We start from the raw sequence: 115,343 nt of genomic DNA on the forward strand, positions 1-115,343 counted from the left end.
CGATGAGAATAGTATTGTCTTCAATAGCCTGCACCCGTTTCAGGTTGACAATAAACGAGCGGTGAACCCGGACGAATACCGCCGCCGGAAACTTCTCTTCTACCGCTTTCATTGTGCTGTACACAATGAGCTTACTTTGGCCGGTCACAACGTGCACGTAGTCGCCGAGAGCTTCCACGTAGCGCACTTCCTCGAACGTCACCTTTACCAGCTTTGCATCAACTTTTACAAAGGTGAAGTCGACAGACGGCTCCGCAACTGTCAACTCAGCCGAGCTACGGGTTTCAGTAAGCTCAAGGGCACGCTGAGCGGCTTTGAGGAAGCGGGCATAGCTAATGGGTTTCACTAGGTAATCAACTACGTCGTGCTCAAAAGCCTCTACAGCGTATTGCTTACTGCTGGTAATAAGTACAACAAGAGGAGGATTCTGGAGCGTGCGCAGTAGGTCAATACCCGACATGAGAGGCATTTCTACATCCAAAAAGAGCACATCTACTTCCTGCTTCCGTAGCACTTCGGCCGCCGCAACAGCACTCTCGCAGCTGCCAACAGCCGTCAGAAAAGGGGTGCTGGCAATACAGTTTTTCACTACCTGAATAGACAGCGGGTCATCGTCGACGACCAAACAACGGAGAGCAACAGAGTGCGGCATATAATCAAAGGTAAACTATCCCCCAAAATAGCTATAAAACTTGCTGACAACCTTAAGTCGGGCCCGCAGCAGCAATTCGGGCGCGCAACAATGGATATAGCCAGTCGAGTTGCTGATCAATAACCAAGATGTGCTCGGTCAATACTGTCATTTCGACTTCCTGTTTGGCTTGCTGTTCTAGGTTTTCCAGCGCTGTATGCAAGGCATCTACGCCAAAATAGGCAGTTTGGCCTTTCAGCTTATGCGCAGTACTGGCAAGTGTGGGCCTGTCGCCTGTTGATAAGGCAACTCTGAGCTGCTGCTGCAGGGTGGGGGCGTGAGTGAGAAAAATGTTGATTATCTGTTGGATAAAGGCTTCGTTTCCTCCTGCCAGTTCTTCCAGTATGCTCCAGTCGAGAGAAGGTAAAGATTCGGTTGCAGTTGGTGACTGGCTGTATGTGGCGGGGGCTGGCGAATCAGCGGAAACGGTGGCGCGGCCTGTGTACTGGGCTAGGCGCGAGAATAGGAGCGCCGGATCGAAGGGCTTGGCCAGTGTATCGTTCATGCCGGCCTCCAGGGCCAGAATCCGGTCTTCGGGTAAGGCGGAGGCGGTGAGGCCAATGATAGGAAACGTATCGGCAGCAGGAAAAAGAGCCCGCAGTTGGCGGGAAGCCTCGTAGCCGTCCATTTCGGGCATCTGCACGTCCATCAGCACAGCATCAAAATCCCCGGACTCGGCTGCCTGCACGGCGAGTCGGCCGTTGGCGGCTACCGTGACGTGCACATTCCAGGCCTCCAACGTTTTTCGCGCCACCAGTTGGTTCATTTCATTGTCTTCGGCTACCAGCACGCGAAGGGCGGGCTCGAAGCGGCCTACAGCGAGGCTGGCTTCGGCCGGAACAGTAGTGGGGTCAGCGACGGGGTAGCGAATAGCAAACGCAAAGACGGAGCCCACGCCATCCTCGCTTTCTACCCACAGCTGGCCGCCGTGCAGCTCCACCAGATTCCGGGCAATGCTCAGGCCCAGGCCGGTGCCGCCAAACTGCCGGGTGGTGCTGGTGTTGGCCTGCGAGAAATCCTCGAAAATAGCATCGAGCTTGCCAGCCGGGATGCCAATACCCGTATCCTGTACCGCGAAGTGGACTGTGGGCTGGTCTGTATCTGCCCCATCGGGCACCGATACGTGCACCGTTACGCCCCCCGTCGTCGTAAATTTGACTGCATTGCCAATGAGGTTAACGAGCACCTGATTCAACCGTACCGGGTCGCCGAGAACAGCGGCGGGCACTTCCGGCGCAATATTGAGGCGAAGATAAAGGTGCTTGCTTTCGGTGGCGAAACGGAACATACTGGTTACGCGCCGCAACAGCTCCGGCAACCGAAACGCGGTGTGCTCCAGTGTCATTTTGCCTGCCTCGATTTTAGAGGAGTCCAGAATGTCGTTGATGATGATTAGCAGGTTCTGCGACGATGACTGCACGGCCTCCAGATACTCACTTTGCTCGCCATTGAGCGGCGTTTGGCGCAGCAAGTGCGAAAGGCCAATGACGGCATTCATTGGGGTCCGGATTTCGTGGCTCATGTTGGCCAGAAACTGGGCTTTTGCTTTGCGTGAGGCTTCGGCTACGTCGCGCGCTACGGTTAGCTCGGCGTTCATTTCTTCGATGTGCGCCTTCTGCTTGCGCAATTCCTGGGTTCTTTCGCGCACAGTGGTTTCCAACTGCATTTTCTGCTGCCGTAACACGGCCTCGCGCCCCCGCACAACTGCCCAGATGCCTGCCCCGGCCATCAGCACGCTCAGCGTCGCAAACCACCACGTCCGCCAAAAAGGCGTAGCAATGCCAAATGAAACGGCCGCCGGCTGACTCCAGGGACTTTGTTCGTTCCGGCGGGCGTGTACCTCAAACACGTAGTCTCCGGCATCGAGGCGCGGGAATTGCGCTTCAGTTACAGCAGAAGGCTTGCTCCACACGGAGTCATAGCCGCGCAAACGGTACTGGTACTGCACGTTCGCCGGACCAGCCAGCAAGCTCACTGCCCGGAAAGCAAAGCTCATCCGGTGCCGGGTAGCAGGCAACTGGCCTAGTAGCTGCGGGTCATGAGCGTCGCCATTCACTTCGCTGCCCGTAATGGCTGGGGCCGGCACCGCCAGGCTAGGCAGAAGTGCCGGATAATTGGTGCGCACGCATAGCAGGCCCGTACGGGTCTGAATCCAGACGCAGTAGTCGTTCCAAGCCACGGCTGCCATGGGCAGTAGTTCCCGTACTAGTGGGTTGTTGGGCAGAGCAGCTGGCCGGAAACGCCGCCGCGAGCCATCTAAAAAACTTAGTCCGTTGCGGTGTATAGCTAGCACCTGCTCAGCCCGAAAATCGTAGCGGTAGCCGCCGTGGTAGTTGGCGCCCCAGCGCACAGGTAGCAGGGTGTAGCAATAGGGCGAAAGTAGACCTTCGGTCGTGGTGTAGGGGCGGAGTTTGCCTTTCTCGTAGCGGAGTACACCGCTACCTTCCGTGCCTATCCAGACCCGACCTGCATCGTCGGTGAGCAAACTTGACACGTCGATAGCACCGTTCCGGAAGCGAAAATAATGGAACCGCCCCCGCTGCCAGAACGCCAGCCCAGTATCATGAGTGCCCAGCCACACCCGGCCTGCCGAATCGGTGGCCAGGGCGTAGATGGTATTGTGCAGCAGGCCATTGGCGGTGGTGAAGTGTTCGGCAGCTTGCATAGTGTCGGCTGGCAGACGGTATACGCCATCCAGCGCGGTGCCTATCCACAAGTCGCCATTGGGATGCTGAGCCAGAGCCGTAACACTGAGTTGCGGCGGCAGCCGGCGTACGCGCCTCATGGGCTGCTGGCCCGATGGAAGTGGTTTCTGCCATAGGCCGTGTCCCTGAGTGCCTGCCCAGAGCATCTGCGGCGTTGTGGTAGGGTAACGGCCATCGAAAATGGGGTTGGTACGCTCTGAAGGCGTTTGCAGCACTACGCTGGGCGAATAAGGCAGTAGCCTAGGCGGATAGGCAAATAGTGGCGAGGAAAGCCCTGCGGTTGGGTTCAGCGTAAAGTACTCGCCGCTGGCAGAAATACCTGCAGTGCGGCCTCCTTCGAGCAAGGCTAGTGTGGCCGTTTGTGATGAAGCTGGAGTTGGGTAGAAGCTGATGTGGCGGTCAGACCAGCGCCATAGGCCCTGACCGGCCGTACCGATCCAGAGCGTATGTTCCCGGTCAGTGAACTGGCACTGCGGTATAGTGCCGGTGGGCAGCACCTGTTGCAGGGTAGGCAGGCGGCTCGCAAGTCCGAGCGGCAACTCGGCAGTTGTAGTTGTATCAGGAGCTGGAATGCCAGGGGCAGTGCGCAGGGCCTTGGGTCGCGCCGCACCGGCCGCTAGGGCCTGAAAGCGCCGACCAGTCCAGTAGGAAGCGCCGCCTTGGTAGTGTGCTGCCCAAAGTTGGCCAGTGCGTGGCTGTACGTAAAGCTGGGTCACAAAATCCTCAGCCAGCCCGTCTTTAGTGGTGTACGTGATGAACTCCGTGCCATCGTAGCGCACGAGGCCCTCTGCAGTACCAATCCAAAGGTAGCCCTGTCGGTCTTGGGTTAGTGCGTAGATGAAGGGCTGCGGCAAGCCCTCAGCAGCTCCGAAGTGCTTAACAAACTGCTGCGGCTGCCCCGTTTGAGCCGTGCCAGGGCGGCCCGCTAAAAGCAGGGCCAGTAGAACCGTAACACGAAGCAGAAGCAAGAAAACGCGCGGCACAAGGAACAGTCAGGAAGCCAGAGAAACAGAAGCCACAGCAAGATACTGGGCCGGCAGCGGAGTGAACATCGGCCATCGGGGAAACCAGGTTATTTCCCGTTGAATCGGTTGGTCTACCAGTTTATCCTGTCTCTACTGCTGCCTTCAGCTCACATCTAATCAGGCTACTTGCCGATTACCTTGAACTCGGTGCGGCGGTTTTGCTGGCGGCCGGCCTTGGTAGTGTTGGGGGCTACAGGCTGGGTGTCGCCGTAGCCAGCGAAGGTGAGGCGGTCTTTGGCCACACCCTTTGTTACGAGGTAGTCCACTACGGCTTTGGCGCGGCGCTGGCTCAGGTCTTTGTTATAAGCGGCATTGCCCACGTTGTCGGTGTGGCCCGATATTTCCAGGCGTAGGGCAGGCGTCTCGGCCAGCAGCTTCTGCAGGCGTTCCAGCTCGCCGGTACTTTCCTTGCGCAGCGTCGCCTTGTCGAAGTCGAAGAAAATGTTGTTTAGCACCACCTTCACGCCCACATCCAGCTTCTTGAGCTGCACATCCTTCACTACCTCCGAATAGGCGGCGCCAGCTGGCAAATCGAAGTTTTCGGAGTGGAATAAGTAGCCTTCCTGGCGTACCACGATACCATAATTTACGCCCGAAGGCAGGCTTACGAGGTAGCGGCCCGACTGCGCATTGGCCCGGAATGAGGCAATGTTTTCGTTGCGCGAGTTGTCAATAACGTCGATGGTAGCTTCCAACGGCTGCTTACTGGCAGCATCCGTCACGGTGCCTTTCAGGATGGTTACCTGAGCCGTAGCCACGGGCACGGGCGGGGCTAGCAGCGTTTCTTTCACTGGCTGGGCCCGCGAAGCCAGCAACTGGTCTTCCTGGCTGAGCACGGGCGGCTTTTCGGCCCCTAGAAACGTAATCTGGTAGATGTCCTTGGAACCCATTCCATCGTCGCGGAACGAGGAATAGTAGCCGTGGCGGCCCGACGCAGAAATTACAAAAAATACGTCGTCGTCGGGAGTATTGATGGGCCAGCCCAGATTCTCGGGCGCGCTCCATTGCCCGTTCTGGAACGTGGATTTGAAGATGTCATAGCCGCCCATAGAGTTGTGGCCCTCCGATGAAAAGTACATCGTCTTGCCATCGGGGTGCAGAAACACGCCTTCTTCACCATAGGGCGTGTTGATAGCGGGGCCGAGGTTGATGGCCGGTCCGCGGCCCTCTATCTCAATCTTGTAAATGTCGCGCCCGCCAAGCCCACCAGGCTTGTCGCTCACAAAAAGCAAACTGCGCCCATCCGGCGTGTAGGCCGCCGACGACTCGTGCGCCTTGCTATTGATACGACTGCCCAATTGCTTCGGCTTGCTCCATTCGGCGCCCCGCAGGTTGCTTTCGTTCAGGTCGCCGCCATTGTCCTCTACATACACTAGCAGGCGCTGGGCATCGGGCGCGAGGCCGACAGTGGCGTCGTGGCCAGCGGTATTCACGGTTTCGCCGAGGCCGCGGGCCGGGCCCCAGGCACCGTTTTCGCGGTTGCTCTGGTACACATCCTCAAAGAAGCCGCCCGATTCAGGGTCTTTCTCGCCTCCCGTAGAGCCTTGGCGGCGCGAGGTAAACAGAATCACCGATTCATCGGCGGAGATAACGGGACCGTAGTCGGGGTAAGGCGAGTTGACGCCCGGTCCGGCATTGTCCACGAACACCCGTATGGGCTTGGCTTCCAGCTTACGGCCGTTTTCACATTCTTTGATTTTCTTCTGGATGTCCTGCGTGAAGCCGGCCGTGTTTTTGGTGCCGGTAGCCGGCGTGGCCTGCTTGTATTCAGCTATGGCTTCCTGCCACTTGCCGTTCAGATGAAGCCCGCGGCCCAACAAATAGTGAATACGCGGATCGACGCCGGAATTGAGCTGATATGCCTTTTGCAGATAAGCCAATGCCCGCGGCTTGAAGCCTGAGTGCAGGTAACAATCCCCGATTTTGAGGTTCAGCTCCGCGTTTTCGGCGTTAAATTTCTGAGCCTCCAAGTAGTGCGGCAAGGCCTGCTCGTAGCGCGGCGGGTCGGCTTGGTACCACTCATCCCCCAGCTTAATGGACTTCAGCGCCGCCTTTAGCCCGTCTTTATTGGAGCTGAACTGCTCTTTGCTGAACTCTACACTTTGCGCCTGGGCCGCCGAAGAAAGCAGGAGCAGGGCGAGTAAATACTTATACATAGAAGTTGAAATCTGGAAAGCCCACCAGCTGAGCGGCGCCGGAGCAGGGCGCGTGCTGATGTTGGAGGCCGTTATGAATACAAGGCTTACTCGCCGCAGCCGGAGTTGGCGGCGTAGTTGTTGCCGATTTCCAGGCCCAGTTCGGCGGCTTTGCGCCAATCCTGGCAGGCCCCCTCGGCGTTGCGGAGCATTTCGCGGGCGTGGCCCCGGTTGAGGTAGGCCTCAGCGTATTGCGGGTTCAACGCAATAGCCTTGCTGGCGTCGGCATCAGCCTTTTTGTAGTCTTCGAGCTTGAGGTAGGCGGCGGCGCGGTTGTTCCAGGCAAATGCATAAATGCCATCCAGCTCCGTGGCCCGCCCGAAGTCCTCGGCAGCGCCTTTGTAGTCGCCGGACTCGTAGCGGGCGGCCCCACGGTTGGTGTAGGCCGTAGGGTTGTCCTGCTTCTTGCGCAAATACTCAGTGTAGTCGGCCAGCGCGCCTTTCAGGTCGCCGGCGCGGCGCTTGGTGCCAGCGCGGTTCAGCAGGGCCGGTAGCAGCTCGGGTTGCAACGTGAGGGCCTTGGTGTAGTCCTGAATGGCAGCCGGATATTCCTGCAGTTGCCGTTCGGCGCTGGCACGGTCGTGCCAGGCATAGGCGTAGTTGGGGTCGGCTTTGGTGGCTTGGTCGAAATCAGCTTTAGCCGCTTTGTAGTCGCCTTTTTCGAAGCGCAACGCACCACGGTAATACCAGGCCGGAGCATAAGTGGGGCTGGCTTCTACAGCCTTCGAGTAGTCTTGCTCGGCTTCGGTGGGCTGCTGCAGCGCCTCCCGGGCTTGGCCGCGTCCGAAGTACGCTGTACCATCTTTCGGGTCGAGCTTCAGGGCCGCGTCATAGTCCTGCACGGCAGGCTGGTAATCTTTTAGCTCGTAGCGCGTGGTAGCACGATTGTAATAGGCGCGAGCAAAATCGGGCCTTAGTGTCAGGGCCTTATCGAAATCCTGCAGCGCGGCGCGGTAGCTCTTCTGGTTGAACTTGGCCACCCCGCTGTTATAAAGCTTTTCGGCTTGCTGAGCTGGTGGCAGCGTGGAGGCCCGCACCGTATCTACCTGTGCCTGCACAGCTAGGGTCAGCAGGCTAAGCGCGGCAGTAAAGAGTATCGATTTGTGTATCATATCTGGCCGGTTTGCTTCGGCAGGATAAATGTAATTTTAATTAAGCAAATGCCGGAAATTCAAACTGATATTTGTTTGTAGTAGAACTATTGCAAGATGAAGTAGTAGTAGATTTCGCACTTAACTGGGAAGTTGTGTTCGGGTCAGTGCCTCCCACTCAGCTCTACTGCTCCCCACAAACACAGGGCGGCCGGCGCGACGATACCAATAAGCTGCATTGCTGGTGTCACCTTCCTGGCGGTGTAGCAGCGCGTGCAACCAGTCGAAAAGCGGGTCACCTTCGTGTTGCTGGGCAATGTCGTGGGCAGTTTCCCATTCGTCGCGGCCGGCATGCCAGAGGGCGCGTAACAGGGGCGAAAGGCCTTCAGGCGCGGTATGCTGCGTGAGAGACGCAGAGAAATCGGTGTAGGTCATGTGTAGCAGCGTGGTAGCGTGAACAGGAGGTGCGAGGCGGTCTGACGAAAAACGCCTCTGCTTTAAACTTCTCAGCAGGCATTTAGGTTGAATACGCCGACTGCAGGAGGGCCGTACTATTTGCGTATTTTTGCAGCTGCGGCGGCACACTACAGTCCGTCATTTTCACTCTCACGCCTAGCTTTTACCTATGGCTACGTACCCCGAATACATGGTTGCCCCCATTCGCCAGGACCTCGTTGAGGCCGGCTTTGAGCAGCTGATGACCCCCGAAGAAGTGGACGCTGTCCTTAACGAGCAGAAAGGCACCGTGCTGGTAGCCGTCAACTCGGTATGCGGCTGTGCGGCTGCTAAAGCCCGCCCGGCCCTGAAAATGGCCGTGTCCAGCTCCGACAAGAAACCCGCTAAGCTCGTGACGGTATTTGCCGGCATGGAAACCGATGCCGTAGCCAAAGTGCGCGAGCATTTGCTCCCCTATCCGCCCAGCAGCCCCAGCATTGCCCTGTTTAAAGACGGCGAGCTGGTGCACATGATTGAGCGTTACCACATAGAAGGCAACGACCTGATGCGCATCGTGAATAATCTGCAGGGCGCTTTTGAGGAGCACTGCTAATCACGAAGCGGCTATTTTCTGGCCAGCATTCGAACACAAAAAAGGCTTGCCAAACGGCAAGCCTTTTTTGTTCAGTACTAACTGGAAACCTTAGTTGGCTACCTCGCTCAGGAATTTGATACGCATCAAGCGCAGATCCTCTTCGGTGTATTCATCGGAACCGAGCTCCTTCAGTGCTACCGCAATATTATCAGTGCTGGCTGACATGAAGTAGTCATAGATTTCATCCTGACGCTCGTGGTCCAGTACACCATCGATGTAGTAATCGAGGTTGAGCTTGGTGCCGGAGTAGCAGATGTGCTCGATTTCCTCCATCAGTTCCCGCATGTCAATGCCCTTGGAAGAAGCAATTTCCTCCAAGTCCATCTTCTTGTCGATCTGCTGAATGATGTAGATCTTGATTTTGGACTTGTTGACAGCCGATTTCACTACCACGTCGGTAGCCGTTTCGATGTCGTTGTCATCCACGTATTTCTTGATCAGGGCCAGGAACGGCGTACCGAACTTGGTGGCCTTGCCCTGCCCGACGCCGCCCACGTGGGCGAGGTCGTCCATCTTCAGCGGGAAGGTGGTAGCCATTTCCTTGAGCGACGGGTCCTGGAAGAGCACATAAGGCGGCAGGTTTTTCTCCTTGGCCATCTTCTTGCGCAGGTCTTTCAGCATCTGGAACAGGGCTTCGTCGTGGCCGGCGGCCTGTTGCACCTCTTCCTGCTCCTGCTCTTCCTTCACCTCCTCCTCGTAGTCGTGGTCTTTGGTGAGCTTAATAGAATGGGGATTCTCGATGAAGTCCATACCCTTGTCGGTGATTTTTGCAACGCCAAAGTTTTCAATATCCTTCTCCAATAAACCAAAAATCAGGCACTGTCGCAGCAGCGAATGCCAGAATTGTGCGTCATGGTGCTTGCCTTGTCCGTAGATGGGCAGGCCGTTGTGGCCATAGCTCTCCACGTGCGCATTGTTCATACCCATCAATACGGTGCCGATGTGGTCGAGGCCGAACCGCTGCTCGGTTTGTACCACGGCTTTCAGCGCCATAGCCACTTCGTCTTTGGCCTCAAACTTCTCCTTGGGGTGTTTGCAGTTGTCGCAGAAGCCGCAATCCTTCGGGTACGTTTCGCCGAAGTAATGCAGCAGCTGCTTGCGCCGGCACACCGCCGAGTCGGCGTAGTTGGCCATTTCCTGGAGCAGCAGCTTGGAGTTGTCGCGCTCCGTTACAGGCTTGTCTTTGTTGAATTTCTCCAGCTTCACAATGTCGTCGTAGCTGTAGAACATCAGGCAGTCGCCATCCAGCCCGTCGCGGCCACCGCGGCCGGTTTCCTGGTAGTAGCCTTCTATGCTTTTGGGCGTGTCGTAGTGAATGACAAAGCGCACATCAGGCTTGTCGATGCCCATCCCGAAGGCAATGGTGGCTACAATGACGTCGGCGTCCTCATTCAAAAAAGCGTCCTGATTGGCCATACGCACATGCGGGTCGAGGCCGGCGTGGTAGGGTAGGGCCCGCACGTCATTCACCTTCAGCAACTCCGCAATTTCCTCCACCTTCTTGCGGCTCAGGCAATAAATGATGCCGCCCAGACCTTTGCGCTGCTTCACATACTGAATCAGCTGCTTTTTGGTGTTGTGCTTGGGGCGCACCTCATAGTAGAGGTTGGTGCGGTTGAAGCTGGTTTTGAACACTGAGGCATCGTCCATCTGCAGGTTTTTCTGGATATCCAGCTGCACTTTGGGCGTGGCCGTGGCCGTGAGGGCAATGATGGGCACCTGTCCGATGTTGTCGATGATACCCCGAATGCGGCGGTACTCCGGCCGGAAATCGTGGCCCCACTCCGAAATGCAGTGGGCCTCATCAATGGCGACAAACGAAATCGTGGCTTTCTGCAGAAAGTCGATGGTTTCGTCTTTGGTCAGGCTCTCGGGCGCCACATACAGCAGCTTCACCTCGCCGCTAATCACGTCTTTTTTGACCCGGTTGATTTCCGACTTACTCAGTGTCGAGTTCAGAAATTGGGCATTCACGCCAAAGGCGTTGAGCTGGTCGACCTGGTTTTTCATCAGGGCGATGAGCGGAGAAATGACGATGGCTGTGCCTGGTAGCACTAGCGCTGGCAGCTGATAGCAAAGGCTCTTGCCCGCACCGGTAGGCATAATCACGAAGGTATTGTGGCCTTCGATGACGTTCTGGATGATGGCTTCCTGCGTACCGCGGAACTGACCGTACCCAAAAACTTCCTTTAACTTGCCTTTCAAATCAGGTTTTTCACTGACTACGGTGTTCACAGCTGGCATCGACATCCTCACTTACTCGGTTGGGAAATTCAGATAGGTTTTCGGCGTCTGGCGCAGGTTGCCTATCTCAATCTAGGGATTTTTGAAGTATTCGGTAACGTGTAGCGGGCAAAAAGACAAAACCTTGTTTCGTGAACGGCCCTTTCACGCAATACCTAATCAAATTTAGATTGAAACCGCATAACGAACTTCATTCCATTGCAAAAAAAGTGCTTTTGCACGAAGCAGAGGCCATCCGAGGCGTAGCAGAAGTTATTGCGCAGACACCGGATTTTGCACAATGCGTAGAGGCGATTTTGTCTTTGCGGGGTCGGGTAGTAGTCACGGGCATCGGCAAGAGTGCTCACATTGCCGGCAAGATTGTCGCCACATTGAACTCTACGGGCACGCCAGCGCTGTTTATGCACGCTGCCGACGCCATTCATGGCGACCTGGGCATGATACAGCCGGAGGATTTTGTGGTAGCCATCAGCAAGAGCGGCGACACCCCCGAAATAAAAGTGTTGGTGCCTCTGCTCAAGCGCAAAGGCGTACCAATGGCTGCCCTCGTCAGCAACGCCGACTCTTACCTTGCTCATCAGGCCGATTATGTGCTGCACGCGCCTGTAACACGGGAAGCTTGCCCGCACAACTTGGCGCCCACCACCAGCACTACCGCCGCGCTAGCTCTTGGCGATGCGTTGGCTGTGTGCCTGCTAGAAAGCCGCGAGTTCACGCGCCAGGATTTTGCACGCCTGCATCCTGGTGGCACGCTTGGCAAGCAACTCTACTTGAAAGTAGGCGACCTGAGCCGGCAGAACCAGCAGCCCCAGGTACTCGACAGTGCTCCTCTGAAGGATATTATCCTCGAAATCTCCGGTAAGAGGTTGGGCGCAACGGCCGTACTGACCGCGGCCGGCCAGCTGGAAGGCATCATCACGGATGGTGACCTGCGCCGTATGCTCACCAATTTCGCCGGCCGGCTGGAAGATGTGCGCGCCCGCGACATTCTCACGGCCAACCCAGTGAGCGTAGATGTAGATGATTTTGCGGTAGAAGCGTTAGCACGCATGCAGCAGCGCAACATCACCCAGCTGATTGTGACGGAGCAAGGGCGCTTCAGCGGCTTTATCCATCTGCACGATCTGCTCCGCGAAGGACTTGTTTAAAGCGGGCTACTGTTCGTTGTCTTACAAAATCGGATATTTGTGAGCCCATGTGGTAGCTCCTTATCCTCTGAGGCGCAGTGGGTGTTTTCCAGACTTGATTATGAATCAACACACGTACCTAGTGGTTATGGCAGGCGGCATTGGTAGCCGTTTCTGGCCTTTCAGCCGCACCAACCATCCTAAGCAGTTTCATGATGTGCTGGGAGTGGGCCGCTCCATGCTGCAGCTAACCGTTGACCGGTTTGCCGGCATTTGCCCAGCCGAAAACGTCTTTGTGGTCACGAACCGCGACTATCGGGAGTTGGTGCAGCAGCATTTGCCGGAGTTGCCGGCCGACCAGATTCTGGGTGAGCCCATCGGGCGTAATACAGCGCCGTGCATTGCGTACGCCAGCTACCGCATCGCGCAGCGCGACCCGCAGGCTGTGGTAGTGGTAACGCCCGCCGACCATGCTGTGCAGCGCGAAGATGAGTTCCGGCGCGTCATTTCGCTGGCCGTAGATGTGGCCCGCACGCATGAGGTACTCATTACGCTTGGCATCCAGCCTTCGCGCCCCGATACCGGCTACGGCTACATCCAGTTCATGGATGATGAGGCAAGCAGCCTGCCCAATGGCCTGAAAAAGGTGAAGACATTCACGGAAAAGCCGAATACGGAGCTAGCCAACATGTTTTTGGCTAGTGGCGACTTCCTCTGGAATTCAGGCCTATTTGTGTGGCGTGCTGACGTAATTTTGAAGGCGTTCCACAATTACCTGAGCGACATATCAGAAGTATTTGAGGAAGGAAGTGCCCAGCTAGGTACTCCGCAGGAAGAAGAGTTTATCACGGCCGCTTACTCTCGCTGCCGCAACATCAGCATCGACTACGGTGTGATGGAAAAGGCCGACAACGTGTATGTGTTGCCCGCCGATTTCGGCTGGAGCGACTTAGGCACTTGGGACTCGCTGCACCGCATGGGCCGCCGCGACGAAAACGGCAACGTGGTGGACGGCGACGCTATTCTCTACGACACGCAAGAGTGCGTTATCAAGACTCCCTCCGAGCGCCTGGTCGTAGTGCAGGGTCTCGACGGCTACATTGTGGCAGAATATGACAATGTGCTGCTGATCTGCAAGCGTACCGAAGAGCAGCGCGTGAAAGATTTCGTTGCCGACGTGAAAGCTAAGAAAGGCGCGGGCTACAACTAACAGTCAGCATCTACACAGCAAAAAGCCGGGCCTATTCAGGTCCGGCTTTTCTCTTTAGTACAATTCTTAGCAGCTATTCTTTGGCTGAAGTCAGGCGTTGGCGCAGGACTTCAAAAAGCATAATGCCACTGGCCACCGATACGTTGAGTGAACCTATTTGGCCGGTCATTGGGATGCGGAGGCGGTGGTCGGCGAGTTGTAGGTACTCCGGCGAAATACCGTCTTCCTCGCTGCCCATGAGTACCGCTACCGGGCCGGTCATGTCAACCGAAGAGCTTTCTAGGCTGGCGTCGGACTTCTCGGTGCAGGCTACAATCTGCACGCCCGATTCCCGCAGGAAGTTGAGACTGTCGCGCAGGTTGTTTTCGCGGCACACCGGAATCAGGTTCAGCGCTCCGGCTGAGGTTTTCACAGCATCACCGTTGATCTGAGCAGCACCGCGGGCTGGCACCACAATAGCGTGCACGCCCATACACTCGGCGTTGCGGGCAATAGCACCAAAGTTGCGTACGTCCGTTATGCGGTCCAGAATCAGCAGGAAGGGCACTTTGCCTTCTTCGTAAAGCCCGGACAGGATGCTGTCGAGCGGCATGTAGTCAATCGGCGAAACGAAAGCCACAGCGCCTTGGTGGTTCTTGCGCGTCAGGCCGTCCAGCTTTTCGGTCGGCACCATCGACACGGGCGTGCCCCGCTCGCGGGCCAGGTCGTTGATTTCCTGCGTCAGGCTGTTTTTGGTACCGCGCAGCAGGAAGATTTTCTCCAGCGTACGGCCGGCATGCAGCGCCTCCAGAATAGGGCGCAACCCGAATAGCATGTCGATGTTGTGGTCGGCAGCCGGGCGGTGCGAATAGAACGGCTTGTCGCCGCCGGCCGAGCGGCCTGCATTATTGCGCGGTCCATCAAAGCTCCGTCCGCCTCGGTTGTCGTTGCGGGTATCGGGGCGCCCTTCGTCACGGCCTTCCGGACGGCTTTCGGGGCGGCGGTAGCCACCGGGTACGTCGTCGCCGAAGTCGCGGCGCGGGGTGCGGGGTACCGGACGGTTTTCCGAATCAAAAAAAGTGCGGCGCGGCTTTAGCGGCCGGGGGCGGTCATTGCTTTTCTCCATTGCTCCACGGCGGCATACCAAAGACGTTCGTTCTCGGGGCGGCGCACCAGTTCATAGTGTTCAGGCGCAAAGGTACTCGGTTTGGGCCGGAACATATAAGTAGCTGAGCTACCGTTGTCACGAGCATGGTACACCCACCGTTCTTCCTGGGCTGTACGGTACACGGCATCGGGCGCGCCAAGCACCATATAGAGCATGCCCCGGTCCGTCATCCAGCCCGCCTTGTGCGCCGCAAATAATTGATTGGCAGTAGCTGCGCGGCTATAGTACAGCCGAATTGCTTGGCGTGCTAAGGTCTGCTGGCCAGCCGCCGCTTTCAGCCAGAATTCATCAACGGCCCGCTTAGGATTAGGAGCATCATATAGGTTTTTGCGCTCCGTCGAAGTTGTCAGATAGATAAGAGGCTGGATTAATTCGTCGGCGGTAGTAAGGTCTGGGTACTCGGCTCCGGTCACGAGCAACCCCAATAGGCTGGGCTCACCCATCAGTCGTAGGGTGTATAGGCCAGGCTCAGGCAGTGCCAGCGGTACCCCGGCACGGGCAAACAGCGAGTCGCGGACCGCCAGCGTAGCTGGGCCAGCCGCCTGTCTCGACGGGTCGGCGTGCGGCGGAAGAGCGGCCACGAAAGGCGTTGTGTATTGCTTCACGCTGACGGGCTGCTCAGGACCGTAGCGGTCCACATAAAAAGCTTCACCTGCTCGCACGGTTCGCCGGAGAAGCGGTACGCCTAAACTATCAGCAAGAATGTAAGGGCGAGCTAGTCGAGCTGCGGTAAGGGGCAACCAAGCGGCTTCGCCGGATGCCGCAACACTGGCCGGCCCGCAGGCCATGCTCAGGATGGTGCCGCTTTGCAGGCGGGCTATAGGCAGGCAGAACTCCACGCGCGCAGCTGAACCTTCAAGGCGAGTACGGCGCGCCAGATGAGACACGGTATCGGCCCAAACCGGGCGTTTGGCATCATACGCAGGCCATGCAAGCACACGCAGCGGCTGTTTCTGCTGCAGTACGCTGCCATTAGGAAAGCGCAGATAGATGCGCAGACTGTCGCCTTCCCGCCGCGAATCAACCAGGATTTTCTGATCGGAATGATACTGGCCGGCAAAGTCGCGCCGCTGGGCCGATGCAGCTGGTAGCAGGGTCAGCAGAAAGCCGCAAAAAAGAAGTAGTCGGACCGGATGGTTCACTGGTGGCTAAATGAGTGTGACTACTAAAACGAAGAAATGGCTTGTAATGTCAGCAGAAGCCAACAAAAAAGCCGGCCCAAGTGGGCCGGCTTTTTTGGTAGAGCTATGAAACGCTTCTTACTGACGCGGGTAATACTGGTTGAGCAACTCCAGGGCCTTGCCAGCACGGGCTTGGTCGCCTACCTGCTCAGCGGCGCGGTACACGCTCTGCAGGCCCAGCAAATAAGTCTGGCTTTCGATATCGAATAGGGCAGGATTGTGGGTGCGGTAATACGCTAGGGCTACCTGAGCACGGCTGGTCATTTTGTCCATGATATCGTGGGCACGCGCCTGCTCGCCTACCGTCACCAGCGCCGGCACAAACTGTGGCGAGTAGTAGTCATAAGGAATAGTGGCGTCAGGCATCGTTTCGAAAGCCTTGTCCAGTATTTCTTTGGCCTTGGCATTGTCGCCGTCGGCGAGGTAAGCGTTGGCGAGGCGGGCAAACTTGTCGCGGTAGTTAGCCGGGAAGCGCAGGTGGTTTTCGTCATAGAAAATGCCCGGCTTGTTGAGGTTGCGGAAGGCGAATTTCTTCATCATGTTCTCGTACATGATGTTCTTTTCGACGTAGCCTTCATCGGAGGAACGGGGCTCGTAGTTCGGGTCCTTCAGGGGAAGTACGCGGTAGGCCATGCCCTCCAGCTGGAAGTATGGCTGCAGGTTCATGAAGTCGGAGCCGGCTACGGTGCTGGAGAAGTAGATAGGGCGCTGCCAGTTGTTGGTAGCCAGCATGTCCAGTATCACCAGATTCTTCTTCTCGATGGCGCCTTTGCCCATGTCCCATTCCATGCGCGACACCAGTTGCTTGCTGCGGTCAGCTGGCACGAGGCCCTGCTTCTTCACGGCGGCCGTGTCTACGTTCAGGTAGAACTTGCGGGTCGGATACGACATCATCATCGGCGAGCCTTCGCCATACGACACCTGCAGCAGCTCGCTGTTGTCTTTCACCAGCTGAATAAACTCATTCAGGTTTACTTCTTTCACCGAAGGATTCTCGGCGTAAGGCAGCATATCATTGGTACCCTGCTTGTACCGGTCGTTGGGCATGGAGATGGGCAGCGGCTGCGACAGATAGGCCTTACGCTTCATCTGCTGGATATACCAGTCGGTGTTCAGGTAGCTAAGTACGGCTACGCGCACGTCGGTCCGCACACCTTCTACCTCCTGGGCATACCAGAGCGGGAAGGTGTCGTTGTCGCCGTTGGTGAACAGGATGGCGTTGGGCTGCAGCGAATTCAGCAGATTCTTAGCCGAATCCACGGAGTTGTAGCGGTCCGACCGGTCGTGATCATCCCAGCCTTGCGCTACCAGGATTAAGGGAGCCAGCAGGCCCAGCACAGTAGCAGCTACGGCGCGGGGCGTATCAGCTTTCAACACGGAACGGAGCAATTCTGCCAGGCCCAGCACACTCAGCCCAATCCAGATGGCGAAGGCATACGTGGCGCCCGTGAACGTGTAGTCCCGCTCACGCGGCTCGATGGGTGGCTGGTTGAGGTATACCACAATGGCCAAGCCCGTAAACACGAACAGCAGGCCCACAATAAAGGCATTGCGCGAATCGCGGCGGGCGTGGAAGAACAAGCCAATCAGGCCCAGAATCAGCGGAATGGCGAAGAAGTTGTTGCGGGCGGGGCTGTCGGCCATGCGTTCCGGCACACCGCTCTTGCCAGCATCCCAAGGCCACAGGCCCCCGGATTGCTGAATGTCGCTCTGGCGGCCGACGTAGTTCCAGAGGAAGTAGCGCCAGAACTGATGGCCCATCTGGTAACGGAATAGGAACGACAGGTTCTGGCCCATGGTCGGCTTCACACCTTCCCGGATATCCACCCACTTCTGATAGTTGTAGATGTGCTCGGGCTGCGGGCTGTAGATGCGCGGCAGCAGCATCTTGTCGGCATCGTCATAAATGAGCGTCTGGCGCTTTTCGGCTACCACGTACCGGTCGCCTTCGCGCACGTAGCGTGGTGCGCCGTCCTCGTAGCGGACGGGGCGGGCGTTGAACTGCGGGCCGTACAGCAGCGGACGGTCGCCGTATTGCTCGCGCTTCAGGTAGCTCACGAAGCTCAGGACGTCCTCGGGGTTGTTCTCGTTGATAGTAGGGTGGTAGCTGCTCCGAATCGGGATGATGAGGTAGCTGGAGTAGCCAATCAGGATGAACACGAGGCTCAGCATAGCCGTGTTCACGAGGCGGTTGCGCTTCTGGAACGAGTAGCGGAAGCCCAGCCACAGCAGACCCACGAACAGCACTAGGAAAATGATGATGCCCGAGTTGAATGGCAGGTGCACGTTGTTGACGAAGAATACTTCGAATCCGCCCGCCAGCGAAGGCAGGCCTGGGATGATGCCCACCAGAATCAGGCCTACAATCACAAGGCTTACAACCAGCGTGATGATGCCGCCCAAAGTAGTCGGGTTCTGGGTACGGCGGTAGTAGTAGATGAAGGCCAGAGCCGGCACCGCCAGCAGGTTCAGCAAGTGGACCCCAATGCTCAGGCCGATAACGTAGGCAATCAGGATTAGCCATTTGTCGGAATCGGCCTCGTGGGCGCGGTTTTCCCATTTCAACATAATCCAGACTACGGCCGCCGTAAACAGCGACGACATAGCGTACACCTCACCCTCCACAGCGTTGAACCAGAACGAATCGGAAAAAGCAAACGACAAAGCACCCACCACACCGGCGCCCAAGATGAGCAGTGTCTGGCCCGAAGTAGGCTCCGGCGTGCCCGGTACCGTGTGGCCGGCTACCTGACGATGCAACACCAGCTTCTTGGCCAGCATTGTGATGGTCCAAAACAGAAACAGCACCGTGAACGAGCTGCTCAGCGCCGACAGCGCATTCACCAGCACCGCCACTTTCGTTACGTCTCCGAATGAGAATAGGGAGAAGATGCGGCCCAGTAGCAAGAAGGTAGGCGCACCCGGTGGGTGCGGCACCAGTAGCTTATACGAACAGGCAATAAACTCGCCGCAGTCCCAGAACGAGGCTGTGGGTTCGAGCGTGAGTAGATAGGTAAGGGTGGCAATGGCGAAAACCAGCCAGCCCACTAAGTCATTCAGGCTTTTGTATGAACGCATGCGTGCTTGGGGTAGGGACGGGGAGAGCCCCGCCCGTCGTTAGGGCCCGACGGGGTTTAAATGATGCAGAAATCCGTGATGGACCAAAAGTAGAGAATAAATCCGGCCGCACCGCACCCCATTCAACGCCCAAAACAGGGGTTGGCGTGTGCAACACATAAAAAAAGCGGCCGGGAGTACCGGCCGCTTTTTCAGAAAATATGTATCTCGAATGCGTTAGTTCTGCAGAACCAGCCGCTTTGTTGCCACTACTTTATCGTTGACCAGCAAACTGTAGATGTACATGCCAGTCGGCAGGTCGGAGAGATTAATAGGCACACCAGCCGCGGCTGTTTCAGGACGTAGCGTGACAGTGCGCACTTCCCGGCCAATAATATTGCTCAGCCGCAGCTTGTACTCCGAGCCGACTTTCTGGCTCACAGTTACGGTTACCAAGCCCTTGCTGGGGTTGGGGTAAACGCTCATCCCAATGCTGGCCGCTTTGGCATCCAGCGTAGCTTGCGGGGCATTGCTTACGGTAATAGTGCCCGTCTGGCCTATCCACTGGTTGCCAGCAAACGACGAGTGCGCTGTGCAGTGGTAGTTGAAAGTGCCGGCCGTGTTAAAAACGATGGAGTTGGTAGTGGAGGCAGGGCTGATAGTGAATGTAGCCCAGGATGCGTTGTCTGAAGCAGTAGGGTGGGTGCCGAAACCTACGTTTACCCAGCGTATCTCATCACCAGGACGAATGGTTACAGCTGCCGGACGATAGAAGTTGTCACCGACTTCCACCGTAATGGTGGCCGCCAAAGCAGAGAGTTGTGCCAGCAAAAGAGCCAGTACTCCAAAAAGACGCGTAGAAATTTTCATGACATTCAGTACGGGTTGTAGAGTACGGGCCCAGCGGCAGGTACTCTAAATATATTGATTTTTTAATGATGTTACATCTCGCTGCCAAAGGGGCAGAACAGATAGCACGCATGCCAGTAGACAAGCACCGTGCCTAAGTGTAAGCACATGCCTGGGATACAGATGACTCCGGAAGTGAAAAGGTTGCGCAACTAGCCATTCCAGTTCATATAGAGCAACTCGGATACTCCTGTCAAAAGGTTGCCTGGCTTTTATAGCCCGACTCAAAAAAATGCGTGCTTTTTCTGCATCTACTAGTAAGCGCCTTACTGGAGCACGTAGCGGATTTCTTTCAGATCAAAGTGGCGCAACTGGCCTTCTATCGCAACAGCCAAACGGCCCAGTTCATCGACTCCCATAATTTCGCCGGTGAGGCGGCGACCCTCTATTTCATAAGGATGGGCCTCTTGGTACCGGTAAAGCGCGTGCAGATAGTCGTAGCGGATGGCGGACAGACGACCGGCGCGCAGCTGCAGATAGCGGCGCTCCAAGCACTCGAGCAAGCGAGTGACCAAGGCTGGCAGGGCGTAGGCCCGGCCCGTTATCCAAGCAAGCGAAGTGGCAGTATGCGCGCCGAATGCTCGCTGGTTTACATTAATCCCAATCCCGACTACACTCTGCTGAATCATTGTGCCGCTAAGCGTGTTTTCGATAAGGATACCGCCTAGCTTTCGGTCGCCATAGAAAATGTCGTTGGGCCATTTCACGCGCAATGCTGCGTCAGGTCCGAGCAAAGAGGTTGCCCAATCGTGCACGGCCAGCGCAACAGCTTGGCTGAGCAGAAATTGATCCTGAGCTGGCAGGAACGTAGGGCGCCATATCACCGAAAACGTCAGGTTTTCGCCCGGATTGGTTTCCCAACGGTTACCCCGTTGGCCCCGGCCAGCGGTCTGTTTGTCGGTAATTACCACGCAGCCGTCGGTGGCGCGGTTTTCGCCAATAAGGTTTTGTGCTTCGGCGTTTGTTGAGGCACATTCGGGCAACCAAACCACTTGGCGGCCCGTGAAGAGAGTTTGCGGGAATAGAGCCTCCACTTGATTTTCGTACTTTGTGATGTTCAAACCTAACAATACCCCATGAAAAGTACCCTGGTTCGACAGGATTCGGACAAGTTGGCAGATGTAGTAGTACGCGGCATGCAGGAAAAGAAAGCTGTCGATATCGTGGTACTAAACCTCAAAGACCTCAAAAATGCTGTAGCAGACTATTTTATTATCTGCTCGGCCTCTTCAGATACGCAGATTGATGCTATTGCCCGTTCGGTAGAAGAGGAAGTAGAAAAGCTGACCGGCCAGAACCCCTGGCAGACGGAAGGCCGCACCAACCGCGAGTGGGTGCTACTCGACTACGTGGACGTAGTAGTGCATGTTTTCCTGCGCGACCGGCGCCAGTTCTACGCTCTGGAAGAGCTGTGGGGCGATGCAGTAATCCGGTACGTGGAAGAGGAAACTGTACCGACACGATAAAGTAAAACCGGGGCAGCTGCGTCTGCCTCCGGGAACAAACGTACGGGCGGCGTGTTCCGCCTTTGTTTTTTGCTTTAGCTAATTTCTATTCATGCCTGATAACACGCCCAAAAAGAAGAAGCCCATGCTGCCTTCACCCACCCCTAAACCGGGGATGCAGCTCTGGCTACTGGCCGGGTTGGTTTTGTTTCTGTGCGCTTGGTTGTTCTTCAACCAAAGCGGCAGCACTGTCGAAATCAACCAGCAGAAATTTGAGCAGATGTACGCGGCCGGCGACGTGCGCGACGTAAAACTGCTCACCGACCGAAACCTGGTGGAGGTTTCGCTCAAAAACGAAGCGGTGAAGTCAGGCCGCTACAACCAGCTTCTGAGCCGCCGTGGGCCCCTCACGTTTGACACTAGCCCACAGTTTGGGTTTCGGGTGGTAGACGGCAAGACCTTTAAGGAGGATTTTGAGAAGCTGCAAGCCAATATTCCGCTCGACAAGCGTATTGGTATCACCTTCGACACGCGTACCGGCTACGGCGACGTTATCACGACGTGGGGCTTTACCATTCTGCTCTTCGTTGGTTTCTGGTTCCTGATGCGCCGCATGAGTGGTGCAGGCGGAACTGGTGGCCAGATTTTCAATATCGGTAAGAGCCGCGCGGCCCTATTTGAGGGTGGCGACAAGGTGAAAATCACATTTAAGGATGTAGCCGGTCTGGAAGAAGCTAAAGAAGAGGTGCAGGAAATTGTGGAGTTCCTCAAGAATCCCTCGAAATTTACTGTTCTCGGCGGTAAAATTCCGAAAGGAGCACTGCTGGTAGGCCCTCCTGGTACGGGTAAAACCCTGCTGGCAAAAGCTGTGGCGGGTGAAGCCGATGTGCCGTTCTTCTCGTTGTCGGGCTCCGACTTCGTAGAAATGTTCGTGGGGGTAGGAGCAGCCCGGGTGCGGGACCTGTTTAAGCAGGCCAAAGCCAAAGCACCCTGCATCATCTTCATTGACGAAATTGATGCCATTGGCCGTAGCCGTAGCCGCGGTAACGTCCCTGGTGGCAACGACGAGCGGGAAAACACGCTCAACTCGCTGCTGGTAGAAATGGACGGTTTCGGTACCGATTCCGGGGTAATCATCCTGGCTGCTACCAACCGCCCTGACACGCTAGACTCGGCGTTGCTACGTCCCGGTCGTTTCGACCGTCAGATCAGCATCGACAAGCCGGATATCAATGGCCGCACTGAGATTTTCCAGGTGCACTTGAAGCCGATTACGCTTGGCCCGGATGTGGAGGCCCGTAAGCTGGCCGCCATGACCCCTGGTTTCGCTGGTGCTGAAATTGCCAACGTCTGCAACGAAGCCGCTCTGATTGCCGCCCGCCGCGATAAGAAGATGGTAACTATGCAGGACTTCACTGATGCAGTTGACCGTGTGATTGGGGGCTTAGAGAAGAAGAACAAAATCATCAGTCCCGACGAGAAGCGCATTGTAGCCTACCACGAAGCTGGCCACGCCATTGCAGGCTGGTTCCTGGAACATGCCGACCCGTTGGTGAAGGTGAGCATCGTGCCCCGTGGGGTAGCGGCGCTGGGCTACGCGCAGTATCTGCCGCGTGAGCAGTTCCTGTACAATACCGAGCAGCTCACCGACGAAATGTGCATGACCCTAGGTGGCCGTGCAGCCGAAGAGTTGGTGTTCGGTAAGATTTCGACGGGTGCTTTGAGTGACTTGGAGCGCATTACCAAGATGGCCTACTCCATCGTGACGATGTACGGCATGAACGCCAAGCTCGGCAATATCTCTTACTACGACTCGAAAGGGCAGAACGAGTACGGTTTCTCGAAGCCGTATTCCGAAGCTACGTCGCAGATGATTGATGAGGAAGTGCGCAACATTATCGAAAACGCCTACATCCGGACCAAGGAACTGCTGACCGAGCGCCGCCACGAGTTGGAGGTAATTGCTAAGGAGTTGCTGGAAAAGGAAGTGCTGCTGCAGGATGACCTGGAGCGCCTCGTAGGCAAGCGTCCTCATGGCGTGCAAACCAACTACCAAGCTCATATGGCCGGCACCGACCGTTCAGAAACTCTGAGCGAACGGAAGCAGGAGCATCCGTTGCAGAACGACCTGCCCCCGCTGAACCTGCCTGGCGTGGACGACAACACACAATCAGGTGCTACTTCGGAGCCCAGCGGCTCGGCTGTGACGCCGGTATAAACAGCCCGATTCAGAAGAAGGCCAGTCCGGAAAGGGCTGGCCTTTTTTTGTGGAGGACCGGCCCATTTATGCTAGTTTTAAGCCTAGCTGCTTTCCGAGTACCTTTGCGCCATGCCCGAATCGTCCCGCGACATTATCCTGCGCCGTATCCGCGAATCGTTGCGGGAGCCCACGCCGCCTAAGGCTGCGCCTGACTTCGCGGCACCCTTGCACCCCGCCCCCACCGGCGACCTGGCCATTGCTTTTGCCGAAAGCTTCGTGCGTGTGGGTGGGCAGCTGTATTTCTGCGAGTCGGAAGAGCATTTCTACGACCAGCTATTTATCTATAAAAAGGAGAAGGAACTGGAGCGGCTGTTTGTCTGGGAACCGGAATTGAAAAAACTCCTGCATGGCGGCGGCATCGTATTTCAGCCCGATGAAACCGATTTTCTGGAGCACGCTGATGCAGGCCTGACGACCTGCGAGGCTTTGGTGGCCCGCACAGGCAGTGTGTTGGTAAGCGCGGCCAGCAGCAGCGGCCGGCGCCTGAGCATCTACCCCGACCAGCACCTCGTGTTTGCCCGCACTTCGCAGGTGGTAGCCGACATCGGCGACGCATTGCGCCGCACCCAAGCGAAATATGGCGCAGATCATCTGCCGTCCATGATTTCGCTGACTACTGGGCCGAGCCGCACGGCTGATATTGAAAAGACTCTTGTGCTCGGAGCCCACGGCCCACGCAGCATTGCCCTGTTTTTGTTGGATGACGAAGCCGACCCCGCCACCCCGCCTGCCTGATCTGGCGCTGCCTGCCGGCCGCCGCGTATACTTCGCCTCCGATTTTCACCTCGGTGCCCCCGATGCCGCCCGCTCGCTGGAGCGGGAGCGGCGCATTGTGCGCTGGCTTGATGAAGCTGCCCAGGACGCTGCTGCTATCTACCTGCTCGGCGACATTTTCGACTTCTGGTTTGAGTATAAGCATGCCATTCCGCGTGGCTTTATCCGGCTGCAGGGCAAGCTGGCCGAACTGACGGATGCTGGTATTCCCATCATTTTTTTCACCGGCAACCACGACATGTGGATGTTTGACTACTTCACGAAGGAGCTGGGCATTCCGATTCTGCGCCATCCGGTGAGCCAGCTGATTGGAGGGCGTGAGTTTCATATCGGGCACGGCGACGGGCTGGGACCGAAGGACTACACCTACAAGATGCTGAAGCGGGTATTTGCCTCGCCAGTGTCGCAGTGGCTGTTTGCGCGGCTGCATCCTAATCTGGGTATTGGCATTGCCAACCGCTGGAGCCGTCATAGCCGAATTCAGAATGCCGACGCCGACGCCAAATACTTTGGTGAGGACGAGTGGCTGCTGGTGTACTGCCGGGAGCTGGAGCGGCGTTTCCACCACGACTATTACGTATTTGGTCACCGCCACCTGCCCCTCGACGTATCGGTAGCTGCCGACAGCCGCTATGTGAACCTCGGCGAGTGGGTCAATTATTGCTCTTATGGCGTGTATGATGGCAACGACCTCGCCTTGCGGCATTTCGAGCAGCACCAAGGCTAGAATGATGTTCAGGGCCTTAAGTTCAGCCTATAGGCCACAAGCAATGCGTTTGGGGCTTCTGCTACTGGCACTGAGCTTTCAAATCTTTCCGGCGGCTGTTGCTCAGACTACAGTTCCTACACCCGCATCAGTAGTGCCGCCTGGCAAGCCGGCTCCGGCCGCGGCGTCGCCTGCAGTAGCCAAAGCCAATGAACCAACGACCCCGGCCGGAACCTGGCAACTGGTGCGCACTATTGCGTTGCCGCAGCCGGGCGTGGCTTCCCTGGACCGCCGTGGCACGTTGTACGTGGCCGATGTCCGCGACAATATCCATCAATATGGCCCCGATGGACAGGCGTTAAATACTTTTTCGCCGCCACAGCCGGGCCATGTAGCGCAACTGGAGGCCTGGAACACCACCAAGATTCTGGTGTTCTACGACGACCGTCAACAGCTACTGTTGCTTGACCGATTTGCCGCTCCGCTGGGTCAGTTCAACTTGCTCGACTTGCTCGATGGTACGGCCCGCACCGCTACGCTGGCGCCTGATGACCGGCTCTGGCTGCTGAACGAATCGGACCTGACGCTGCGCCAGTTTGATGCCAACGCCAAAACCTTTACCCATTCCACACCGCTCGATTTGCTGATTGGCCGTTCCCGTCCGGACTTTCGGTTTCTGCGCGAGTACCAGAACAACCTCTATCTGGTAGACCGGGTGAATGGGGTATACGTGTTTGATAACTTGGGGAATTACCGCAAGAAGCTGCCCTTTGCTGGCCTAAGCACCATTGGCTTCCGCGGCGACGAGCTGTACTTTCTGGCTGACGGAGCAATTCAGTTTTTCCACCTTTACACGCTGGCCCAGCGCACGGTAGCATTGCCACCCGGTGTAGCCGCTGACGTGCGGCAGGTGCTGGTAGGAGAAGGGTACGCCTATGTGTTTACGGCGGCTGGTATACAGGTGTATAAGCTATAAAACCGGTAGGCGCGTGCGGTTGGAGAAGGCAGGCTATAGCACTGCCGAGTGTAAGTAGTGCCTATACTGGAATAAAGCTATAGCTGATTTGACATCACCTCGTGCTCTTCTCCAACACCAGACCCAACTTTTGTTGGCAGCACTGATACAGGAAAAGAAGTGTAATGCTATTGTTTATATGGCTGGCAAAGTGGCTCCTGTTTATATTCAAAAAATGCCGGAATGTGTCAACCCTTTTTATATCTGATAATTCTGCTATCTAATGCAAGTCATTGGCAGAAAGGATACGCTGACTAAAAGCGGGCAAACTGCCAGTAAAACCAACGCAAGCACTCAATACACCATAATCTTTTGGCTCATACTAGCAGGGTTCAATAAGTGCTGATATGGGTTTTTGCCTAAATTTGAGAAGGTGCCAGTTTCGCAAAGCCGCGGATAAGGGCCTCTTCTGATTATCCTGTTTTCTATGACGTATCGTGCTGCTTGTATCTGGGTAGGAAATGTCTTGGTGGGGTTGTTGACTTTGCCCGCGCTGGCTCAGCAACGGCCGCAGGTACCCACCAGCAAGCTGGCCCCCATACTGCAGCAGGCTTCGGCCCGAATGGCACCTACTACCCGCCAGACCGTGCGGGTTCAGACACGCAATGCGGCAGCATTTAGGCAATGGGCGCGACAGGAATTGCCAGGTGCTGTACTACGGGCCGAAGCAGGCCAGCCGCAAATATTCCTGCTATCCGGAGTAAGCCAGGCCCAGCTACAGGTACTAGGGGCCTCGCCGCTCATTACGTTCGTTGATGCCGCTGACCGCCGGGCCTATGATGAGCGGCAGCTAAACCAGGCCGACCTAAACGTGAATAGCGTGACACCGCTGCACCGCCGCTACCCTGCGCTAGCCGGGCAGGGGCTCACAGTTTCGGTAAAAGAAAACCCGTTAGATGTCACGGACATCGACTTCAAGGGCCGGCTGGTAAACGTTGATCCGGCGGCTGTTGTGGTTTCGTCGCACGCTACTACCATGGCTACGCTTATTGCTGGCGGTGGCAACTCCGCCCCGGCCGGCCGGGGCGTGGCATGGCAGGCTCGTATTACTTCCTCCGACTATGTGCGCCTGCTACCGGATGATGGAGTGCAGCTGCAGCAGCGCAGTGTGAGTGTGCAAAACCACTCCTACGGCACTGGAATCGAGAATTACTATGGTCTGGAATCCCAGACGTATGATGCACAGGCGCAGCAGTACCCAACGCTGGTACACGTATTTTCATCCGGCAATTCTGGTACACAAACCAGCCCTACTGGTCCCTACCAAGGGTTGGCTGGCGTAGCGAACCTGACCGGGCAGTTCAAAATGTCGAAAAACACGCTGAGCGTAGGGGCGACCAATGCGTTGGGGCAGGTAGCTGCCATGAGTTCCCGAGGGCCGGCCTATGACGGCCGGATTAAGCCGGAGCTAGTGGCTTTTGGGGATGAAGGTTCATCGGATGCAGCGGCTCTGGTTTCGGGCATGAGCCTACTGGTGCAGCAAGCTTACCGCGACCAGAATGGCGGAGTCCTGCCACCGTCCGCGCTGGTAAAAGCGGCTTTGATTAATAGCGCCGACGATACGGGCCGTCCGGAAGTGGATTTTGTGGCGGGTTTCGGGCAGGCCAATGCGCTGGGTGCCGTGCGTACCATGTTGGACCGCCGCTACTTTCAGGGCAGCGTAGGGCAGGGGCAGACGACGCAGTTTACGCTGGTGGTGCCCCCCGGCACGCAACACTTGAAGCTCACACTTGCGTGGACTGACCCCGCCGCTGCTGCCAATGCTTCCAGCGCCTTACTGAATGACCTAGATGTATTGCTGACAAACAATGGCACCAGCTGGCGCCCTTGGACTCTGAGCACCTACCCGCACCCAGACTCACTGGCCCTACCTGCCCGCCGCCGCCCCGACCACCTCAACAACGTAGAACAGATTACCCTAGCGGCGCCCGCGCCCGGAACCTACCAGATAACAGTGCGCGGCTACACGGTAGCAACTGGTCCGCAGGCGTTCAGTGTGGCATATGAACTGAACAGCGGGTTTGAGTGGCTAACACCCAATAAACTGCGCAACGTGCGACCAGGCGAAGCCACGCAGCTGCGGTGGCAATGGGCGGGCCCTGCTGCTACCGGACAGTTGGAGTACCGGCCAGTTGGCAGTAGTGTGTGGCGCCGCATCAATCCCGCCGTAGACTTGGCCGCCCACACATATACCTGGACCGCCCCTGACACAACTGCACTGGCACAAGTGCGCATGGTTTCAGCTAGTGGCACAATCGTGTCCGATACGTTCGCGCTGGCCCGCCCGCTCCCGCTGAACATTGGGTATTCCTGCCCCGATGAAGCGCTGCTGTACTGGCCGCATGTGCTGGGCGCAGCACAGTACCAACTGTACCGGCTGGGTGCTACCCATATGGAACCAGTAGCGCTTATTTCAGATACCACATACGTGCTAACTGGCGCCGCTCTGGCAGTGCCGCAGTATGCGGTAGCGCCTGTACTTCGTGGGCAGGTGGCTGAACGGGGTTCTTCCATCAACCGCAACACGGCCGGTTTCGACTGTTACATTCGCTCCTTCATCGGCCGGCAGCCCGTTGCCGATACGGTGCAGCTGCTGGTAGAGCTAGGTAGCACGTTCCGGCTTCAGTCTCTTAAGCTGCAGCGGCTCGAGCAAGGTGAGTTCCGCACGATACTCACCCAAAGCCCGGTTACGCAGCTTCGCTTCACACTGACTGATGCCAGCGCCCAGTCTGGTCTCAACCAATATCGGCTGGAGCTGCAGGACAGCGGTGGTCGGATTTTCCATAGCCAACTGGAAACTGTGTATCAGGTGAGCCAGCCCGAGGTCCTAGTTTTTCCGGTGCCGGCAACTGCGGGGACCCCACTCAACATCATTGGCCCCCCCAATACGGAGTTGCACCTGCGCCTCTTCGATACTCTGGGACGTTTGCTGCACGAAAGCACGACAATCGGTACCATCAACCAACTGCCCACGAACGGCATGAAGCCGGGCACCTATCTGCTTCGTATTGGGGCGGGGGCCGGGCCGGAAATCACGCGGCGTATTCTGGTATTGTAGCTGTAGCAAGAGATTATGAAGCTGCTTTCCGAGTAGGCTACTCGGTCGTTTCAACTCACACAGATGTTCTGCGCCTTGGCGGCTCTCTTCTAGTTTCCAGTAAACAGCAACACCACACCAAACAGCTGAGAAGCGTTGCCGGCACGCAGCCAGCTGCGGGAGGGGCAGCAACACTTGGTATTCAGGAGTTACTACACCAAAACAAAACCCCTGGCCCAATAGGACCAGGGGTTTTGTTTTGGTGTAGTAGCAGTTCCTAGCTTTTTATAGCCGGATTGCTCGACCGGTTAGTACACGTAGTTGAGCGCCGTACGGTCGTTGGTATTGAACGGACGGTTTGCGCCGCTGCCAATGCAAGCCAGCATCCACGAGCTTGGGTCTGGACCCGACGGCGTACCGGGAATGAGGATGGCACCTACTGTGCTGGCACCTTCGTTTACGGCCGAGCCACCGCAGCTATACTGCCGGCTCATGTAGTCGGTGTGGCGGAAGCCGATGCAGTGACCCACTTCGTGCGCCAGTACAGTTGCCAGATACGTGCTGGCATTAGCCGTACCCAATGCCGTAGAGTTTACCAGCACTTGGCTATACGGATTGCCACCGGAAGGGAAGCCAGCCGAAGCCAGATAGCCAGCTCCCGAAGGAGACTTGGTCAGGGTGATATTGGCCGAAGAAGTAGAAGCTACACGGGTGAACGTGATGCGCAGGTTCTGAGCATTGTAGCGACGCACCAGCTCATCGGTGGCAGTCACGTAGGCAGAAGGCAGCGTAGACGAAACCCGGATGGTGATGTTGCGTGGCAGACCAGTTACCAGGTTGGTAGTACGGTACTGCTCATCCTCGCCCACCCGCATCATCGAGTAGTCAGGAGTGCTGTTGAGCATTTCGTTGGTCAGCACGATGTCGCCTTCCACGAGGACGCCACCGTCTACTTTCTGGGCGTCTTTGGCGCTGAAACCAAGGGCGCTGATCTGGCCGATGGTTTCTTCGGAAATTTCATTTTTTGTAACAACTTCCTGCTTCTTTTCGCAGGAGAATAGAGACATGGCAGCGCCGACCAGCAGCGCCAATGGCGTGAATAAACGGTTTACTTTCATGGATGATGGTTGGTTGGTTTGGTTGTGGAAAGGAACAATTACGTCGAAAAACTAGTCATTTGTTGATGATATTTCAAAACTATTGGCAATTGGTTGTCATAATTATATACATCTTGGCTTTTTGTTATTTGGAATATTCTTCGTCTGAAAAACAGGAAATAAGCCAATGGTGAAGGATTAATGAAGTTTTGGCTGGCATTATTAAAGTGAAATTTTTAGCCAACATATTTGCTCTGATTTTCAAGTCGTGCAGCTACAGTTCAGCTAGTCCCCAGCTCTGCTGCGCACTGGCCTAATGAGCCCTGTACCCTCCCGCCTCCGAATTCTGTATCTTTGTATGAAACCGACTTTCAGCGGCACTTAGGTGCTGCTTCACGATATAGAGACTTTAGTAGTGGCCTGTACTTCCTGCTCCTCCGGCGGCGGCTGCTCTACCACAACTGCCACGGGCTGCGGCTCGAAAGGCAGCTGTAGCAGCGGCTGTACGCGACTTAATGTATTCGACTGGCTCCAGGATCTGGACACACCCAGTGACTTCAAAGGATTTGACCTTGTTGAAATCCGCTTCAAAGGCGGCCGAAAGGATTTTTACCGCAATGCCAGCCACCTTCCGCTCATCACCGGCGACGCCGTGGTGATTGAGGCTGGTGGCAATGGCTGGCATCTGGGCCACGTTTCGCTGAAAGGCGAACTGGTGCGGCTGCAGATGAAGAAGAAGAAAGTACCTACCGACTCCAAAGACATCCGCAATATTCTGCGAGTGGCTACCGAGCAGGACGTAGAGCGCTGGAACGCTGTTCGTGACCTCGAAACGGGCACCATGTTCCGGGCCCGCACCGTGGTAGACGAACTGCGCCTGAAAATGAAGCTCTCCGATGTAGAGTATCAGGCGGACCGCACCCGCGCTACATTCTTCTACTCCGCCGAAGACAGGGTAGACTTCCGGGATTTGATTAAGCGCCTCGCCGACGAGTTTCGGGTGCGCGTAGAAATGCGCCAGATTTCGTTGCGCCACGAAGCCGGCCGCCTGGGCGGTATTGGGGTGTGCGGGCGCGAGCTATGCTGCTCTACTTGGCTCACCGACTTCAAGAGTGTAAGCACCACGGCGGCGCGCTACCAGAATCTGAGCCTCAACCCCGCCAAGCTTTCCGGCCAGTGTGGGCGCCTCAAGTGCTGCCTCAACTACGAGCTGGATACATACCTCGATGCCCTAAAAGACATTCCGCAGGTACAGCGCCCTCTCGTAACCGAGAAGGGGGAATACGTACTTCAGAAAACCGATATTTTCCGCCGGAAGATGTGGTTTGCCATTCGTGGCGACAACAACTGGGTGGTGCTGCCCACTGAGCGGGTGCGCGAAGTACAGGAAATGAACCGGCGGGGCGAGAAAGTGGATACGCTGCTGGTGGCCGTGAGAGAAGAGGAGAAAGCGCCTGATGTAACAGCCATTGTGGAAGGCTCATTGGAGCGCCTCGATGACAAGATAAAAGCCGGCAAGCGTGCCAAGCGGCCTAAAAAGAGAACAAAGGGAGATGCTGCCACCGACGAGCAGCCCAGCGCACCGCGTGGTGGTACCTCGGGCCGCACCGCTACTCCGCGGGCCGCTGCCCCGGCCGCAGCCGAAGGTGAAGCATCCGATAAGCCAGTGTCGGAAGGCACTGGTGCTGGCGAAGAAGCACGCCGACCTAGAGGGGCCGCTGCCCGTCCGCTTAACCGCCGCAACAACCGAAACCGCTCTGCCAACGCCTCAGAAGGTGGACCCCGCCCGGAAGGAGGCCGTGGTGAAGGCCGCTCAGCAGAGGGCCGCCGCAACGGCCCCGAAGGGGGAACGGAGCCACGCTCCGGCCGCGCCGGCAATGAGCGGCGTGGTGCCCGCGGAGGTTCCGGAGAAGCGGGCAACCGCCCGGCTCCGCCGGAGGGTGGTACCCCCAATCCGGCCCGTGAGGGTGGCCGTAGCCGCCGCGGTGGGCGCCGTCCTGAAGGAGGCGCTACTGGCGGTCCATCTGCTGCTCCGTCTGCTTCCTAACGCTGCCTGACTCGTTTATGCGCAAACTGTTTCGTCTGTTGCCGCTGCTGCTTGCAGCGACTATGCTCACTGCCTGCGACCAGAACCAGGTATATGAAAAGAACGTCGATTTTGAAGGCTATACGTGGTCAGTACGGCAAAAGCCGGCCTTTACCTTCGACATTGCGGATACCACGCAGCGCTATGATGTATACTTCAATGTGCGCAACGCTTCCGCGTATGGTTACTACAATCTGTACCTGAAGCACACACTTACGGACCCGGCCGGCAAACCCGTTTCACAGTTGCTGCACCAGATGCTGCTCATGGATCCGCAAACTGGCGAACCGCGCGGCAGCGGTACCGGCGACATCTACGACCACCAATTTCTGGCGCTGCCTAATCAGAAATTTCACCAGACAGGGGCCTACAAAATTGTGCTGGAGCAATACATGCGACAGAACCAGCTGCCAGGACTTATGGCGGTAGGAGTACGCGTAGTTCAGGCGCGCCCGGCTCAGGCTAAGTAATACAGCTGAATTCTACTCATAGAAAAGCCCCGTCAGCTTGGTTGCTGACGGGGCTTTTCTATGAGTAGAATTCAGCTGATAAGAAAGAGGAGCACAGCTGAAGGAAAAAGCTACGGTACGGCCGAAGCGTTAGGCGAGGCTGGGTAACTGTGACTTACAGAGCGGCAATGCGCTCAACGTTCACGGCGTTCAGCCCCTTCTTGCCCTCAATTACCTCAAACGAAACCCGGTCATTTTCGCGGATTTCGTGAATCAAACCGGTCTGGTGTACAAAAATATCCTGGTTGTTTTCGTCCTGGATGATAAAACCGAAGCCCTTCGATTCGTTGAAGAACTTTACTTTGCCCGTTTTCATAGGAGAACTGGTGTTGTAGTGGAAATGTAGAAAGACGCTGGTAAATCTAAGGGGCTATTTTGAATAATCGACGTACCTGACTTGGAAAGTAGCGGCATAGTAGGCTGAAGGAAGGAAAGGCTGAGATTCTGGTAATCAAGTAAGTAAGCTAGTGCGCTGAGCCAAGGGATACAGGTAGAATACAAGCGGCCAAAAGAACAATGCAGGAAAACCATGCGTATAGTTTGGCTCCTGATGAGTTCTTTTTCTCACCCTAACCTTCTAATTCCCATGGCAAACGAAGAAAAAAACCAACAGAATGCGGCCGGTCTGCAAAATGGCGGCAACACTTCCAATCCGATGAACTCGGGGCAGAATCAGCTGTCATCAATGGCCAGCACTAGTGGAACCCAAGGCGCAGCGTCCAGAAAAAATCAGCCTGCCACTCCCGGCTCTGCTGATGGCGCTACCGGCTCTGCGTCCTCCAGCACGTCATTGGCCGCTTCGGAAACAAGTGCCGGGCAAGGCGGCATCAGTGCGAAAACGCCAGCCGGCTCCTCTAAAACTCCGACCAGCAAATCTTCTTCTTCTCGGAGCAGCACTACCGCTTCGGCCGGCACGAAAACAGGCGCCAAAAAAAGCGCCTCAGCATCCGGCAAACAGGCTGGCAACAGCAATTCTGTAGTGGGCAGCAAAGGCTCCAACTACGATACTAGCAGCACCCAAGCCAGCTACCAGGATTCTGACCGCCGCGAAAACCAGAGCAGCGGTGCCAGCCGTGGTGAGTTCGGTAGCCATGGCCCAGGCAACACCCAAGGTGGCTACGGCAATCAGTATCGGGAAACCAACGACTATAACCGTAGCGGCTACTACAACGACGACCGAGGCTACGGCGGCCATACTGGCCCCAACCAGAATTCTTACCGCGAATATGATGGCCGCGGCAGCTACAACCAGGGTGGCCAGTATAATCAAGGCGGAGGATACGGTGCACAGAACTATGGCCGCCAGCAGGACGACTACGGCCAGCAAGAGGATTGGCAGGGCGGATACGGCCAGCGCAACCAAGGTGGCTATTCCGGGCAAGGCAGCTATGAGCAGCGCGGCTCTTTTGGCCCGCAGGAACGCGGCGGCCGATACCAAGACGACTACCGGCAACCCCGCAACGAGAACTGGGGCAGCAACGACCGTGGCAGCAGCGGCGGATATGGCCAGAACCGCTACCAGGCCCAGAACGATGAGTACGGCCAACGGAATCAGGGGCGCTCTGATCGTTCGCCCAACGACAACGGCTCAGGCTACGGCCGCGGCCAGGGCTACAGCAACGACTATGGCAACTCGTCGGGGGGCAGCAACTACGGCAACAGCTACCGAGACCGGAGCAACTATGGTGTGCCGGGCCGCAATCAGAATGAAGATTCTCGCTCTTCGCGGGGTGGCTACGATGACCAAGGCCATTCCGACCAAAGCAACTACCGGGGCCAGCGTGACTCCTACGGCTCCCAGGAGCGCGGCTATGGCCGAAACGAAGGTGGCCGCTACAATGATAACCGCATGACGGGCCAGCAGGGCGTCCGTGACCAAAGTGGCTGGAATGCCTCCGGTTCACAAGATAACCGCAACGTCTACACCGGCGGCAGCTATGGCGGCAATTCCAGCCAGGGCTATGGTTCGCGTGGTGGTTCCTACAATGATGAATACGACTCTTCGGACCGCAACAGCCGGGGCGGCTCGCCTTCCCGCGGCGACTATGACCGCCACGACCAGAGCCGTAATTATGGTCAGGACCGCCGCAGCCAGTACCGCAACGAAGACGATACCGATTATGGCTCCGCACCACGCCGCAACCGTGGCCGCGACGATGAGTAAGCATTAGGGATAGTGTAGCACAAAACAAAGGCCTCCATCAGATGGAGGCCTTTGTTTTGGCGCTTGGTCAAAGTCGTTAACGGGCTTTCTTTTTGGCGAGGTAAATGCGGCCCTTTTCGTTGCTAACCACAAAGTCAGTATTGTTGATAAACGCCAAGGCCTCAGCTTGGCCGGTAGTAGCGAGTGGCAGGCAGCTCTTGGGGCTATCGAAGAGCCGATGGCCGGGCTGGCGCTCCAGCAAATACACATGGCCATAGCCCAGCAACGCCACAGTACGGCCATCAGGGCTGATGTCGGCGGCTGTAATCCAGGTGTTAATGCGGATACTGTCGAGGAGTGTGGCAACATGGTAGCCGGGCCGGGCCGGCAGGGCGTACATTTTCACGTAGTGGCCTTTGCCGCGGTTCTTCGTGAACAGATACAGACTGTCCTGCCGGTAGAAAAACGCTTCGCAGTCGAAGTTGCGTGCTGCTTTCCGTGGAGGAAACCGCCGCTGGTCGGAGTAGCGAAAACGGATGGTATCCACTTGGCGCATACTGGGGCCGCTGAGGCGGTAGATGCACAGGTTGCGGCGCTTGTTCTGGTTGTTGCCGAAGTCGCCGATATATAGGCGTCCCTCGTCGTCGCGCGCCAAGTCTTCCCAGTCAATGTTGACGAGTGGCGCCAGATTCATTGTCTGTAGCACGTCGCCCTGATGTGTGATCTTATATAGCAGGGCCGTACTGCCGCCATCTCCGTGCGTCCACAAGTCGCCTTGCGCATCGGCTAGCGCAAAACCGGAGCTTTCCACGACTACGTTCTTTGCTATCTTTCCCGTCTGCGTTATGGTATACTGCTCGGTTATGCGCGAAAAATCACCCCGTCCGTCGCTGTGGCCACAACCACAAATCACAGATTGAAGAAAAACGAGAACCGGGAATAGCTTGTCACGCAGCAAAAACAGCATAGAGAGGCGGGTTGATTCCTCGTATAACGCCTCATCGCCCGGATAGTTAGTCCGGAAGCATGTCTTGCAAAGCAGAGGGGGCAACGATTCACCTCATACTAGTGCGCAGGCTGCGTGGCTAGTGTCCGTCTGGTTTCCTTCACGTGCTTGGCTACTGTTTATCGGAGCAGCAAATAGGGCAGCAGCTTTTCGTACGTCGCATCATCCAGAATACGGATCTGGCGCAGGTCGGTGGGTTGGCGGAAAGGGCCGTGCTGTTGACGATAGGACACCAGCACGCGGGCCAGCCGCTTGCCCACGTACGGATGCGTCTGCAACTCCTCAAAAGATGCATTGTTGACATCAACACCGGCCGGCGCATAACCGGCGCGCACGAAAGTGTACTTGCGCAGGCTGTCCACTAGGTCCGGGGCGTCGCGGAGGCTGTACAGCTCGGCCAGCTGCCCGGGGCTGCGGAAACCGCCCAGCCGCTGCCGGTACTCTACCACCCGCGCCGACAATCCACGCCCGATACCTCGGATCTGCATCAGTTGGGTGGTATCGGCTGTATTCAGGTCGAAGGGCTGCAGGTTGCGCGGCTTGCGCTGGTATTGTGAAGCAGGGCTGGCTCTATCGAAGGTCTTAGCGGGAAAGCGGCTGGTACTACCGTCAGCAGCACGGCCCGCATACGTGCGTGGCTCCCGAGCCGGTAATTGTTCGGGGAGCTGGATGTAGGGCGCCAGCCGCGCATACGTGGTATCCGATAGGCCGTAGGCTTTGCGCAACTGCTCTTTGGCCCGGAAGCCGCCCACCGCATCTCGGTACTTCACCAGCCGTTCGCTTAGCCATGCTGGCAGCCCACGTGCCTGCCAATCTGTTGCCGAAAACAGGTTAGGATCGAAGGGGGCCAGCGGTACCTGCGCAATGGTGGCGCGGGCCGCATAGCTGCGTTTGGGGTAGCGGCTGTTGCGGCCATAGACCGGGCGTGGCTGGCGTTGGGCCGCCAGCTCGGTGGCCCACGCATCAAGCTGTTGCCGGTCGGGGGCAGGGTTGTACGCGAGCAAATGCGGACGCAGCAATTGGGGCGCGAAAAGCAGCAGCACCAACAGCGCCAGCAGCACAACGAAACCGGAAGTCTCGCGGCGCGAAAAACCAAAAAACCGTCGTCGGGCTGTGCGGAATGACGCCCAGGGGCCGGCCGGCTTGGCAGTAGCCTTGGCAGGTCGGGTAGGAATTGACATAGTCTGTAGCTAAGCTAATTACAGCAGATAACACAGGTAGCGGAGGCAGTATAGCAGAAATACTTGATAAGCAAAAGGCGACCTTCAGGCAGAATGCCCCGGCAGACTATTTCCTGATTTTTACATCCACATTGTAGCGGTAGCGGGGCGGCCCGCCCAAGGGTACGGCAAAAAACGGCAGCGCTACGTCGTACTGGTCCGTGACGTAGAAAACCAGGTCGTTGCCTTCTTTTGTGAGAGAAGTGAGGCGCATATCCAGGGAAAGGCCATGCTCTTTCTCACTGATAGGATGGACGCTTTTAGCCCACACATTGTCCTGGCTGACTGTGGCTGGGTGGCCATTTTTCGCCACACTGAAAATCTTGATACTCACGTCGCCATCAAGGTCGAAGTTGCTTTGCGTAATGCTCACGACTCGGTTGTTGACGAAAGGATAGAGGTGCGTGATGGCACGAGGCGTGGGTACCAGCTGGAAGGCATACTCGTAAGTGAAGGCATTGCCGCCTTCCACCGCCACATTCTGGCTGGGGCTGGTGCTCAAAAAATAGCGGTAGAGGTTGCCGTCGTCGCCAGCTTTTCCTTGCACGATTACCTTGAATACATAGCCATCAAAGTCTGGCACATACTCGCCTTCCAGGGGGTTCAGCGGCCCGAAGGTGTACCACTTGTTATCATACTTCGGGTCGGCCCCAAACGTGACTTGCTTGAGCAGAGTGCCAGAGCGAAAGTTGCCTCCCGGCTGTGGGTTGCGGGCATCGGGGGCAGAGTGCGTGCCCGGGCCACCATAGAGGCTGAAGTCGGTGGTTGTGTTCCAGCCGAAGCGCTTCTCGTCCAGCTGGCCGCCGCAGTCGGGGTCGAAAACACGGATGTACACCGGCTGCCGGTTTTGCTTCGGAATCAGAAAAAAGAAGGTCTGCGTGAAATCGTCGTCACCCCAGCTTTTATCGGCCTGGGCCCCAAACGTGACGAGCGACGCAATATTTTCGCCGGGATTGGGCACGGCCTGGGCAACAGCCGAAAATGCGGCAAGAACGAAGTAGAGGGCTGAAAACGTGAATCGGAGCATACGGCCAAGGTACCGCAAATCAGCATGAATCTTCTAGGCCGTTGCCCCCGTAATTGTCGAAGCCGCCAGTGGCCCGTATCATTACGCGCCGTTCCGCACTTATCCTCCCGTCTATCGTTGCCATGAGTCAGCCAGTTACCAGCACAACCGAGTTTTTTGATGGCCTGACCGCCGAGCTGGTCGCCCTGCGTGACGTGACGCAGCAACGCTTTAAAGCTCTCACCGACGACCAACTGAACCGCCGCCCTTCACCCGATAAATGGAGTGTAGGACAGTGCCTGGAGCACCTCAATATTGTGGGCGGCCTTTACCTGCCCACCATCACGCGCAAGCTGAAACAAGCTCAGGAGCGCGGCAGCAAGCCGGCCAGCACTGTGAAGCACGGCTACATTGGCCGCAAAATGACGGAAGCTCTGCGCGTGCCGCCTACCCAGAAGGCCATAAAAACGCCCCAGCAGTTTGCGCCCAGCGGTTCGCGGCTGCCACGCACGGTAGTAGAAGTGTTCAGCCGGCAACTCGACGAGCTACTCAACCTGCTGGAGCAAGCGCGACAGGTAAATGCCAATGCCGTACGGATTCCCAACCCGATTATTCCGCTGCTCTGGCCTCGCCTCACCGATGTTGCCGAAATGATGGTGGTGCACATCAAGCGCCACGTTGCGCAGGCCGAACGGGTGCTCGATAGCCGGGCGGCGACATCCTGAGCCAGACAGTATAGCAGCAAAAAAAGGCCTGACTTCCGCTAGGGAGTCAGGCCTTTTGGCTGATTAGGAGTAAGCGGAAGCTTACTTAGCGCTGAAGAAGTACGTCAAAGAGAAGTGAGCCGTGCGGTCTTTTAGGCTGCTGTCGTCGTTGTAGTCATTGTCCGGGAGCATGTTGGTCAGGCCCAGCGAATAGCCTGCCTGTACCTGAAACGGACCCGCTTTGTAGCCGAGGCCACCATTCAGGCCCGCGTTGAGGGTCCGGAAGTAGATTTTATCGTCGTCGTCGCCTTCTTCGTTGGCAAACTGTACCGTCGACGTTCCGTCGTCGGAGAAGCTCTGGCCACCGCCGGAAACGGAGGTCTCAGATTTTACTTTTCCACCCAGCCCGATGCCAACGTAAGGACCAGCAAAAATCTGGAATCCGTTGTCGCCGCCGGTCGTGTACACGAAGTTCAGCGGAATGTCGAGGTAGTTAAGCGCCGCGTCTGCCTTAGACGTTGCCGTGTAGGTAACGCCATTGAACGTTTCAGTTTCAGTTTCGTCGATTTTGAAGCCCTTCTGAGAGAAAAGCAGCGACGGTTGAAACGCTACGTTTCCGAACTGCGCATTAAGTGTTACACCAACCTGCGCGCCGATTTTCATTTTCGTGTCGAAATCGTCGCCGTCCTCAACGTCAGTTTGCACATTGGCCAGGTTCAGGCCCACGCGCGGGCCAATGGTTACTTGAGCCTGAGCAGTGCCGGCAGCGGCTACCAGCAGGGTGGAGGCCAGCAGGCCTTTCAATAGGGGTGATTTCATGAGTGTGGAAATGGGGGGAATGAAGAAAAGGGTACTAGTTGTTGAGAGAGAAGAAATAGCTCAGGGAAAGATGAAAAGCCCGGTTCTGAGCTTTTTCGCCGGTGTCGTTGCCATCGGCATCATTCGGAACAAGGTTGGAAAGGCCCAGGCCGTAGCCTAGCTGCGCCTGCACCGGCCCCGTTTTGTAGCCAATACCGGCATTCAGGCCTACATCAAAGCGGCGGACATACAGATTGTCGTCATCCTCGTCGTCGCTGGCTTTGTCGGCGTATTTCACGCCACTGCTGTTGGAGTCGCTGTACTCGAGGCCGTCGCCCTCGATTCGTGCTTTCACGTTGTAAGAACCGCCCAGACCCATGCCCACATACGGGCCGGCAAACACCTGGAAGCCGCCTTCTGCGCCGCCGGTGCTATACACCAAATTGATAGGCAGTTCCAGATAGCCCAGGCGGGCCTTGGCTGTAGTCTTCAGGCTGTAAGCTTCGTCGTCGCCATCCCCATCAAAGTCGAAGTCGACGTTGCGGGAATCATCGAGTTGGAAGCCTTTTCGGCTGTAAAGTAGCGAAGGCTGCACCGACAGATTGCCGAACTGGGCATTGAGCGTAAGGCCTACCTGCGGCCCGAACAGTGACTTCGTATCGGGCGCATCGGCCTGGTCGGTTTCCAGCTTCACCGTCGCCAAGTTGCCACCCAGGCGCGGCCCAACTGTTATCTGCGCCTGCACGGCGCCTGCCAGCAGCACAGCCGCCAGCGTAAGGAATAGAGGTTTTTGCACGGAGAAACGGGAAAAAGAGAACGAAGGCGCGCTACAGCAGTACCGGAGGCTGCCAGCACGCGAAAAGGAAGTCAAGAAAAAGCGGAGAAGAGCCACCGGATCAGCGGGCAGAACTGCAGGTATATCCCTGCAAATAGATAGTAAACATAGATTGGTGGCCGGAGCCATGCGCTACAAAGCGCGCTGGTGGTAGATAAGTGCTTAACGTCTGATACCTAGATAGTATAGCCAGTAGAGGGTGCTATTTCTTGGGCAAAGCTAAGAGGAAGATTTCAAACTTGAGCAGTAGTATTAAAGAAATACGATAAGGTTTTTTTGAGCGGAAACCGGCAGGTGCGTGTGGAATCTGCGCGGGGAGTGCATCTGAATTTTACCAACTTGCCCTCTGCATTCGTTCTGAGCCCATGCGCCCTTTCCTGTTTAGCTTACTCGCCCTGCTGATGTTGTTCACCGCTGGTTCTTCGCAGCCCACTCCGCCCGGCAACGGTGGCAGCAAAGCCAATGCGGCCACCTGGAAGAAAATCGACCAGTTGCTGGACAAAGACCAAACTACTTCCGCCGCAAAGCTGCTGGAGCCTTTGTACCGGCAGGCCCGCCAGCGCCAGGATACGCCCGAATACTTGCGCGCCTTACTCTATAAGCTGCAGCTGCTAGAGGCCAGAGAGGAAGAATCCGATGTGCAGGGCATTGCGCTGGTAGAAGCCGACCTCAAAACCGCCCAGTTTCCCGCCAAACCCATCCTGCACAGCCTGCTGGCCCAGCTCTACGCCAACTACTACCAGCAGCACCGCTACCAGCTGTACGACCGTACCACCCAGGCCGCACCCGACCCCGCCGACGCCAGCCAAGCCGATATCCGCACTTGGGATGCTGCCCGCCTTGGTAGCGCTGTGGTTAGCCATTACCGCGCCTCGCTACAAGAAGAGCCCAAGCGCCAGCAGCAGTTGAAGCTGGCAGCTCTGGGCTACGCCATAACCGGCGGCTATTCAGAAGGGCGCGCCCTGCACCCTACTCTGTATGACCTGCTGGCCCACCGCGCCATCGATGGGCTCGGCAACGATGAGTACTACGTTACGAAACCTGCTGAGCAGTTTGAGCTAGAAGACGCAGCTCTGTTTGGACCGGCCACCGACTTTGCCCGCTTGGCGCTGCAAGCTCCCGCTGCCGACTCGCTCAATGGCCAGTTTCATGCGCTGCAAGTGTTGCAGCAGCTCACCCAGGTTCGCCTCGCTGATGCTGGTAACCCGGCCGCGCTAGCCGATGTGGACCTAGCGCGTCTGCGCTTTGTGCAGCAACATGCGGAGTTGCCGAACAAGGACGAACTGTACCGCGCCGCGCTGGCTCGTGAGGCTGAAACGTACAAGGCGCTGCCATTTTCTTCTCAGTTTCTGTATGAGCAGGCGGCCAGTATGCAGGAATCCAATGCCGTAAAAGCCCGCGAGTTGGCGCTAGAAGCCGAAAAATGGTTCCCAAAGTCGCGCGGGGCAATGCAGGCCCGCGCGCTGCGGCAAAGTATTGAGCAAGTCGAAGTCAGCTTCACTACGGAAGAAGTAGTGCTGCCCAGCCAGCCGTGGCTGCTGAAGCTGCAGGCCCGCAATGTGGCGCGGCTCTATGCCAAAGCCTACCGCGTGACGACGGCCCAACTCACGCGCGGCCTGCAACGGGAGAACAGCAACAACCCATTCCAGAAGACCTACGCCCGCGCCCTGGCCGCCAAACCAGCTGCTGCCTGGGTGCTGGACGTGCCCATTCCTTCTGACTACAAGTCCCATAGTGTGCAGCACGCTGGTCCGGCGCTGCCGCTGGGCCACTACGTCATCGTGCTAAGCACAGCCGAGGAAAATCCAACTAAAGAGCGCGCCGGCGTGACTACCGCGTATGGGCAACTGGGAGTGAGTGAGCTAAGCCAGGTGCGCCGGAGCAGTGTATTGCAGAATATGCCGGAAATGCTGGTTCTGCATCGGCAAAGCGGCCAACCGGTGGCTAACGCTGCTGCGTTGCCCTTCTTTCACTACTACAACCAGAAAAGCCGCGAGTACAAGTCGCAGCGTGGCACTGCTGCAACTACCGACTCCGAAGGCCGGGTACAGGTGCCACTACTTTCTGGCCCCGATGTCAGTGACAATACGCAGCTACAGGCGGTGCTGCTGACGCTGGGCCGCGACTCGCTGCTGGTAACGCAAGGCGGCTACTACTACCCGCGCCGCAACCGTACCCCTGAAACTGAGCAGCCCCAGCGCCGCACGTTCCTCTATACCGACCGCGCCATCTACCGCCCCGGCCAGACGCTCTACTTTAAAGGCATCCTGACCGAAACCCGCGCCGAAAAGTCGCAGCTCTTGACAAAGCAAGACGTATCAGTACGTCTGGTGGATGTGAACGGCCAGACGGTGCAAACGCTGCCTTTCACCACGTCCGAATTCGGTAGTTTCCACGGCTCCATTGTGCTGCCCACGGGTCTGCTCAATGGCGAAATGAGCCTCCAATCTGACCACGGCAGCATTAGCTTTGCGGTGGAGGACTACAAGCGGCCTACGTTCCAGGTAGTGTTTGAGCCGGTGACGGGCACGCCCGTGTTGGGCCAGGAAGTGACGGTACGCGGCAAAGCCACAGCCTATGCCGGCCAGGCTATTGATGGGGCCACGGTGCAGTACCGCGTGGTGCGCCGCACGTTCTGGCCGATGTTTGGACGCGGCTATGGCAGCTATCTGCCCGGTCCGCGTGGAGGCCAACCCGAAATGGAAATCCTCAACGGCACCGCTAAGACCGATTCGGCTGGCGGCTTCGTCGTGAAATTCGTGGCGAAAGGGGAGGGAGCGAGCCAAGCCAAGCGCGGCCCCTGGAACCCCGGCTACGTGTTCGAAGTAACGGCCGACGTAACCGATGCGGCCGGCGAAACCCGCACCGACCAGCAGTCTGTCAGCCTCGGCACCAACGTCCTGACCCTGCGCCTCAACGTGCCGGAACTACTAAACCGCGAGAAACTGCCTGCGCTGCAGCTGCTCAGCACCAACGCCACCGGCGAGGCACTGCCCGCCCAAGGGCAGCTGCGCCTTTACCGCCTCACGCCCCCGGCCCGCGCCCTGCGCCCGCGCGCCTGGGAGCGGCCGGAGATGGATGGCCTGCGCCGCGAGGAATTCAAGCGCCAATTCCCACTCGACCCCTACGCCCGCGAAGACAACGACAGTACCTGGGCCCGCACGCTGGTAGTGACTCAGGATTTCAACACCGAAAAAAGCCCGCTGCTACCCGAGCTAGCCAAGACGCTAAGCAGCCAGCAGCCCGGCCGCTACGTGCTGGAAGCCACCGCCACCGCGCCGGCCGCCACGCCGTCTGTCAAAACAGAGCAGGTGTTCACACTGTATTCGGCCACGGCTGCCACGCTGCCCGTGCCCACTCCCGACTGGTTTGTGAGCCTGCAGGACAGTGTAGTGCCGGGCCAGGTAGCACGCTTTCTGGTAGGTAGCTCCGAAGCCGGGGCGCGCCTGCTGCTGGAAGTAGAAGCCAAAGGCGAAACCCTGCGCCACGAGTGGCTCACACTGGCCGCTGGCGAACAGCGCGTGATAGAAATTCCGGCCCCAGCTTCGCTGGACGGTGCGCAGCTGTTCGCTCACTTCACGCAAGTGCGCGACAACCGCCTTTACCTCCACAGCGCCACCGTACAGGTGGCCACGCCGCCCGCGCCGCTCGTGCTCAGCATTGCCACGTTCCGCGACAAGCTGCAGCCCGGCCAGAAGGAAACCTGGCGCGTCACGATTCACAACACCGACGGCCAACCCGCCAACGCCGAGCTACTGGCCTCGCTCTATGATAAGTCGCTGGACACGTTCCGGCCGCATTCCTTCATGGAGTTGGAGTTTTCGAAGCCATACTACCAGCCCGTGTTGGCCTGGAGTGGAATGTTTGGGACAGGGAATTCACGTGAGTTATTTAATAGTAATGCTGGCGGAGAACAAGTATCCGAGTTGGTGTATCCTCACTTGAATATGTGGGGATATATGGGCGAGGATGAAATTCCGGATCAGAATGAGCTACAGGATAAAAAGAGCAAGTTGACTACTATCAAGTTTACTGCTCCAATTATCAAACGAGACGAAGAAATAGTAGGGAACGGAACTCCTGGAGCGGCTCCTCAACGTGCTACGATGCGTTCTGAAGCCAGAATGCTTTCGAAGGAAGAAATGAGCGCCGGTTACGTTGAAAATGCGTCCGATGCGGCTGCACCTGCTCCCGCGCCGCTATCTGGCCCGGCCAACCTAGCTGGTGTGCAGGCCCGCAAAGACTTCCGCGAAACAGCCTTCTGGCTGCCCGAGCTACGCACCAACGCCAAAGGCGAAACCGTGCTGGAATTTCAGATGCCCGAAGCCGTAACGCGCTGGCAGTTGCTGGCCCTGGCCCACGACCAGCAGCTGCATTCCGGCCTGCTCCGCCGCGAGCTGGTGACGCAAAAGCAGCTGCAGGTGACGCCTAATGCCTCGCGCTTCTTCCGCGAAGGCGACCAGCTCACGTTCAGCGCCAAGCTCAGCAACCTCACTGATGCGCCCCTGAACGGCAGCGCCCAGCTGTTTCTGCTCGATGCTCGCACTCAGCAGCCGCTGGAAAGCAAGCTGCTCACCAGCGCCGCCCAACTTAAATTTGACCTGAAAGCCAACCAAAGCAGCGCCGTCAGCTGGAGCCTACAGATTCCGGAAACCGCCGAAGGCCAAGTGCCGCTCGAAGCCATAACCTACCGTGTGGTGGCTTCGGGGCAGGTAGCAGGAAAAGACAAGAAGGAGCAGCGCAAACAGCGCCGCCAAAATAAATCAACCTCCAACGACCAGCAACTAACAACCGTCTCCGACGGCGAAGAAAACACGCTGCCTGTACTGCCCAACCGCTTGCTCATCACGGAGAGCCTGCCGCTGCCCATTGTGGGGCCGGCCACGCGTGAGTTCGAGCTAACCAAGCTGACCAGCACTACCTCCCCGACGCGCCGCAACTACTCGCTCACGCTGGAAATGACCCAGAACCCGGCCTGGTACGCTGTGCAGGCGCTGCCCTACCTGATGGAGTACCCGTACGAGTGCTCCGAGCAGATATTCAGCCGGCTCTACGCCAACCTGCTGGCCGCTAAAATCCTGCAGAGCAATCCGCAGTTGCGCACTACACTGGCTGAGTGGAAACGCGCCGCCGAGGCCGGCGACAAAGCCACCCTCACCAGCAAGCTGGAACAGAACCAGGAGCTGAAAAACCTGCTACTCCAGCAAACGCCCTGGGTGCGCGACGCCCAGAGCGAAACCGCACGGATGCGCCGCCTGACCGAGCTGTTTGATGAGCCGCGTCTCAGAGCCGAGACCACCCGTGCCCTGGCCAAACTGAGCCAGATGCAGCAGCCTAACGGGGCCTTCCCGTGGTTCGAACGCATGCCCGACGACCGGTATATCACCCAGCTTATCGTGGCTGGCTTCGGCAAGTTGCAGAAGCTGGACGCCTTTGACGCAATGGAAAACGACGAGGCGCGCCGGATCCTGCAGAAGGCCCTAACGTATCTGGATACCGAGCTGCAGCGCGACTACACGAAGTTGCGCAAACAGCCCAAAGTAGACCTGAAGCAGCAGCACGTGTCGGACATTCAGGTGCAGGCGTTGTACGCCCGCAGCTTCTGGCCCGAACTGGCCGTGCCGAAAGCAGCGCAGCCCGCCCAGACCTACTATCAGCAGCAAGCCGCCACTTACTGGAAAGCCCAGACCCGCTACCTCCAGGCCCAAATGGCCCTGGCCCTGCATCGGCAGAAAGCGCAGCCGGCTGCGGTAAAGAATATCCTGACGGCCTTGTCAGAAAACGCGCTGCACTCACCCGAAATGGGCATGTACTGGAAGGAAGTGCGCGGCGGCTACTACTGGCGGGAAGCTCCCACCGAAACGCAGGCCACGCTCATCGAGGCCTTCGACGAAGTGCTTAGCGACCAGAAAGCAGTGGATGAGATGAAGCTGTGGCTGCTCAAGCAGAAGCAGACGCAGAACTGGGAAAGCACCCGCGCCACTGCCGATGCTTGCTATGCTCTGCTGCTGCGTAGCTCTAACTGGCTCCAGCCGACACAGCCCATCCGGGTGACGGTAGGAGGGAAGCCCGTAACGCCTGCTGCCCAGCAGGCCGGCACCGGCTACTTCAAAACCACTTGGCCCGCCGCCGACATTCAGCCTGCCCAAGGCAAAGTCACGGTGCAGAAAACCGATGCCGGCGTGGCCTGGGGTGCTTTGTACTGGCAGTATTTTGAGCAGCTGGATAAAATTACGCCGGCCGCTACCGGCCTGCAGCTGGAGCGCCAGCTCTACCGCGAAGTGCGGACTGCTGGTGGCCCTACGCTGGAGCGTCTCACGGCTGCCACCCCGCTCCGCGTCGGCGACGTGCTGGTGGTGCGCCTCGTACTGCGCTCCGACCGGGACCTGGAGTACGTGCACCTCAAAGACCAGCGTGCCGCCGGTCTGGAACTCATTGGCCAGACGTCCGGCTACCGCTACCAGAGCGGCCTAGGCTACTACGAAAGTCCCCGCGACGCCGCCACCAACTTTTTCATCAGCTACTTCCCCAAAGGCACGCACACGTTCGAGTACCGCCTACGAGCCGCTCAGGTCGGCAATTTCTCGGGTGGCCTGTCGCAGCTGCAGTGCCTCTACGCCCCCGAATTCACGACTCATTCGGCCGGTACGCGAGTACAGATTGCGGAGCAGCGCTAAGCCCCCGACGTGAAAACTATATAGAATCCAGATGCTGCTTTTTTGCCGACCAAATACTGCTCTGAGGTGACAGAAAGGGCTTTACGGCAAGCTCGATTGATTTTGGCGTTGAGTTTGCCGCCTGAGCATAGTAGCTTTGTGGTTCCTTTCAGCCCAAATGAAGTGATGAAGCGAATCATAATCATGTTTACCGGCCTGCTCCTGAGCAGTGCCTCCGTACTGGCCCAAGGCGACAAAACCACGACTTCTGTTACCCCTACCACCTTACCTGGCGAAGAGAAGCTTTCGGCGCAGGAGCGCGCTGAGCGGGACTTTTTGATGCCCGCGCGCCGCAAGCAGGCCGCTATTTTAAAGGCTGCCGCCCGCGAAGAAGCCGCTACCCAGACAGAAACCGACGTTTCCGCTTACCACGCTGAAGCTGCCCCGGAGCCCAAGGTTCTGGAAGCCGCCAAATCCAGTGCCGCAACGGCTGCACCCCGGCACGTGGCCTCGCACAGCCGCCGACGTTCTACTGCCAGCAAAAAGAAAGTAGTACACAAGTCGTCGGCTACTGGTAAGCGCAAAACAGCCACCAAAAGCAGTTCGCGTCGGCGCTAAACTGGCCGAACAGAAGCCCAACAAAAAAGGCATGACACCACTCTTGGTTGTCATGCCTTTTTTGTTGGGCCGTTATGATTACGATTAAAATATCTAGTAAAAAGAGCTCAAGTGGCGCATTCCTGCATAAGGGTAGATACGAGCGGTAGGCTTGCTCTAATACCAAGAGCCTATAGGGTATAACTGAAGTTTGGGTCTGGGGTGAAGCTGACATGCACAGGCACATGGCCGCATTTGGGGTGGGTGCTCAAATATGCTGGGATTCTCTGCCAGAGCAACAGCAACCGGCTTGCTGCCACCAGCGCAGAAAATCCAGGTCGGTGGGGCGTCCCGCCAGGTTTTTTTGCTGCAGAATGGCACCGGGTAATAGCAATGGCAGCCCATGGTGCCACCGGCACTCGGCCCAGAATTCCGGCCAGCTCAGAAAGTCATTCTCGTAGTCGCAGTCCAGGATGGCATCGGCCTGCCGGGCCCGCAGGTAGTATTTGCCTGCCAGGTCGGCGAAGTGGAGCGGCAGCACAACGGGCTCTTGCCAGAGCGTCACGTGCCAGCCGGCAGCTTGCAGTAGCCTAACCAGAATGTTCAGACTGTCCAAGGCGGGCGGCAGCAGCAGGTCGCAGTCGGCCACTAGGCGGCGCGGCAGGTCCGGGCAGTGCTGGCGCAGTGCGAAGGTGCCCAGAACGCCAAACGGTATACCGGCCGCCACCAGCTGATGCAGGGTGCGCAGGTAAAGCCGTTCGTGGGCGGCCGTCATGGCTGGGCTGGGGCCGGAAAGGCTATGCGGCTCAGCACCCGGCTGTCGGGGTCCCAGTCGCCGGAGAGGGTTCCGTCGGAGTGCAGAATCAGCTTTTGCAGCACGCCGGTAGCATTGGCCGCTTGCAGGGCCGGGTAGCTGGACGTTTCGAAAATGACGTCGACACCCTGCCAGCGGTAATGCTCATTGTAGTAATAGTAGCCAAGTGTGCTGCCCGTGTACTGCCAGCCAAGGCGCGGCGCCTCTAGGGTGGGCACTACGGCTGCCAGCAGTGGCTCGATGGGCACCCGCTGCTGCTCAATCCACTCGGTAAAAACGTTGGGCAGGTAGCTGCCTTCCAAGCGGCTCAACTCCCGAAAGACCACCTGCCCGACACCCAGCCCGGCGGCCCAAGTCAGGTAGCGCTCCACGTCGGGCAGGGTAGCAATTCCCGCCTGGGTAAGGATGCAGGAGTTCTTAATGGCCAAGTGCTGGTGCAGCCAGCGCACGGTGGTGGCGTACACGCCATTGTGGCGCATGGGCTGGTTGCGGTTGAAGCGCATGATCTGCTGATTCACGGCCTCATCGTCGTGGCAGCGCGAGAGTTCGAGCCGGGTGAGGCCAAAGTCCTGCAGGGCCAAGGCCAGGTCGGGGCTGTGCACAAAGCCGCTGCCGTTGGTATAAAGCACTTTCTCGTCGAATACCACGCCCTGGTGTTCCAACTGCGTCAGGCAGGACAGCAGCTCGCGCAGCCATTGGGGCTCGGCCGTCGCCTCAAGTCCCGACAGGCTCAGGCCCAGCGGCCAAGCCCGGAACGGGTGCAGCACCTCCCGTAACCGAGCGAAGTAGGCGGGATAATCGTCGATTAGGCGTTTCGCCGTCAGTTGGTGGCCGTCGTAGCGTTGCAGCTCTTCGGAGCAAAACGCGCAGTGGGCCGTGCAGCGCACCGCGTTGGCGAAAGGAGTAAAGGTCAGGCCTGGTCGCAGCTGCCATTCGCGCCCAAAGGCTGGCACCGTCACGGGCGGGGCCGGCTGGTAGAGCTGCCACGCCTGCTGCCGGGAGTGCGCCAACTCGGCGGACGTGGCCGCTACTCGAAACTGATTCCGCTCAGAAGATGCCATCAAAGGTGCAAAGGTACCGTGCCTAAAGACGCTCAAAGTACGGGGTTTATTTGGCGACCTGCGGTCCAGCTACTACTGCTGTTTGCCCTTCACAGACCACCAGCATTACAGCGGGCCACACTCAGAGGCAGGAAAGAAATAGACCGGGGTCTACAACTGGCGCAGGATGGTTTGGTCCGTAATCTTATCGTCGTCCATTAGCAGCAAGGCCTTGCTCAGGATGATGGAAAGCACGGCGTCGCCCTCGAAAGGCAGGAATACATCAGCTGCGCCCATTGTTTTAGCCGAGCGCTCCGGTACAATGCACAAATACTGGTCGTTGGGCTCCATCAGAATGTTGCCGGAGCCCAGGTGAATCTTGTAGGTGTGGCGGTGGCCTTTTACTACCAAGAAGTTGCCTTTGATTTCGCTTGCCTTGCCAATTTTGAGACGGGGCACCAGCCGTTCCAGGGCCATCTTACGGGTTTTGGCCACTTCGCTCAGGTCGCCAAAGCTGTAGCTTTCCCAGTAATTGCGGAACTGGGCCAAGCCGCCGTTGTCGCGCCACTGCGGGTCGTTGCCCACACTGGCCACGCCCACGAACAGGTCTACGTCGCGCATCACTTCGGAGAAAACCAGCGGCGGTATCTGGGGAAGCGGCACGGGCGCATCGGCGCGGGTGAAGCGCACCTGATCGGTGCTCACGTAGTTGTAGATGCCGGTGTCGTTCCACTCGCCGTCGGCATACACCTCGCTTACCCAAAACTCGGCGGTGAGGTCGTGGGTAGGAAGAGGCAGGCTGGCCGTTTCCGAGTCGTAGCCTTTGTCGTAGGCCCCGAGTAGGCGGTAGCGCCAGCCCCGCAGCTTGGCCAGGCTATTGAACTGGTGCTGCTTGAGAATGTGCGCCGCCATGCGGTTGCTGTAGGTGCTGGTGCGCTCCTCGGGCGGAGTTAGCAGGTACACTTCCCGGAATGCCTGCTTCAGTGGCTGGCGGATTTGCTTTTCCTCCAGCAGCCTGCGCCAAGACAGCACTTCGGCGGCGGGCACCAGCACAGGATGCCAGAGCTGCAACTGGGTATCAGTAGTGGGAGCCGAAACAGGCTGGCCCTGGGCATCCTGCCAGCTGCCGCCGAGGTACAGCGCATCCTGAAAAGTGCCCCCGGGGTGGTGCAGCCGCCAGATAAGCGGACGAGCCAGTAAACTTAGCAACCCGTGCCGGAAATAATACTGCTCAAACCACGGCCAGGGAATGCGGCGCTCTTCCACAAAGCTGCGGTCGAGCCGGTCACGCTGGGCGGTGTAGGTTTGCTGGGCCTGAGTCTGGGCGGCTTTAAGCTCCTTGAGTTCGTCGGGGTGGGTGGTTTTGAGGGCCGAAGGCGCGCTTTTTAGGGGCTTGTCAGCTTTTTGCCACTGCACCTCAGCCTTGCCATCAGCCAGGGTAAGGGTAGCCGTATAGTCGCCGTACTCTTCCACCAGCCGGCCGTTTTCGAGCCCGAAATCCGGGGCAGCCATATCCTCAATTTCGGCCGGACTCACGCCTAGCTTCTGGGACTCCTGGGCAATGTAGCGGGCTATGGTTTCCTGGGTATTGGTCTGGCGGATTTTGCTCCGTACCCGCGCCAGAGCTGCCACGCCGGGCAGGCCGTTTTGCGACAGGGCCAGCAAGCAAGCATTGCCCAGGCCAGCAGCCAGCGGCCCTTTGCCCGGAATCTTCCGGAAGCACTTAGCAGCTAGGGCAGTCAGCAGTTCCAGCAGCGCTGGGTCAGCCAACGGTTGTAGAGTCCAGATCAGGCCTTTAGCTACGGTGGCATTGGACTCGGTTATGAAGTCCCAAGTAGAATAAGTATAGTTAGTACCGTTGCCGTAGTCGTGCACGTGCTGGCGCTCCGTGACGGGTGTGTCGGCCAGCACTTGCAGCCAGGCGCGGCCCTGTTGGCGCACGGCGTCTGCGCCGATGGCGGCAGTGGCGGCATCCAGCTCTTTGCGCAGCTTAGCTGTGGGGTGGGCGGCTGTGGCTTTCGGCCAGCGCTGCAGCAGCCCCAGCCAAGCAGCAGTGCGCGGGTCGGCGCGGTCGAGGCTGGCCACAAATTGGCTGAGTGCTTGTCCCAGCGGGTCGGCGTCGGAAAATACCACGATGGGTAGCGCGTCACTGCCGGCCACCTGGCCTAGTATTTCCTGGGTTTTCAGGTGAATTTTGAGCAGGTCACCGGTTTGTCCAGCACTCCGGTCGCGCAGCTGCCGCAGAAAATCCAGCATGGGCTCACCCAGCGGTTTGCGCTTGGCCAGCTTGGCTACCTGCGTGAGCGTCAGTAGCAAAGGGAAAGGATAGATGTGCAACGACACTTCTTTCGACTTGGCGAAATCCAGTCCGTAGCTGGCAAACAGGCGAAGATAATCGGCTTCCTGCAGCGTAAGCGTGGTGCGTAGGAGCGCCGTCAGCACTTCGGCCAAGCCCCAGCGGATGCGGTAATCATCTTCCCGGCGGACGCGGTTGATAGCCGCTGCCAGGGCCAGCACCAGCCGGCTTTGGTAGGCTGAATCCTGCGCGCGTATCGCCTGGTAGGCTGGTAGCTCGTTGAGTTTGGTGCCGTAGGACTTGCCTAGCAGCTGCGGTAGCAACTCGGTTAGCGCGGGTTTCATTTCCACGGCCTCCGGGCTGGCGTCCTCTAATAAGGCAAGGTCAAAGGGTTCTTTCTTGGTGGCAGGCATAGCGGCGGGGCGGGTGAAAAGGTCACGCAGTCGGTTGAGCAGTCCCATGCCTCAGCCGCCTACCAGCGGGGTGAGCTTCACGAAGCTGGCTGTGGCTCCCTCGCCCAGCCATACCTGCTCGTCTAGACTTTCAGCCTGCCGGTCATTGACGAGCACGAAAAAGCGGTTTTGCTGAAACGCTTCGAGGGCACGGTATACCTGCTGCTCGGCGTCGATATGGTGGCCGGGCCGCAGACGGTAGCCATTCAGCACCCGCTCCGACTCGGTAGGCTGCACCAGCCCCTGAAATGAGCCACTCTGGCGCTCATTATAGGCGGCTACCTCGTCGTGCACGCGCCGGGTAATCAGCTCACCTACCGTGAGAGTTTCTTGGTTGATTTCCAGTTCCAGCCGGTGCAGAACGCTGCCGCTGGCAGTTTCGTCAAGAATGGTGAGCAAGGACATACGCTAGGAATGAAGAATATGGACGGGCTTTTTACAACGGAAACATAGGCATTTGCTGCTTTGCGGGCGCAGTACTTTCTAGGAGCTATGCAAGGAATCCGGATTTGCTAGACTGAGCTAGCAGCGGGCCGAAGCGGCATAGTAGACTGCTAACTGCCTTTTACTTAGCCATCTTTTCGCTGCTCGTAAGACGCACATAATTTGCTTTTTTCTACTTACCGAAGGAAAATAGTGCCAGGCGGGTATTTGCTTGTGTCTGGTTTGGGTGGAGGTACCAACCAAATATCTACCCGGGTTTGTGGCGCGTCTGCGGTGGGCTGCACGAGGTGGATTTGTCCGATGGCTGCGGGCGCAATCCGCAGAGCAGCTACCGCCTGCGGGTCGAGGGGCTGCCCGTTGAGCGCAAACGTGAGTGGGCCCTTCAACCCGAGCTGCCGCCCAAGTTGAGGGAACGACTGACTACGCACACGCTTATCAGCCGTAATGTCAATCAGGCCACCACGTATGTTTTTTAAGTGGGGTGCAATGTCTTGGCTACTCTGCGTGTCGGGCCCTTTGTACACCGTCATGCTCTTGATTTCCGACGTTTCCTTCGGCGTAAATTCTGCCAGTACGCCGTTAATAATGATGGTGGAATTAAGTACGACTATTGGGTCGCCAATCGGGCCTTGCGGCCGGCTATAGGTGGTGGTTTCCTGCGCGTAACCGACGAGGGAAAGGCTGCACAGGCCCAGTAGCAGAAAGAGGAAACGATGGCAGGAACGAGTCATAACAGACGCTGAAATAAAAATGGGAAGCCGAAGAAAATGACACCAAAATCGGTGAGCAGTGGAGACAAGCAAACAGGTCAGTCAGCGGCTCAGCGAGGCAGCTAGAAGCTGCAGCACGGGACGCATACGTAGCAGATGCTTCCGCCTTCGATATTGCACACGGCTATGCGGCGAATAATGAAAAAATGGGGCGCTTGGGCTACTCAGCACTGACACTGCTATTGACTGTGGACTCTTGCGCAGGCATCCGTATCAGAAACGTGCTGCCCTGCCCCACACAACTCTCGACGTGCAGGCTGCCGGCGTGGCCCTGGGTAACTATATCGTAGCTCAGCGAGAGGCCCAGGCCCGTGCCTTCGCCCGGGGGCTTGGTGGTAAAGAAGGGCTGAAAGATTTTCTGCTGCACTTCAGCCGGAATACCAGTGCCGTTGTCTGTGACCTGTATTTCGACCTGTGGTCCTACTTGTTTCGTGGCTACGCTGATGGTGGGCTGGTATCCGGCTTCGCCGGTAAGTTGGCGCTGGCGTACGGCGTAGAAGGCATTGCCAAAGAGGTTGAGCAGTACTCGGCCCAAGTCGCCGGGCACGGCTGGCACTAGCTGTAAGCCGGGCGCCAGGTCGGTTTTCAATTCGGCATTAAAGGTTTTATCGGTGGCGCGCAGGCTCTGGTAGGCTAAGCGCAGGTACTCGTCGCAGAGCGAGTTGACGTCCGTCGGTACCCGTTCGCCGGTGCTCTGGCGCGAGTGCTCAAGCATGCCTTTGATGATGCCGGAGGCCCGCTGACCGTGCTCAGTAATTCTGGTTAGGTTCTCCCGCACAACAGCCGTTAGGGCCGTCACTTCTTCCGCGTCGCCGGAGGCTTGCGCTTCTTCTAGCTCGTTGAGTAGCTCAGTACTTACTTCGGCGAAATTGTTGACGAAGTTGAGCGGGTTCTGAATTTCGTGGGCCACGCCGGCCGTCAGTTCACCCAGGCTGGCCATTTTCTCTTTCTGGATGAGCTGGGTTTGGGTAACGCGCAGCTCGGTCAAGGAGGTATCGAGCCGGTCGCGCTGGGCCTGCAGGTCCTGCTTCTGATCGGTTACCAGCTGCTTGAGGCGCTCAGTCCGGCGGAGGGTAAAATAGAGGCCCGCGGCCAGCAGCAGCAGCCCGCCCGCGCCCAACGACGTAGCCGTACGCAGCTGGCGTTGCCGCCGGACTTCAGCTGCCGCTACAGCTTGGCGGCGTTCTTGGGTGGCCTTGAGGCGCGCCTCCTTGTCCGCAAACTCGTAGCCCAGACGCTGTCGATACGCGGCCTTTTGGTTTTGCTCGTTCTGAGCGCTGTCGCGCAGGCCAATATAGCGGCGGTAATGGCTAAGGGCGTCCTGGGGCCGAGCTAGCTGCTCATGGAGACGGCTCTGGACCAACTCGGCATCGCGCTGAGTTGTAAGAGAGCCAGGGCCTGCCATGGCTATGGCTTGGCGGGCATAGCGCAAGGCCAACGGCAGGTGGCTAGCTGCTTCCTCGGTAAGGGCCAAATATAGGTCGGCCTGAGCTACAAAGTATGCAATCTGGATGCTCCCGGCGAGCCGTCTGGCCTCCAGCAGCAGGGTGCGAGCCTCTTCCAGGCGGTGCTGGCGCAGCCGGATGCGCCCGCGTAGCAGCAGCGCGCTGCTTAGCCGCGCGCCCGCGTCTGGGGTCTGCAAGGCCAGCTGCTGGGCGCGGTGAGCAAAGTTTTCCGCCCGGATGGTGTCGTTGAATTCAGTGAGGTACACATACGATAGGTTAGTCATTGCATCAAGCAAAGCCAGTGGTTCGCCATCTTGCTCGAGCAGAGCCAGGGCACGCAGGTTGTAGTGTAGCTCCGCCGTTCGGTCTCCCAGCAAGCCGTATACGCTCCCTAGTCCGCTCAGGCATCTGGTTACCACCGAGCGCGCTGCTGGCACCCGCTCGCCTGCTCGCACCCCTTTTTGGTAGTAACGCAGCGCCCCCGCGTAGTCGTGCTTGGTTGAGAGTAAAGTGCTGGCAAGGTTTGCAAGGGATTCTACCTGCCCCCGCACATCACCGGCTTGCTGGCGTAAGCGAGCGGCGCGCAAGAACATGGCTTCGGCATGGGCTTCTTCCCCGCCATCGGAGTAACCTACGCCCAGGTTGTTTACGGCCCCACCCAGCAGGCGCAGTAGGCGGCGGCGCTCAGCACCCCGGGCCATGGGCAGAGTCTGTTCCAGTAGGTGCATGGCCCGCTGAGCGAAATAGCGGATACTATCACTGCTTTCCACCATCTCACTGGCCAACCAGTAGTAGCGTGCCCGGGCCGTATCGGTGCGGGCCTGGGCCAGGCCGCGGCGCACCGGCCTAAGCGAGTCGGCCTGAGCCACGAAGGGAGCCAGCAGCACAAACAGCAGCACAAACGGCAGGCGCTTCATGGCTGGTGGAAAGGCAGAGCGGCGGGGGTGCCGTCTTAGTAAACATACTGCCTGTCAGCGTGAAACCCAAAAGTCTTATATCTGCGAAATATTACCTATTCGCCGGCTTCCCCGGGAAGATGAGGACCAGCGTCGTGCTGAGCGGAAGCGTGCAAGGTGCTAATGGAAAGGCAAATGCTACTCGCTGCACTAATAACGCGCGGAGGAACGCTGGCTAGTGCAGAAATGAATCGGAATGTTAAGGCTTCTGATATGATCCAAGGATTGGACTTGCCCGCGGTAACCATGGCGGCGTTGCTTCTCTCACGTAGATAACCACTAGCAAAACCCAAAAGGCCCGTTACCATGTGGTAACGGGCCTTTTGGGTTTTGCTAGTGGTTAGCGTTGCACCACAATCTGCTGGTGAATTACCTGGCCATCCAGTACCAGACGGAGGGTATATACTCCATTAGGGAGATACGCTACCGACAGATTGATATCCGGACTAGTAGCCAGCGGGGGATTGAGCTCCTGCACAGTTCGGCCTTGGGTATCAAATAGCCATCCCTGCGCCTTGCCAGTGTATGGCCGGCTGAGACGAACGGTCAGCTGGTCGGCCGCCGGGTTCGGGAACACCACTGCCGTAAGCGACGACGCTTCGTTGGGCACCAGCACCGTTTGCACAGAGGAAAGGGTGCTGGTGCCGTCCTGATCTACTTGGCGCAGGCGGTAAAACACCACCGAACGGGCGTAGCGGGCCAAATTGACATCGATAAGCTGATACGCATGGGGCTGGCTGCTGGTGCCGTGGCCCGCCACGCGGCCAATGGCCCGGAACGTGCGCCCATCCACGCTGCTCTCCACCTCGAAGTAGTCGTTGTTGAGTTCCTGAGCGGTAGCCCACTGCAGCAGTGCGTCGTTGTTGCGGCGCTCTGCCGTGAAGCGTATCAGCTCTACTGGCAGCGGTGAGCTGCCATAAGTGGCGATAAAGTTCTGGCCGAACGAGGTAACTGGGAACGTAACCGTACTGGCCGTGGTGTTGGCGGCCGTAGCTGAAATAGGCGATTCAAAGGTTCCGTCGCTGTTGCTGTCCCGTTTGTAGACCTTCAGGTTAGAAGGAGCCGCGGCATCACCCGCACTAATCAGGCCTGGGTCGAGGGTGTAAGTAACAGTAGCCGCGAAGTTACTGGTACTGTACTTATCGACAATCCAGTAGGCCCGGGCGTGTCTGCTGCGAATGGCAGGGTCAATTACTTGTGTACCCAGGGGCGAGCCTTCTAGGCGCGTTACGACTACCTCATACGGCGCACCGGATACCGAGGTGAAGTTGATGGCAGCGTTGGTACCCGTGAAATTGTAGTTGCCCATGGCCGTTACAGAACGTAAGAAGCTGGTGCCGTAGCCCACCGGGGCGGTGCTGGTCACGCGGGTGGCGCCCGTCAGCGTACCCACTGCGCCGCTGATGCCATCGGTGGTAGTAGTGCCGCTGTCGTTGAACTGCAGGTACGACACCAGGCCTGTTTCCAGCCCATCAAGCGTGAGGTGGCGTAGCAGGCGGACTTCCGTCTGGCTTAGCGCCCGGCTCCACTGGCTGACCTCGTCGATGTCGCCGGGGAAGTTGCTGCTGCCCGAGGCGGCCACGTTGCCCACGAAGTTGACGCGGGTACTGGCCGGCGTGCCGCTGGCGGAAGCGTTGATAACCAGTTCCCCGTTGAGGTACACTAGCAGCACGCTACCGTTGTAGGTCGCCACCACGTGGTGCCACGCGTTGGCCGGGATGTTGTTGGGGCTGGTTTGCTGATTTACCGTGGCGCTGCCCGTACCGAAGCCCGCGCCGATACGACCGTTGCCGCTCACGTAGATGTAAGGTGCGGCCGAGTTGCCGGTGCCGTTGCCCAGCACGTAGTAGTTGGTGCTACTCGTGCCGATGGCCGGCTTGATCCATACTGCCTGCGTGTACGAGCCGTTCAGTAGCGGCGCCTGCGTGGGGCTGGCGCTGAAGTCAACATAACCAGCGGTGGCGTTGCCGGTGAAGCGCAGCGCGGTGCCAGCCACCCGGCTGGTATTTACGATCTGGCGGTTGCCGGCTGGGTCCGTCACGCTGGGCGTGCGGGCCGTGCCGCCAACGGTCAGGCTCGTCATCGTGGCATCGAGCAGGTTGCCACTGGTGGCGTTGGCATCCACGTCGTACACCAGGAAAAAGTAGTTCGTGCCGGTGGACAGCTGCTGATTGCCCGTGATGGTGAAAGGGCCGCTGGGGCTGTTCAAGGTGCTGCCAAACTGGGTGGTGGCGGCGAAGGTGCCGCTCGTACCGGTGTAGTACACCCGGGCCGCGTCGATGTCCACACTTGGGGCGCTGCTGCCGGGGGTGTCGAATGAGAACGAGGTGGCACTCAACGGGGCGTCGGGGCCGCCGTCGATAACTATTGCCACACGCAGAATCTCCTGATTGGTACTGCCTGCCGGCACGCGGCTGATGTTAGGCTGATCGGCTGTGCCGCTGGTGTAGGTGGCCGGAACCTGCACTGTGAAGGTGTTGGTGGGGCTGGGGGCACTCACCTGCTGGCCGGGGAGCTGGGCCGTGGCGTACACCGTGTGCGTACCTCTGGTCAGGGGCGTGCCGGAGAAGGTCCGGATCCAGGTGCCGCCCGAGTTGGGGGTGATGTCAGTGCCAACCTGGACTCCGTCTATGTACACTCGTACCGTACTGCCGACCACTGCTGAGCCAACGGACGTAGGATTGCTGTTGGTCGTGGCGCCGTTGGAGGGGATGGTAACGACCGGAGCCGGCGTCACGGGCTGGTTGTACTGTACGCTAACCGAGTTGCTGGCCAGGTTGCCGGTATTGTTGGCGTCGTTGGCCACACCAGCGGCCAGGCTTACCGTCACGGTCCCGTTGCCGGTGGGCGTCACGGTGAAGGTGTAGGGGCCACTGCCGCTGCCGCTGAAGCTGCTCGTAGTCACCGAGCCGTTGCTGACCGTCACGTCAGTATCAGTGAAGCTGGTGCCCACGCTCTGCGAGAAACTCACCGAGAAAGGAATCGGCGACGTACTGGTGGGGCTGGCCGAAGTGGTGCTGACGATAGCCGTCAGGGGCGGGGCCGTAACGCTGAACGCGGCCGAAGTGAAGTACTGGTATGTGCTGTAGGAGGTCGGCTGAATGGTGCCGATGAACACGTTGTTGGCCCCGTCGTTGAGGAATACGTTCAGCACTTGGTCACTCGGGCCGTTGTTGCTGCGCTGCCGGGTCCCGAAGGTCACTTGGTAGCTGCCCGTGGGCACGGCTAGGTTTTGCGCCACGCTGCTGTTGGGCCCCCCGTTTTGCAGGAAGGCCACTGCAGTGCCGTCAGCAGCTGTTGAGCTGAAGTTGGTGGTGCCGTTGCGCGATACGCCGGTCTGCGTACCAAGCGTCCAGGCACTAGCCACTGCGGAGGGTGCGTACAGGAAGCTGCCCGCCGCCGCCAGAACGTTGTTGCTCTCAAAGCTGCCGTTCTGCAGGCCGTTGGCTACGGTCGTGTTGGTGCCGTTCTGTACCACTTGCAGCAGGTCCACGAAGGCCGTCACGTCAGTATAGTTGCCGCTGGCTGAGCCGGCTCCCCGCACAGTGAGTAGCGGCGCGACCGGGAAGCTCTTGACGATGCTGTATGTCTCGCCGCTGGTATAGGGCACGTTAGTCACCGTAGGTGAAATACCGGTGCTGTTCTGCACGTTCAGGCGTAGCGTACCTTCGCCGGTACCGGTGCCCAGCACTACGGTGTAGGTTGTGCCTGCGCCCGAAACGCCAATGACGGACAAACCGCTCAGGGTGCCGGTCGGCGTCACGGTAAGATTTGCCGCTGAAAATCCCGTCACGCTGGCCGAGAAGACCACCTGATACTGGACGGAGGCTGTTGCTGTGGGCGAGGGGGTCAGGCGCGTCACCGAGGTGACCGTGGCGTTGGGCAGGTTGTAGGTGATGCTGAACGACGAGGGGGCAGCGGTATTGGCGTTGCCAGCCGCGTCCTGGGCTACTGCAGCCGGTACGGTTACCGTGCTGGCCGTGCCGGGCGTGTTTGGCGTCACCGTGAAAGTGTAGGTGGTGCCGGGGCTGACGCCATTGACGACACCGCCGGTAATCGAGCCGTTGGTCACCGTTATGTCGCCAGCCACAAAGCCCGTCACGTTTTCGGAGAAGGTTACTGTGAACGGAATCGGTGAGGTCGTGGTCGTGCTGCCGGTAGCGCCGGCCGACGAGCTGATAGCCACCGTCGGAACTGTCTGGTCGATGGTGTAGACCGGGCCCGTGACGCCGGCCGGGACATTTCCGGCGTTGTCGGCCACACCCGAGCCGGAGCCTTTCAGGTTAAGGCCTAATGTGCCGTTGCCGCTCACAGTGTTCACCGTCACGTCATAGACGGTGCTGCCGGTCACGACCGTGGCACTGGCAATGGTGCCCGTGGTTCCTGTGGTGTTCAGCACGAAGCTGCTAGCACTTACCCCAAATACACTTTCATTAAACGTTACACGGAAGACGAGCGAGGTGGCGTTGGTGGTCGTCGCCGATGGAGTCTGACGCACTATCGTGGCTGTCGGCACCGTCGTATCGATGGTGAACGTGTTGGTATTGCTGTTGGCGCTGACCGCCGAGGTACCAATGGTAGCCGTGGCGTACACCGCCGTCGAACCATCTGGTAGGGCCGTGGGCTGGGTTAGGGTCCAGCTGCCAGAGGCGCTGGTCGTGGTGGTGCCAATGCTGGCAAAGCTGCCGCCGCTCGGCCGCACATACACAGTTACTGTGCTGTTGGCTGTGGCTGTGCCCAAGTAGGTAGGCGTATTGGCATTGGTGGTCGAGCCGTTGGGAGGGCTTACCACCACCGGCGCGTTGGGCGTGGTAGTAAAGGGTTGCACCGTTCCGTAGCCAGTGCCGGCGGTATTAATGGCGTAGGCCCGCACGTAGTAGGTGGTGCCGGGCGTCAGGCCCGTCAGGGCTTGTGAGAAAGTACCCGTACCCGAGCCAATCTGTACTTTGGTGTTGCTGGTAGTGGGCGTGGTGTTAGTGGTGCTATACACCACGCCACGCTCCGACACCGTTGCGCCGCCGTCGGCCGTCACATTGCCGCCAAGCAAGGCGCTAGTGCCCGTGATGGTAGTAGCCGCGGCCGTCGCCACGGTGGGCGCTACCACCAGTGTGCCCGTCAGCTGCAGCAGGTCGAAGGCTATTTGCTCGTCGGCGACGTTGGAATAGGTTTCTATTTTGAAATCGAGCTTGGTCCCGTTTACCGAGGCTGGCAAGCCAAAGGGAAAAGAAGCCAGGGAGGGCGTCAGCGAAGGGCCGGTGGGCGTGGCCCCGATGCTGGCCACGTTCAGGTCCTGCTTCATGTCGGCGTCGGCCGACGAGCTGCCGCGGAACTGCCCGAGCAGCACCCATGCGCCTTCGTTGCTGCGATAGTAAATCTTAATGTAATCGGACACGTCGAACGCGCCGGCGCGGGCGCCCAGCCGCAAGTTGAAGCTCAGGTTAGCATAGCCGGCCGTGTTGATGGGCTGCGTCTGGAAGGAGCCGATGTAGAAAGGCTGCCGGAAGCTGTTATTGCCCGTCACGTTGGAGTACCAGTACCACGAGTTGCTGATGTTGCCGAACGTGGTTTGCTGTGCTGCCGGGGTGTTTTGCGTGTTCGGGTTCGTGCTGGTCCGTGTAAATGCCGCGCTGGTGCCGCTCTGGGTTTGGGTGAAGTAGGTGGAGGTGTAGCGGTTGCCTTCCCCGTCGGTGGTCAGGTCTTCCAGGTACGGCATCCCAACTAGAGCCAGCGTGGGCACTACGTTAATGGTGCGTTCTACGCCCGTGCTAGTCGCTCCGGCCGGATCGGTTACTGTGAAACGGACTTTCCGGGCTAGTCCCAGCGGATCCAGAACATCGATATTCTGGTACCGCACGGAGCGCAGGGCGGCTTCGTAGTTTGCTTTTGAAGAGGAGCCCGAAAGGCTCAGTACTCCTGTGCCAGTGTTGTACAAGCCCGCAATACCGTTCTGGTTGGTGAATAGAAGCCGGTCTTCCGAGGTATCAAAGTTCTGGCTTATGCTCACCTGGGCACTGATTAGGTTGGCATCGTTGCCGTCGCTTACCGTCAGGGTAGGGGCTACAACAGTAGCTGGGTCGCCCTCCGTGTATGTCAACGCCGTTGGGTCGATGGTTAATGACGGAGTCAAGTTGTTGCTTAGTACCCCCATTACCCGAATGTTGTCGAAGGCAAACTCCTCGGAGGCGCCTTGTGTCGCTACCACAACCCGCGTTTGCATCGTCGAGCCGGTACCGTTGACGCTAAACGTAAAGTCGACCATCGGATTGGCCGTCACCACCTGCGAGCCCAATGCTACGTCGTCCGCCGATTGGTTGTTGAAGTTGCTGTCTATCCGCCAGTTACCTGCGCCTGCGCTAGCTGAGTTGTCGCCCATCAGCTGGCCTACCGTTTCCCAGGCACCAGCACCGTTGTAGCGCACCTGCACGCGTAGCGTATCGTCCTGTTCCATCCGGTCATAGGCTCGGGTAGAACGGCCCAGCATAATGGCGAGCTTCACTTGCAGGGAGGCATAGCCCGCAATGTTTACTGGCTTCAGGGTTACTTTTCCGCCGTTCCGAACGGCCGTGCTAGGCGTGCCACCGGTTCCTTTCACTGCCTCGCCTGCCCAGTAGAAAGAGCCATCCAGCGCACCACCACTGGGCAGCACGACCGGCGCACTCGAACTGCCACTGAACCCTGGGGCATCTGTTGCAATAGTAGCATTGGAGGTGCGTCGGTAGTACGAGTCGTTGTTACCACTGGTAGCAGTAGTTAGCTGGAGCGTGTTAGCCACATCTACTTGCGAGCTGGCATCGGTAATGAGTACCTCAAACGACTCCTTCTGGAGCTCGACGTATGTCTGTGCTTGGCCTCGCCAAGCCGATAACAGCAGCGGCAGCAGCAATAAATAGCGTAAGAGTGTTTTCATGAGCTATGCAGATAAGGAAGTGAGATGCGCACAAAATGGCCGCGAATGACCAAGAGAAATCTGGCAAAAATGGTCGTTTATAATCAGATTGTCAGCTATATATAAAGATGACAATGCGTGAGATTCAAATCAGGATGGTGCTTGCCGAAAGGGGAGAGTGGGCGGATTAGGCTAGCGGCCCAGTGAGCAGCGTACCCAATGTTTCGCCGGGCTGTAGGCCCATGCCGGCCAGCTGCCCGCCCGTGAAGTAGCCTTCTTCCAGGCAAATCATGTCGAGTTGCAGCACTTGGCCCGCGCCGCAGGCTACCAGCAGCGCCTGCCCTGGTGCCGCCAGTACCACGGTGCCGGGCGGGGCCGCCACGGTTTCGGGCCGCACGGTGGCGGCCAACACCCGTAGCTCCTGCCCGCGCAGGGTGGCCAGAGCGCCACGGTTCCAGGGGTTGGCGGCCCGCACCAGCCGGCCAATGCTGTCGGCAGGCTCCTGCCAGTCGATGCAGAGGTCGGACAGGGCTGGGCGCGGCCAGTAACGGGCGGCGGCTTCGTCTTGCGGCTGTTCGGGCAGTGGCGTTTCGCCGCGCAGCCCGGCCAGCAGCTGCCGTGCCGCCCACACGCCGGTCAGGGCCAGTTGGGCGCGGTGCAGGCCGTGCGTATCGTGCGGCCCAATAGGTACGGGCACGGCTACCAGCACCGGCCCGGTGTCGAAGTCGGCCGCCATACGGTGAGCCGTGACGGCGCCGGCCGCCTCGCCCCGGCGTAGCTGCCAGAACGTGGGCTCCGGCCCTCGGTAGCCGGGCAGCGCTGCGAAGTGAAAGTTGATAAAGCCCTGTGGCGGAACGCCGAGTACCGCCGCCGGAATGCGCCATGGAAACGTGAGTACCAGCACTACTGTGGGCTGCAGCGCGGTCAGCCACTCAATTAGCTGCAACTCCAGGTCCGGGCGCGTCAGCTGCTGCGGAGCTAGGCCAGCTTGCGCCAAGTGCTGTCCGAGCCGCTCCGACTCGGCTGTACCCGTGGCGGGCACAGCCACGCCCGCTACAACACCCTGCGCCAACAGGTCATGGAGCAGGGGCCAGCCCAGCAGGCTGCTGATAATAACGGCAATGCGCATATGAAAGCAACGAAATGACGCGCCACTATCGGCGCGAAAGCAAAGAGCCGTCAGCCACGGACTGCCCAAGTAGGCTGCCGCAACTGACGGTCAATAGCTGGCCACACTCAAGAGCGCGACGGGAAGATGCCTTGCAAGGCAATAACGAAGTGGGTAGCCAAGTAAGGCTGGCGGTTGTCGTGGGGCTGATTGGCACCTTGCGCGTCAGTTTGGCCCTTTACGGCGTTAGCCGTGCCCAGCGTGGCGTTTTTAGGGCCAGCGGAATAGTGGTTGCTGGCGTCGCCGCCGGGGAAGTTGCCTATCGGCCCGTTTTCGTCGGCCGAAGCCCCGGCCTGCATCGTGCCCGTGATAGTGTGCCCGTGCGCCGGCATCTGGTCGGGAGTGAGGCTTACAGTTTCATTGCCGGCTTGCTGGCCCAGCACGTAGTTCTGCAGGCCTGGGCCCTGGCCAGCTCCCACCGCCACCCGTGACTGCAGATTAGGCAGGCCAAAAGTGGTGCTGCCGTTGCCGCCGTAGGTAGTGCCCAGCAAGGAGAATAGGGCTTGATACTGATTTACGGGGAGCAACTGGCCGTTGCAGAACGCCCAGTTTTTGGGCGCGTAGCCGAAAGCAATAGAGCGAATTTCGCCGATGTATGGTTCGTCCATGAGAAGGATTCGAAGTGAAAGTGAAGAAGACGCCCTGGGTTATTGCTGCGGCGGATACTGGCCTTCGTAGCAGATAATGGTGGTTAGCGCCAAAACAGGCTGAATATTGGCGTGCGGCTGGCTGCCCCCGGCGGGCTGCGCCATACCGGATATGATGCCGGGTGCCAGCGTATCCGCTTCCAAAGCAGAAGTGGAGTACAGAGCGGTGTCGGCATCAGCCGGGTAATTTCCGGCGGGGCTATTGACGGCCGGGCCGCCTCCGCTGGCATTCAATGACGCCGTAAAGACGTGGTTGTGCGCAGGCATCTGCTGGGTCGTCAGAGTTACGGCTTCGGTGCCGGCCCTTTGCCCGGGCATGTAGGACGAAAGGCCGGGGCCGTTGCCAGCAGCTACGTTTACGCGGCTGCGCATATCCGGCAGCGCGAAAGTCGACTGCCCGTCGCCGCCGTACGTGGTGCCAATCAGGCTGTACAGGGCTTCGTAATCAGAAATATTGAGCACTTGCCCCTGGCATTGCAGCCAGCCAACGGGCGCGAACGGGAAGCCTACGGTGCGAATTTCGCCGAGATAAGGAGATGACATAAGGGAAGGGGTAAAGGCGACAGTTAAGGACGCTGGGGGAATACCCCTTGCAGGGCAATGCAATAGTTGAGCACCAGGAAAGGCATCCGGTTTTCGTGCGCTTTGCCGTTGCCGGCTGGTCCAGCTGTGCCGCTGAGCAAGTCAGCGGCCATGTTCACACCCCCGTCAAGGGCATATTGTGCTGGCTGGCCAGCCGGAGGCGTCGCGTAATATGCGTTGCTTACCTTCTGCTGATCAGCCGTACCGTTGTTAACCGGCATGGTGCTGGGCGCCAGGGTATGAACGTGCATCGGCAGCTGGGGCAGCAGCAGCGTTTCTGTTTCGGTGCCTAGCACGGCACCCTGCGGATACGGCGAAAGGCCTTCACCCTGTCCAACACCAGCATAGGTGCGGCCGCGTAAATCAGGTAGGCCGAAGGTGTTCTGGCCGTTGCCGCCGTACGTAGTGCCCAGCAAGGAGAACAGAGCCGTATTCTGCTGAATAGGTAGAATCTGACCTTGGCAAAGTGCCCAACCGACGGGCGCAAAGTTGAGAGCCATCAGGCGAATCTCGCCGACAAAAGGATCCATAGGCTGAAAAGAGAAAATTGGGGATGTAGAAAAGCCCTCGTGGGCAGGAATAATATTCTGGTGTATAAGCCTGAATTACAAGATGCTACTGTGTTTGGTGTTCCGAAGTAAAACGCACTGTTGCGGTTGCGAAACACCAGCAGCTATTGGCAGTATCAGACTGTACTTTGATGAAACAAAAGGGTATAACCAGCCGAGCCGTAGCAAATTGCTATGGCAACTAGAGGCAGATATCAATAGGTGAGGATATACCAAGCCCAGTTAGAGGGGGCTGGCGTAAGGGATAGGGGAACGGTGCCGAAATTTATTAATTTGTTCCGTATATTCTTATATTTTCTTGTAAACTTAATGTAAGTAAATCGTGCTGTCTTGCCTTTTAGCGAGATTCAAGCCTGGAATTGGCTGTTCTGTTCGCCCTTGGCCGCATCCTTGTCAGATGAGTTACTGCGTCCTTTTAGCCGAGTGAGGCTACGTGAGATGATGCGCAACCGTGGGAGGCAATTAGCCCAGCTAGTAAGCTAATGCTGCCTCCAGCGCTAGGTCGCGGTTTTGGCGAAAGGCCGCAAAAGTGGGCGGTACGTACACCTGTGGAGCCAGCCATGTGCGGTGGTCGTCGGGCCAGGCAGTTTGCCAATAAAGGTCAGATACGTTGGCCGATAAGCCCGAATATGGGAGCGTAAAAGGCTTTTCCTCGCCCACAAAGTTGGGAGCGGAGCCTGTGGGCTCGCCAATGAACGTAGCCTTAGTGTGGCGCTCCAGCATGGTAGCCGTGTTTTGCGCGGCCGAGAAAGTGCGGCGCCCAATCAGTACAAACAGCTTACCGGCCTGATTGAGGCGCGCGTTGGCCTGCAAGCCTGCCACCAGAGCCGGTACCAAGTAGGTGTTGCCGCCGTTGTTCCAGCGCAGGTCCACTACCAGCTTTTCCAACTGTGGGTCGGCGGCGGCTTGCAGCAGCCGTTCCGTGAAGCGGGCGAAAGGCTCTGTCTCGTTGTTGCGCACGCTATTGAATTGGAAGTACAGCACCTTGCCACCTGGTAGGGTCTCAAACCAATACTTTTCGCCCATTCGTTTCAGGTAAGCAGGCAGCGGCGTCGTTAGCGTCTGCGGCAGATTTACCCAGGTTGATGGGTTGGGCAGCGTATTCCAGATGTTGGGCTGACTGGCATCGGCTGGTAGCACCACCTGCCGCGTGCGGCCTCGTAAATCTTTCAGGGTAAGCGTGGTGCGGTCGGTGGTTGGCTGCAGGCCCAGGGCATGTAGCACTGCTGGCTGGCGCATTTCGTAAGGTGCCACCTGCTTGGGCCAGTACGCATTGTCGCGAGAAAGAATGGGTAGTAGTGCTTCTGTCACCTGTGGTACAGTTTTGTCGCCGAAGCGGAGCACCTGGGCCCCCAGCAACTCCCGGTATTTGGGGTCCGCTGAAATGATGAATAGCCCTTCTTCGAAGTGATAAAACTGCACGGGCAGGGCCTGGCATAAAGCCGTAAGCCGCTCCCCGCCCGGAAAAATGTTGCTGTGCCCATCGCCTAACAGCGCCGTGAGTTTGCGCAACTCAAGGTAGAGCTGCATATCGGTCAGGCGGGGTACAGCGGCGGCTACTGCCTGCACGGCCGCATCGAGTTGGTCGGGCGTAATAGCGCGGGGCACGGCAAATCCGCGGCGGCGGGCTTCTCGCGCGAAGATGTCTAAGTCAGTGCGCCAGCCTTCGTCGCGGCTCATCTGGCTCACATCAACCAGTGACACCAGCCGGCGGTAGCGCGCGTTTTGGCGAAGTGGCCGCCACACCGAATCCGTTTGCGCATCCGTGAGGTAGCCAAAGCGCAGATTGAGCGACTTTTCTAGCCAGTCTAGGGCCTTGTCAGGCTCGTGTAGCTGCATGTAGAGCGTCGCGGCGCTATAGGCCGCCTCTTCCGGCTCCGGGCCGCCCAGCGCCACCACTTGCTCATAGGCCTGAATGGCCTCGCGGCGTTGTCCGGCCCGCTGCTGCGCCTGCCCCAACTGTTGCCAGAAGCGGGGCTGAACGGGGTTGGCGGCCACTACCTGCTGCCAAAGCGTAGCGGCCGTTGCCCAAGCTTTAGCCTCCGATTGTGCCTCTGCCTGCCGCAGTAACTGAGGAAAACTGGCGGCGCTTTGCTGTGCATAAGCGGGATGTGCGAGTAGCATTGCAGACAGACACCATCTCCAGAGGCGGCGGCAACCAGAGTTCTGAGCAGTAGGAGGCGTTTCCATGGTTGCTAAAGTAGACAAACAAGAATATTCTATTAATAGAATATTAGGTGATTTTGAAACTCCTGCGGTTGGGTTGGTTGCACAGCGCCAACTGGTAGGCACAATATCCCGGCTGATAAGTATCAGGTGTACAGCCGTATTTCGTCATATGCCGGGCTGCAACGGGTCTGGTAGCTTTGAACATTAAATGAGGTACTCTCCTCTTTCCCGCTCCATGAATCAGGATCTTCAATTCAGCCTAGCCGATAACGCTAAGCAATGGCTGGCACTGTCTCAGTCAATATCCACGTCAGAGAAAGCAACGTTTGATGCCCTACACAATGGGTTTTTCGCTGCTTACGGGCCTAATTTTATGGCTCATGTCTACCGGGCATCCATCGAACAGGTCCTGCAGAATATGCCTACCGTTGAGCGGGATAAGCTGCTGGTTGCGTTCCGACGGGCTATGGACACCGCTATTGATGCCCACGCCTACATACTGCCCACCATAGCCGATTGCGCGGCCTGCCACGCCCGCAAGTTCTGAGTAGCTTTTAATTCGTCGGGCAGTGATTCTAATAGTAGCTGTGCTGGGGACTTCCCCCATCCTGCCTGAAAATGCGGCAATCAGCTGGCGGAGCTACGGAGATGCTCCGACTAGCAACACGTTTGCCAAATCCTCTTACTTGCCGGCTGGACCAAATCAGACCTCCTCATTTTCTCTCTTCCCCAGCATTATGCACATTTCTCCCTGGCCTTCTGGCGTGGCCCTTGCACTGCTGCTCACGGCCTGCGACGCTAAGAACCCCAATGGCATGCCTAACGAAGTAACTGCTCAGGGGCCAGCAAAGGTTGTAACGGCTAGTCCTGCGAAGCCCGACTCTGCCGCTATTCGCACCGAAAACCCGGTTATGCCCGCTGACACTTCGGTAGCCGGAGCTTGGCGGCTAGTGGAAGGGGCCCTCCGCAGCCACGACGCAGAAGTGCTGAATCAGTTGATGGATCCGGAATTTGGTCTTTGGATTCTGGAGCAGCCCGGCGCCCTGCCTCTGGTAACGCGGGTAGCCGATGTCGAGACTTTTCGTCGCGCCTATCAGGGCCTGCCGCTGTTTTCGCTGGATTCGCAACTGATGGCCTGCGCTGAACTGTTGGTGTTGAAGCAACTGCCAGAAGCTGACTGCGCCCGGCAAACCAAGCAGAACGCGGGCTTTGCTCGGCAAGGCTGCTTTACGGGGCCAGCCACCGCTTTTCGAGCCCTAGATTTTTGGGCGAGTGCCACGGTGAAAGGCGGCACAGCCTCCCAAGGCAAAGCCGCGCAGGGGCGTACTGTGCATACGGTGCTACAAACCCGAACAGGCTTCCGGTTTCACTTCGCCAAGTCGGCGGGGGCTGGTGGGCGCTGGCGGCTTATTTTCATCGACCTGCGTACTCCCTGCTCGGCATAAGAATTTCACCGCTTACACCGCCCCATCAGGTTGAATACCAGCCGGAAGAAGCGTCATGAGAGGATAGGACGGACAGTAGAGAGGCACATAACCCGGAAGTACGCGCCTCTCTTCTGTCCACATCGGCCAAGAACTGCGCCCACTCTCACCGACCAGCCGCTAGGTCTGGGTATTGGATGCCGTGTCGCTTACGCCGTGTGCCGAGCAAAGTCCCGTTGGATTTGGCTGCCATACCAGACGGAATACGCGCCTTTCCGCTCGCCATCATTTTTAGTTATACTCAGCCAGCGCACTTATTTTCTACAATGTAGTAGCAGTTGGTCGGCGCAGCCAGAACACGACCAGCAGTAGCACTAGCAGCACAATAGCCGGTACACCGCCGGCCAACCCACCCGGAATTTTGGTAGCGTGCATCACCACGGCACCCAGCATAATAACAGCCAGCCCCAGCGCTGCCGGCCGCACGAAGCGTGGTATCAGTAGCCCGATGCCGCCCAGTAGCTCGCCGCCGGCCACCACGTAGGCCAGTGCACCCGGTAGCCCCAAGTTGCCGAACATAGCTACTGTCGCAGGCAAATCCATAAGTTTTCGGCCACCGGATGCAATAAAGGCAAGGCCCAGTAAGACCTGCAGAATCCAGGCAATGATGTTGCGAGTAGAAGCTGTCATGCGAAAAGCGGAATGGAAGAGGTGGAGGAAGAACAGCGCGAAGCGTTGTACAATATGGCGGATTCAAAGAATATTTCATATGGCCTCTTCGGTGGCATTGGGCTAGCCATTTCGCGCTGGTATGCTGCTTTTTTACTCAGTGCTCGGTATAGTGCGCAGTGCAGTTTCGCTAGGGCCGGGCAACAAAAAACCGCAGCCTAACAGGCTGCGGTGTACAAAATCAGAAGAAGGGGTAGAAAGAGCCTATCATACCCCAGGCCATAACTTGTGGCGCCAGCCTACGTGTTCTGGGGCATCAGGCGCAGTACCAGGCCATCGAGGCGTTCGGTTAGACGAATCTGGCAGGAAAGGCGGCTTCCCTGGCTCATTACCGGCAGGCTCTCCAGCATTGCCAGTTCATCGTCGGAAGGTTCGTCGAGAGCGGGGCCAGCCAGTACCTCGATGTGGCAAGTGCCACACAGCGCCATACCACCGCATGTTGCCTGAATATCGTATTCGTTGGCTTTTAGCAGTTCCATCAGGGTCAGACCCATATCGGTGGGTCCCACAATTTCTCGCCGCTGGCCTAGAGTCTCCTCCACGTATACGCGTACGTCTTCGGTCATTAGTTGAATGATTAGGTGAATAGGGGATAAAGTGATTAGGCAACAGGATGTAGATTCCTCTTCACCTAGCTACTTCATCACCTACTCACTGGCTATAGAGTCGGTACGCCGTTTACGGTGGTGTACTTCAGCACGTATTTCTTATCGGGGTTGATGTATTTGAAGGCACCCTGGCACATGAGCGCCGCTTCGTGGAAGCCGCACAGAATCAGCTTTAGCTTGCCCGGATACGTATTAATGTCGCCGATGGCAAAGATTCCGGGCTCCGAGGTAGAGTAGTCCAGTGTGTTCACCTTCACGGCGTTGTCTTCCAGTTCCAAGCCCCAATCCTCAATCGGACCGAGCTTGGGCGTGAGGCCGAACAACGGAATAAACGAGTCGACGGGCAGTTGCGCAGCCGTGCCGTCGTTGGCAGTGATGGTTACAGCGTTGAGCTGTCCGTTGCCGTGCACATGGGTCACGTTGCTGCTGAGTACAAGATTTACCTTGCCGGCATCGTGTAGCTTCTTCACTTTCTCAGCCGAGTCGGCAGCGCCGCGGAACGTGGTGCCACGGTGTACAAGGGTCACCTCCTTAGCCACATCGGCCAAGAAAATGGTCCAGTCGAGAGCCGAGTCGCCGCCGCCGGCAATAACGAGGCGCTGGTCGCGGAAGGTTTCTGGGTCGCGCACCATATAGTACACGCCCTTGCCGCTCTCAAAGTTCTCTAGCTGCTCAATGGCTGGCTTACGAGGCTCAAAAGAACCCAGACCACCTGCAATGGCAATCGTCTTGCACAGAATTTCAGTGCCATCAGAAGTAAACAGCTGAAATGAGCCGTCCTCTAACTTGGTAAACCGCTCTACCCGCTCACCCAAGGTAAATGTGGGATGGAAAGGCTCAATCTGGCGCATAAGATTGCGCACCAAGTCGCCGGCCAGAATATCAGGAAAGCCTGGAATATCGTAGATAGGCTTCTTAGGGTAGATTTCCGAGAGCTGACCGCCCACCTGAGGCAGTGCATCTACCACGTGGCAGCGGAGTTTCAGCAGTCCGGCTTCAAATACGGCAAACAGCCCCACCGGGCCGGCCCCGATGATGCAGATATCGGTGGAAATGGAATTCATCAGTGAAGGGTGAGTACAAACAAACGGTGGCCTGAGCCCTGAACATAACAGCCAACCAACCTAAAACGTTGGCGGGTGTTTGTGTTGCCGCTGCAAAGATAGGCACACCGCTTCAACCCGGCACGTTTTGTCACCAGTCTACTGTTCGCACGCAATACCCATGCGGAAATGTTCCAGAAATGCTTCAGCTTCTTCCAACTCTGTGAACTGCTGCGTAGGCAGTGCCACTTTCCGGCGGAGCATCTGAGTAAGCCGGCGCATAGATGGTTGCTGCGAGTGAACCTCCACTATCATGCCCACTTCTGCTGCCTGTAGCATCTCGCGCGACGCCTGAAACAAAGGCAGTACTTTCAGATTGGGGCCCAGGGTACGGCGCAGGTCGCAAAGCAACGTAAACCCAGGCTTCACCAGCTTTAATGCCCGCTCAATATCCGGCAAGTAGTGTGGAAGGTCGGGAGCTAGGGTCAGTTCCTCCATCCGTTCGTACATCAGATGGTTGCGCTCCTCATCCAAATAAATGCGGTACTCAGGACGGTAGGCAACAAGGGGCATAAAAAGGGCAATAGGTGGCTGGTGTATTGGGGGCGCAACCCTGCAAACAGCCGAAAACAGAAAAAGGTCCTTACAAGTGCTGAGCTTTCTAAAAAATAACACCAGCGAGTGTGGCGAGACACGGCAGGCAAAAATAGGGGTAATGGTTTAATAAATAGCAACTATGTGTCTTTTACATAGCATGTTACATAGTGGTTTCATAGAGCAAAAGTACTTCTAGGTTACAGTTCTGCAGCGCACGACACTTGGGAATGCTGATAAAAAAAAAGGCCCTTAGCAAGTAGCTAAGGGCCTTTTCGTGGTCGTGTAAGGAGTCGAACCTTAAACCTTCTGATTCGTAGTCAGATGCTCTATCCAATTGAGCTACACAACCGTTGTTCTACCATTTCGCGGAGCGTTTTCCGCTTTTGGTTCTGCAAAGATAGCAGCTAAAAAATTGGCCGTGCAAGCATCCTCTAGCTTTTTCCGGCTAAAATTTCTGCGAAAGCCTGCAAGGTGCTGAATTTCAGGCGAAATTTTTACGCTTTGGGAATGCCTTTGCTCAACGCGCGCTGCATAGCCCGACTGAATAGGTAATACAGCCCGAAAAACGACACTATCACCAGCACTATCACCAGTATTTTGCCTACGGTGCCGGTGCCAGGGTCGCGCAGAAGCAGAACAATGTCCTGCGCTTTGGTACCCAGCCAGTAGAAAAAAAGGCTGCGTGGTAGCATACCCACCACTGAGGCCAGCAGAAAGTGCCGCCGATTTACTTCCATTACGGCCAGGATAAAGGTCATAAGGGCGAAGGGCGTGACCGGCGAAATGCGCAGTAGGAACACCAACTGCCAGCTGTCGGCTTTCATTTCGCGCATCACGGCATCTGCCTTTGGGAAGTGCCGCAGGAAAGTCAGCATTTTGCCATGGTCGAGACTGGAGGCAATCTGGTAGCCAATGAGGGCTGCCAGCGTGTAAGCTACCAGCATCCCCGGAAAGCCTGGCCAGCCGAAGTAGAAGCCGGTGATAAGTACCGCCAGAGTGGTGTGCATCAGCGAAAAGGCCATGGCCAGCCCAATCACCAGAAAATAGAGTACGCCCTGCAGCAATGTCGGGTCCTGAAGCAGATCCTGGTTGTTATAAAGAAGGAATCCGAGGGAAGAACTGCCCACAAAAGGCAGGCCCGCCAGCAGAATCATGGAAAGCAGCGTAGAGGCATTTTTGTGAAATAGCTCCCGGAGAAAGGTCATAAGCGGTGGCAAAACAAATGGGCCGACGTAAAGGCGCCGGCCCGTTTGTTAGAACGTAAGAATGGGGCGGAAGGCTGCATATAGCACTTGTTCCCAAGGCTCGTTTACTCGTTGTTGGCAGAGCCACCGCCAAAAAAGCGCCGGATTGTAGCCCACCCGCCAGCCACTACGGCTATAATTACCTTCCAGAACTTCGCTATCAGAGCAAAGGCGCCCACTTTGGCCAGCACCTTGCCCGCTACCAGTCCCCCGATGCCGTAAGCAGCTACTTCATCAATCTTAGGATCGAAATCGGCATACTGCTGGCCCTTGGCGAATTCTACGCTTTTGATAACTGAAGGAATGGTACTGCGGATTTCGGGCAGTTGTGGCATGCCGCCAATTGCATTCAGGTTCAACACGCCCTTGCGCCCCAATAGCCGCACATTGTAGTTGAGGGTATTGGCCTCAGTACCACCAAAACGCAATTCTTTCGCCCAGTGGAGCACATTTAGCTTGGCGTCGTAGAAGGGCTTGGCAGCCCAGCCCACCAGCAGAATCCGTTCGTAGCCGGCTGCTTCGCGGTCCGGGTTTCCGGCCTCCGTGTCGTCCTGCATTTCCTTGAGCAGGTCATCGTAGTCGATTTCCGCCGCGTCATCATCTTTTACGTAGCCGGACGGGTCGTACTCGATGGCGAAGGCCCAATGATTGTCATCGAGCGGGCCTCGGTCGGCCGGAAATAGCATGCCCAGCGACTCACCATTCGGGTTGCCCCAGAGTTTGGTCAGCACATAGTCGCTTTGCTTGGCATCGAGGTAGCGGAAGCCGGCCGGAACAGTAATCGAGCCAAGGCCATCCGGGAAGGTGATGTGGCCGGTTTGGTAGTGCAGCGTGGCCTGCACTGAGTCGATGTACGCCTGCTCACTGGTGGCGCGGCCAACAGAATCGGAGGGAGCAGGGGTGGCGTAAGAGGAGAGCTGCACGCATAGAGCGGCTACCAGAAGTAGAAGTTTCTTCAAGCTGAATAAACTAAAAAGGTGAATAGAATTTTGCCGACAAGATACGCAGATAATCAGGCGGTAGCATTCAAGGAGTAGTTTTTTCGAGCGTTTTTCCTCCTGATATGAGGTAGCTACTTTCCTGGGCACTCGTGGCCCTTGCGGCCGAAGCTCCCGGCACATACTTACCTTTGCTGGCTCCCGATTAGAGCACTCAACTTCCAAGTCCCACACGATGAAATTCGGAACCAAGGCCATTCATGCCGGCGTGCACCCGGACCCTACCACTGGGGCCATTATGACGCCCATCTACCAGACCTCGACCTATGTGCAACGCTCGCCCGGCGACCACAAAGGCTTTGAGTATTCGCGCACGCACAATCCTACCCGTTCACAGCTGCAAGATGCGCTGGCAGCCCTCGACGGCGGCAAACACGGCCTCGCCTTTGCCAGTGGCATGGCCGCCATCGACTGCATCGTGAAACTGTTGCAGCCCGGCGACGAGGTCATCAGCACCAACGACCTCTACGGCGGCTCCTACCGCCTGTTCACGAAGGTGTATGCCACCTACGGCATCAAATTCCACTTTGTGCCGATGCACGACATGGCCGCCGTGGAAGCGGCCGTAACGGAGCGCACCAAGCTGATTTGGGTGGAAACACCGACTAACCCGCTGCTCAACGTCATTGATATTGCAGCGGCCTCAGCCGTAGCAAAGAAGGCGGGTGCGCTGCTGGTCGTGGATAATACCTTCGCTACGCCTTACCTGCAGACGCCGCTGGAACTGGGAGCTGATATGGTAATGTACTCACTGACCAAGTACATGGGCGGCCACTCCGATACGGTAATGGGCGCTGTCATCGTGAATGATGAGGACCTGCACCAGAAGCTCAGCTTCTACCAGAACGCCTGCGGCGGCACTCCCGGCCCTCAGGACTGCTTTCTGGTGCTGCGCGGCCTCAAAACGCTGCACGTACGGATGCAACGCCACTGCGAAAATGGCCGCGCCATTGCCGAATACCTTAAGGCGCACCCCAAGGTGGAGAAAGTGTACTGGCCCGGCTTCCCGGACCATCCCAACCACGCTGTGGCAGCAAAGCAGATGCGCGACTTCGGCAGCATGATTTCCTTCGTGCTCAAAGGCGACCGGAAAGAAGACGCCATTGCCGTGCTGGAGAAGTTTCAGCTGTTTTCGCTGGCCGAAAGCCTAGGCGGCGTTGAGAGTCTCTCGGGCCACCCCGCCACTATGACGCACGCCAGCATTCCGGCCGAGGAGCGCCGCAAAGCCGGCCTCTCCGACTCGCTGATTCGTCTGAGCGTAGGCATTGAGGATGCAGACGACCTGATTGAGGACCTGAAGCAGGCTATCGGCTAAGCTGACAGTAGCTCCGTCTTGGCACAAAAAGCGGCCCCGGTTATCTTGATCAAGATAGCCGGGGCCGCTTTTTGTGCCAAGACGGAGCTAACGGGGACAGCAGCAAACCAGGGAGCAACTCTATTTGCTGGCAGGGGAGCTGGACGCATTTCCATATGATAACTATATCACATCATTATGTACCACCGTGTATCCTATGACGCATTATTGTTATATTTATTACTTGAATAATTATTGTAAATTCCTTCGCTTCTTACGTGGGGACTTGGCGAGCCACATTCAGGAGAGGTAAAATATAAGGCCGGCTATTGCTGCCGTACTGCTGCTACGCGTGTTCCTTGGCAGGAACATCTACCGTTGTACTAAGCCGGGCCCATCTTCTGGGCCGAAGAACACCTGCTCTACAGTACTGGGCAGGCGTCAGAAGTGCCTTAAGCGCCTTCCCGCAGCCCCACCACTCTACTACGACATTCTGTTCTGCGGAGCGTTCTATCGGCTCCGGCACTACTGTTTCTCCGAAGCAGTAGCCCCTTCCTTTCTGCATCGTGCTGTTTGCCCCTGCCAACGGTGGGGGCAGGTAGCCTACACCCTTTTTCATTGTTCTGCCAAATGAAAAATCTTTGCTCTTTTCTACTGCTTTTTTTGCTTGCCTGTGTACAATCCAGCGTGGCCTGCGCACAGGCTCCACCCAGTGGGTTTACTTCTACGGTAGTTTCCAGTCAATGGAATGAGGCTGTTGGGTTGACGTTTAATGCCTCTGGCACACACATGTTTGTGTGGGAGCGAGGTGGCAAGGTCTGGGTGGTGTACAATGGACAACGCACGCTGCTGCTGGATATCAGTGAAGAAGTAGGTGCCTGGAACGACCATGGGCTGCTGGGCTTTGCACTACACCCACAGTTTGAAACCAACGGGTATATCTACCTTTTTTATCTGGTTGACCGGCACTATCTTCTGAATTTCGGTACGGCGGCCTATAGCCCTACTGCCAACGATTATTTCAGCGCAAGCATCAGCCGCCTCACCCGCTACACGGCCACCCGCGCAGGAAACCAGTACAGCGTAAGTGCCGCGAGCCGGAAGATTCTGCTGGGCGCCACTAAATCGACGGGGGTGATATGCCTGGAGCGTAGCCACAGCGCGGGCAGTCTGGTTTTCGGGTCCGATGGGACGCTGCTGGCCTCGGTCGGCGACGGCGCCCACGGCTCCGACAACGACTACGGAAGCAACCCCAACACCTACTACGCCCAAGCTCTGGCAGATGGGATGATGACCAGCAAAGACAACGTCGGGGCCTTCCGGGCCCAGGCAGTAGACTGCCTGAACGGTAAGATTCTGCGCCTCGATCCGGAAACCGGGGCCGGTGTGCCCAGCAACCCGTTCTATGTGGCTTCCAATCCGCAGGCAGCGCGGTCTAAGGTGTGGGCTTTGGGTTTCCGGAACCCATTTCGGATGACGCGAAAACCCGGTACCGGTAGCACCAATCCTGCTGATGGCAACCCGGGAACCCTGTACGTTGGCAATGTGGGCTATTTCACGTGGGAAGAAGTGGAAGTAGTGAGCCGGGCCGGGCAAAATATGGGCTGGCCACTGTATGAAGGGCTGGAGGCCAATACCACGTACCAGGGGCCTAGCCAGTATAACTTCTACGCGCCCAATCCGCAGTTTGGCATCAACGGCTGTACCCAGGAATATTTTTATTTCAAGAATCTGATAAATCAGGCTACGCCCAGCGGCACCGCCACCTTCCCCAATCCCTGCGCTTCCGGCCAAACCATTCCGGCGTCGATACCCACGTTCGTGCATACGCGCCCGCTCATCGACTGGCACCATGGTACTGGTCCTTCCCGAACCGGAATCTTCACGGGCAATACCGCAGGCACTATCAATATCGGAGCGGCTGGTTCCCCGGTTTCGGGGCCGCAGTTTGGGGGGAGTGCCAGCGTGGGCGGTGTGTTCTACCCGTACAACGACTTCCCGGCCGGCTATCAGAATACCTATTTCTTTGGTGACTACTCTGGGGGCTGGATCCGCAACATGACCGTAAGCAGCGCCAATACGCCGTCTGCCGTGCGGGACTTTATTACGGATGGAGCAGTTGCAGTGAGCTTGGCGGTGCATCCTACCCAGCCTGGGCTGTACTACATCAATTTTCCTTCTGAAATTGTGCATGTCACCTACACCACGGTCAACCAAGTGCCGGTAGCAACAGCCAGTTCCAACAAGCAGTTTGGCCCCAGTCCATTGGCCGTGCAGTTTACGGGCAGCACCTCCACTGACCCTGAAGGCCAGCCCCTGACCTACTTGTGGGACTTTGGGGACGGAGCCAGCAGCACGTCTGCCAATCCGGCGCACACGTTCACCACGTCCACCACGGCCCCTGCCGCCTATACAGTTCGGCTCACCGTAACGGATCCGCAGGGTGCTTCCGGCCAGACCACTCTGCTGATTTCGGCTAATAACACGCCTCCTCAGGTCACGATTACCAGTCCAGCACCCAATACCCTGTATTCGATAGCCACGCAAACCACGTTCGTGCTACGTGCCACGGTAACTGATCAGCAGCACGGTCCGGGGCAGTTGAGCTACCAGTGGCAGTGCTTCTTGCATCACGCCGACCACCAGCACCCCGAGCCCATCCAGACCACCACCGAGGGCAGCCTGACGACTACACCCGTGGGCTGCGGCGCCGAAACCTACTACTACCGCGTGGTGCTGACCGTAACGGACGCGGCCGGACTGGCTACCACCCAAGAAATGCGCCTGAACCCCGACTGCAGCACGGCGCCAAGCCTCACGTTTTACCGCGCTATCAACGTGGGCGGAGCGGCTTTAAGCTTGGATGGCAATGCCTGGGAGGCGGGCACTGCGGCCAACTTCACTGCCAATGGCTACATCTTCTCCGACAATACCGTGCCCTTGGTGCCGGCCACTGATGCGCCGCGCGCGGGCATGATTCGCAGCTCGGCCTACAACCCAAGCGGCCTGACAGCGACAATGAGCGGCATACCAGCGGGCCAGTACCGGGTGTGGGCCTACGTCTGGGAAGATAATAATGCCGAAACCTACTCGCTGGCTCTGAACGGGCAAACGGTGCAGACCAATTTTAATAGCGGTACGGCCGGCACCTGGAGCCTGCTCGGACCCTATGATGTAACGGTGGCCAGCGGCACGCTGGCCCTCACCAGCACCGGCGGCACAATGAATTTGTCGGGGCTGGAACTATGGCGCATAGGCGGCACCGCGCCCACCAACCAGGTGCCGGTGGCCAATGCCGGGCCGGATGTGACACTAACGCTACCCGTAAGCAGCACGCCGCTGCTGGGAGCGGGCACTGATGTCGATGGTACCATCAGCAGTTACGCCTGGAGCCAGGTGAGTGGCCCGAATACGGCAACGTTTTCTTCCCTGACGGCAGCCCAGCCCACGGTGAGTGGCTTGGTGGCCGGTAGCTATGTGTTCAGCCTCATAGTCAAGGATAACGCCAGCGCCAGTAGTGCCGCCGACCAAGTAACAGTGCTGGTTAACTCAGCTACGGGCGGTGGTACCTATGTTTTCTACCGGGCCATTGATGTAGGCGGAGCTGCCTTAAGTCTGGACGGTAATGCCTGGGAGGCAGGCACGGCAACTGGCTTTACTACCAATGGCCTGACGTTTTCGACCACGGCCGTGCCGTTGGTGCCCGCTACCGATGCCCCGCGCACCAGCATGATTCGTAGCTCCGCCTGGAAAGTGACGGGCTTAAGTGCGACGTTGAGCGGTGTGCCGGCAGGGAAGTACCGGATATGGCTGTATGTATGGGAAGACAACTATCCGGAAGTTTTCTCATTGGCCCTGAATGGGCAAACGGTGCAGAGCAACTACAACAGCGGCACGGCTGGCAAATGGTCTAAACTGGGCCCCTACGATGTGACGCTGACCACCGCTGGGCCGCTTGCTTTAACCAGCACGGGCGGCACTATCAACCTCTCCGGCTTCGAGGTCTGGCGTCTGAATGGCACTGCGCCCACCAACCAAGTGCCGGTAGCCAATGCCGGGCCGGACGTAGCGCTGACGCTGCCCGTAAGCAGCACGCCGCTGCAGGGAGCGGGCACTGATGCCGATGGCACCATCAGCAGCTACGACTGGAGTCAGGTAAGTGGCCCGAATACGGCGCTCTTCTCTTCCACGAGCGTGGCGCAGCCCACGGTGAGTGGCCTGGTGGCCGGCAGCTACGTGTTCAGCCTTAGTGTGCAAGATAACACCGGAGCCAGCAGCGCCGCTGACCAGGTAACAGTGGTGGTCAACCCGGCCACCGGCACGCCCGTCTATACATTCTACCGGGCTATCAACGTGGGAGGGACAGCCTTGAACTTGGACGGTAATGCCTGGGAGGCCGGCACGGCAACTGGCTTTTCTACTAACGGCCTGACGTTTTCGACCACGGCCGTGCCGCTGGTGCCCGCTACCGATGCCCCGCGCACCAGCATGATTCGTAGCTCCGCTTACAGCCTGAGCAGCCTGACGGCCACGCTCAGTGCCGTGCCGGCGGGCCAGTACCGGGTGTGGGTGTATGTCTGGGAGGACAATTATCCGCAAATCGTGTCGCTGGCCCTGAACGGGCAAACGGTACAGAGCAACTACAACACCGGGTCGGCGGGGGTGTGGGCCAAGCTGGGCCCCTACGACGTGACGCTGACTACGACCGGTACGCTGCAACTGGTTGGCAGCGGCGGCAACCTGAATCTGTCGGGAATAGAAGTGTGGCGTCGGACCACGACGGCTGCCCGCACGACGGCCTCTTCTTCTTCTGCCACTCTCACCCTGCCCTTGCCCAGTGCGGTATATCCAAATCCGTCTCCCGCCGGGCGCTATACGCTGGAACTGCCCACCGAAATGGGGGCTACAGTTCAGTATGTGCTGCTCTCACCGGTAGGCCGCGAGATGATGCGAGGCGAAACCCGAATGGCACCGGGCAGCCGGCAGATGGAGCTGGACTTTTCCTCGCTGATTTTTGAGCCGGGCATGTACTATCTGCGCCTCACAACTGGTGCCGGGCGTCCGCTGCAGTACACGTTGCTTCGTTAGCGGCTGGCCTTGCTGGTAAAGGTCTGGCGTATGCTGGCGGTATAGGAGCATTCTTACGCATCTGGTAGGAAGAGTAAAGTAAAAACGGTGCGCAGTCGTCTATACACTCCGTAACACGGCATGTCCATTTCAATGAAAACTCCTTCCCGCTTCAACGGCAAAAAATACCTGAACACCATCCCGACCAGCATGGGCTTCAACTATGGGCTGTTGCTGCGCCGGTGGCTGACTGGCGAAGAGGAACGTGAGCCTCGCCGCCCACTGGGCCCTTTCCGCGCCGATGCGGCTGCGCTGGCTGAGGTAGTGCCCCCAGATGCGCTGCGCGTTACGTGGTTCGGTCATTCCAGCACCCTCATTGAAATAGACGGCAAACGGTTCCTGACCGACCCGGTGTGGCGGCTGCGGGCCTCACCAGTGGCGCTGGGCCCCAAACGCTTCTTCGCGCCGCCGCTGCCGCTGGCTGAACTGCCGAAGCTCGATGGCGTCATTCTCTCCCACGACCATTACGACCACCTAGATAAGGATGCCATCCAGGCACTAGGGCGGACGGGAGTGCCATTTTTCTGCCCGTTGGGTGTAGGCGGACACCTGCGCCGCTGGGGTGTGCCCGCCAGCCAGATAACAGAGCTGGATTGGTGGCAGGAAGTACGGGTAGGAGAGACGCATACCCTGGCAGCCACACCTGCCCGCCACTTCACCGGCCGCCGCCTCACCCGCGACAATACGCTCTGGGCTTCCTGGTGCATTCTGGGGCCTCAGCACCGCGCTTTCTTCGGCGGCGACTCCGGTCCGTTTGAGTCCGGCTTCCGCGAAATAGGCGAAGCCTACGGGCCTTTCGATCTGGTGATGCTGGAAATAGGCGCTTCGGATGAGCAGTGGGCCGACATCCACATGGGCCCCGACCATGCGCTGGCGGCACACCGTGCCTTATGCGGCGGCGCACTACTGCCGTTGCATTGGGCTACCTTCAATCTGGCTTTTCATAGCTGGCACCAGCCCGCCGACCGCCTGGTAGAGGCTGCCGGAACAGACGTGACACTATTGCTGCCCGCTCCCGGCCAGCGGATAGAAGTCAGTGCCGGCCCGTTGGCAGATTTCTGGTGGCACCCCTATCTAAGCACTCCAGCCCTGGTTCAGCCAGCCTAATATCCCAAAACCGGTAGAGCAGAGCAACGGTAGCTGTTTGCTGCGCCTTACCCCAACCAAAAAGCCGGCCTCACGCGGAGCCGGCTTTTTGGTTGAATACATACGAGTAAGTACAAAATAGCCTACTTGCCGGTAGCGGCTGAGTTCGAATCCAGAATCTTGAACAGCTCGTTGAGCTTGGGCGTCAGGATGATTTCGGTGCGGCGGTTCAGGGCCTTGTTGGCCGGCGAGTCGTTCTGGGCCACGGGCACATACTGCGAGCGTCCCGACGCTGTAACTCGGTCTGGCTGCACGCCACCCGTAGTGAGCAAACGCGCAATTTCAGTGGCACGCAGCACGCTCAGGTCCCAGTTGTCCTGCATGGCTGCGGTAGGGCGGCTGAAAGCTACATTATCGGTGTGGCCTTCTACCACCACATTCACGTCGGGCTGCGTTTTGAGCACCGTAGCCAGCTGCTTGAGGGCCTCCTGGCCTTTAGGGTCTACTTTGGTAGAACCCGTCTTGAACAGCAGCTGCTCCGAAAGGGAGACGTACACTTTGCCATCTTTCATTTTCACCTGCAAATCGGTGCCCTGGAAGCCGCGCAGGGCGTTAGCCACGCTGGCTCGGAGGTCGTTTACGGCTTTGTCTTTTTCAGCCAGCGCCTTTTCCAGCTCCGCAAGGCGTGCTTCGCGGGTTTTCAGGTCGGCGTTCAGCTTGTCGATATCGGCGCGGCTCTTGCGCAGGCCGGCATCCAGCTGGCCCAGCTCGGCTTCGCGGCGGGCCAGGTCCTGTGCTACTTTGTTGTAGTCCGATGACTTGTTAGCCAGCTCCCGGTCCGAGTTCTTGAGCAGCTTATCATAGGAGTCGGTGAGCTGGGTGTAGAGCTGGCGGGTGCGGCGCAGAGCGTTGCCGGTCTGGGTCGAGTCGTCGGTGAGACGGCGGTTCTGCAGGCGCATTTCGGTCAGCTCGTCGGTCGTTTTCCGCAGCTCCGCTACGGCTGTGCGCTGCTGGCGCTCGGCTTCCGCCTTGCCCTGCTCCGTAGAGGCCTGACGGGCTTTCAAGTCGTCGTACTTTTTGGAGGCCACGCAGCCGGGCAGCACCAGTGCCGCTGCCATAGCCAGCGTAAGTAAGTTGGAAGCAGGTTTTTTCACGAAGCAGAGGTTGAAAGAAGAAGAACGGGCTACCGGGCCAACTGCCCGTCATATCCCGCGGCAAGGTACTCAGCAGCCGGCCCATGTTGCAATGCCAGCCCAGAAAGCAACCGAAATTCAGCCTATATTTGGCCCGCCAATTCCGCTGGCTTCGTATTGCTCACGCCCACTAGTCACGTTCCCAATGGCCTCCATCACTGCCTCCCTCAGCGCCGAAACTGAAGCGCTGCTCCAGCACGAATGCAAAACCATTAGCAAGGATCTGATTCACCGGCCCGGCCCCGATTTTCTGGACCGCTGCTTTGTGCCTTCCAGCCGCACGCCGCAGGTAATCCGGAGCTTGGGCCAGCTCTACAACCACGGCCGCCTAGCCGGCACCGGCTACATGAGCATCCTGCCCGTCGATCAGGGCATCGAGCACACCGCTGGCGCCTCGTTCGGCCCCAACCCGATGTACTTTGACCCCGAAAACATCATCAAGCTGGCTGTGGAAGGCGGCTGCAACGCCGTAGCCACTACGTTCGGCACCTTCGGGACGGTGGCCCGCAAATACGCCCACAAGATTCCGTTTCTGGTCAAAATCAATCATAACGAGCTGCTAACCTACCCCAATAAGTTCGACCAAATTCTGTTCGGATCGGTGGAAGAGGCTTGGAACCTGGGCGCAACGGCCGTAGGCGCCACCATCTATTTCGGCTCCGAAGAATCAAACCGCCAGATTGTGGAAGTGGCGCACGCCTTTGAGCGCGCCCACGAACTGGGCATGGCCACGGTGCTGTGGTGCTACGCCCGCAACAACGCCTTCAAAACCGCCGACAAAGACTACCATGTGGCAGCCGACATAACGGGCCAAGCCAATCATCTTGGCGTCACGATTCAAGCGGATATCATCAAACAAAAGCTGCCCGAAAACAACGGTGGCTTCAGCACAATCAACTTCGGCAAGACGCATAAGGCCATGTACGAAACCCTGTCGTCGGATAACCCCATCGACCTGACTCGTTACCAGGTAGCCAACTGCTACATGGGGCGCATTGGTCTGATCAACTCCGGCGGCGAAAGCAAAGGCGCCACCGACCGGGACGAAGCCATCCGGACGGCCATCATCAACAAGCGTGCTGGCGGACAAGGCCTAATTTCGGGCCGCAAAGCCTTTCAGCGCCCCTTTGCCGAAGGGGTAGAACTGCTCAATGCCATTCAGGACGTATACCTGGACGACGCTATTACGTTGGCGTAATTTCAACAAGGGAGGAAGAATGAGGAGCAGAGCATTTGTTGCAGCTCCTTGTTCGCTGCCGGCGCTTCATGCTGGCTATTACTTCCCTGTTCTTCCTTCTCAATTCCTAATACAGTAAGAATGTCTTGGTTTAAGCGCGTAGAAAAAGGCATCGTCACGCCGACAGAGCAGAAGAAAGAGACGCCCGATGGGCTCTGGTATAAGTGTCCCGAGTGCAAAACCGTGGCTACCATGGCGGAGCATAAGCGCCTGCTCTTTACCTGCGGCAACTGCAACCACCACGACCGGATTGACGCAGCCGACTACTTCGAAATCCTGTTCGATGGGGGCAAATTCACGGAGCTGGACACCAACATGCACTCCGGCGACCCGCTGCACTTTGTGGATACCAAAGCGTATCCGCAGCGCCTCATTGCCACTGAGAAAAACACCGGCCTGCGCGATGCTGTGCGCACCGCCCACGGCCTCTCCAACGGCCAGGGCCTGGTAGTAGCCGCCATGGACTTCCGCTTTATCGGGGGCTCCATGGGCTCAGTGGTAGGCGAGAAGATTGCCCGCGCCATTGATTTTGCCCGTCAGCAGCGCCTGCCTTTCCTCATGATTTCGCGCTCCGGCGGCGCCCGCATGATGGAAGCTGGCTTCTCGCTGATGCAGATGGCCAAAACGTCGGCGAAGCTGGCCCTGCTTTCGGAGGCTGGTATTCCGTATGTTTCCCTGCTCACCGACCCGACGACGGGTGGCGTTACGGCTTCCTTCGCCATGCTCGGCGACTTTAATATTGCCGAGCCGGGCGCGCTCATCGGCTTTGCCGGGCCCCGCGTTATCAAGGAAACCATCGGCAAAGACTTGCCCAAAGGCTTCCAGAGCGCCGAATTTGTTTTGGAGCACGGCTTCCTCGATTTCATCGTGGACCGCAAGCAACTCAAGCAGCAGCTCAGTGACTTACTGGGCATGCTGCAGCCAACGGACGTTGCGGCTAGCACGCCGACCGCTAAAATTGCCCAGCGCGCTCTGTAGTTCGGCACACTTGTTGAAAATGCGTACTGCATGCAGGTTTGCTGCATGTTGTCGCTGGTCGAGTAAATGGCTGCTCCGCTTTGAATTTCAGACCGGTATAGTATAAAAACTATATTTGGCGAACATTTCAAGTCGAATAGTAGTAAAGCACGACCAGCATCCCGCAAAATCTCTCACTCCCAAAACTCAATTCGATGAAAACTCCAAAGTCTCTTCTTTCCCTGTTTATGGCGCTGACGCTGCTGCTCGGCTCGTGCGCCACGTCGCGTAACCCCAACATTCCGGACGCACCAACCGGCAACGGTACTGGCCCGCGTAAAACCGGCATGAGCAGCACCGCCAAGGGTGGCCTGATTGGTGCCGGTGGTGGCGCAGTAGTAGGTGGTGTACTGGGCCGCGTGATTGGCGGTAAGAACGGCACGGCTGCCGGCGCTATTATTGGTGCTGCAGTAGGTGGTACGGGTGGTGCCCTCATCGGCCGCAAGATGGACAAGCAGGCCGAAGAGCTGCAGCGTGACATGCAGAACGCCAAAGTGGAGCGTGTAGGCGAAGGCATCAAAATTACCTTCGACTCGGGCATCCTGTTCGATACCAACAAGAGCGACCTGCGTGCTGCTTCGATGACCGAAATCCAGAAGATGGCGGAAGTACTGAAGAAGTACCCCGACACGAACGTACTGGTAGAAGGCCACACTGATGCCAGTGGCTCGGATGCTATCAACAACCCCCTCTCGGAGCGTCGGGCCCAGGCTGTAGCCAACTACACTGTAAGCCAGGGCGTAGATGCTTCCCGCATCACGACCAATGGGTACGGCTCGTCGCAGCCGATTGCTGACAACACCACGGAAGCTGGCAAGCAGGCTAACCGCCGCGTAGAAATTGCCATCTATGCCAACGAAAAAATGAAGAAAGCTGCCGAAGCCGGCAAGTTGTAATCTTCGCTGCACCAAAAAAAAGACCGCACGAGTAGTGCGGTCTTTTTTTTGTAGGTTGATACAAAGCTACACAGTCCAGCATCACGCAAAAAAAAAGTTTTTCCAGCAGCATCCTTACAGGTAAAACTCAGTTCGTCAGTTCTTTTTGCAGCGCTGGCACGGGCATGAAATCTTCTTTTCAGGGCCGTAAACGCTCTTTTCAACAATTTTCAGCAGCTTGTATCGTTTTTGGCAAGGTGGTTGCAAATTGCCCTACTATAGAATGGGTATTGTCTTTTCTGGAAGTTAAACCAGCCGGCATAGCGCTACCTACCACTTGTTCTTTTTCACCAACTCCGAAACTCCTCAACCTTTTTCACACATGAAAAACCTACGTTCCCTTTTCGCATTGATGATGGCTGTGCTGCTGTTTGGCACCAGCACGTTGCAGGCCCAAGATGCTGGCACGACGACCACCAAGAAGCCTTGGAGCAAAACCGCTAAAGGCGCCGTAATCGGTGGTTTGGGTGGTGCCGCTGGTGGTGCAGTATTGGGCCGCGTAATCGGCGGTAAGTCAGGCACGGCAAAAGGTGCCATCATTGGGGCTGCCGTGGGTGGTGCCGGTGGTGCCCTCATTGGCCGCCGCATGGACAAGCAGGCTGCTGAGCTGAAGAAAGAAATGGCTGGCGCCAAAGTGGAGCGTGTGGGCGAAGGCATCAAAATCACCTTCGACTCAGGCTTGCTGTTTGCCAAGAACTCGGCTGCTCTGACCTCTGCGGCACAAGCTAATATCCAGGATCTGGCGAAGACGCTCGTGAAGTACGGTGACACCAACGTTATTGTAGAAGGCCACACTGACACTAGCGGCTCGGATGCCATCAACGACCCACTTTCGCAGCGCCGGGCCCAGGCTGTAGCTAACTACGCGCAGCAGCAAGGTGTAGACGCCTCGCGTTTCACGGTGACGGGCTACGGCTCACGCCAGCCAATTGCTGACAACTCGACTGAAGCTGGCCGCGTGGCTAACCGCCGTGTAGAAGTTGCCATTTTCGCCAACGAGAAACTGAAGAAGGCTGCCGAGAAAGGCACTATCTAACCTACTTGCTGCCTAGGCAGCTACCTACTGCAAAACGGCGGTGCCTTTCGGTGCCGCCGTTTTTGCGTTTTGTTACAAGCGCAGCATGCCAAGTATTAGGCTTCAAATCGGCTTGAGCGTAACCTCGGGTTGAAACGGGCGGTACAAGCACACATGGCTACACCTGCTACCTATACCTCTCCCCCAGCCGAAAAAACCTGGCAGGACCATTTGCTGCTGAATGCGTTTTACCCACCTCTGTCGCAGGATACGGTGCGCCGCTCACCCATGCGGGAGTTGATTTCTACGGTTCTCTCGCACCGTACCACGCACGCCGACGAGGAACTGGCCTACGACCGGATGCTGGAAGCTTTCGGTGACTGGGCCGGGGTAATGGAAGCCCCCACGGCCGAACTGGCACATGCCATCCGGACCACGCGCTGGCCCGACACCCAGGCGCCGCGTATTCAGGAGATTCTGCGCCGCATTTGGGCCGAACGGGGCGAGTTTACGCTAGATTTTCTGGAAGACTGGACTACCGAGCGTGGCATGCAGTGGCTGAACGATATGCCGGGAATTGGGCTGAAAACGGCTTCGTTGGTACTACTATTCAACTTTCGCAAGCCAGTGCTGCCCATTGATACGCACGTGCACCGCATTGCGCAGCGCGTGGGCATGATCGGGCCAAAAGCCTCCGCCGATAAAGCCCATCAGGTGCTGCTGGAGCAGCTGCCCAAAGACTCGTTGGTCCTGCTCAACTTTCACAAGCACAACTACTGGCACGGGCAGCGCGTGTGCCTTTATGCAAAGCCCGACTGCCCCAAGTGCCCGCTGAAGGTCTTCTGCAACTACTATTTGGAGTACTATGGCCCCGCTACTCCCGAAGCCATAGCTGCTACCCCTGCCAAGTGGGATACGGTTTGGGGGGCATTGCCGCACTGATGAGTTGCTAGGGTAGGCGCTGGATGCGTACCCGCAGTGTGTCTACCAGCGGATGCAGAGCGTCCGGGATATTATTTTTCTGCGTGTCAATCAGCCAGAAACGGCGGGTGCCGTTGTCGAAAAGGGACACATAGTAGCCACCACCATCGGCCGCATCAGGGGTGCCAATGGTGCCATCAGGTTGCTGGAGCAACTGTGCCGGAATGAGCTGTGGCAAGTCGCGCACCTGGGCGTAGTAGCTGGCTGCCAGCGGAATATACTGGCCGGTATATGCCTGTGCTAAATGGGGGTATCGGTCGGCCGTATCCTCTTCCAGAGTGCCTGCATCGGTATTCAGCCGATAGATTTCAATGCACCGCTCACCGGCGCAGAATCCGTAGAACTGCCCGAATACCAGTTCGCTGGTTTCGTGAGAAGCACTATCCGCATCTTTCTTGCAGGATGTCGCGAGTGAAATGGTCAGCAGACCAGCCAACAAAAGCAAAAGAGAGGGACGCATAGGATTGCAATGGCGTAAGGGTGTCAAGTAGAAGAGTGACCTGAAATGGCAGAGGTTGCAAGCATTTTCAGGGTTTTGCGGTTGTAGCACCTGCGGCTTGTATCCGCACTGTACCTTTACTCTCACTATGCGCCTTGTTCGTCATCCGGTTCTGTGCAATTACTACGTCACCTACCGGTGCAATGCGCGCTGCTCGTTCTGCGACATCTGGGAGAAACCCTCGCCTTATATTCAGCTGGAAGATGTGGAGCGCAACCTGCGCGACCTGAAGCGGCTGGGGGTATCGGTGGTAGACTTTACGGGCGGTGAGCCGCTGCTGCACCGTCAGATTCACGAGTTTGTGGGTTTGGCGCACAGCATGGGCTTCATCACGACGCTCACCACCAACTGCCTGCTCTACCCCAAATACGCTGAAAAACTGCGTGGCAAGGTGGATATGCTGCATTTTTCGCTGGACGCGTCCGAAAAGGAGGTCCATGATAAAGGCCGCGGGGTGGCGTGCTACGATTTTGTGCTGGAAAGCATCCGAGTGGCAAGAGAAATAGGTGAGCGGCCGGATATCCTATTCACCGTATTTCGCGAGAATCTGAAGGATCTGGAAGCCGTGTACCACGACATCACGCAGCCGAACGGACTGGTGCTGATTCTGAATCCGGCGTTTGAGTACAACACGGTGGAAACTGGCGAGCAGCTGACAGCCGAAGAACTAGATTACCTATCGGCTTTCGGCAAGCGCAAAGGCGTGTATCTCAACGAAGCCTTTATTCAGTTGCGGCGCGACGGCGGCAACCACGTAGCCGCACCGGTGTGCCGGGCAGCTAGCACCACGCTGGTTATTTCGCCCAGCAACGAGCTGGTGCTGCCCTGCTACCATCTTGGAGAGCGGAAGTTTCCTATCGAAGGCAATCTGTACGATCTGTATAACTCCGGGCCAGTGCAGCAGCTGGCTGCTCTGGAAGGGCGCCTGCCACAGTGCGAAGGCTGCACCATCAATTGCTATATGCAGCCCAGCTTCGCCGTCGAAACCAGCAAGTATTTCTGGCAAGCACTGCCCAGCACCCTCAAATACAACTGGGACAAAGGCACCTGGAAACGAATGCTCGTACGATAAGGTGATGGGGTTGGGGCGGTGCTTGCGCTGCAGCCTCATCCAATACGTTAATTCATCAGTTTACCGTTTTTGCTATGCCCGCTCTCATTCTGCCTGTTCAGGGCAAACACCCCCAACTCGGTCCTGACTGCTACGTGGCCGACAATGCTACCATCATAGGTGACGTGACGCTGGGTGCACAGTGTACCGTGTGGTTTAATGCCGTAATCCGTGGCGACGTGAACAGCATCCGCATCGGTGCTAAAACCAACGTTCAGGACGGAGCCGTGCTGCACTGCACCTATCAGAAGGCGGCTACTACTATTGGAGCAGGCGTTAGCATCGGGCACAAGGCTATTGTACACGGCTGCACCGTGGAGGACAACGTGCTGATAGGAATGGGCGCTATTGTGATGGACCACGCCGTGGTAGGAGAGGGTTGCATTGTGGCGGCCGGAGCAGTAGTGCTGGAAAACACGCAGTGTGAGCCGGGCTACCTTTATGCCGGCATACCGGCTCGCAAAGTCAAGCTCGTGACGGAAGAGCAGCGCCAGAATATGCTGCGCACAGCCGACAACTACGTGCTATATGCCAGTTGGCTAAAATAGGAGTGGAGTAGCCAGCAGCAGTAACGACAGCGGCCCCACCTGTGAAGGCGGGGCCGCTGTCGTTACTGCTGCTTGAATCAGATATTCTGCATGCCTTCATCTTCCAACTCTTCCTGCTCCATCTCCCGCGTAACGTTGAGCTGCACCAACTCTACGGTCCGGCGGGAGCGTTTCAGCACCCGGAACTCATAGTTGTCGAGTACGGCTACGTCGCCTACTTCCGGAATATTGCCGTAAATCACGTTCAGCAGGCCGCCCACCGTTTCGTAGTCTTCGCCTTCGGGCAGCGGAAACGGCAGGTACTCGTTGGCGTCGGAAATAGAGGTAGAAGTATTGACGCGAAACTCGTTAGAGGAAATCTTCTCCACCACGGGCACTTCGTTGTCATACTCGTCCTGGATTTCACCTACTAGCTCCTCGATAATGTCCTCGATGGTAACGATACCCGAGACACCACCAAATTCGTCGCTGACGATGGCCATGTGCATGTGCTTGCGCTGAAACTGGCGCAGCAGCCGGTTAATCTTCTTGGTTTCCGGTACGAAATAGGCCGGGCGCATGATTTTGGCCAGTTCGATGGGCTCGTTCCGACGAATGATCTGTAGCAGATCCTTCACGTAGAGCACACCCACAATATTGTCAATATTGCCTTCGAATACCGGAATACGTGAGTACCCTTCATTATACACCATTTCCAGAATGCCATCCTGGGGGGTGTTCACATCAATGGCCGCCAGCTTGGTGCGCGGTACCATAATCTGCTTCACCATCCGGTCGTTGAACTCGAACACGTTTTCAAGCAACTCGTGCTCCGACTCCTGTATTTCGCCGCTCTGCTTGCTTTGGTCCAGCAGCAGGCGCAGCTCTTCGGAAGTATGAACCTCGGAGCCGTGCGTGGCACTGCCACCGAACAGGCCAGCAACCATGTTCGACAGCCGGTCGAGGACCCAGATGAGCGGAAAGGTGAGGAAAGCAAAGGCCCGCAGCGGAATGGCAATGGCCATGGAAGTAGTTTCCGGCTTCTGAATGGCTAGTACCTTGGGCGCCTGCTCACCTAGCACAATGTGCATAATGGTGATGAGCGTGAAGGAAGTAGCAATGGCAATCTGGTGAACTGCGGTAGGCGTGAGCGTCAGGCCCAGTTGGTCGATGATAGCCAGTACGACGGCCGCCACTACACTTTCGCCTACCCAACCCAAGGCCAGGGAGGCTACTGTAATACCCAGTTGGGTGGCCGAGAGGTAATAATTGAGGTCGTGCAGCATGCTCTGCACTAGCTTGGCCAGCCGGTTGCCGCTCTGGGCCTTGATGTCGATTTGAGACGGGCGGACTTTAACGAAGGCAAATTCTGCCGCTACGAAAAATCCGTTCAGCAACACAAGCAGAACGGTAAGGAGTATATTTAAGATCATAGGTTCGGCAACTCGGGCTCACGCGGCCCAGATGCCTTGGTATTGCAAAAGTACGTGATTCTGCGCAAGCGGTTCCGGCGGAGTTTCTGGCTGTGCCATCGGTGAAGAAACCAGTCCACTAAAAAACCGGTAAACTCGCTCCGCTGTTAGCGTTTCTCCCGACCTTTGCCGGGCTTGCAATTGTAGTTGTTTTCTTTCCGCTGATGTTTGTCCGCAAAACCATAGTGCTGTCCTTGCTGCTCGTGTTGCTCACGGCGCTCGGGGCCGTTGCCCAGATTCTCACTCCCACCAAGCTCAGCGTAGCGCTAAGCCGGCCCGCCGCCAAGGTAGGTGAAGAGGTAGACCTTATTGTAAATGCGCGTATTGATGATAAGTGGCACCTCTACGCCACCGACTTCGACCCCGACCTGGGGCCGGTGCCTTTTACTTTCACGTTTGCTAAGAATCCAGCCTACGAGTTGGTCGGCAAGCCCAAATCGGTGGGCTCGCAGAAGCACTTCGATGAAGTATTTAAAGGTGACGTCACGTATTTCGAGAAAACCGGCCAGATAAAGCAGCGGGTACGGGTATTGCAGCCCGGCCCACTTACCATCAAGGCCGAAGTAGAGTACCAGACCTGCACTGATGTGGACGGCCGATGCATTCCCGGTGAGGAAAGCCTGAGCTTCGGACCTATTCAGGTAAGCGGTACTGCTGCCCCGGCGGCTACGCCTGCTACCGGCAAGCCTACCAAGCCAGAGGCACCTGATGGAGCTTCTATTGCGCCTGTAGTACCTGGCGTAGCAGCTGTTTCTGCAGCAGACAGTCCGGCTACTGCCGCCGTAGTTTCCCCCTCCGCCCCTCCAGATTCGGTGGTCCCTGCTGCCGGTATGGCCACGGTGCCAGCTGAGAAGGCAGCTGCCGCCGCACCCGACAATGGCACGGTAGATCCTGCGAAAGAAGGGCTCTGGGGGTTTGCTTTCGGAGCTTTTTTGTTTGGACTGGGTGCTCTGATTACTCCTTGCGTATTCCCATTGATTCCGATGACCGTTTCGTTTTTTACGAGTGGTTCCGACAGCCGGCAGCGTGGTATCCTGAAAGCTGTGGTCTATGGTCTGTCTATCATCTTCATCTATGTGGTGGTTGGCCTGCTGGTAACCGTGCTACTCGGCGCCGACGGGCTCAACCTCATCAGCACGCACTGGCTGCCCAACCTGATTTTCTTTGCCGTATTCGTTGTATTTGGCCTGTCGTTTCTGGGGCTGTTTGAGATTACGCTGCCTCACGGCATGGTAAACAAGATTGACGCCCAGGCCGACAAAGGCGGCTGGGGCGGGGTATTTTTCATGGCCCTCACGCTGGTGGTAGTATCGTTTTCGTGCACTGGCCCCATTGTGGCCACCATCCTGACCATGGCCGCGCAAGGGCAGCGTCTCACCCCGGTTATTGGCATGCTGGGTTTCTCGCTGGCGTTTGCCCTGCCCTTCACGCTGTTTGCCATCTTCCCAGCGTGGCTGAAAAGCCTGCCGCGCTCCGGTGGCTGGCTGAATACGGTGAAAGTGGTACTGGGCTTTGTGGAGTTGATGCTGGCGCTCAAATTCCTGAGCATGGCCGACCTCGCGTACCACTGGAACCTGCTGCCGCGCGACATTTATCTGGTTCTGTGGATTGCATTGTCGGGCCTGTTGGGTCTGTATCTGCTGGGCCGCTTCAAACTTTCCCACGACTCCGATTTGCCGCACTTGAGTGTGGGCCGCCTGCTGATGGCCGTACTAGCCTTCAGCTTTATGACGTATTTGGTTCCGGGCCTGTTTGGTGCTCCGCTGCCGCTGCTGGCTGGCTATCTGCCTCCCCAGAGCCGCAACGACTTCTCACTGGCCGAAGGCTCTATGCTGCCTACAGCGGGAGCGGCCTCGTTGCCCAATGCTCAATGCGAGCCTCCACGCTACGGCGAGTTTCTGGAATTGCCACACGGCCTGCAGGGCTACTTCGACCTGGAGCAGGCTCAGCGTTGCGCCCGAGCTCAGCGCAAACCCATCTTTGTCGATTTCACTGGCCACGCCTGCGTGAATTGCCGTAAGATGGAAGCCACCGTGTGGAAGGATCCGCAGGTACTGAAGCGTCTGCGCGAGGACTTTGTGGTGGTGGCCTTGTATGTGGATGATAAGGCTGAGCTGCCGAAAAATGAGTGGTACACCTCGGCATATGACAACAAGCTGAAAACCACGCTGGGTAAGAAAAACGCTGACCTGCAACTCTCCGGCTTCAACGTGAATGCCCAGCCATATTACGTACTCCTGGACCCCAATGCTCCAGCGGATGTGCAACACACGCTTACTACCCCAATTGCGTACGAACCCAATGTGGAGGGTTTTGTGAAGTTTCTGGATAGTGGCTTGGCCCGCTTTAAGGAGCAGAATGCTGCTACTAAGTAGCCCCCGACATAGCAGCTTGTGGCACCTATCAATAAAGCCCGCTCCCAGTTATTGCTGGGAGCGGGCTTTGCTTTTTTAGTAGAATAAGTCCCGGGGAGTGTAGTATCAACGCATCCTTTACGAAGGAATTCGCAAAGGATACGTTCCGTCTCAGAGAAAGAGAACCGGCGCAAATAGCGTAGCCAAGCTGAACAGGCGGGGCCGAGGGACGCAAAACCGGGCATTTGCGGAATTTATCTTAAATCCACGGTTTGTTTGAAATATAGGTAGGCTGCACGGGCTTATTTTCCGTTCTTTGCAGCCACAGGAAGCGAAAATCAGCCTTTCTGGAGCAAGTACGAATGACAGCAGGCTTGAGCCCTATGGACAAAAAAAAGGCGGCACCCACCCAGATGCCGCCTCTTGAAAAGGAACGCACCCACCCAGATACGTCCCGGTTTTTCCCTCCTCACATAATCCACCCAGTAAGCTGTAGAAGAAGGATTCGAACCTCCACGGTGTGGTTAGCCGGCCGCCGGACCAGTTTTTCCCGAATCACCACCCCCGAGAGAGGAGGGTATGTCTGCCAGTTTCATCACTCTACACTGTTGGTCCACGCCGCTTGCGTTGGATTATGACAAATGTAGTCCTTTGGCTGGAATTGTAAAATTTTAGCAGTGATGCGGCTGAAAATTTACAATGTTTTTAATAAACACACCTTTTGATTTAAATATATATAGTCAAAACACTTCAAAATGGCCAAGAATTACGAACTTGACGACACCGACCGCAAAATCTTGGACCTCCTGATCCAAGACGCCAAGACGCCTTACACTGAAATTGCCCGGAAGGTGCATGTCTCCGGTGGCACGGTACACGTCCGGATGGCACGTCTCGAAGAACTAGGAATCGTGAAAGGTGCCACGCTGAAAATCGATTACCAGAAGCTGGGTTTTGGAGTAAATGCCTTTTTAGGCATCTATCTGCTCAAGAGTTCTGTGTATGCCAGTGTAGCGGAGCAGTTGCGCGCTATTCCTGAGGTGGTTAGCATTCATTTCACTACCGGCGCCTACGGAATTTTTGCGCGCCTCGTATGCCGTGATACGCAACACCTGCGCGACGTGCTACACGACCAGATGCAGCCGATAGAAGGTATTGAGCGCACAGAAACGCTTATTGTACTGGAAGAAACTCTCAACCGGCCTATCCAGCTGCTGTAATCCTGCCTATATCAACGCAAAAGGCCGTTTCCTTCCCTGGGAAACGGCCTCTTGCATATGTGGCGCTTGGCTGAACTACTGCTTCACAGTGGTTTTGGTCGTCTGAACCGATTTGTTTGCCTTATAGCGCATATCGGCGGTGCCGTCCTTTTTTACAGGGCCGGTTACACGGCTTGTCGTTGTTTTGTTCTCTTTGTAGCGTCGGTCCGGCGAACCGTCGGTTTTGGTTTTGATAGCAGTGCGCGTAGTAGTGCCGGCCGTTTTGGTAGTAGAGGTGCTACTGGTCATGGCTGGGTTAGCCACTGTTTTGGTCCGCGTTGAGGAAACCGACGCTTTGCTCGGTGTCTGTTTTGCGGTGGTGGTAGAAGTGGTTTGGGCCAGTGCGGCTGGGGCTAGCAGAGTCAGCAGGAGCAGGTAAGAAAAGAAGCGGTACATAGGGCAGAAAAGTAAGGTGAAAGATGGTCGATGGCGGGCTTTCGAGCCAGCTATAGGAATGTAGCTGGATTTTTCTGAACAATTCGTGAAGAGCTTGGGAGACAGGCAAGTGGGCTGTATATTTCCTGAGCTTACCCACATTATGCCTAGCTCATGAAAGCCTGCTACGTCGTGTTTTTAGGAATGTTACTAGCGCTTCCGCTGGCTGGTGCGGCCCAAAGCATGCCGGCCGTCTACCTCAACAGTAGAGACGAAGCTACCGTACCGGACAGTGCCACGCATTACCGGGTTATCGACCATAAAAACGAGCTGCTTGGAACCTACGCAATGCGTGAATACTCTCTGAATGGAACGTTGCTGCTACGCGGTACGCTGGCCTCCATTGAGCCGGTCGTGCGGACCGGTGTCCTAACCTGGTACCATCCCAACGGACCCAAGGCAGCTCAGGTCCATTATCGCAACGACGAAGCCGATGGGATGTATGTGGCCTGGTACGAAGATGGCCGCGTGAGCCAGCGCGGCGAATACGCCGACGGACAACGGGTGGGAACTTGGATCAGCGTGCACCGCAACGGCCAAAAACGCTCGAAAGGCAGCTATGTAGGTGGTAAGCCAGTGGGTGAGTGGCGCTATTTCTACGATAATGGCCAGCTAAGCGCTATTGAACTCCCTAGCCGGGAGAAGGGGCCAGCTCTGGCATTCTTCAACGAAGACGGCTCCCCGTATGTGAGCAAGCTGCACAAGCGGGAACTGCCGCTGTTTCCGGGCGGCGAGGCTGCCATGCTCAATTATATTGCGCACAACACGGCGTACCCGCGCAATACGCGCCGCAAGGGTATCACCGGCAAGGTGTATGTAAACTATACCGTGGACGAAAAAGGCGAGGTAGGGCAGGTGCGGGTAGTGCAGGGCCTGTCGCCTGAAGCCGACCTGGAGGCTCGGCGGGTGGTAGCTAGCTTGCCTGCATTTCAGCCGGGCCGCGAATACAACGTGCCTACCGCCATGACCTTTACCGTGCCCATCCATTTCTCGCCTAGCTTCTCGCTGTTCAATGGTGTGCGGCCGCCGCAAGTGCCTCCCACGGAAGCTCGCGCCGCCTGCCCCGACGAAATGTATTAGCCTAAGGCTACTCTACCCCTAACGCACTACGCCCCGCCTCTCCCAAGAGAAACGGGGCGTAGTGCGTTATACAGCCTGGGAACAGAGCCCAGTGCTGTATAGAGAGGGATTAGGCAGTTACCTGCGCGTCTAGCTTTTGGGCCAATACGTGCTTCGGCACAGCGCCAACCTGCTTGTCAACTACTTGGCCGTTTTTGAACACGAGCAGCGTAGGAATGCTGCGGATGCCGAATTTGGCCGAGGTCTGCGGGTTGGAGTCTACGTCGACTTTGCCGATAACAGCTTTGCCTTCATATTCGCCGGCCAGCTCCTCAACTACCGGACCCACCATGCGGCACGGGCCGCACCATTCGGCCCAGAAATCCACGAGCACGGGTTTGTCGGAGTTGATGATCTGGTCGAAGTTAGCATCGGTAATTTCGATGGCTTTATGTCCCATGACGGAAGGGGGTTTGTGACGGTGAAAAATGCTTCTTACGAATCTTGGGGCTGCAAGGTAGCAGATTGCGATTCAACAAGACACACGCCAGAAAGTTCACGTCACTTGCTAGCCGGATTGTTTGCTCCGCTCGGCATTCTGCTGGCAATACGCGGCCCGTTACTATCAGTAGGCCAGCATATCGTTTAAAGGCTATTTTTCGGGCTTGTCCAGCACAAAATTCAGGTCGCGGTTGTAATCCTGGGCTCGGTTGCGGAGCTTATAAAAGACGTACAAATTGAAGAAGTGCATGCCGCCCAGAATCAGAATGATGGTGCCGATTTTAATGCTGAGCGTTTCTACACTTTGCTGATAGCTGCCAATAGCATCGGTGCTGCGTAGCGTGAGGGTCGCATAGCCGATATTGATAAGATAAAAACCTGTAATCAGAAGCTTGTTCACGGAATCGGCCAGTGCCTCATTGCCGTGGAAGATGTCGACCAGGAAAGTGCGGCCGTTGGTGAAGAGTGTGCGCGCTACCCATACTGTAAGCAGCACCGTGACGGGCAGATATACTCCGTAAACCAGCAGATAGTAGTTCATGACATTGGGGTTTGGAAGGTGAAAAAAGTAGGTGATGAAGTAAGCAAGTGAATGGTGACAAGTGGTAGGCTACCGCTGTCAGGATAGCCGAGGTAACAGGTCGGTGAGGGCAGCTTCACAGGAGGGGAACTGAAACCGGAAGCCCGCTTCTAGCAGCCGCTGGGGCACCACCTTGCGGCTTTTCAGAATCAGCTCGGTTTCGGTACGCAGCAGGAAGGCCCCAATTTCGAGCAGCCAGCGTGGCTGCGGCAGGTGCCAACGTGGGCGGTAGTGCGCGTCCAGCAACTGCATTAGCGCGGCATTAGGCAGAGGCGTGGGCGCACACAGGTTGAACACGCCTTTCAGCTGCGGCCGCGCTACTAGAAACTCCACGGCCCGGCAGAAATCCTGGATGTGCAGCCAACTCACCCACTGGCAGCCGTTGCCCTGCTGGGTGCTCAGACCCAGCCGCGCCAGGCGGGCCATGACGGGCAGTGCGCCTCCATCGGCACCCAGCACAATGGCTGTGCGGAGCGCCACACGCCGGGTATGGGGCACGTAGGCCAGATTAAACTCAGCTTCCCACTGCTGGGCCACCATTTCGGAGAACGTACGGCCGAGTTGGCCTGTAGCTTCCGTATTGGCGGGCTGCTCATCTTCGGTATGTTGATAGATAGTGGCCGTGGAGGAGTTCAGCCACACAGCCGGCGGGTTGCGGCAGGCAGCTACGGCTTCGGCCAGCACGCGGGTGCTTTCAGTACGGCTGCGGATGATGGCGTATTTGTTGGTGGCGTTGTAGCGGCAGTCGACGGTGCGGCCGGCCAGGTTTATCAGCACCGCGGCACCTTCCAGTTCAGCGGCCCAAGGACCCAACGTGCGGCCGTTCCAGTGCACCGTTCCTGGTTTGGCCGACCGGCCTAAGGTTACTACCTCGTAGCCTAAGTGGGTGAAGTGCCGCGCCAAGTGCTGGCCCAGAAATCCATTACCACCCGCCAGAATTAGTTTGAGCCGTTCCATGTTGCAAAGCAGCTTTGAGCTTTTTGAAGATTATTAATTTCAAACTTTCAATAAAATATGAAAGATTGAAGTAAAAAAATAAGCGCTAGAATCAGCCCGGCCGCATGAGTTTCATGAAGGTGCTCAGGAACCAGTTTTCATCGGCTTTGATAAGCGTAGATGCAGCCCGGTTGGCGAAGTCAGCAAAATTCTGGACGCTGCCAATCATCTGCGTGAAAGCTGCCGTCTCCTCGGGCGTAGAAGTAGATGAAGGCTCTACATGGCTGATTTCACTCAGCACGCGCAGAATAGGCTCCAGTTCGCGCTTACGGCGCTCTTTCAGGATGAGCGTAGCCGTTTTGTGGATGTCCTTCTCAGCCGAGAAAAACTCGCGCCGTTCGCCGGGCCGCAGTTCCTTGCGCACGATACCCCAGTCCATGAGGGCGCGTACGTTGAGGTTCACGTTGCCCCGCGAAATCTGCAACTGCTCCATGATGTCCTCGGTGCTGAGCGCGCCCGGCGACACCAGCAACAGCGCGTGCACCTGCGCCATTGTGCGGCTTACGCCCCAGGCCGAGCCCAGCGTGCCCCAGCCTTCAATGAACTTGCTCTTGGCTTCGTCGAGTTGCATGGCTCAAATGTAGTGGAGTATTTCAAACTTTCAATAAAAATTGAAAGTTTATTTTTGCTGCCTTACCCTCGCTTATTGTTAAGCCGGATTCTGGTGCGAAAATCCTCTATTGCATCGTGCCAACAGTCGACGAAAGTGGCAGAGTCTACACGCGTAAACCTGCGTCCGTGCAACAATAGCGTGTCTTGTGCCGGGTCAGATGACATACGTATAGCAATGGGAGAGATGAAACCCGTGCAACCTTGTTGGAAGGTGATGGAGTCGGCTTTTTTATTAAGGGTGGCGCTTTGTTGGCTGTAGTAGTTGGCCATGTTGAGAGACCGGCCACGTTTATAAATGATCATGTCATCGGGCGGCATATCTCCATCAACTCGCTCAAGGCAACGCCAAGCGCCTCTCAGTCGGGCTTCTGTAAGTCCCTGCTTTTCTTGGCAACCATTCAGAAATAGCATTGTTAAGACCGAAAGTAGTAGGCGGCGCATAGTTTGGTCGATATGATAGAAGCTGGCTGTAACTGATAACGCAGGTGCCGCTACTTAGAGCCACACCTGCGTTAAAACTACATATATGCTCGTTTCTCTCTAAATCAGCTGGCAGGCGTCGATTTCCATTTCGCGCATTTTGCGGATGAACTCCTTGGGCTCGATGCGGTAGCGGCGGGAGTAGGTGTCCACGGCCAGGTGCTCGTGGGGCTCGGCGAACTTGATTTCCAGCTTTTTGGAGCCTGAGCAGCCTTCCACGGCTTCCATAAAACGGTCCATGAAGGGCTCCGTGATGGTGCGCAGATCCAGCTGCACGCGCACGCCGTTGGCGAGCTTCTCGGCCACGTTGAACAGAGGCTCCATGGTCATGATCTTGAACTCGAACTGGTCGGAGTCGCGGAAGCGCTGAGCATACTTGCCGCGGATGAACATGGGTGGCACTTGCTCCTTGTCGTAGTTGCGGGGGTTGATAATGCTGGAAAACTTAGTGTAGTCGTCGCGGAACAAGGCTAGGTTAAGCGACGAGTCGTAGTCTTCCACGTTGAATGACACAAAGGGCTGCCCGGTCTTGGTAGTCTTAAACAGCACGTTGGAAATCAGGCCGGCTACCGTTACGTCGCGGTTTTTGTAATTCTCTATCTTATCGAGCCCGCAGGTGCAGTAGGAGTCGATTTCGAGCTTGAAGTCGTCGAGCGGGTGACCGGAGAGGTAGAAGCCCACAATTTCCTTTTCCCGGCGCAGCTTCTCGGTCGGGCTCCAGGGCTCCAGGTCGTGAATCTTGGGCATCGGAATGGCCATTTCGCCGCCGCCGCCGCCAAACAGGCTCTGCTGAGCCGATTCCTTGGCAGCCTGGTGCTGCTGGCCCACCTTCATGGCCTTTTCAATGAGGTTCTGGTCACCACCTGGTGCTTCCAGAAACTGGCGGCGGTGGTAACGCTCAAACGAATCGAAGGCGCCGGCCTGGGCCATGCTCTCGAAGGTTTTCTTGTTTACGGCCCGCAGGTTCACGCGCCGGGCAAAGTCGAAGATGTCGCCGTAGGGGCCGTTTTTGTCGCGCTCCTGCACGATTTCCTCCACGGCTGCCTCGCCCGAGCCCTTCATAGCGGCCATGCCGAAGCGGATCTGGCCCTGGGCGTTTACGTTGAACTTCAGGATGGATTCGTTCACGTCGGGGCCCAACACAGCCACGCCCTGCTTGCGGGCTTCCTCAATGAAGAAGGTTACCTTCTTGATGTCGCCCATGTTGTTGGTGAGCACGGCGGCCATGTACTCGGCGGGGTAGTGGGCCTTGAGGTAGCCGGTCTGGTAGGCTACCACCGAGTAGGCCGCGGAGTGGGAGCGGTTGAAGCCGTAGGCCGCAAACTTCTCCATCACATCGAACACCTCGTTGGCCTTTTTGGCCTTGATGCCGTGCAGCTTCTCAGCGCCCGCGCAGAACTTCTCCCGCTCCAGGGCCATCTTCTTCATGTCCTTTTTGCCCATGGCCCGGCGCAGCAAATCGGCGCCGCCGAGCGAGTAGCCGGCCAGGATCTGGGCCGTTTGCATGATCTGCTCCTGGTACACCATGATACCCTGCGAGTAGTTCAGAATGGGCTCCAACAGCTCGTGGGGGTAGTCCACCGTCTCGCGGCCGTGCTTGCGGTTGATGAAGTTTGGAATGAACTGCATCGGGCCTGGGCGGTACAGGGCGTTCATGGCAATCAGGTCCTCGATGTTGGTCGGTTTGAGGTCCTTGAGGTACATGCGCATACCCTCGCTCTCGAACTGGAACGTGCCGATGGTGTCGCCGCGCTGGTAGAGTTCGTAGGTTTTCTGGTCGTCAATCGGAATTTCGTCGATGTCGATTTTGACTCCGTGGTTTTTCTCAATCAGGTTGATGGCATCGACGATGATGGTCAGGGTTTTGAGGCCCAGAAAGTCCATTTTGAGCATGCCAGCACTCTCAATCACCTTGCCATCGAACTGCGTGATGAGCAGGTCCGAATCCTTGGAAGTGGAAACGGGGATGTACTTGGTGATGTCGTCGGGGGCAATGATGACGCCGGCGGCGTGGATGCCGGTGTTGCGCACTGAGCCTTCTAACTTCTCGGCCAGGCGCAGAATCTGCCCGCGCAGGTTGTCGGGCGCGTCATCGCGCCGGATCATGTCCAACTCCTGGTTTTCGGCAAAGGCCTTGGCCAGGGTCGTGCCCACCTGCTCCGGTACCATCTTCACCAAGTCGTTGGCCACTGGCAGCGGCAGCTCCATAGCCCGCGAAACGTCCTTAATCGACGATTTGGCGGCCATCGTACCGAAGGTGATAATCTGGGCTACCTGGGTTTTGCCGTACTTATCTACCACATAATCAATGACTCGCTGGCGGTTCACGTCGTCGAAGTCAATGTCGATATCGGGCATCGACACCCGCTCCGGGTTCAGGAAACGCTCGAACAGCAGCGAGTACTTAATCGGGTCAATGTTGGTGATGCCGATGCAGTAGGCCACCGCCGAGCCCGCCGCCGAGCCCCGGCCCGGCCCGATGGCCACGCCATTGTTGCGGCCGTGGTTAATGAAATCCTGCGTGATGAGGAAGTAGCCCGCAAAGCCCATCGTCTCAATCACGCGCAGTTCGTAGTCCAGGCGCTCCTCAATTTCGGGGGTGCGCTCAGAGTAGCGGGCTTTCGGCCCTTCAAACGCTCCTTTGAAGGTGAGGTGGCGCAGGAAAGCATCAGCCGTAGGGTGCTCCGGGGGCAGGGGGAAATTGGGTAGCAGAATATCACGCTGCAGGACTGGCGGCGTAATTTTGTCCACGATTTCGTTCGTGTTGTCCACGCTTTCCGGCACGTCGGCGAACAGCGCGTTCATCTCCGCCTGGTTTTTGAAGTAGAATTGGTCGTTGGCGAAACCGAAGCGGGCCCGGGGCTTGGGGCTTTGGGCCTCCTCGTCGATGCGCTGCAGCTGGCGGCGGATGGTGGCATCCTGGCCGGAAAGGTGGCGCAGGTTGTCGAGGTGGTCGTAGTGAACCTTGTTGTCCTGGGAAATCAGGCGGAAATACTGGGTCTGGAAGTCGCCGACCGGGATGCTGTGCTCCTCGCCAGTATTCACGCAGAGCAGAATATCGTGGGGCGCGAAGTCAGTCTGCTCCACGTAGTGCGAGTCGTTGGTGCAGATGACCTTGACGTTGTACTTGCGGGCCAGGTTCAGCAGCACCTGGTTTACATCTTCCTGGCTTTTGCCGGTGCCGTCGAAGTTCATCAGCCCGTGCCGCTGAATTTCGATGTAGTAGTCGTCCTCGAACACGTCGAGCCACCACTTGAGCAGCTCCTCGGCCTTGGCCTCACTCTGGAACAGGATGGCCTGCGGAATTTCTGCGCCAATGCAGCAGGAGGTGGCAATCAGGCCCTTGTGGTACTTGAGCAGCAGTTCCTTGTCGATGCGCGGGAACTTGCTGTACACGCCCTCGATAAAGCTCATCGAGCAGAGCTTGCTCAGGTTGTGGTAGCCGGCCTGGTCCTTGGCCAGCAGCAGCTGATGGTAGCGCTTGTCCCGCTCGCCCTTTTCGCGGCTGAAGGCCTTTTTGTGGCGGTCCTCCACCATGTAGAACTCGCAGCCCACAATCGGCTTCACGTTGTACTTGTTGGCCTCGGCCACAAAGTTGAACGCCCCGAACATGTTGCCGTGGTCGGTGAGGGCTACGGCCGGCATCCCATCGGCCTGAGCCTTCTTCATCAGGGCCGAAATGCTGGCCTGACCATCAAGCAGAGAATATTGGGTGTGCGAGTGGAGGTGCGAGAAAACGGGCATGGGCAAGCAACTCCGGCCGTTAGGGCGCGAAGCGTACAGTAAAGTTACCCACGAATCAGCGGCTAGGAAAGGTTGCGCGGCAACGGATTTTGGCGTATCAACAAGAGCATCTGATAGCCGCTTCTCGTATTCATCAATGACAGAATGCAGCGCGCCTAGTTAGGCGTACCGCAGCAGAGAACTGCACTAAATATAACTCAGGTGTCGTTGCCGAAGAGCTAGAAGGGACGTATACCTCGAAAGGCATGTGTGACAAACCGTCTATCTTGCCAGGGTCTTTGCAATCAATTTGAGACACTAGGAGTTAAGAGGACAGCTGGTGATATGGCCAGCGCCTGAATGAGTGGCTGGTGATTAGCACCGCCCGGAAGTTAGCGGCCTGCTATAGACCGGTCGAAAATTATATAGTTACTTCTCTATTTAGATTGTCTGTCTTCTGTGGCCGGTTCCGCCGGCTGGTATCACGCATGAAATATTTGGTAGCCCTCACTGATCCGGTCTACGACCAGACCGTTGCCACAACCCGAGTAGGTCAGTACCTGCTCCGGTTTATCCAGGACAAGCGCGACCTGCCGTTTGTGTACCTAATTCTGGAAATTTCGCTCACGCTGCTGCCGCTAATAGGGCTGCTGTTTGTGCCAGGACTGCACAACGGACTGTGGTGGGCGGTATTTGGGGTGTATATATTCCTGACTACATTTTACTTCAAAGGGCCGTTTGGGCTGATGCTGCACTGCACCAGCCACCGCATTCTGTTCAAGAAGAAGTATGGATACCTCAACCACTACATTCCGTGGGTAATCGGGCCGTTTTTTGGGCAGACGCCGGAGACGTACTTCACCCACCATATGGGCATGCACCACCCCGAAAACAACCTGCCCGACGACGAAAGCTCCACTATGTACTACCAGCGCGACTCGGTGGTCAGCTTCGGACACTACCTCGCCGATTTTTTTCTGCTGGGCATTCCGAAGCTCGTAGCCTACCTGGGGCGCACCCGCAAGAACACGTTTCGCTTCCGGCTGCTGCGTGGTGAGACGGCCTATCTGGTGGTTTGTATTGGGCTGGCTTTCGTGAACCTGCCGGCGGTGCTAGGGGTGCTGGTGCTGCCGGTGCTCGTAACGCGGGCCGTGATGATGCTTGGCAACTGGAGCCAGCACGCTTTCATTGATGCCGCCGACCCGGCCAATTGCTACACCAACAGCGTGACATGTATCAACACCAAATACAACCACAAGTGCTGGAACGACGGCTACCACATCAGCCACCACCTGAAACCTGCCATGCACTGGACCGAGCACCCGCTGCATTTCCAGAAAAACCTGGCACAGTATGCGGAGCAGGGTTCCGTCGTGTTCGAGGGCATCCACTTTCTGCACATTTTCGCGTTTCTGATGATGCGCCGCTACGACCTGCTGGCCCGTCACTTCGTGAACCTGGACAACCGCCACGCCACCGAAACGGAAGTTGTGGCCTTTCTCAAGTCGCGCACTAGGCGTATTGCGCGGTTGCCGGAACCGGTGTTGGTGGCTGCCTGAATTCAGGCCTAAATTCACAGAAAAACAAAAAGGCCGCCCGAATGGCGGCCTTTTTTAATTGATGCAGAGAAGTGCCAGCAGCTAGTTGGTTTGCTGAATAGTAAGCACTTCCCCAATGCGCACACTGTTGTCGGGCTTGCTGTTCCAGGCCTGAATGTCGGCCGGTTTCACCTTGTAGTGGCGGGCAATACCGAAGAGCGTTTCGCCCTTCACTACCGTATGCTGCCGCTTGATGCTCGAAGCCGACTCAGTGGGTTTGGCTGGCAGCAGCGTGGCAATCGGAGTAGCTGATGCAGCTACTGGTTTGGCGGCCGGGGCAGTAGCGGCTACCGCAATGCCCGGTTTGGTGGTGCCCACGAAACCAGATTTCTGCAGCCGTTCGGCGGCGGCCTTGAGGGCAGGGTTTTTGGCGGTGCGGGCGTTGAAGCTACGGTACTGCGGGCTGCGCATCAGGGTTTGTAGCTCTACCTGCCAGGGTTGCTGGCGCAGGCGCTGGGCCAGTTGCTGCTGCTGCTCCCGGGGTAGGCTGGCCGTGTAATGGCTCAGGCGCTGGTTGTAGGCGGGCATCTCCTGCAGGGCCGTTTCGATGAGCTGCGTGGCGCGCGTATCATCAGGCTCATTATAGATGGCGCGCAACTGCCGCACACTGGTCTGTACCAGCCCCGACATTACCCGCACCGAATCTTCTGACAGAGCCGGCCCACTGCCCACCGGCGCCTGCTGCGCCCGACCAACCAAAGAAAGTGGCAGCAACAGGCTGCCCAGCGACAAAACGCGAAAGAAAAAGCGCATTAGAAACGTGTGTCTATAACCTTGAATCGAGGAGGAGAAAGGAGAAAGGCGCGAACTACTTGGCAGGTTGCACCAGCAGCACTTCGCCGGGCTTCACATTGAAATCCGGCTTGTTGTTCCACTCCATAATCTGCTTGATAGTGACGCCGTACTTGCGCGAAATGGCATACATCGACTCGCCAGCCGCTACCGTGTGGCGCACGGTCGGCACGGCGGCTGGGCTGGCCGCAGCAGTTGTAGGATTGGCGGGAGTAGCTTGTTTAGCGGCCGGCTGCGCGGCAGGAACAGCTACCGTTTTAGGCTGATACACGCCCGTCCGGGTTGTGGCGGGCGCTACCGTGGCCGCCGGAACGGGTGTTGCGGTGTCGTCAGCTGTTACGCGCAGCACTTGGCCCAGCCGTAGCGAGGGGTTCTGGGGCAGGTTATTCCAGGTTATGAGGTCGGCGGGACGCAGGCCATAGCGGCGGGCCACAGAGTAGAGCGTTTCTTTGGCTTGCACTGTGTGCAAGCCATTAGCCGGAATAGCTTCCACGGTGCCAGAACTGGCCACTGGGGTGGGGGGCAGCGGCTTCGGTACGCTGACGGCTACTCCCGCACCAGTTGCCGCCGCAGGCGTAGGCTTGGAAACTGGGGCCGGCTTGGCGGTAGGGGCAGCAGGCTTGCTGATCGGCCGCGGCAGGGGAGTGTCCTCAGTAGGCTCGTTGGCCGTACCCGCCGCTGGCTCGTCGCCGATAGGGGTGGAGGCGGGCAGCGCTTTGCGAGCCGGCAACGGCGCAGGTTGGGTTGCTACAGTTTCGCGGGGTGCGGGTGTAGGAGCTGCCACGGGCGCTGAAACCGGCGCAGGAGCCAGGTCGTTGAGGTTTTCGGTTGTCGCATCGGTGGCACTGTCAGGCTGCGTGACTACACCAGTGGGAGCCGGCTCGTCGGGCGTCTCTACAGCATCTTCCAAAACGCGCACGGCGCTGGCAGTTTTGCCCATGTAGGGCTCCGTCTCATCAATGCGACGCTTTTTTGGAGCAAGCTTGGTTACAGGCTCAGGAGTTGGCGCAGGAGCCGCCGTAGGGGCGGGTGCAGCCGCTACCGGCTTACTGCTCGGCCGCTCGAAAGCAGCCAAGGCGGCCTCATTTTTGCTGTCGGCATACTCAATAGCAACTTCTTTAGGGCGAGTGTGCTTCAGCCACAGAATGCGGCCGGGACGCAGTTCCTCGTTGCGAGGCATGCGGTTTTTGCTCCAGATGGCCTTCGCCCGGATACCGTACTTCTGCGATACAGTAGCCACACTTTCGCCGGCCTGCGCTACGTGGTATTCCACTTCGCTCTTGTCCCGCTTCTTCTGCACGAAGTAGGGCTGGCCCACCACAATGTTATCGAAGGCGAACAGGTCATTGAACTGCATAAACTTGCGCACCTTAAGTCCGGCCCGCTTCGCCAGACTTTCCTTTGTCTCGCCGGGCAGCGCCACGATGGCCCGCAGGCCGTTCACCCGCACGTACTCCGCGTTCTGCGGGTCGGGCTGGGGGGCGTTGAGGAGCTGGCCGGCGGTGGCGTTTTTTTGCTGTGCCGCCATAGCCGTCAGCTGCAGCGGGTCCGTAACGGGCACTAGTACCGTATAGATTTTGTCGGTGGGCACAGTGGGCGCCAGCAGCCAGCGGTTGTGTTTGAGTAGCTCGGCTGGGTCGGTTTGCAGGGTTTGGGCTAAGATGCTGAGCGGCTGCCCGGCCGGGGCCGGAAACTCCTGCAGCAACATTGGGGGCTTGGGGTTGTGGCCCACGGCGGGCTCATACGCCAGCTTGTGGGCCAGCATCGTGAGAATGTAGGCGTGGGTTTTCTCGGAAATTTCCATTTCCGTGGCGTCGAAGTCGGTCGGGAGCGTGTAAGGCTTCACGCCCCCGGAGCCCAGATTATAGCTGAGCAGCGCATTTACCCAGTTGTGCAGGGCATTGTTGTTGCGCTTAAGGTACTTGGCCGCGGCGTGAGTAGACGCCACAATGTGCTTGCGCTCATCCACGACATCGTTCATCACCACCCCAAAATCGGCGGCCGATTCGCGCTTGAACTGCCAGTAGCCTACGGCGTCATGTATGCTTTGCGCATCGCCCTGCAAGCCGCTTTCCTGAATGGCCAGAAACCGGAAGTCGAGCGGCAGCGCTTCTTCCTGAAATACCCGCTCGATGATAGGGAAATAGGCATCGGCTAGGTTTACGCGGGCCTGAAACGAAGCCGGGTGGCTGCGCAGTGCGTCTACTTTCTGCTGCACCATGCGGCGTCCGCCTTCGGTAAGGCGCAGGTGCATGCCAGCAAAATCGAGGGCGGATGGCACCGGTACGCTCTGCGCAGCGGCCAACAACGGCAGCCAGCAAAGCAGCGCGAGTACTAGTTTTTTCATGGGTAATCGGGTTCTCATTCCCACAAAGTAGGCGAAAACCGGCCGGTATATGAAACCAAACTAGCAGAAGGAAACCACTAGTAACGAAAAGAGACGAAGCTTCTGCGTCACTCAATTGCTGAATCCAAGCCGTTGCCGGATTAATAATATGCTCCACTCCCATAAAAAAGCCCGACCTAACGAGGCCGGGCTTCTTTCTTGCTGCTACATACCGCCGCCGGGAGGGCCAATGCCCCCGCCACCACCGGGTGGTGGGCTACCGGGCTGCCCGAAGCCGCCTCGGTTGCGCCGTTCAGCAGGTGCTTCGCTAGGCAGGGCGTCGTTGCTGCTGCCGTTGCCGGCATAGCTCCGGATGTTGTAGGTGAACATGAGCATCAGGTAGCGCTGCAGAATGTTGCTCTGTACATCCTCGGTGTAAGCGGCCGTGTTGTTTACCTGAATGCTGTTGTTTTGGCCCAGCAAATCGAAGGCGTAAATCTTGATTTCGCCTTGCTGCTTGGCGAATATTTTCTTGCCCAGCGAGGCATTCCAGAGCACGAAATTCTGGTTATAACCCGCCGAAAGGCCTGTGTAAAGCTGGTGGTTCACATCAGACTGCAGGGTTACGCCCTTCACGATGATCCAGGAAAAGCGCAGACTGGTGTTCTGCCGGAAATACTGGCGGTCTACCTGGCCGGGCAGCGTGTTGCGCACATAGTTCTGGTTGGAATTCGAGGACAGCGTGAAGTCCAGCTCCGGGCTGATGTTGCTGCTCAGGCCCACGCCCAGCCCGAAACTAGGAGTGCGGCTGTAGTTCAACTCCTCGAATACCAGCCCAGGCGTCTGCGCGAAGTTGGCGTTGGCATTCAGGTTGAGGTTGGACTTGATGAAGCCCAGCGGCATGCTGTAGTTGAGGAAGGAACGTAGCGTATACTGCTGGTCCAAGTTGACGGGCCGCGTAAGCTGGCCGCCCACCGGAATGGTCACGCCACCCACCGTCAGCGGCTCGGTACCAGCATAAATAGTGCTGTTGGTGATGTAGTTGTTGGTGTACGAACCGCCAATCAGGGCAAAAAATGAGGTGGATTTCTCCGGCACCGCCGACGAGTAGCGCAGGAACAGGTTGTGGCGGTACTCCTGGCGCAGGTCGGGGTTGCCGGTGGTCAGCTGCAGCGGGTTGGCGTTGTTCACCACTTCCTGTAGCTGGCTGATGCTGGGGGCGCTGGTGTTGGTGCGGTAGTTCAGGCGCAGGTTCTGCTGCTTCGAGAAGTTGTAGCGGACCGTGGCATTGGGCAGGAAGTTCAGAAACGAGCGTTCCGTGAGCGTGGCGCGCGGAAACTCCTGGTCGGAGCGGAGCTGCGCGTTCTGCACGGCCGCGCCCACCGTCCATTGGAATTCCTTGTTCTGGTAACGGTAGGTCAGCTCGCCGGCATTGGTCAGGTAGCGGCTCTCAAACACGCTGCTCAGCGTATCATTCAGCAGCGAGTAGGCCTGCTCGCCCGGCGCAAAGTCGTAGGTGCGTTTGTCCGACTGGTTGGGCGTGTACGAAATGCGGTACTCGCCCTGCAGCTGGCTGAACTGGCCCAGCGGCTCGGTGTAGTTGAGGTTGCCGGTCCAGGCCCAACCTTGCTGCGTCAGCTCCGAAAACTGATTGAGCAGCGTGGTGCGGCCACCCACCGCCGAGGTAGACGACAGCAGGTTGTTGTCGCCTTCTTTATCGTTGTAGGTAGTATTCAACCCCACCGATACCGTGCGGCCGCGCTTGGCAAACCGGTGCCGGAATTGTAGCTGGTTGCTGGCCGTAATGCCTGTCAGGGCCGAGCGGTAGTCACTGGTGTTGCTGCCCTGGGTTTCGTTGGCCGCGTCGCCGGAAGCCAGAAACGTGCGGCCATCGAGCCCGCTGTTGCCGGTGTTGCGCTGCACCGACAGCGCCGGCCGCCAGATCAGCGAGTTGGCCGAGTCGAACTTGTGCTCCAGCCGCATAGTAAAGCGGTTGTTGATGTTGCGGCTGGTGTTGAGCGAGTTTTCGTTGTAGCGCAAATCGTCGGTGGAGCCTTGCGGGGCCACGTAGCGGCGCAGCAGACTGGTGCGGGCCGTGTTGTCGCTGAGGTTGAAAAAGTAGCTGCCCTGTACGTCGGTTTTGGTGCCCCAGGTATCAGAGTAGTTCAGGCCCAGCGCATGCGTTTTGCTGATACCGCCCTGCTGGTTCACCAGGAAGTTGCCGGCGTTGTTGCCGCCACCGCCGCCCTGGTTGCCGCCGCCGGGGTTTCCCCCACCGCCGCGCCCACCACGGCCGCCGCCCCCACTTCCGCCCGAAGAGCCTACCACGCCTAGCAAATCTTCGGTCCCGAAGTTCTGCTCGTTCACGTTGTTGCTCTGCGCCACCACACTCAGGCGCTGCTTGCCCTTAAACTGGTTGATGTTGCCGCTCAGCCGATACCGGTCGTCCTGGGGGCCATAGCCGGCCAGCACCCGTCCGAATTTGCCGTTGCGGAACTGCGGCTTCGTAATGATGTTGATGGTTTTCTGCTGGTTACCGTCGTCGAAGCCCGTAAACTGACTCTGGTCGGAGGCCCGGTCGTACACCTGAATCTTGTCGATGACTTCGGCCGGAATGTTCTTGAGCACGGCGTCGGGGTCGTTGCCGAAAAACTCCTTGCCGTCTACCAGCACGCGCTGCACCTGCTCGCCCTGGGCTTGCACCTTGCCGGTAGTCGGGTCCACGTTCACGCCAGGCATCTTCGTGATGAGGTCCTGAGCGTTGGCATCGGGGTTGGTTTTGAAAGAACCCGCGTTGAACTGTGCGGTGTCGCCTTTTTGCACGGCGGCGGCGGCTTTGCCAACTACCTCCACCCCTTTGAGGGCTACACCGCCCGCGCTGAGCGTGAGCGTACCCAAGGCCAGTGGTTGCCCGGCCAGCGTGAGCTGCCGCTGCAGCGTCTGGTAGCCCAGAAACGAAACCGTCAGCTCGTAGCGGCCGGCTGGCAGGCCCGTCACCGCAAAATTACCTTCGCCATCAGCGGCCGCGCCGTTCTTAACGGAGTCGGCGGAAAGGCTGCGGACCAGCACGTTGGCGCCAATCAGGGGGCTTTGGTCGGCGCCGTCTACAATGCGCCCGGTTACGGAACTGGTTTGGGCGTGCGCTGCCAGAACGGTGCAGAACAGCAGCAGGAAAAGCACTAAGAAACGTCTTGGCATCAGGCAGGGAAATGAGTCACTCACGGCAATAGACGCAAATGCGGCCCGGACGTTTACTTCACCGGCGAAAAAGACCGAAGTAGTTAGAGCTTGCGCACCAGCAACAGTCCGTCGCGCAGAGGCAGAAACACGTTTTCCACGCGCGGATCGGCGTGCACTTTGTCGTTGAAGGCCCGAACGGCGTACGTGTCTTTGTCGGAGGATTTTATGGGGTAGGACTCTACCACCTTACCACCCCAAAGTACATTGTCGATGAGCAAGAACCCTCCTGTACGCACCTGCGGCAGTACCAGCTCGTAGTAGGTGTCGTTGTTGATTTTGTCGGCGTCGATGAACACCAAATCCCAGGTTTCGCGAAGCCTGGGCACAATTTCGGCCGCCGCCCCAATGTGCAGGTGCAGCTGGCCTGTAAGCCCCGCCTCGGCCACATAGCGCCGGATACGGCTTTCCAGCTCCGGATTGAACTCGATGGTGTGCAACTCGCCGTCATCGGCCAAGCCTTCGGCCAGGCACAGCGCCGCATAGCCCGTGAACGTGCCCAACTCCAGCACCCGCCGGGGCCGCACCATGTGGCTGAGCATACTCAGGAGCCGGCCCTGCGCGTGCCCGCTCAGCATGCGCGGCATCAGCGTCTGCACGTGGGTTTCGCGGTTGAGTCGCGCTAGCAGCGGCGGCTCGGGAGTAGTGTGTTGGTCAGCGTAGCGGAAAAATTCTTCAGAATCCATTCAGGCAAAAAGCGAAGCCGGCGGCTGGGGCTGGTAGATGCGCCGCCGATGATAGAGTAAGTGCTCCGGGTGAGGATGATGGCTAGGCGCTACGGTGAGCTGTCCGGTCTGGCCCAGCAGGCAAAAATCTTCCTGGATTGCCCAGGCGCCCCGGTCGAAGGTCACGTGGTGATTGGGGCACAGGCAAAGTAAGTTGGTGATTTTGTCCGGACCGTGATGTGCCCCGCCCAGCGGCCGGATATGAGCGGCCTCGGAATATGCGCCGCCTGGCACGGGAAGCCGCGTGCCACATACCTGGCACCGGAAATCATATAGCTGCTTTACGGCGCGCATCACGGCTGTATCACGCACAATCTGCTGTACTAGGGCCGGGCGCCGCCGGGCTGCGGCATATTCTGCCTCTGGTTCCTGAGCCTGTGGCGGCACTACAGTTGCTGTCTGCGGCATCTGCTCCAGTCGAAACCGCCAGATCCGGTGCCCTGACATGCCCATTTCTTGACTGAACTGCGTGACGTAATACAACCCGGCGTACTGGTAAAACGACAAGCGGCCTTCCTGCACCTTGCGAATGACACGCACTGGCGTCTGTTGCGCAAAACTTAGACTCAGAGCCAAGTTCCCGCCCGTCAACTGCTGATCGGCTACTTGGCGGCCATCCTGATTACCACCTTCTCCCGTGTATAGAATAGAACAGCCCAGGTCTACATCATCCTCGTAGCCACCTGAAAGCACAATGGCTTCGGCAGGGAAGCCCTTCAAACTGGAAATGCCCTTGTATAAGTCGCGGTGTAGGCCAGCGGCTTTCACCTCAGACCGGTTCAGGAACTCATACCCCGGCAAAACCTGCGGCACTTCACCAAGTCTAATTGGATTGGGGAGCTGCGCCATATTACTGTTACTCCGGCACGTACTGCAGCACGCTTAGGTTGTCTTCGCGCAGGATATCGTTGGCGAGTTCCAGCAACTCCGAGGACGTGACAGCGCGCACCCGTTCGAAGATTTCGTTGATGGTTTCCACGCGGCCAATGTCTAGGGTGCTTTTGGCCAACAGCTGCATCATACCGCTGTTGCTTTCCTCCGACATAGCCATCTGACCCATCAGCTGCTCCTTCACGGTATGCAGTTGGGTAGTGCCTAGGGCCTGCTCGCGCAGCTTCTTCAGTTCCTTCTGCACCAGCGAAATAGTGCGGCTCACCTGTTTCTTCTCGGTGCCGAAGTAGATGCCGAATAGCCCTGTATCGGTATAGGGCGAGTAAGTAGCGTCTATGGTGTAGACGAGGCCATACTTTTCGCGCACGGCCAGATTTAGGCGCGAGTTCATGCCAGGGCCACCGAGCAGGTTGCTGAGCATGAAAAACGGAATCCGGCGTGGGTCCTCGATGGCATAGGCTGGGCCCCCGATAAGGCAGTGGGCCTGCGTGATAGGCTTGCGTTCCAACTGCTCCACGCGTTTATAGCCTCCAAACGAGGTACGGGGGCGTGCACCTAGCTTGGCCGGCAGCGGTGCCAGAAACTTGTCGGCCAGCCGCTTCACTTCCTTGAAAGGCAGGTTGCTGACCGAGCTGAACACGAGCCGGTCGGTGCGCACGTTTTCCTGCAGAAACTGCCGGAAATCGGCTTGCTGGAAGTTGCTGACACTTTCCCGCGTGCCCAGAATGTTGTGGCCCAGCGCATGATTGGTGAAGATGACGTCGTCGAAGTCGTCGATGATGGCATCTTCCGGCGCATCCTGGTACATGCTCATTTCCTCCAGAATCACGCCGCGCTCCTTCTCTATTTCCTTTTCCGGGAATATTGAGTTGAACGTGAGGTCAGTCAATAATTCGAAGGCGCGCTCGAAGTGCGTGCTGAGCAGCGAGGCGTAGAAGCAGATTTTCTCCTTGGTTGTGTAGGCATTCAGCTCACCACCTACCGTTTCGAGGCGGTTGAGGATATGGAAGCTTTTGCGCTTCTCGGTGCCTTTGAAAGCCATATGCTCCCAGAAGTGCGCGAGGCCCTGCTGTCCGGGCTTTTCATCGCGCGAACCAATATCCAGTAGGAAGCCGCAATGCGCGATTTTGGTGTGCAGAACTTGTTTATGCAGAACCCGGATGCCGTTGGGCAGCTCGTACAGGTCGTATTCAGACATTTTGTGGGGTCTTGGAGTCGTAGGGGCCTGAGCAATAGCAGCCCGGCTCTGTATAACCGCGCACGGGCGCAGTGGGTTACAAAGGTACAACCAGTGATGACGTGCTTGACTACCTTGTCCCCGATTCGGCCTCAGCCAGCACGGCCAGCAGCTGCTGGGTTTCGATGCCGTAGGCGCACAGGAAATGACCCAGGGGGCACTTAGCGTACCCGTGTAGGCCACAGGGACGGCATTCCAAGTCGCCCTTTATTTCAACTACTCTCGAAAAGGGGCTCAGCGGCCCAAACCCGAAGTAGGGCACTGTGGAGCAGTACACCGCGCAGGTGGGCGCGCCCACAGCTGAGCACAGGTGCATAGGCGCTGAGTCGTTGACATAGTTGAGCACCGCCCCGCGCATAAGAGCCGCCGAGGCCAGCAGCGAAAGTTTCCCGGCTAGGTTCACCAGACCCGGCCGGCCGGCGGTCTGCGCCAATGCGTCACAAGCTGCCACATCGGGCGGACCGCCCAGCAGGTACACGGTGTAGTGCGCTGGCAGCGCTGCCAACAGCTTCAACCACTGCTCCGGCGGAAACTGCTTGGTAAACCAGACTGAGGTAGGCGCAATGCACAGGTAGGGTGCGGCTGCCGCGTAGGCTG

Annotated in this window: 83 protein-coding genes and 1 tRNA gene (2 of these 84 only partly in view); 31 read left to right on the forward strand and 53 right to left on the reverse strand. The window is 57.7% G+C overall.

Annotation, left to right across the window (positions count from 1 at the left end; translation table 11 throughout):
- The 5 genes from H4317_RS04320 to H4317_RS04340 form a co-directional block, all read right to left on the reverse strand.
- Positions 1–652 carry the 5' portion of a LytR/AlgR family response regulator transcription factor gene (locus H4317_RS04320; protein ID WP_185888924.1) on the reverse strand. 68 nt of this gene lie to the left of the window's left edge, so the window shows 652 of its 720 coding nt (coding positions 1–652); the start codon lies at positions 650–652; its stop codon lies beyond the left edge, outside the window.
- A gap of 52 nt (positions 653–704) precedes the next feature.
- A complete protein-coding gene (locus H4317_RS04325) occupies positions 705–4,364 on the reverse strand; it encodes a hybrid sensor histidine kinase/response regulator (protein ID WP_185888925.1) in 3,660 nt (1,219 codons plus the stop codon).
- 179 nt (positions 4,365–4,543) lie between these two features.
- Complete coding sequence (locus tag H4317_RS04330) at positions 4,544–6,577, reverse strand: OmpA family protein (RefSeq protein ID WP_185888926.1); 2,034 nt, start codon at positions 6,575–6,577, stop codon at positions 4,544–4,546.
- A gap of 86 nt (positions 6,578–6,663) precedes the next feature.
- Entirely contained in the window at positions 6,664–7,728 is a 1,065-nt protein-coding gene (locus H4317_RS04335) for a tetratricopeptide repeat protein (protein ID WP_185888927.1), read from the reverse strand.
- Between the two features lie 120 nt (positions 7,729–7,848).
- The gene (locus H4317_RS04340; protein ID WP_185888928.1) at positions 7,849–8,142 is read right to left on the reverse strand and encodes a hypothetical protein; all 294 of its coding nucleotides are present in this window, start codon (positions 8,140–8,142) and stop codon (positions 7,849–7,851) included.
- Positions 8,143–8,332: 190 nt separating this feature from the next.
- On the opposite strand from H4317_RS04340, the gene H4317_RS04345 reads away from it, so the two are divergent.
- A complete protein-coding gene (locus H4317_RS04345) occupies positions 8,333–8,755 on the forward strand; it encodes a BrxA/BrxB family bacilliredoxin (RefSeq protein WP_185888929.1) in 423 nt (140 codons plus the stop codon).
- A 90-nt stretch (positions 8,756–8,845) separates the two neighbouring features.
- Here H4317_RS04345 and recQ read toward each other — a convergent pair whose 3' ends face one another.
- The gene (gene recQ, locus H4317_RS04350) at positions 8,846–11,041 is read right to left on the reverse strand and encodes a DNA helicase RecQ (protein WP_185889938.1); all 2,196 of its coding nucleotides are present in this window, start codon (positions 11,039–11,041) and stop codon (positions 8,846–8,848) included.
- Between the two features lie 170 nt (positions 11,042–11,211).
- Between recQ and H4317_RS04355 the strand changes: the two genes are divergently transcribed.
- Both H4317_RS04355 and H4317_RS04360 read left to right on the forward strand, forming a co-directional pair.
- Positions 11,212–12,189, forward strand: coding sequence for a KpsF/GutQ family sugar-phosphate isomerase (locus H4317_RS04355; RefSeq protein WP_432805906.1), 978 nt, complete (start codon positions 11,212–11,214; stop codon positions 12,187–12,189).
- A gap of 100 nt (positions 12,190–12,289) precedes the next feature.
- Positions 12,290–13,378: a mannose-1-phosphate guanylyltransferase gene (locus H4317_RS04360; RefSeq protein WP_185888931.1), complete on the forward strand. Its 1,089-nt coding sequence runs from the start codon at positions 12,290–12,292 to the stop codon at positions 13,376–13,378.
- A gap of 73 nt (positions 13,379–13,451) precedes the next feature.
- Here the strand turns inward: H4317_RS04360 and rlmB are convergent, their stop codons facing one another.
- The 5 genes from rlmB to H4317_RS04385 form a co-directional block, all read right to left on the reverse strand.
- The gene (gene rlmB / locus H4317_RS04365) at positions 13,452–14,483 is read right to left on the reverse strand and encodes a 23S rRNA (guanosine(2251)-2'-O)-methyltransferase RlmB (protein ID WP_260625820.1); all 1,032 of its coding nucleotides are present in this window, start codon (positions 14,481–14,483) and stop codon (positions 13,452–13,454) included.
- Positions 14,450–15,667: a GWxTD domain-containing protein gene (locus tag H4317_RS04370; protein ID WP_185888932.1), complete on the reverse strand. Its 1,218-nt coding sequence runs from the start codon at positions 15,665–15,667 to the stop codon at positions 14,450–14,452. The genes rlmB and H4317_RS04370 overlap by 34 nt, the downstream gene beginning before the upstream one ends.
- Before the next feature lie 117 nt (positions 15,668–15,784).
- Positions 15,785–18,784 (reverse strand): glycosyltransferase family 117 protein, encoded by a 3,000-nt coding sequence (locus H4317_RS04375; protein ID WP_185888933.1) that lies wholly within the window; start codon positions 18,782–18,784, stop codon positions 15,785–15,787.
- 216 nt (positions 18,785–19,000) lie between these two features.
- Complete coding sequence (locus tag H4317_RS04380; RefSeq protein WP_185888934.1) at positions 19,001–19,633, reverse strand: T9SS type A sorting domain-containing protein; 633 nt, start codon at positions 19,631–19,633, stop codon at positions 19,001–19,003.
- A gap of 305 nt (positions 19,634–19,938) precedes the next feature.
- On the reverse strand, positions 19,939–20,733 hold the full coding sequence (locus H4317_RS04385) for a biotin--[acetyl-CoA-carboxylase] ligase (protein WP_260625821.1): 795 nt from the start codon (positions 20,731–20,733) through the stop codon (positions 19,939–19,941).
- Positions 20,734–20,748: 15 nt separating this feature from the next.
- On the opposite strand from H4317_RS04385, the gene rsfS reads away from it, so the two are divergent.
- The 6 genes from rsfS (at position 20,749) to H4317_RS04415 (ending at position 28,930) form a co-directional block, all read left to right on the forward strand.
- The gene (rsfS, locus tag H4317_RS04390) at positions 20,749–21,138 is read left to right on the forward strand and encodes a ribosome silencing factor (RefSeq protein WP_185888935.1); all 390 of its coding nucleotides are present in this window, start codon (positions 20,749–20,751) and stop codon (positions 21,136–21,138) included.
- A 91-nt stretch (positions 21,139–21,229) separates the two neighbouring features.
- Complete coding sequence (ftsH, locus tag H4317_RS04395) at positions 21,230–23,335, forward strand: ATP-dependent zinc metalloprotease FtsH (RefSeq protein WP_185888936.1); 2,106 nt, start codon at positions 21,230–21,232, stop codon at positions 23,333–23,335.
- Positions 23,336–23,446: 111 nt separating this feature from the next.
- Positions 23,447–24,112 carry a LutC/YkgG family protein gene (locus H4317_RS04400; RefSeq protein ID WP_185888937.1) on the forward strand — a complete coding sequence of 222 codons (666 nt, stop codon included), beginning with the start codon at positions 23,447–23,449 and terminating at the stop codon, positions 24,110–24,112.
- Complete coding sequence (locus H4317_RS04405) at positions 24,078–24,878, forward strand: UDP-2,3-diacylglucosamine diphosphatase (protein WP_185888938.1); 801 nt, start codon at positions 24,078–24,080, stop codon at positions 24,876–24,878. The genes H4317_RS04400 and H4317_RS04405 overlap by 35 nt, the downstream gene beginning before the upstream one ends.
- Positions 24,879–24,921: 43 nt before the next feature.
- A complete protein-coding gene (locus H4317_RS04410; protein WP_185888939.1) occupies positions 24,922–25,833 on the forward strand; it encodes an SMP-30/gluconolactonase/LRE family protein in 912 nt (303 codons plus the stop codon).
- A 466-nt stretch (positions 25,834–26,299) separates the two neighbouring features.
- Positions 26,300–28,930 (forward strand): S8 family serine peptidase, encoded by a 2,631-nt coding sequence (locus H4317_RS04415; RefSeq protein ID WP_185888940.1) that lies wholly within the window; start codon positions 26,300–26,302, stop codon positions 28,928–28,930.
- Positions 28,931–29,217: 287 nt separating this feature from the next.
- Here H4317_RS04415 and H4317_RS04420 read toward each other — a convergent pair whose 3' ends face one another.
- Positions 29,218–30,027: a M57 family metalloprotease gene (locus tag H4317_RS04420; RefSeq protein ID WP_185888941.1), complete on the reverse strand. Its 810-nt coding sequence runs from the start codon at positions 30,025–30,027 to the stop codon at positions 29,218–29,220.
- 394 nt (positions 30,028–30,421) lie between these two features.
- Between H4317_RS04420 and H4317_RS04425 the strand changes: the two genes are divergently transcribed.
- The gene (locus H4317_RS04425; protein ID WP_185888942.1) at positions 30,422–32,053 is read left to right on the forward strand and encodes a PSP1 domain-containing protein; all 1,632 of its coding nucleotides are present in this window, start codon (positions 30,422–30,424) and stop codon (positions 32,051–32,053) included.
- Positions 32,054–32,070: 17 nt separating this feature from the next.
- Positions 32,071–32,562 carry a gliding motility lipoprotein GldH gene (locus H4317_RS04430; protein ID WP_185888943.1) on the forward strand — a complete coding sequence of 164 codons (492 nt, stop codon included), beginning with the start codon at positions 32,071–32,073 and terminating at the stop codon, positions 32,560–32,562.
- A gap of 154 nt (positions 32,563–32,716) precedes the next feature.
- On the opposite strand, the gene H4317_RS04435 is transcribed toward H4317_RS04430, so the two are convergent.
- Entirely contained in the window at positions 32,717–32,917 is a 201-nt protein-coding gene (locus H4317_RS04435) for a cold-shock protein (RefSeq protein WP_185888944.1), read from the reverse strand.
- Positions 32,918–33,187: 270 nt separating this feature from the next.
- Here H4317_RS04435 and H4317_RS04440 point away from each other — a divergent pair, with 270 nt between their 5' ends.
- Positions 33,188–34,765 (forward strand): hypothetical protein, encoded by a 1,578-nt coding sequence (locus H4317_RS04440; RefSeq protein WP_185888945.1) that lies wholly within the window; start codon positions 33,188–33,190, stop codon positions 34,763–34,765.
- 76 nt (positions 34,766–34,841) lie between these two features.
- On the opposite strand, the gene H4317_RS04445 is transcribed toward H4317_RS04440, so the two are convergent.
- The 3 genes from H4317_RS04445 to H4317_RS04455 form a co-directional block, all read right to left on the reverse strand.
- The gene (locus H4317_RS04445) at positions 34,842–35,555 is read right to left on the reverse strand and encodes a hypothetical protein (protein ID WP_185888946.1); all 714 of its coding nucleotides are present in this window, start codon (positions 35,553–35,555) and stop codon (positions 34,842–34,844) included.
- A 314-nt stretch (positions 35,556–35,869) separates the two neighbouring features.
- Positions 35,870–36,931 (reverse strand): ComEA family DNA-binding protein, encoded by a 1,062-nt coding sequence (locus H4317_RS04450; protein WP_185888947.1) that lies wholly within the window; start codon positions 36,929–36,931, stop codon positions 35,870–35,872.
- 106 nt (positions 36,932–37,037) lie between these two features.
- Positions 37,038–37,997 (reverse strand): hypothetical protein, encoded by a 960-nt coding sequence (locus H4317_RS04455; RefSeq protein WP_185888948.1) that lies wholly within the window; start codon positions 37,995–37,997, stop codon positions 37,038–37,040.
- A 122-nt stretch (positions 37,998–38,119) separates the two neighbouring features.
- Here H4317_RS04455 and H4317_RS04460 point away from each other — a divergent pair, with 122 nt between their 5' ends.
- Complete coding sequence (locus H4317_RS04460) at positions 38,120–38,701, forward strand: DinB family protein (RefSeq protein ID WP_185888949.1); 582 nt, start codon at positions 38,120–38,122, stop codon at positions 38,699–38,701.
- Positions 38,702–38,782: 81 nt separating this feature from the next.
- Here H4317_RS04460 and H4317_RS04465 read toward each other — a convergent pair whose 3' ends face one another.
- Together H4317_RS04465 and H4317_RS04470 are read right to left on the reverse strand one after the other, a co-directional pair.
- A complete protein-coding gene (locus tag H4317_RS04465; RefSeq protein WP_185888950.1) occupies positions 38,783–39,499 on the reverse strand; it encodes a porin family protein in 717 nt (238 codons plus the stop codon).
- Between the two features lie 34 nt (positions 39,500–39,533).
- Positions 39,534–40,274: a porin family protein gene (locus H4317_RS04470; protein WP_185888951.1), complete on the reverse strand. Its 741-nt coding sequence runs from the start codon at positions 40,272–40,274 to the stop codon at positions 39,534–39,536.
- 404 nt (positions 40,275–40,678) lie between these two features.
- Here H4317_RS04470 and H4317_RS04475 point away from each other — a divergent pair, with 404 nt between their 5' ends.
- Together H4317_RS04475 and H4317_RS04480 are read left to right on the forward strand one after the other, a co-directional pair.
- Entirely contained in the window at positions 40,679–46,990 is a 6,312-nt protein-coding gene (locus tag H4317_RS04475; protein ID WP_185888952.1) for an alpha-2-macroglobulin family protein, read from the forward strand.
- 165 nt (positions 46,991–47,155) lie between these two features.
- Entirely contained in the window at positions 47,156–47,587 is a 432-nt protein-coding gene (locus H4317_RS04480; RefSeq protein ID WP_185888953.1) for a hypothetical protein, read from the forward strand.
- 247 nt (positions 47,588–47,834) lie between these two features.
- Here H4317_RS04480 and H4317_RS04485 read toward each other — a convergent pair whose 3' ends face one another.
- From H4317_RS04485 to H4317_RS04540, 12 genes are all read right to left on the reverse strand, one after another.
- Positions 47,835–48,341 carry a hypothetical protein gene (locus H4317_RS04485; protein WP_185888954.1) on the reverse strand — a complete coding sequence of 169 codons (507 nt, stop codon included), beginning with the start codon at positions 48,339–48,341 and terminating at the stop codon, positions 47,835–47,837.
- Positions 48,338–49,441 (reverse strand): hypothetical protein, encoded by a 1,104-nt coding sequence (locus tag H4317_RS04490; RefSeq protein ID WP_185888955.1) that lies wholly within the window; start codon positions 49,439–49,441, stop codon positions 48,338–48,340. Before H4317_RS04490 ends, H4317_RS04485 begins: the two co-directional genes overlap by 4 nt.
- Before the next feature lie 150 nt (positions 49,442–49,591).
- Complete coding sequence (locus tag H4317_RS04495; protein WP_185888956.1) at positions 49,592–52,177, reverse strand: DUF4132 domain-containing protein; 2,586 nt, start codon at positions 52,175–52,177, stop codon at positions 49,592–49,594.
- A gap of 3 nt (positions 52,178–52,180) precedes the next feature.
- Entirely contained in the window at positions 52,181–52,573 is a 393-nt protein-coding gene (locus tag H4317_RS04500; protein ID WP_185888957.1) for a hypothetical protein, read from the reverse strand.
- A 215-nt stretch (positions 52,574–52,788) separates the two neighbouring features.
- Positions 52,789–53,343, reverse strand: a complete 555-nt coding sequence (locus tag H4317_RS04505) for a hypothetical protein (RefSeq protein WP_185888958.1) — start codon at positions 53,341–53,343, stop codon at positions 52,789–52,791.
- Between the two features lie 199 nt (positions 53,344–53,542).
- Positions 53,543–55,744: an ATP-binding protein gene (locus H4317_RS19340; protein WP_260625822.1), complete on the reverse strand. Its 2,202-nt coding sequence runs from the start codon at positions 55,742–55,744 to the stop codon at positions 53,543–53,545.
- A gap of 379 nt (positions 55,745–56,123) precedes the next feature.
- Entirely contained in the window at positions 56,124–62,690 is a 6,567-nt protein-coding gene (locus tag H4317_RS04515; RefSeq protein WP_185888959.1) for a LamG-like jellyroll fold domain-containing protein, read from the reverse strand.
- Positions 62,691–62,856: 166 nt separating this feature from the next.
- Positions 62,857–63,798, reverse strand: coding sequence for a methionyl-tRNA formyltransferase (locus tag H4317_RS04520; protein ID WP_185888960.1), 942 nt, complete (start codon positions 63,796–63,798; stop codon positions 62,857–62,859).
- Between the two features lie 107 nt (positions 63,799–63,905).
- Positions 63,906–64,445, reverse strand: a complete 540-nt coding sequence (locus tag H4317_RS04525; RefSeq protein ID WP_185888961.1) for a phage tail protein — start codon at positions 64,443–64,445, stop codon at positions 63,906–63,908.
- Positions 64,446–64,484: 39 nt separating this feature from the next.
- Positions 64,485–65,027 (reverse strand): phage tail protein, encoded by a 543-nt coding sequence (locus tag H4317_RS04530; RefSeq protein ID WP_185888962.1) that lies wholly within the window; start codon positions 65,025–65,027, stop codon positions 64,485–64,487.
- A gap of 23 nt (positions 65,028–65,050) precedes the next feature.
- Positions 65,051–65,596 carry a phage tail protein gene (locus tag H4317_RS04535; RefSeq protein WP_185888963.1) on the reverse strand — a complete coding sequence of 182 codons (546 nt, stop codon included), beginning with the start codon at positions 65,594–65,596 and terminating at the stop codon, positions 65,051–65,053.
- 510 nt (positions 65,597–66,106) lie between these two features.
- Positions 66,107–67,759: a TPR end-of-group domain-containing protein gene (locus H4317_RS04540; RefSeq protein ID WP_185888964.1), complete on the reverse strand. Its 1,653-nt coding sequence runs from the start codon at positions 67,757–67,759 to the stop codon at positions 66,107–66,109.
- 280 nt (positions 67,760–68,039) lie between these two features.
- Here H4317_RS04540 and H4317_RS04545 point away from each other — a divergent pair, with 280 nt between their 5' ends.
- On the forward strand, positions 68,040–68,351 hold the full coding sequence (locus H4317_RS04545; protein ID WP_185888965.1) for a hypothetical protein: 312 nt from the start codon (positions 68,040–68,042) through the stop codon (positions 68,349–68,351).
- Positions 68,352–68,541: 190 nt separating this feature from the next.
- Positions 68,542–69,249 carry a hypothetical protein gene (locus H4317_RS04550; RefSeq protein WP_185888966.1) on the forward strand — a complete coding sequence of 236 codons (708 nt, stop codon included), beginning with the start codon at positions 68,542–68,544 and terminating at the stop codon, positions 69,247–69,249.
- Between the two features lie 300 nt (positions 69,250–69,549).
- Here the strand turns inward: H4317_RS04550 and H4317_RS04555 are convergent, their stop codons facing one another.
- From H4317_RS04555 to H4317_RS04585, 7 genes are all read right to left on the reverse strand, one after another.
- Complete coding sequence (locus H4317_RS04555) at positions 69,550–69,918, reverse strand: DoxX family protein (RefSeq protein ID WP_185888967.1); 369 nt, start codon at positions 69,916–69,918, stop codon at positions 69,550–69,552.
- Between the two features lie 278 nt (positions 69,919–70,196).
- A complete protein-coding gene (locus H4317_RS04560) occupies positions 70,197–70,523 on the reverse strand; it encodes a 2Fe-2S iron-sulfur cluster-binding protein (RefSeq protein WP_185888968.1) in 327 nt (108 codons plus the stop codon).
- Between the two features lie 92 nt (positions 70,524–70,615).
- A complete protein-coding gene (locus H4317_RS04565; RefSeq protein ID WP_185888969.1) occupies positions 70,616–71,629 on the reverse strand; it encodes an NAD(P)/FAD-dependent oxidoreductase in 1,014 nt (337 codons plus the stop codon).
- Between the two features lie 138 nt (positions 71,630–71,767).
- Positions 71,768–72,181, reverse strand: a complete 414-nt coding sequence (locus tag H4317_RS04570; protein ID WP_185888970.1) for a hypothetical protein — start codon at positions 72,179–72,181, stop codon at positions 71,768–71,770.
- A gap of 299 nt (positions 72,182–72,480) precedes the next feature.
- Positions 72,481–72,554, reverse strand: a tRNA-Arg gene (locus tag H4317_RS04575).
- A 145-nt stretch (positions 72,555–72,699) separates the two neighbouring features.
- On the reverse strand, positions 72,700–73,410 hold the full coding sequence (locus H4317_RS04580; RefSeq protein ID WP_185888971.1) for a TVP38/TMEM64 family protein: 711 nt from the start codon (positions 73,408–73,410) through the stop codon (positions 72,700–72,702).
- A 104-nt stretch (positions 73,411–73,514) separates the two neighbouring features.
- Positions 73,515–74,408, reverse strand: a complete 894-nt coding sequence (locus H4317_RS04585) for a DUF2167 domain-containing protein (protein WP_185888972.1) — start codon at positions 74,406–74,408, stop codon at positions 73,515–73,517.
- A 214-nt stretch (positions 74,409–74,622) separates the two neighbouring features.
- Between H4317_RS04585 and H4317_RS04590 the strand changes: the two genes are divergently transcribed.
- The 3 genes from H4317_RS04590 (at position 74,623) to H4317_RS04600 (ending at position 81,975) form a co-directional block, all read left to right on the forward strand.
- Complete coding sequence (locus H4317_RS04590; RefSeq protein ID WP_185888973.1) at positions 74,623–75,762, forward strand: cystathionine gamma-synthase; 1,140 nt, start codon at positions 74,623–74,625, stop codon at positions 75,760–75,762.
- 768 nt (positions 75,763–76,530) lie between these two features.
- Positions 76,531–80,829, forward strand: coding sequence for a PKD domain-containing protein (locus tag H4317_RS04595; RefSeq protein WP_185888974.1), 4,299 nt, complete (start codon positions 76,531–76,533; stop codon positions 80,827–80,829).
- Positions 80,830–80,961: 132 nt separating this feature from the next.
- Positions 80,962–81,975, forward strand: a complete 1,014-nt coding sequence (locus H4317_RS04600) for an MBL fold metallo-hydrolase (RefSeq protein WP_185888975.1) — start codon at positions 80,962–80,964, stop codon at positions 81,973–81,975.
- A 122-nt stretch (positions 81,976–82,097) separates the two neighbouring features.
- Here the strand turns inward: H4317_RS04600 and H4317_RS04605 are convergent, their stop codons facing one another.
- Positions 82,098–83,108 (reverse strand): OmpA family protein, encoded by a 1,011-nt coding sequence (locus H4317_RS04605; protein WP_260625823.1) that lies wholly within the window; start codon positions 83,106–83,108, stop codon positions 82,098–82,100.
- 184 nt (positions 83,109–83,292) lie between these two features.
- On the opposite strand from H4317_RS04605, the gene H4317_RS04610 reads away from it, so the two are divergent.
- The 5 genes from H4317_RS04610 to H4317_RS04630 all read left to right on the forward strand — a co-directional run bounded on the left by H4317_RS04610 (position 83,293) and on the right by H4317_RS04630 (position 88,293).
- A complete protein-coding gene (locus tag H4317_RS04610; RefSeq protein WP_185888976.1) occupies positions 83,293–84,345 on the forward strand; it encodes a class I fructose-bisphosphate aldolase in 1,053 nt (350 codons plus the stop codon).
- Between the two features lie 120 nt (positions 84,346–84,465).
- Positions 84,466–85,362, forward strand: coding sequence for an acetyl-CoA carboxylase, carboxyltransferase subunit beta (gene accD, locus H4317_RS04615; protein ID WP_185888977.1), 897 nt, complete (start codon positions 84,466–84,468; stop codon positions 85,360–85,362).
- Between the two features lie 194 nt (positions 85,363–85,556).
- Positions 85,557–86,297, forward strand: coding sequence for a YiaD family glycine zipper/OmpA-like lipoprotein (locus H4317_RS04620; protein ID WP_490707434.1), 741 nt, complete (start codon positions 85,557–85,559; stop codon positions 86,295–86,297).
- 361 nt (positions 86,298–86,658) lie between these two features.
- On the forward strand, positions 86,659–87,372 hold the full coding sequence (locus H4317_RS04625; protein WP_185888979.1) for a YiaD family glycine zipper/OmpA-like lipoprotein: 714 nt from the start codon (positions 86,659–86,661) through the stop codon (positions 87,370–87,372).
- Between the two features lie 153 nt (positions 87,373–87,525).
- On the forward strand, positions 87,526–88,293 hold the full coding sequence (locus tag H4317_RS04630; RefSeq protein WP_185888980.1) for an endonuclease III domain-containing protein: 768 nt from the start codon (positions 87,526–87,528) through the stop codon (positions 88,291–88,293).
- A 7-nt stretch (positions 88,294–88,300) separates the two neighbouring features.
- On the opposite strand, the gene H4317_RS04635 is transcribed toward H4317_RS04630, so the two are convergent.
- On the reverse strand, positions 88,301–88,792 hold the full coding sequence (locus H4317_RS04635; RefSeq protein ID WP_185888981.1) for a hypothetical protein: 492 nt from the start codon (positions 88,790–88,792) through the stop codon (positions 88,301–88,303).
- 127 nt (positions 88,793–88,919) lie between these two features.
- Between H4317_RS04635 and H4317_RS04640 the strand changes: the two genes are divergently transcribed.
- Positions 88,920–89,903, forward strand: coding sequence for a radical SAM protein (locus tag H4317_RS04640; RefSeq protein WP_185888982.1), 984 nt, complete (start codon positions 88,920–88,922; stop codon positions 89,901–89,903).
- A gap of 74 nt (positions 89,904–89,977) precedes the next feature.
- The gene (locus tag H4317_RS04645) at positions 89,978–90,490 is read left to right on the forward strand and encodes a gamma carbonic anhydrase family protein (RefSeq protein WP_185888983.1); all 513 of its coding nucleotides are present in this window, start codon (positions 89,978–89,980) and stop codon (positions 90,488–90,490) included.
- Positions 90,491–90,567: 77 nt separating this feature from the next.
- On the opposite strand, the gene H4317_RS04650 is transcribed toward H4317_RS04645, so the two are convergent.
- Complete coding sequence (locus H4317_RS04650; protein WP_185888984.1) at positions 90,568–91,902, reverse strand: hemolysin family protein; 1,335 nt, start codon at positions 91,900–91,902, stop codon at positions 90,568–90,570.
- A gap of 203 nt (positions 91,903–92,105) precedes the next feature.
- On the opposite strand from H4317_RS04650, the gene H4317_RS04655 reads away from it, so the two are divergent.
- Both H4317_RS04655 and H4317_RS04660 read left to right on the forward strand, forming a co-directional pair.
- Positions 92,106–94,316, forward strand: coding sequence for a protein-disulfide reductase DsbD family protein (locus H4317_RS04655; RefSeq protein WP_185888985.1), 2,211 nt, complete (start codon positions 92,106–92,108; stop codon positions 94,314–94,316).
- A 734-nt stretch (positions 94,317–95,050) separates the two neighbouring features.
- Positions 95,051–95,515: an Lrp/AsnC ligand binding domain-containing protein gene (locus H4317_RS04660; protein WP_185888986.1), complete on the forward strand. Its 465-nt coding sequence runs from the start codon at positions 95,051–95,053 to the stop codon at positions 95,513–95,515.
- Positions 95,516–95,590: 75 nt separating this feature from the next.
- On the opposite strand, the gene H4317_RS04665 is transcribed toward H4317_RS04660, so the two are convergent.
- Positions 95,591–95,950, reverse strand: coding sequence for a hypothetical protein (locus tag H4317_RS04665; protein ID WP_185888987.1), 360 nt, complete (start codon positions 95,948–95,950; stop codon positions 95,591–95,593).
- A gap of 183 nt (positions 95,951–96,133) precedes the next feature.
- On the opposite strand from H4317_RS04665, the gene H4317_RS04670 reads away from it, so the two are divergent.
- On the forward strand, positions 96,134–97,069 hold the full coding sequence (locus H4317_RS04670) for an energy transducer TonB (RefSeq protein ID WP_185888988.1): 936 nt from the start codon (positions 96,134–96,136) through the stop codon (positions 97,067–97,069).
- Between the two features lie 109 nt (positions 97,070–97,178).
- Here the strand turns inward: H4317_RS04670 and trxA are convergent, their stop codons facing one another.
- The 5 genes from trxA to dnaE all read right to left on the reverse strand — a co-directional run bounded on the left by trxA (position 97,179) and on the right by dnaE (position 103,961).
- Positions 97,179–97,508: a thioredoxin gene (gene trxA / locus H4317_RS04675; protein ID WP_044003005.1), complete on the reverse strand. Its 330-nt coding sequence runs from the start codon at positions 97,506–97,508 to the stop codon at positions 97,179–97,181.
- Positions 97,509–97,700: 192 nt separating this feature from the next.
- Positions 97,701–98,090 (reverse strand): hypothetical protein, encoded by a 390-nt coding sequence (locus H4317_RS04680; protein ID WP_185888989.1) that lies wholly within the window; start codon positions 98,088–98,090, stop codon positions 97,701–97,703.
- Between the two features lie 78 nt (positions 98,091–98,168).
- Positions 98,169–99,086 carry a TIGR01777 family oxidoreductase gene (locus tag H4317_RS04685; RefSeq protein ID WP_185888990.1) on the reverse strand — a complete coding sequence of 306 codons (918 nt, stop codon included), beginning with the start codon at positions 99,084–99,086 and terminating at the stop codon, positions 98,169–98,171.
- 91 nt (positions 99,087–99,177) lie between these two features.
- Entirely contained in the window at positions 99,178–99,696 is a 519-nt protein-coding gene (locus H4317_RS04690; RefSeq protein ID WP_185888991.1) for a GbsR/MarR family transcriptional regulator, read from the reverse strand.
- Positions 99,697–100,277: 581 nt separating this feature from the next.
- Positions 100,278–103,961: a DNA polymerase III subunit alpha gene (gene dnaE, locus H4317_RS04695; RefSeq protein ID WP_185888992.1), complete on the reverse strand. Its 3,684-nt coding sequence runs from the start codon at positions 103,959–103,961 to the stop codon at positions 100,278–100,280.
- A gap of 467 nt (positions 103,962–104,428) precedes the next feature.
- On the opposite strand from dnaE, the gene H4317_RS04700 reads away from it, so the two are divergent.
- The gene (locus H4317_RS04700; RefSeq protein ID WP_185888993.1) at positions 104,429–105,499 is read left to right on the forward strand and encodes a fatty acid desaturase family protein; all 1,071 of its coding nucleotides are present in this window, start codon (positions 104,429–104,431) and stop codon (positions 105,497–105,499) included.
- 81 nt (positions 105,500–105,580) lie between these two features.
- Here H4317_RS04700 and H4317_RS04705 read toward each other — a convergent pair whose 3' ends face one another.
- The 7 genes from H4317_RS04705 to H4317_RS04735 form a co-directional block, all read right to left on the reverse strand.
- Positions 105,581–106,291: a LysM peptidoglycan-binding domain-containing protein gene (locus H4317_RS04705; RefSeq protein ID WP_185888994.1), complete on the reverse strand. Its 711-nt coding sequence runs from the start codon at positions 106,289–106,291 to the stop codon at positions 105,581–105,583.
- Positions 106,292–106,346: 55 nt separating this feature from the next.
- Positions 106,347–108,677 carry a LysM peptidoglycan-binding domain-containing protein gene (locus tag H4317_RS04710; RefSeq protein ID WP_185888995.1) on the reverse strand — a complete coding sequence of 777 codons (2,331 nt, stop codon included), beginning with the start codon at positions 108,675–108,677 and terminating at the stop codon, positions 106,347–106,349.
- A gap of 204 nt (positions 108,678–108,881) precedes the next feature.
- Entirely contained in the window at positions 108,882–111,854 is a 2,973-nt protein-coding gene (locus tag H4317_RS04715) for a TonB-dependent receptor (protein ID WP_185888996.1), read from the reverse strand.
- An 83-nt stretch (positions 111,855–111,937) separates the two neighbouring features.
- Entirely contained in the window at positions 111,938–112,579 is a 642-nt protein-coding gene (locus H4317_RS04720) for an O-methyltransferase (protein ID WP_185888997.1), read from the reverse strand.
- The gene (locus H4317_RS04725) at positions 112,580–113,467 is read right to left on the reverse strand and encodes a YDG/SRA domain-containing protein (RefSeq protein WP_185888998.1); all 888 of its coding nucleotides are present in this window, start codon (positions 113,465–113,467) and stop codon (positions 112,580–112,582) included.
- Positions 113,468–113,474: 7 nt separating this feature from the next.
- Complete coding sequence (locus H4317_RS04730) at positions 113,475–114,707, reverse strand: M16 family metallopeptidase (RefSeq protein ID WP_185888999.1); 1,233 nt, start codon at positions 114,705–114,707, stop codon at positions 113,475–113,477.
- A gap of 109 nt (positions 114,708–114,816) precedes the next feature.
- On the reverse strand, positions 114,817–115,343 hold the 3' portion of the coding sequence (locus H4317_RS04735) for a glycosyltransferase family 9 protein (protein ID WP_185889000.1). It continues 499 nt past the right edge of the window; the window shows 527 of its 1,026 coding nt (coding positions 500–1,026); its start codon lies off the right edge, out of view; the stop codon is at positions 114,817–114,819.

The sequence above is a fragment of the Hymenobacter sediminicola genome (assembly GCF_014250515.1).
GTDB lineage: Bacteria > Bacteroidota > Bacteroidia > Cytophagales > Hymenobacteraceae > Hymenobacter > Hymenobacter sediminicola.

Coding starts and splice junctions, on each gene's coding strand:
- H4317_RS04330 (WP_185888926.1), bottom strand. CDS start 6,577: ATGTATAAGTATTTACTCGCCCTGCTCCTGCTTTCTTCGGCGGCCCAG.
- H4317_RS04335 (WP_185888927.1), bottom strand. CDS start 7,728: ATGATACACAAATCGATACTCTTTACTGCCGCGCTTAGCCTGCTGACC.
- H4317_RS04340 (WP_185888928.1), bottom strand. CDS start 8,142: ATGACCTACACCGATTTCTCTGCGTCTCTCACGCAGCATACCGCGCCT.
- H4317_RS04345 (WP_185888929.1), top strand. CDS start 8,333: ATGGCTACGTACCCCGAATACATGGTTGCCCCCATTCGCCAGGACCTC.
- recQ (WP_185889938.1), bottom strand. CDS start 11,041: ATGCCAGCTGTGAACACCGTAGTCAGTGAAAAACCTGATTTGAAAGGC.
- H4317_RS04360 (WP_185888931.1), top strand. CDS start 12,290: ATGAATCAACACACGTACCTAGTGGTTATGGCAGGCGGCATTGGTAGC.
- rlmB (WP_260625820.1), bottom strand. CDS start 14,483: ATGGAGAAAAGCAATGACCGCCCCCGGCCGCTAAAGCCGCGCCGCACT.
- H4317_RS04375 (WP_185888933.1), bottom strand. CDS start 18,784: ATGCGTTCATACAAAAGCCTGAATGACTTAGTGGGCTGGCTGGTTTTC.
- H4317_RS04380 (WP_185888934.1), bottom strand. CDS start 19,633: ATGAAAATTTCTACGCGTCTTTTTGGAGTACTGGCTCTTTTGCTGGCA.
- rsfS (WP_185888935.1), top strand. CDS start 20,749: ATGAAAAGTACCCTGGTTCGACAGGATTCGGACAAGTTGGCAGATGTA.
- ftsH (WP_185888936.1), top strand. CDS start 21,230: ATGCCTGATAACACGCCCAAAAAGAAGAAGCCCATGCTGCCTTCACCC.
- H4317_RS04400 (WP_185888937.1), top strand. CDS start 23,447: ATGCCCGAATCGTCCCGCGACATTATCCTGCGCCGTATCCGCGAATCG.
- H4317_RS04405 (WP_185888938.1), top strand. CDS start 24,078: ATGACGAAGCCGACCCCGCCACCCCGCCTGCCTGATCTGGCGCTGCCT.
- H4317_RS04410 (WP_185888939.1), top strand. CDS start 24,922: ATGCGTTTGGGGCTTCTGCTACTGGCACTGAGCTTTCAAATCTTTCCG.
- H4317_RS04415 (WP_185888940.1), top strand. CDS start 26,300: ATGACGTATCGTGCTGCTTGTATCTGGGTAGGAAATGTCTTGGTGGGG.
- H4317_RS04420 (WP_185888941.1), bottom strand. CDS start 30,027: ATGAAAGTAAACCGTTTATTCACGCCATTGGCGCTGCTGGTCGGCGCT.
- H4317_RS04430 (WP_185888943.1), top strand. CDS start 32,071: ATGCGCAAACTGTTTCGTCTGTTGCCGCTGCTGCTTGCAGCGACTATG.
- H4317_RS04435 (WP_185888944.1), bottom strand. CDS start 32,917: ATGAAAACGGGCAAAGTAAAGTTCTTCAACGAATCGAAGGGCTTCGGT.
- H4317_RS04440 (WP_185888945.1), top strand. CDS start 33,188: ATGGCAAACGAAGAAAAAAACCAACAGAATGCGGCCGGTCTGCAAAAT.
- H4317_RS04450 (WP_185888947.1), bottom strand. CDS start 36,931: ATGTCAATTCCTACCCGACCTGCCAAGGCTACTGCCAAGCCGGCCGGC.
- H4317_RS04455 (WP_185888948.1), bottom strand. CDS start 37,997: ATGCTCCGATTCACGTTTTCAGCCCTCTACTTCGTTCTTGCCGCATTT.
- H4317_RS04460 (WP_185888949.1), top strand. CDS start 38,120: ATGAGTCAGCCAGTTACCAGCACAACCGAGTTTTTTGATGGCCTGACC.
- H4317_RS04465 (WP_185888950.1), bottom strand. CDS start 39,499: ATGAAATCACCCCTATTGAAAGGCCTGCTGGCCTCCACCCTGCTGGTA.
- H4317_RS04475 (WP_185888952.1), top strand. CDS start 40,679: ATGCGCCCTTTCCTGTTTAGCTTACTCGCCCTGCTGATGTTGTTCACC.
- H4317_RS04480 (WP_185888953.1), top strand. CDS start 47,156: ATGAAGCGAATCATAATCATGTTTACCGGCCTGCTCCTGAGCAGTGCC.
- H4317_RS04485 (WP_185888954.1), bottom strand. CDS start 48,341: ATGACGGCCGCCCACGAACGGCTTTACCTGCGCACCCTGCATCAGCTG.
- H4317_RS04490 (WP_185888955.1), bottom strand. CDS start 49,441: ATGGCATCTTCTGAGCGGAATCAGTTTCGAGTAGCGGCCACGTCCGCC.
- H4317_RS04495 (WP_185888956.1), bottom strand. CDS start 52,177: ATGGGACTGCTCAACCGACTGCGTGACCTTTTCACCCGCCCCGCCGCT.
- H4317_RS04500 (WP_185888957.1), bottom strand. CDS start 52,573: ATGTCCTTGCTCACCATTCTTGACGAAACTGCCAGCGGCAGCGTTCTG.
- H4317_RS04505 (WP_185888958.1), bottom strand. CDS start 53,343: ATGACTCGTTCCTGCCATCGTTTCCTCTTTCTGCTACTGGGCCTGTGC.
- H4317_RS19340 (WP_260625822.1), bottom strand. CDS start 55,744: ATGAAGCGCCTGCCGTTTGTGCTGCTGTTTGTGCTGCTGGCTCCCTTC.
- H4317_RS04515 (WP_185888959.1), bottom strand. CDS start 62,690: ATGAAAACACTCTTACGCTATTTATTGCTGCTGCCGCTGCTGTTATCG.
- H4317_RS04520 (WP_185888960.1), bottom strand. CDS start 63,798: ATGCGCATTGCCGTTATTATCAGCAGCCTGCTGGGCTGGCCCCTGCTC.
- H4317_RS04525 (WP_185888961.1), bottom strand. CDS start 64,445: ATGGACGAACCATACATCGGCGAAATTCGCTCTATTGCTTTCGGCTAC.
- H4317_RS04530 (WP_185888962.1), bottom strand. CDS start 65,027: ATGTCATCTCCTTATCTCGGCGAAATTCGCACCGTAGGCTTCCCGTTC.
- H4317_RS04535 (WP_185888963.1), bottom strand. CDS start 65,596: ATGGATCCTTTTGTCGGCGAGATTCGCCTGATGGCTCTCAACTTTGCG.
- H4317_RS04540 (WP_185888964.1), bottom strand. CDS start 67,759: ATGCTACTCGCACATCCCGCTTATGCACAGCAAAGCGCCGCCAGTTTT.
- H4317_RS04545 (WP_185888965.1), top strand. CDS start 68,040: ATGAATCAGGATCTTCAATTCAGCCTAGCCGATAACGCTAAGCAATGG.
- H4317_RS04550 (WP_185888966.1), top strand. CDS start 68,542: ATGCACATTTCTCCCTGGCCTTCTGGCGTGGCCCTTGCACTGCTGCTC.
- H4317_RS04555 (WP_185888967.1), bottom strand. CDS start 69,918: ATGACAGCTTCTACTCGCAACATCATTGCCTGGATTCTGCAGGTCTTA.
- H4317_RS04560 (WP_185888968.1), bottom strand. CDS start 70,523: ATGACCGAAGACGTACGCGTATACGTGGAGGAGACTCTAGGCCAGCGG.
- H4317_RS04565 (WP_185888969.1), bottom strand. CDS start 71,629: ATGAATTCCATTTCCACCGATATCTGCATCATCGGGGCCGGCCCGGTG.
- H4317_RS04570 (WP_185888970.1), bottom strand. CDS start 72,181: ATGCCCCTTGTTGCCTACCGTCCTGAGTACCGCATTTATTTGGATGAG.
- H4317_RS04580 (WP_185888971.1), bottom strand. CDS start 73,410: ATGACCTTTCTCCGGGAGCTATTTCACAAAAATGCCTCTACGCTGCTT.
- H4317_RS04590 (WP_185888973.1), top strand. CDS start 74,623: ATGAAATTCGGAACCAAGGCCATTCATGCCGGCGTGCACCCGGACCCT.
- H4317_RS04595 (WP_185888974.1), top strand. CDS start 76,531: ATGTTTGTGTGGGAGCGAGGTGGCAAGGTCTGGGTGGTGTACAATGGA.
- H4317_RS04600 (WP_185888975.1), top strand. CDS start 80,962: ATGAAAACTCCTTCCCGCTTCAACGGCAAAAAATACCTGAACACCATC.
- H4317_RS04610 (WP_185888976.1), top strand. CDS start 83,293: ATGGCCTCCATCACTGCCTCCCTCAGCGCCGAAACTGAAGCGCTGCTC.
- accD (WP_185888977.1), top strand. CDS start 84,466: ATGTCTTGGTTTAAGCGCGTAGAAAAAGGCATCGTCACGCCGACAGAG.
- H4317_RS04620 (WP_490707434.1), top strand. CDS start 85,557: ATGAAAACTCCAAAGTCTCTTCTTTCCCTGTTTATGGCGCTGACGCTG.
- H4317_RS04625 (WP_185888979.1), top strand. CDS start 86,659: ATGAAAAACCTACGTTCCCTTTTCGCATTGATGATGGCTGTGCTGCTG.
- H4317_RS04630 (WP_185888980.1), top strand. CDS start 87,526: ATGGCTACACCTGCTACCTATACCTCTCCCCCAGCCGAAAAAACCTGG.
- H4317_RS04635 (WP_185888981.1), bottom strand. CDS start 88,792: ATGCGTCCCTCTCTTTTGCTTTTGTTGGCTGGTCTGCTGACCATTTCA.
- H4317_RS04640 (WP_185888982.1), top strand. CDS start 88,920: ATGCGCCTTGTTCGTCATCCGGTTCTGTGCAATTACTACGTCACCTAC.
- H4317_RS04645 (WP_185888983.1), top strand. CDS start 89,978: ATGCCCGCTCTCATTCTGCCTGTTCAGGGCAAACACCCCCAACTCGGT.
- H4317_RS04650 (WP_185888984.1), bottom strand. CDS start 91,902: ATGATCTTAAATATACTCCTTACCGTTCTGCTTGTGTTGCTGAACGGA.
- H4317_RS04655 (WP_185888985.1), top strand. CDS start 92,106: ATGTTTGTCCGCAAAACCATAGTGCTGTCCTTGCTGCTCGTGTTGCTC.
- H4317_RS04660 (WP_185888986.1), top strand. CDS start 95,051: ATGGCCAAGAATTACGAACTTGACGACACCGACCGCAAAATCTTGGAC.
- H4317_RS04665 (WP_185888987.1), bottom strand. CDS start 95,950: ATGTACCGCTTCTTTTCTTACCTGCTCCTGCTGACTCTGCTAGCCCCA.
- H4317_RS04670 (WP_185888988.1), top strand. CDS start 96,134: ATGTTACTAGCGCTTCCGCTGGCTGGTGCGGCCCAAAGCATGCCGGCC.
- trxA (WP_044003005.1), bottom strand. CDS start 97,508: ATGGGACATAAAGCCATCGAAATTACCGATGCTAACTTCGACCAGATC.
- H4317_RS04680 (WP_185888989.1), bottom strand. CDS start 98,090: ATGAACTACTATCTGCTGGTTTACGGAGTATATCTGCCCGTCACGGTG.
- H4317_RS04685 (WP_185888990.1), bottom strand. CDS start 99,086: ATGGAACGGCTCAAACTAATTCTGGCGGGTGGTAATGGATTTCTGGGC.
- H4317_RS04690 (WP_185888991.1), bottom strand. CDS start 99,696: ATGCAACTCGACGAAGCCAAGAGCAAGTTCATTGAAGGCTGGGGCACG.
- dnaE (WP_185888992.1), bottom strand. CDS start 103,961: ATGCCCGTTTTCTCGCACCTCCACTCGCACACCCAATATTCTCTGCTT.
- H4317_RS04700 (WP_185888993.1), top strand. CDS start 104,429: ATGAAATATTTGGTAGCCCTCACTGATCCGGTCTACGACCAGACCGTT.
- H4317_RS04705 (WP_185888994.1), bottom strand. CDS start 106,291: ATGCGCTTTTTCTTTCGCGTTTTGTCGCTGGGCAGCCTGTTGCTGCCA.
- H4317_RS04710 (WP_185888995.1), bottom strand. CDS start 108,677: ATGAAAAAACTAGTACTCGCGCTGCTTTGCTGGCTGCCGTTGTTGGCC.
- H4317_RS04715 (WP_185888996.1), bottom strand. CDS start 111,854: ATGCCAAGACGTTTCTTAGTGCTTTTCCTGCTGCTGTTCTGCACCGTT.
- H4317_RS04720 (WP_185888997.1), bottom strand. CDS start 112,579: ATGGATTCTGAAGAATTTTTCCGCTACGCTGACCAACACACTACTCCC.
- H4317_RS04725 (WP_185888998.1), bottom strand. CDS start 113,467: ATGGCGCAGCTCCCCAATCCAATTAGACTTGGTGAAGTGCCGCAGGTT.
- H4317_RS04730 (WP_185888999.1), bottom strand. CDS start 114,707: ATGTCTGAATACGACCTGTACGAGCTGCCCAACGGCATCCGGGTTCTG.